The following is an 86,492-nucleotide window of genomic DNA, read 5'->3' as shown; positions in this document are numbered from 1 at the left end:
CCCGCCGGCCCCCCCCCGGCCCGCGCGGGGGGCGGGCGGGCCCCGCACCCGGCGCCCCGCCCCCCCCGCGGGGGGGGGGCCCCACGGCCCGCTCGACCAGAACAGACCTGGACCCGACCGTGACCGTCACCTGGTACGACCACGAGCCGGCGGCCGGGGATCCGCTGCCCGGTTCCCCGGCCGCCACCCCATCCCGGCAGGCCGCCGAGACCACCGCCGCCCCGGTGTTCGTGGACTCCTCCGGCCGCCGCCAGCGGCGGGTCCGCCGCCTCGGCCTGCTGCTCGCCGTGCCGGCCGCCGGCTATCTGGTGCTGGTGGCCAGCACGGTGCTGGGCGGCCCGAGCGTGAGCGCGCCGTTCCTGCCGCTGCCTCCCGCCCCCAGCGCCGCCCCGGACACGCCGGCGGCCGAGACCCCGTCCGAGGCGCCGACGATCCCCGGCACGCCGGGACCGGACAGCGTGCAGCCGGGCTCAGCCCAGTCGGCGGCGGCCGGCCACCGCGGCGCCCCGACGGCGTCCGGTCGGCCCTCCGCGCCGGCGCCGGCCACCTCGCCCTCCGCCGGGCCGTCCGTGTCGGCCACGCCCGGTGGCAACGGCAACGGCGGGGGCAACGGCAACGGCGGCGGGAACGCCACCGCGACCCCGGGCCACGGGCGGCCCACCGATGCCCCGGGCAACTCGGGCAACGCCGGAGGCAAGCCCGGCAAGCCGTCCCCCACCCCCTGACCCGGCCACCGCGGCGCCCGGCACGCCCCCGGCCCGTCATCCCCCGCGCTGTCCGGCCCGTCCCCACGCCCGGACCCACCCCGCCTCCTCGCACCCGGCCTGCCCCCGGCCCTCCTGAAAGCGCCCCGCCGTGAGCCCTTCCCGCCGCCGCAGAACCGGCCGCCCCGGCCTTGGCCCCGCCGCCGCTCCGTCCGCCCGGCGCGGCCGCCGGGGCGTCGTCCGTCAGGGCCCGTTGCGCACCCACTGGCTGCTGCTGACCGCCCTGCTGTTCACCCTGGCGGCCGCCCTGCTGCTGCAGGGCTACACCCAGCACCTCTACGACCACCGCCCCGACCCGGTCGCCCACCCGACGGGCTCGGCCACCGTCCCCGAACAGGTCCGGACCGGCGGGCCGGTGATCGACGCGGCCGGCCCCGAGCCGCGCACCGCCGCACCGCGCCCCGGCACCGTCGCGCTCACCTTCGACGACGGCCCCGACCCGCGCTGGACCGCCGAGGTCCTGGACACGCTGCGCCGCAACGACGTGCACGCCACCTTCTTCGTGGTCGGCACCCAGGCCGCGGCCCACCCGGACCTGGTCCGCCGGATCGTCGCCGAGGGCCACCAGCTCGGCGTACACACCTTCACCCACGCCGACCTCGGCGCCCAGCCGCCCTGGCGCCGCTCCCTGGAGCTGCGCGAGACCCAGCTCACCCTGGCCGGCGCGGCCGGGGTGACCAGCTCGCTGCTGCGCCCGCCGTACTCGTCCACCGCCGACGTGCTGGACGACCTCGGCTGGGCCGCCGTCCAGCAGGCCGGCCGTGAGGGCTACCTGACCGTGCTCACCACCCATGACAGCGAGGACTGGCGCCGCCCCGGCGTGGACGAGATCACCGACGCGGCCACCGCCGGGCGGGGCGACGAGGGCCGGATCGTCCTGCTGCACGACGGTGGCGGCAACCGCTGGCAGACCGTCGCCGCGCTGGACGCCCTGCTGCCGCGGCTGAAGGCGCGGGGCTTCCGCTTCACCACGGTCAGCGAGTCGGTGGGGCTGCCCGACCCGGTCCGGCGGGCGACCTGGGCCGAGCACTGGCAGGGTCTCGCCCTGATCCGGGTGCTGCAGGCCGGGGACTGGACCCTCACCCTGCTGGACTGGCTGCTGTACGCGGCGGGCGCGGTCAGCGTGCTGCGCGCGGTGACCGTGCTGGCCGCCGCACGGCGGCACAAGCGGATGCGCCGGCGGCGGAACGCCTGGGGGCCGCCGGTCACCGAGCCGGTCAGCGTGATCGTGCCCGCCTACAACGAGTCGGCCGGCATCGAGGCCGCCGTCCGCTCGCTGCTCGCGTCCGACCACCCGGTCGAGGTCGTCGTGGTCGACGACGGTTCCACGGACGGCACCGCCGACCTGGTGGAGTCGTTGGGACTGCCGTACGTCCGGGTGATCCGGCAGGCCAACGCGGGCAAGCCGGCCGCCCTCAACACCGGCATCGCCGCAGCCCGGGCCGAGCTGCTGGTGATGGTCGACGGCGACACCGTCTTCGAACCGGACGCCGTCCGGATGCTGGTGCAGCCGTTCGCCGATCCGGCCGTCGGTGCCGTCTCCGGCAACGCCAAGGTGGCCAACCGGGGCGGGCTGCTCGGCCGCTGGCAGCACATCGAGTACGTCGTCGGATTCAACCTGGACCGGCGGCTCTTCGACCTCGCCGAGTGCATGCCCACCGTCCCCGGCGCGGTCGGCGCCTTCCGCCGCTCGGCGGTGCTGGCCGCCGGCGGCGTCGGCGACGAGACGCTGGCCGAGGACACCGACCTCACCATGGCGCTCTGCCGGGACGGCTGGCGGGTCGTCTACGAGGAGCGGGCCAAGGCCTGGACGGAGGCCCCGGCGTCCCTGGGCGCACTGTGGCGACAGCGCTACCGCTGGTGCTACGGGACCCTGCAGGCGATGTGGAAGCACCGGGGCGCGCTGCGCCAGGGTGGGCAGGCCGGCAAGCTGGGCCGCCGCGGCCTGGGCTACCTGCTGGTGTTCCAGGTGCTGCTGCCGCTGCTCGCCCCGGTGGTGGACGTCTTCGCGCTCTACGGGCTCGCCTTCCTCGACCCGGTCCGGATCGTCGGCCTCTGGCTGGCGTTCCTGATGGTCCAGCTGCTGATGGCGGTCTATGCCTTCCGCCTCGACCGCGAGCGGCTCGGCCCGCTCTGGAGCCTGCCGCTGCAGCAGTTCGTGTACCGGCAGCTGATGTACCTGGTGGTGATCCAGTCGGTCTTCACCGCACTGGCCGGCTCCCGGCTGCGGTGGCAGCGGATGCAGCGCTACGGCAGCCTGCGGGTGCCCGCGGCCCCGGCCGCAGCCGACGTTCCCCCGGGGGCGGTCGGCGTCGGCGGCGGCCCGGAGGGGCCCGACGGCTATCGTGCACAGGTGCACGAGGCGGTCCGGGGCCCCGGACAGGGCACGTGAGGGAGGCGGTTGACGTGATCGGACGGGCGCTCAACGGGCGTTACGAACTCGTCGAGATACTCGGCGTCGGCGGCATGGCCACCGTCTACGGCGGGGTGGACCACGTGCTGGGCCGCCAGGTGGCCGTCAAGGTCCTGAACGGGGGCCTCGCCGACGACCCGCGCTTCGCCGAGCGGTTCGGCCGGGAGGCGCAGCACGCCGCGATGCTGGCCCATCCGAGGATCGTCATGGTCTTCGACTCGGGCGTGGACCAGGGCTCGCCCTACATCGTCATGGAGCTGGTGCAGGGCCGCTCCCTCGCCGCCGTGCTGGCCCAGCAGCCGGGCCTGCCGGTGGAGCGGGCAGTCGGGATCGCGGCGGCGGTCTGCGAGGCGCTGGCCGTCGCGCACGGCGCGGGCCTGGTGCACCGCGACATCAAGCCCGGCAACATCATGATCACGGACGACGGCGGGGTGAAGGTCGTCGACTTCGGCATCGCCCGGGCCGGCTCCTCCAACAACCTCACCCAGACCGCGTCCGTCCTCGGCACCGCGGCCTACCTCTCGCCCGAGCAGGCCACCGCCTCCGAGCTGGACGGCCGCACCGACCTGTACGCGGTCGGCTGCGTGCTCACCGAGATGCTCACCGGCGTCACCCCGTTCACCGCCGAGACCCCGGTGGCGATCGCGTTCAAGCACGTCAGCGAACAGCCGCTGCCGCCGTCTGCCCGCCGTCCCGGTCTGCCGCCCGCGCTGGACGCGGCCGTGCTGCGGCTGCTCGCCAAGAACCCGGCGGACCGGCCCGCCGACGCGGCCGCCGCCCGGGCCGAGCTGCTCGCCTGCGTGCCCGGGCTGGCCGTCGTGGACCCGACCTCCGAGCTGCTCGCCACCACGGCGCAGCCCACCCAGGCGCTGCCGCCGGTCCCGCCCGGGCTCGCCGCCGCCCAGCAGCACACCAGCCTGCTCCCGCCGCAGCCGGCGGCGGCCACCTCGGTGATGGCGCCGGTGCCGGCCGGGTACGCCGGGCCCGGGGGCGGTCCGGCCGGCTTCGACTCCGCCGGGTACGACTCCGTCGGCTTCGAGCCGCCGGCCCGGGAGAGCCGCCGCAAACCGCTGGTCCTCGGCGCGCTCGGCCTGGCCGGCATCGCGGGCGCCGCGATGCTCGCGCTCACCGCCTTCGACGACCCGGGCACCCCGACCACCCCGGCCGCCAAGCCGGCGCAGACCGTCGCGGCCCCGCCGAGCCCGACCGCCACGCCGTCGACCGCCGCACCCACCACCCCGGTCGCGACGCCCACCGCGGCCCCCTCGACGACCCCTCCGCGCAATCAGAACCCGGCCGTCCAGCTCAACGCCCTGCGGCAGGCCGTGGCGCAGACCCAGGTCGGCAAGGAGCGCGACCGCCAGATCGATCTGCTGCACACCCTGGACGACGCGGCCGCCCGCCTCAACCAGGGTCAGCCGGACGACGCCGCCCAGGAGCTGAAGGGCGCCCAGCGGATCGTGCGCGACCTGGCGAAGAAGCACGCCGTCGACGGCCAGACCTCCCAGAACTGGAACTCCCGCCTCAGCGCCCTGATCACCTCGCTCAACGCCGCCGCCGACCGCAACGACACCGAGTGACCCGTCGGGGCCGGCGTCCCCGGACGGGGCTCAGCCGTCCCCGGACAGGCCGCCCTGGCCGTCCCCGGGGTGCCGCCGCCGGGCGCGGCTCTCGACCCCGGTGCGGATCTGGCGGCTCAGCACGCCGGCCGCGGCCGCGAGGAAGACGAAGTTGTACGCGATCTGCAGCATCACCACCAGCCGCGGCGCCTGCCCCGCCGGGGTGATGTCGCCGTACCCGACCGTGGACATGGTCACGATGGTGAAGTAGAGCGCGTCGAGCCGGCTCTCCAGGCCGACGAACTGGTCCGGCGTCGCGCTGAGCACGTAGTAGCTGGCGGCGAAGATGGTCATCGCGAGGCAGATCAGGAAGACCAGCCAGACCCCCGGGTGGCGCCCGGTGCCGCGCACCACGTCGCTCATGCGCGCCATCAGCAGGGCGCTCAGCACGATCAGGGCGGCCGCGAAGACCAGCCAGCTGAGCAGCGGGCGGTCCGCGCCGAGGCGGCGCAGCGGGACGGTGAAGTACGTGACCATCAGCAGCGTGAACGAACCCAGGAGCAGGAGCCAGGCCCGCTTGTCGATCTGGGTCCGCGAGGGCGGCGGCTGGTTCGAGGACATCCCGCCCAGGTTCGGGCCGGGGAGCGGCGCCCGCCCGCCGGGCTGCTCCGTCCGGCGGAGCAGCCTCCCGTCCGGGCCCTCGGGTGGCCGGTGCCCCGGAGCACGACGGAGCCCCCCGCTGCCGGGCAGCGGGGGGCTCCGTCGAAGGATCAGGCCGTGGTGGTGGACCGGGGGGTCTCGGTGGCCTTGGTCACAGTGGTCGGCGTCACGGCCGGGCGCGCCTGGTCGGCGGCGGGCTGCTGGGGGGCGGCGGTGGCCTGCGCCGTGCCCTGGGCGGCGGCGTCGGCGGCGGGGGCCTCGTCCTCGCGCAGCGCCTTCGTCTCGGCCTTGAGGATGCGCATCGACTTGCCGAGGCCGCGGGCCATCTCCGGCAGCTTCTTCGATCCGAACAGCAGGACAACGACAGCCAGCACCACCAGGAGGTGCCAGGGCTCAAGACCGTTCCGCAGCATCCCTGGCCACCGGTCCCTTCTTGTCTAGAGTCACAGGAGGGCAAAGCGCCCGACCTGGCCAGTATGCCTGGCCCCGGCGGCGAACGTATACACCGGCCGGGAAACGCTGGTCAAAAACCAGATGTTGCAGGGGCGGATGGTCGGTAGTGGTCTAGACCATGCCTGATGTGCACCCGGCCCGACCCGCCGGGAGCCGCCGCCGGTCCGCCGCGGACGGGCGGCGGCGGAAACGGGGTGCGGAGCCGGGCGCCGCTCGGGGACACTGCGGCGGTGAGCATCGACACGTCCCGGGCCCCGCAGGAGCACGCCCTGCAACACGTCGCCGCGCTGTCCTCCGGTCCGCCGCTGGCCCCCGGCCTGCAGGTCACCCTCAACTTCCACCCCGACCGGGAGGCCGGCGGCCGGTCGATCCTGGAGTCGCTCGCCGCCGACGGTGTCTACCGCTCCCAGTTCGTCACAGGCACCAGCAACGGCGGCCTCACCGCCCACCCCGGCGGCGACCGCTGGCGCTGGGAGAGCCGCATCTTCGGCGGCGCGTACGACGAGGCGCCGGCGGACGAACGCCCGGTGTACGGCGCACTCGACCACCGCCGCCGGCCGCTCGGCGGCGCCCCGCGCTTCGGGTCCGCGTTCTTCCGGCTGGCCGCGCCCGTCCTCGACCGGACCACGTTCTGCTACCCGGACAGCTTCCTGGAACCCGCGGACTTCGGGGTCGCCGCGCGGATGGCGCTGATCGCGCTCGCCGAGGCCGACGTGGCGGCGGACGCCCTGGACGACTACATCGAGGCTCAGGTGCACGGCCCGGTCCGGCTGGACCGGGACGTCGAGGCGCTGGTTCTGGACCCGAGCCACCGCGGCACCCCGGTCGAGGAGCAGGCCCGCCGGCTGCCCTGCCCGGTCGAGTGGCACTCCGGCGTGCGGCTCTCCGTCGAGGAGCTGCGCCGTCACCCGGACTACCGCGGGCCCGAGTACGTCGCGCTGGGCGAGGCGGTCGCCGAGGGCGGGCGGCTGGATCCGCGCATCCTCGGCGACGCCGTCCGCAGCGGTCGTCACGACCCCCAGGACCTCAAGCGGGTCTGGCACTGCCTCGCCCGCTTCGGGTCGCCCGCGGAGGGCACTTCCTAGGGCCGGACAGGCCCTAGGTCCGCCGGGCCAGCAGGTAGCCGCGGTGGGTCTCCGCCTCGTGCGGGCGGGGTGCCCGCTGCAGGCGGGCCTCCACCGCGAATCCGGCTTCCGTCAGCTGCTCGGCGACGGCGTCCTGGTCCAGGAAGTGGAAGTCGACGTCCACCGCGTGGCCCCACCACTCCTCCAGCCGGCGGACCTCGGCGCCGAGGTGGAAGGAGACCAGCAGGACGCCTCCGGGCCGCAGCACCCGCCGCATCTCCGCGAACGCGGGCTTCAGCTCGTGCGGTTCGAGGTGGATCACCGAGTAGAGCGCCACCGCGGCGGCGAACTCGCCGTCCGCGGCCGGCAGGCGCAGCAGGTCACCCTCCCGGAACTCGACCGCGGGGTGCTCCCGTCGGGCGACCGCCACCATGCCCGGCGACAGGTCGATCCCGACCACCTCCGCCCCCTGCTCCGCCAGCCACGCCGCCACGTGCCCGGGCCCGCAGCCGAGGTCCGCCACCGGCCCGCCGGCCGCCTCCTCCAGCACCGCCCCGAGCAGCGCCCGGTCCACCGGCTTGTCCGCCAGCTCGCCCCCGATCCGCTCCTGGTAGTCCTCCGCGACGGTGTCGTAACTCGCCTTCGCCCGACCGTGGTTGATGTTGTCGTCCATGGTGGCAGGGTGTCATGCGCCGCCGCCCCGCCGCCTCCGTGTTTCAGTCCGTGGCCTGCTGGGCCGGCAGGAAGGGCGAGAGCCCCCACCCGGTGGCCGGGTGGGGGCTCTTGATGACGCGCAGGCGGACGGGCTCAGGGCCGGGGTCAGACGGTGGCCGGTTCGGTGGTGGCCGGCTCGTCGGTGGCGGCCGGCTCGTCGGTGCGGGCCGGGAGGTGGGACATCAGGCGGTAGGCGAGGCCGGCGGCGCCGAGGGCGAAGACCAGCCCGACCACCGCGGCGACGTGCAGGCCCTCGGTGAAGGCGGCGCGGGCGGTCTCCAGCAGCTCGGTGCCGAGCCGTCCGGGCAGCTGGGCGGCGACGGCGACCGCGCCGCCGAGGGTGTCCTGCGCGGTCCGGGCGAGCTCGCCGTCCACGCCCTGCGGGAGGCCGCCGTCCAGCTGCGAGCGGTAGACGGCCGCGCCGGCCGCCCCCAGCAGGGCGATGCCGAGCGAGCTGCCGAGCTCGACCGCGGTCTCGGAGGTGGCCGAGGCGGCGCCGGCCCGCTCGGCCGGGGCGGAGGAGACCACCAGCTCCGCGGTCAGCGTCATGGTGCCGACGGTCCCGGCGGCCAGCACACCCGCCGCGGTGAGCACGAGGGCGAGCGGGGAGTGGGCTCCGACCTGGGTCATCATCGCGAAGCCGATCGCGCCGACCAGGAAGCCGCCGGCCATCATCACCGCCGGGCGGACCTTCCCGGCGAGCGCCGAGCCGACGCCGACCGCCGCGAACACGCCGACGCTCGGCACGAGCGCCCAGAGCGAGGCGGTCAGCGGGCTCATGCCCTTGACCAGCTGCAGGTACTGCGAGGTGAAGAGGGTGAAGCCCATCATCGCGAACATCGCCACCGTGTTGACGCTGATCGCCCCGCTGAAGGCGCGGATCCGGAAGAGCGAGAGGTCCAGCAGCGGTGCGGCGGCGGTGCGCTGGCGCAGGACGAAGGCGCCGGCGAAGAGCAGGCCGGCCGGGAGGGCGAGCGCGGGGAGCAGGCTCCAGCCGTCCACCGAGAGCGTCTTGATGCCGTAGACCAGCGGCAGGATCGCGGCCAGCGAGAGGCCGGCGCCGAGCAGGTCGAAGCCGCCGCGCTGCGGGGAGCGGTACTCGGGGAGCAGCGCCGGGGCGGCGAGCAGGACCAGCGCCATCACCGGGACGGCGATCAGGAAGACCGAGCCCCACCAGAAGTGGTCCAGCATCAGGCCGCCGGCGACCGGGCCGAGGCTGGCGCCGGCGGTGAGGGCGCCGCCCCACGCGCCGAGGGCGGCCTGGCGCTGCTTGGCGTCCTGGAACATGTTGCGGATCAGCGCGAGCGTCGAGGGCATCACGGTGGCCCCGGCGGCGCCCAGCACCGCGCGGGCGGCGATCAGCTGCCCGGGACCGTCCGCGTAGGCGGCCAGCAGGGAGGCGCCGATGAAGCCGGCGGCGCCGGTCATCAGCAGCTTGCGGCGGCCGATCCGGTCGCCCAGCGCGCCCATCGTGATGAGCAGGCCGGCCAGCAGGAACGAGTACACGTCCATGATCCACAGCTGCTGGGTGCCGCTGGGCGCCAGCGTGGTGGAGATGAACGGGACGGCGAAGAAGAGCACGCCCATGTCCATGGAGAGGACGAGGGTCGGGAGCAGGAGGACGGCCAGGCCGGTCCATTCGCGACGGCCTGCGCGGCCGGTGGTTGCGGTCATGGGGAAGACGGTACGGGTGTGTCAGACACTTGTCTAGTACGTATGTCTAAATCAATCGTGTGAGACGTAAGTGCAAGACATCTGTTCAGTTCTTCCGTAGGATCACGGCATGGGAAATCGCGAAGACCTGATGTCCGGCGCCAAGCGCTGCCTCTACGAGAAGGGCTACGGGCGCACCACGGCTCGTGACATCGCCACCGCATCGGGCGTCAGCCTGGCGGCGATCGGCTACCACTTCGGCTCCAAGGAGGCGCTGCTCAACGCGGCGATGATCGAGGCCATCGGGGAGATGGGGGAGTCCCTCGCCCGGGTGGTCGCCGCCGCGAACCAGGCGTCGGGGAACCCGGAGGAGCGGTTCGTCGCCGTGTGGGAGGGCCTCAAGGGCGTGTTCGTCGAGCACCGGGGCCTCTGGGCGGCCCAGTTCGAGGCGATCACGCAGGTCGCGCACGCACCGGAGCTGGCCCAGGCCTTCGCGGAGGCGCAGAAGGAGGGGCGACTCGGCCTCGCCGCGCTGTTCCAGGGGCTGCCCGAGGTGCCGGACACCGAGGAGGAGGTCGCCCGCGGCATGTTCTACCAGGCGCTGATGGCCGGCTTCGCCGCGCAGTGGCTGGCGGCGCCCGAACTGGCGCCCAGCGGGCAGGAGTTCCTGCGGGGGCTGCGGCTGGTCAGCGACGGAGTGCTCAGGCCCGCTACGCGGTGACCGCGGTCAGCAGCACCACCGAGTCGACGTGGGCCAGCAGGCCGTGCCGCTCCTGGGGGACGGGGTACAGCTGACCCGCCGAGAGCTCCTGGAGGTGCCCCGCGACGGTCAGCGCCACCCGGCCGCGCAGCACCTGGAGGGAGGCGGCGGCCGGGGCGTTGTGCTCGTCCAGCGAGGTGCCCGCGGTCAGCGCGATCACGGTCTGCCGCAGGACGCCGTCGTGCAGCACCAGGTGGGCGCTGCGCCCGTGCGGGCTCTCGGCGGCCAGGGTCGCGTGCTCCACGGCGAGCTGTTCGAGATCGACCATCGGGTGCCCTCCTCGGCCTGCCGGGCCACCGCGGCGGCCCCTCCGGCCAGCGTCCCGGACGCACCCGGCTCGCGCACCCGGAGTCGTTCGGCGTGCGGTGTCCGCCGACTGCACCGATGGTGGATGCATGGCGACCAACCAGAATTTCTTCAGCGGGTTTCAGGTCAATCGATCGCTGCTGGCCGGTGGCGCGGTCCTCACGGGCATCGGCGCGATGCTCGGGATGGCCGGTGCGGCGATGGTGTGTGCGGCGCTGGCCACGGCCGGCCGCAGTTGGGTGCGGGGTATGGACATGCCTCCGACGAAGGCCATGGCCCAGCGGGCACTGCACGAGGCGAAGGTGGCCTCGGCCGCCGGCTGGGAGGCCTGGCGGACCGAGCACGCCTCGCCGAACTGACCGGGCCGCGACGGGCCGCCGTGGGGGTACGGCCCGCCGCGCCCGGAGTCCTGGAGATGCGCACCGGAGCCCCGGTGCGCATCCGGGCTGCTGCAGCCCCGTTCGGCCCTGCAGCCCAGCCCCGCCCTGCAGCCCAGCTCCGCCCTACAGCCCGAGCGACTTGGCGACGATGCTGCGCATCACCTCGCTGGTGCCGCCGTAGATCCGGAACACCCGGTTGTCGGTGTAGAGGCGGGCGATCGGGTACTCCAGGATGTAGCCGTAACCGCCGTGCAGCTGCAGGCACTTGTCGATCACACCGGACGCCGACTCGGTGCAGAACAGCTTCACCGCCGCGGCGTCCGCGACGGTCAGCCCGCCCTGCTGGTACAGCTCCAGCGCCCGGTCGACCATGGACTGCTGGGCGACCACCTGGGCCTCGCAGTCGGCCAGCGTGAACTTGGTGTTCTGGAACTCGGCCACCGCCTGGCCGAAGACCTTGCGCTCCTTGACGTACTGCACCGCGAACCGGACCGCCGCGGCCGAGGCCGCGTAGGCGCCGACCGCGATCGCGAGCCGCTCCTGCACCAGGTTGTGGGTCAGGTAGGTGAAGGCCCCGCCCTCCTCGCCGAGCAGGTTCTCCACCGGCACCTTGACGTCGCTGAACGCGAGTTCGGCGGTGTCCGAGGTGCGCAGGCCGATCTTCTGCAGCTTGCGGCCGACGCTGTAGCCCTCGGACGCGGTGTCCACGCAGAGGATGGAGAGGCCGGCCCGGCGGTTCTGCGGGTCGTACGGGGAGGTCCGGCAAACCACCAGGACCAGGTCGGCGAGCACGCCGCCGGTGATGAAGGTCTTGGCGCCGTTGAGGACGTAGTGGGTGCCGTCCTCGGAGAGCCGCGCGGTGGTGGAGATGCCCGCGAGGTCGGAGCCGGCGCCCGGCTCGGTCATCGCGATGGCGGTCATGATGTCGCCGGAGACGAACCCGGGCAGCCAGCGGCGCTTCTGCTCCTCGGTCGCGTACTCCAGCAGGTACGGCAGCACCAGGCCGGTGTGCACACCGGAGGAGCCGAAGGAGACGCCCGCGCGGGCGGTCTCCTCGGCGATGACCGCCTGGTACTTGAAGCCGCTCTCGCCGGCGCCGCCGTACTCCTCCGGCACCTCGATGCCGTAGACGCCGAGCTCGCCGAGCTTGCGGTAGAAGTCGCGCGGCGGGTGGCCGTCGGCCTCCCAGCTCTCGTAGACCGGGACGACCTCGTGGGCGATGAAGTCCCGGATGGTCTCCCGGAACGCCTCGTGGTCCTCGGTGAAGACGGTGCGGCGCACGGCGGCGCTCCCTTCGGTGGGGCCGGGCGGGCCGGGCCGGCCCGGGCTGAAGCGGGGTTCGGCCAGGTGATCGCCCCACAAGTTAATCCGGGGTAGCTTCCACTGTCCAGGGTCGGCGGGGGTGCTTCCCGGCCCCGCGCTCCGGCCTGGAGCCGCCGCCCCGGCCGGCCCGCGCCGGGCCACAAGTGAATCGTTGCTAGCCTACGGTCGGCAGATCGGACGGGGCGGGAGCGAGGAGCGGCGGCATGGTGGTACGGCGGCCGCCCGCACGGTCCCGGCAGGCGCAGATCCTTGCCGTGGCCGCCGACCGGTTCCACCGCAGCGGGTACCACCAGGTCTCGATGACGGACGTCGCCGCCGGGGTCGGCATCACCGCCCCCGCCCTCTACCGCCACTTCCGAGGGAAGCCGGAACTCCTCGACCGGGCCGTCCGGTTGGGCCTGGACGAGCTGGCCGCCGGGCTGCGCGCCGCCGACTCCACGGCCGCCGTGGGGGCGGCGCTGGCCGCCGTCGCGGTCGGGCACCGGCCGCTCGGCACGCTGGTGCAGCGCGATGCCCGGCTGCTGCCGCCGGCCCGACGGGCCGCGCTCCGCCGCGAGCTGCGCGCGGACGCGGCGCTGATGGCCGGCGTGCTCCGCGCCGAGCGGCCCGAACTGGCCGGTCCGGACGCCGGGTTGCTCTGCTGGTCGGCGCTCTCCGCCTGTGCCGGCCTGTCCTACCAGTCGGCCGCCCCGCAGCCGCGCCGGGCCGAGCGGCTGCTCGGCGAGCTGGTCGCGGCGGTGCTCGCGGTGTCGCTGGACGGCACCCGGACCGATCCCGAACCGGTCGCCGCGGCCGCCGTGGTGGCCCCGCAGCCGCGCCGGGAGGAGCTGCTGGCGGCGGCGGTGCGACTCTTCCACCGGCGCGGGTTCGACAACGTCAGCACCGACCAACTCGGCGCCGCCGTGGGCATCTCCGGCCCCAGCGTGTACCGGCACTTCGAGAGCAAGCAGCAGCTGCTGGCCGCCTCGCTGGTGCGCAGCCGGGAGCGGCTCTGGCACGAGGTGGAGGGGGCGATCGCCGCCGCGGCCGGGCCGGCGGCCGCACTGGAGGCCGGCCTGGCGGCCTACGTGGGTTTCGCCCGGCGCAACGGCGACTACCTGGGCGCGATGCTGAGCGAGACCGAGCGGCTGGCCGCGCCCGACCGCCGGGCCGCGGTGGACTTCCGGCGGGACTTCCTGCGGACCTGGGTCGAGCTGCTTCGCCTGGTCCGCCCGGAATACGACGCGGTGGAGGCCCGGATCCGGGTGCACGCGCTGTTCGCACTGGTCAACGACGGGGTGCGGAACCGGCCGTACAGCACCCGGCCGGACCTCGGCGACTGCCTGCGGCGGATCGGCCGGGCCGTCCTCGGGGTGGCCGGGTAGGCCCCGTCCGGCCTCGGCAGTGGGGTGGCGCCCGCCGGCGAACGGCGAGGGCCGGGTGCCCGCCCCGCGCTGGTGGGGCGGGCACCCGGCCCGGACGGCTCCCGGCGGAGGGTGCCGTCGGAACCGGCTAGCTCATGACCGGGTAGAAGACGTCGGCCGCGAGGTTGCCGTTGCCCTGCAGGGCGCCGATGTTGCCGGCGTTGCCGGTCACGGCCAGGCCGTTGTTCTGGTTGCTCGCACCGGAGCCGGTGGCGGTCTGCTGGGTGTTGACCACGTTTCCGACGACTCCGCCGATCACGTTGTTGGAGCCGGTGTTGCTCACCACGCTGCTGTTGGAGAGGTGGTCGGCGCCGGCACCGTTGTCGGCGTGGGCGGTCGCGGCGCCGACGCCGACGAGGAGGAGAGCTCCGAGGGCGGTGACGGCGGCGGCTGCGCGGATACGGGACACGCTGGTCTCCCTGAAGGTGGAGTGCGAATGGTGGCGCGGTTCCGGAGTGGCCGCTCCGGAGCGCCGTTGCCTGACGTCGCCCGATCAGCATTCACCAGCACCGTGGACGAACTCCACCGATTGGGTGGCAATTCCCCCGATGGAGTCATGAAAGCGGCATGTCCGACCTGCCGGGCGTGGCCGTCCGGGGCCCCGGTCCAGCGTCAAGTCCTCCTCCAGGGACAATGGTTGGTGAATTGCCCGGGGCCGGCCGGAGGACCGCTTCTGTCAATGCAGGGTTGACCGGACCTCCCTGGTCAGAAAGAAATGGTCGCCGGATAGTCGCACTGGCACACTGGGGACTCATGTCTGAAGGTCTCCCACCCGAGTCCGTGCCCGCCGAGGATCTGCGTACGACCGAGGTCGATCTCGGCGGACTGGTGAACGTCCTCGCCACCCACCTCTACTCCACCCCGCTGGTCGCCCTGCGGGAGCTGGTCCAGAACGCCCACGACTCGCACACCCGGCGCCTGTTGGAGGACCCGGACGGCGACCACCGCCCGCTGATCCGGGTCCGGGCCGACGGCGCCCGGCGCACCGTCGCCATCGAGGACACCGGCGCGGGCCTGACCGAGCCGGAGATCCACGCCTACCTGGCCACCGTCGGCACCGGCTACACCCGCATGCTGCGCGAACTCACCGGCAGCCAGGAGCTGATCGGCGCCTTCGGACTCGGCTTCCTCTCCGCCTTCTCGGTCGCCGACGAAGTCACCGTCACCACCACCTCGCACCGCGAGCAGGGCGCCGGCCACCGCTACCGCAGCCGCGGCGGCGAGCAGTACAGCGTCGAGCCGGCCGCCGCCCGGCCCGGCGGCGGCACCGTGGTCGAGCTGGCCCTGAAGACCGAGCACGCCCACCTCGCCGACGAGGACGCGCTGCGCGAGGTGCTCGGCCGGTACTGCGTGCTGCTGCCGATCCCGGTCTTCGTCGGCGACGACGAGCAGCCGGTCAACGCCGTCCCGGTGCCCTGGCGGCAGGCGGCCGGCGGCGACCCGTACGCCGCCCGGATGCGCTTCGCCGCCGCCTTCGGCCGCCGCTTCGAGCCGCTCACCGCCTTCCCGGTGGCGCCGGTCGAGGGCGGGGCGCAGGGCGGCGGCAGCGACGCGGTCGGCCTGCTCTGGGTCCAGGACGGCGCGACCTACGGCAGCAGCGACAACCGCGACCTGGCCGTCTACCTGCGCGGCATGCTGCTCGCCGAGGACGCCCGCGACCTGCTGCCCAGTTGGGCCGGGTTCATCGGCGGCGTGGTCGAGTCCAACCGGCTCACCCCCACCGCCAGCCGCGAGGACCTCCAGCGCGACGAGCACTACCGCGCCCTGCAGCGGCAGCTCACCGACGCCGTGGTCGAGGGGCTCTACGAGACCGCCCGGCTGCGGCCCGCCGTCTGGCGGCGCATCCTGGCCCGGCACGGCCAGGACCTGCTCGGCGCCGCGCTCTGCGACGACCGCCTGTTCACCCTGCTCGCCGACGACGTCCCGGTGCCCACCTCGCAGGGCGACCTGACCGCGGGCGCGCTGCGGGCGGCCGGCGGGGGCGCGGTGCACGTCGCGCTCGGCAGCGGCGGCGGCTTCGAGGAGATGCTCTACCGGGCGATGCAGGTGCCGATCGCCCGCGGCGACCGCTACGCCGTCCTGCCGTTCCTGCGCCGCTACGCGCAGCTGCGCGGCTGCCGGATCGTCGAGCTGGGCAGCGAGAGCGGCAACCGCGAGCTGTTCCGCGACCCGGAGCGCCCGCTGCCCGCGGAGGAGTCCGCCTGGCTGGCCGGTGCGCTGGCCGACCCGGGCGAGCAGCTCGTCCCGGCCCGGTTCGACCCGACCGGCCTGCCGCTGGTGCTGGTCCCCGACCGCGAGGCCGAGCTGAAGGCCCGGATCGAGGACGACCAGGCGGACGCCCGGATCCCGTCCGCCGCGCTGCGGCTGGCCCGGTCGTTCACCGCCCGCACCGACGGCCGGGTGAAGGCGCGGCTCTACCTGAACCTGTCCTGTCCGGCCGTCCAGGACCTGCTGACCGCCTACCGGGCGGGGCACACCGGCAGCGCCACCGCCGCCGGGCTGCTCCGCTCGATCAAGGTCGTCATGGCGGCGGCCTCGGCGGGCGCCTCCGGCGGCGACCTCACCGGCGCCCTGGCCGGCATCGGCACCGCGGTCTCCGCGCTCACCGCGGCCGTCCCGGCCGGACTGGGCGCGGTCCCGGACAGCCCGGACGGGCTCGACGGGCTCGACGGACTCAAGGGACCCGACGGACCTGACGGACCCGACGGACCCGACGGGTCCGACGGCCGCGGCGCGGGGGCCTGAGCGATGACCCCGCCCACGGCCACCGGAGCGAACGGACTGTCAGTGGCCCTTGCCACACTGACCACCAGCGCAGCGCACGACCCGCAGGGGGAGACGGAAGCGGTATGAGCACCGACATCTGGGCCTGGGTGCACGACGCCCACCAGCAGCTGGCCGAGGCCGGCCACCGGCGGCTGGCCGACGCCATCTACGAGCTCCCAGGCCACGCCAACGAGGGGCGCAACGACCAGCTCGACGCCGTCTACCCGGAGGCGGTCGCCGCCGCCCGGGCGCTCGGCCTGCCCTGGGTGGAGGTCTACCTGCGGCACTGGCGGATGCAGAACCTGCTGAACCGGCGCCACCAGGGCGAGCAGGCGCTGCCCGAGGCGGTCGACCTGCTGGAGTTCGCGCACCGCGAGGAGACCGCCGGCTGTCCGCAGTCGGTCTGCGTGGTGCAGGACTTCGCGATCTGCCACGCCCGGGTCGACGGCCCCGGCTACGTCCCGGAGCGGCTCGCCGTGCTGAGCGAGACGCTGGAGCGGATCGAGCCCGCCAGGGCCTGCTTCGACTGCCTCTCCCGGGAGTACTCGGACGCCCTGGAGGACGACGGGCGCCCGGCCGAGGCGCTCGCCCACCTCGACACCGCGGCCGCCCGGATCCGGGCGGCCGGCGAGCAGCTCTCGCTCCACTTCCACCACTCCCGGGCCGGCACGCTGCACCTGCTCGGCCGGCACGAGGAGGTGCTGGCCCTGCTGGACACCGCCGAGCAGGCCGAGCGGGTCCGGGGCCGGGAGATCGACGAGAGCGACCGGCGCTGGGGCGCCCTGCTGCGGGCCCGCGCGCTAGCCTCGCTGGGCCGCACCGAGGAGGCGCTCGCCCTGCTGCCGGACGTGTCCGAGGCCGAGCGGCACGCCGACCTGCGGGCGGTCTGGACCACGACGGTCGAGCTGCTGGTCGCGGCCGGCGCCCGGGAGAACGACGCCGAGCTGGGCGCGGCGCTGGCCGCCTGGGTCGGATACCTGGACGGCACCGGCTCGCACCGTCCCTGCGTCGACCTGCTGCTGGCCGCCGGGCGGCTGGCGCTGGCCCGCGGCGCCCGGACGATCGCGCTGACCCTGGCCGCCACCGGCGAGCGCAAGCTGGCCGACCTGCGCCGCACCGAGGGCGTCGCCGGGCAGGTGGCGGCGCTGCGCGCGGCTGCCGAGGCGATGCCCGCCCCGGAGCTGCCCGTCCCGCCGGCCGAGCTGCCGGCGTACCTCGCCGAGTCGGGCGTGCCCTTCGAGACCGGCGCCGACCTGCTCTCCGTCGCCCTGGACCGGTACCGGGGCGAGCAGGCCGGTGCCACCGTGCTGGCACTGAACCTGGCCGGGGTGCTGGGCGGGCTCGGCCACGCCCGGGCCGCCGCCGACCTGCTCTGGTCGCAGCTGGACGCCGACCCGGGCAGCGAGGAGCTGGTCGGCATGCTGGGCGGTGCGCTGATCGAGGCCGGGGACGCCGAGGGCGTCGGCCGGCTGGCCGACCGGCTCGCCGCGAGCAGCCCCTCCGACGCCCACTGGGTCCGGGCCCGCTGGGCGGCAGCCCAGGCCCGCTGGGCCGAGGTGGTCGAGCACTGCGAGGCGATCCTGGCCGAGCAGCCGGACCGGATCAACACCCGGCGGCTGGCCGCCGGCGCCGCCACCGAGCTGGGCGACCACGCCGCCGCGCAGCGGTTCCACCAGGAGATCCTGGTGCACGCGCTGCCGTCCGAGGAGGCCGCGGAGGTCGAGGCACACCGGACGGTCCGGGAGTCCGACCTCTGGCACCTGATCACCGCCGCCACCGCCAACCGGGACTGGGCCGTGGTGCGCTCCACCGGCGCCCGGCTCGGCATCGAGTTCGACGAGCCCGAGGGGCCGGTGGACGAGGAGTGGCAGCTGGTCACCGTCCGGGCCACCCGTACCAACGGTGCCACCGCGGACCTCCCGGCCGTCCGGACCGGCCCGGCCACCGCCCGCATCCTGCCGGTGCTCGGCGACGACCTGACGCTCAACCACGGCGACGTGGTGGTCTTCGCCCCGGCGCTGCTGGAGGAGCCCCCGGCCGAGGACGCGCCCGAGGAGGAGCGGCGGCGCTGGCGCCCGGTGTTCGGGCTGCTGACCCTGCTCGACCCGGCCGGCTACACCACCTACTGGATCGACGGCGCCTGGCCGGGCGACGACGCCTGGGCCGGGTTCCGCGAGCAGCTGGGCGGGGCCGGCTACGGGGTGTGGGCGTACAGCGGGGAGCAGTACAGCATCACCGACCCGGCCGAGGAGGACGGCTTCCTGCCCGGCGTCTACGCCGCGCTGGGGGTGCCGCCGACCGCCTCGGCGGCCGAGGCCGACGCGCTGCTGCACCGGCTGACCGGCTCCTGGACGCACCCGCTGGCCTGGTCCGACCTGGCCGAGGCGGCGGGCGCGGACACCGCGCGGCACAAGGAGATCGCCGAGCGGTACGGGCTGTAGCGGCGCTGTAGCTGGTCCGGCGGCGGCTCCGGAGCGGCCCGGCAACGGCCGCTCCGGGCCCGGCGCCGGCACGGGCGGGCCTCCTGGATCAAGGTTTCTTGGTGAATGCTTTACTGTTTCATTGCCAAGAGTCGACCTTTCAGGAGTGTCTGCCCGTGACCAGCCTCGCCCTCGGCCCGTCCTGGCTCGATCCGACGTACCTGATCTCCACCTTCGGGCTGCTCGGCATCCTGGCCATCGTCTTCGCCGAATCCGGCCTGCTGATCGGCTTCTTCCTCCCCGGGGACTCGCTGCTCTTCACCACCGGCCTGCTGGTGGCCGGCGGCACCTACCTGCACCAGCCGCTCTGGCTGGTCTGCACCCTCGTGGTGGTCGCCGCCGTGGCCGGCGACCAGGTCGGCTACCTCTTCGGCCGCAAGGTCGGCCCGGGGCTGTTCCGGCGCCCGGACTCCCGGCTGTTCAAGCAGGAGAACGTGGAGAAGGCGGCGGCCTTCTTCGAGCGGCACGGGCCCAAGGCGATCGTGCTCGCCCGCTTCGTGCCGATCGTGCGCACCTTCACCCCGATCGTCGCCGGGGTGAGCTCGATGAACTACCGCACCTTCGTCCTCTTCAACGTCGTCGGCGGCGTGCTCTGGGGCGGCGGCGTCACGGTGCTCGGCTACTTCCTCGGGCAGATCCCGTTCGTCCGGGACAACATCGAGGCGATCCTGGTCGGCATCGTGCTGGTCTCGGTGGTCCCGGTGGCGGTCGAGCTGATGCGTGCCCGCCGCTCCGGCGCCCCCGTCGCCGGCAGCCACCGCGCCGGGTAGGCGCCCGGCGGCGCCGCCGCCCGCCGCGGCGTACATGTGCGTCGGGCTGTTCGATCAGGCAAGGTGTAAGCGGAATCGAACGGTGGCCGGGAGCCCGGCGCCATCAGGGGCGGCAAGGAGCGGAAGTGCCGAAGCGGGGCCGACCGGGCGGAGGCAAGCGGGCCAGGGGCGGCCGGGGGGCCCGGCGGAACGGGCCGGCGCCGCAGGCGCAGCCGGTCCACCCCGCCGACGCGCCGCCCACCGAGGGCCTGCTCGGCCACCCCGCGCCGGCCGCCGGGCCCGCCACGGTGATCCCGTTCGCGCCGCCCGTCCCGGAGACCAGGGGGCTGCTGGCACCGGAGCACGAGGAGGGCGCCGCCCCGGAGCCGTCCGCGACCGCCGGGACCGACGGGACCGACGTGCGCGACGGGAGCGTCGGGACCGATGCCCGCGACGGGGGCGCCCGCCCCGACGGGACCGCACCCGTCGACGGCGTTCCCGCCGGGCCGGTGGCCGCCGGGGCCGCGGCGGCGACCGGGGGAGCCGCCCCCGAGCGGCGCCGGCGCTCGGTCGCCGAGGACACCCTGACCCCCGAGGAGTGGCAGGCCGCCGGCTACACCCCGCCGCTCGGCATCGCCGTCCCCACCCTCAAGGCCGGCGCCCCCGGCGAGGCGCCCTGGCCGGACCGGATGCGCACCCTGCTGCGCACCCCGATGTCCGAGCGCCCCGCCTTCGAGCGCACCGCCCGCGACCTCCACCCCTCCGCCGCCCGCAACGTCCCGCGCATCCTCGACCTGACGCTCCGTATCGGCGAGCTGCTGCTGGCCAGCGGCGAGGCCGCCGAGGACGTCGAGGCCGCCATGCTCGGCATCGCCCACGCCTACCGGCTGGACCGCTGCGAGCCGCAGGTCACCTTCACCCTGATCGGCATCTCGCACCAGCCCTCGCTGGTCGAGCCGCCGGTCACCGCGGACCGCGTGGTGCGCCGCCGGACCTCCGACTACACCCGGCTCAACGCGGTGTACGAGCTGGTCGCCGACATCACGGCGGAGAAGGTCACCGTCAACGACGCCTACCGCCGGCTCGCCGTGATCCGCCGCAACCGGCACCCGTACCCGGCCTGGCTGCTCGCGCTGAACACCGGCCTGCTGGCCGGCGCGGCGACCTTCCTGGTCGGCGGGCGGATCGACGACAAGGCCTGGCTGGTCTTCGCCAGCGCCTTCATCGCGGCCGTCCTCGGGGACCGGCTGGCCTCGCTGATCGCCCGGCGCGGCCTGCCGGAGTTCTACCAGTTCGTGGCGGCCGCGATGCCCGCGGCGGCCTCCGGCATCATCCTCTCCTTCAACGACTGGGGCCTGCGCGGCTCGGTGGTGATCACCGGTGGACTGTTCGCGCTGCTCCCCGGCCGCGCCCTGGTCGCCGCCGTCCAGGACGGCCTGACCGGCTTCTACATCACCGCCGCCGCCCGCCTGCTCGAAGTGATCTACCTGGTGGCGGGCATCGTCATCGGCGTGATGCTGATCCTCTACCTCGGGGTCGGCTACAACGCGAAGCTCAAACCGGACGAGAGCCTGGTCGGGGTGAACTACCCGCCGGTCCAGATGATCGCCGCGCTGGTGCTGACGCTGGCCTTCGCGATGCTGCTGCAGACCGACCGCCGCACGCTCGCGCTGGTCACCCTCAACAGCGGCATCGGCTGGTCCAGCTACGGCGTGCTGGTCTACAACGCCGGCATCTCGCCGATCGTCGCCACCGGCGTGGCGGCCGGACTGGTCGGCCTCTTCGGCCAGCTGATGGCCCGCTACCGCAACGGCTCCGCGCTGCCGTACGTCACCGCGGCGATCGGTCCGCTGATGCCCGGTTCGGCGCTGTACCTCGGCATGCTCGCGTTCGCCCAGGGCCACTCCGGCGGCGGGCTGGTCCAGATCACCCGGGCCGCTGCGATCGCCATGGCGCTGGCGATCGGCGTGAACCTCGGGGGAGAGATCGCCCGGCTGTTCATGAAGCTGCCGGCCAGTGCCGAACTGCCCTCGCCGGCCCCGGCCGTGCCGCGGCGCGCGGCCAAGCGGACCCGCGGCTTCTGAACCGCCGCCGGCCCGGCCGGGAGTCGTTGCACCGGTGTTGGCCTCCGGGCCATGTCGCGTCAGGCAGGACGCAGGACCAGGAACGAAGGTAAGACCCATGACCACACTGCTGGACGGCTATCGCGACCACATCGTCGCCACGCACAAGCAACCGCTGTTCCTGCTGTTGGTCGGGTTCATCACCTCCTTCGTCTTCATCCGGTTCAGCGTGCGGATGATCAGGGCCAAGGTGCGCTGGTGGCCGGGCAACGTCACCCCGGGCGGGCTGCACATCCACCACATGGTGTTCGGCCTGGGCTTCCTGCTGGCCGGCGGCATCGGCGTGTTCGCGACGTACGGCGGCCGGCCCTGGATCGACGTCTTCGGGCTGCTGTTCGGGATCGGCTGCGGCCTGGTCCTGGACGAGTTCGCGCTGATCCTGCACCTCGACGACGTCTACTGGGGCGAGCAGGGCCGCAAGTCGGTGGACGCGGTGATCTTCGGCATCCTCTTCACCGGCCTGCTGCTCGTCGGCTACGTGCCGCTCGGCGCGGAGCCCAGCGGGGAGACCAGGTGGGGCCTGGTCACGGTGATCTCGGTGAACGCGGTGGCCATGGTGGTCACCCTGCTCAAGGGCAAGATGTGGACCGGTCTGCTCGGCATCATGGTGCCCGGCATCTCCTGGATCGGCGCGATCCGGCTGGCCCGCCCGAGCAGCCCGTGGGCGCGCTGGCGGTATGCCACCCGCCCGCGCCGGCGGGCCCGGGCGCTCCGGCGCGAGCGCCGGCTGCACCGGCGTGCGGACGTCGCCCGCACCTGGCTCTTCGACCTGATCGCCGGCGCCCCGGACAAGGTCCCGGCGAACCACCCGGCCGCCCACCGGGTCGCCGAGCGGATGGCCGCCCGGGCCACCGCCCACCTCGACGCGCACGCGGCCCGCGCCCTGGCCCGGCGCTCCGCCCGGCTGGCCGACCGCCGCTCGGCGGCCGCCGCCGGGGCGGGCGCCGCGCCGGCGGCCGGCGGCCACGGGTACCCGTCGGGACCGACCGGGCCCGCCGCGGCCGGACGCGAGCCCGGCGCCAAGGGCCAGGCCCAGCAGCGCCGGCGGACCGTCCGGGCCGGCCGCAGCCGCAGCTACGCCGCCCGCCCGACCGGCCTGGAGCCCCGGCCCGACCGCCACCCCCACCTCCGGACGCACACCCGCAGGATCCGGCGGTAGTCCGTCGGCCCGGTGCGCCCGGCCGGAGTTGAGGCCCGGTCGGATCGTCCGCCGGAGTCGGTGGGCGGCCGGAAGCGAGTGCCGGTCGGATCCGGTCGGATCATCCGACAGCTCACCCGCCCGGCCCGCGCGGGCTTCGGATGCGAAAGCCGCCCGGCCTGAGAACATGGCGATGCGTAACCGAATTGTCACGTGACGGACCGGTTTGCCCGGATGTTCCTCGTGCCCGGGCGGACCGGTCCGCGACCGTAGAAGGTCCGAGAGCTGAGAAGGGGATGTCCCGTGACGCGCAGGCTCCTGCCGACCCTGCTGTTCTCCCTCACCGCACTGTTCGGGCTGCTCCCCGCCGCCGTGGCCGCCCCGGTCGAGCCGGACGCGGCCACGGGCGCCTCCCCGGCCGGTGCCCCCGCGGCGCAGCCGTTCCCCTCGGCCGAGGAGGTCGCCCGTGCCCGGGCCGAGGCCGACCGCCGGGCCGCCCCGGTCGCCGCCGTCGAGGCCGGGCTCACCGCCGCCAAGGCCGAACTCGACCGGGTCGGCCGGGCCGCCGAGCAGGCCGTCGAGGTCTACAACGGCGCCCGGCTCGCCCTGGCCCGGGCCCGCGCCGAGGAGGCCTCGGCGAGCGGCCGGGCCGCCGCCGCCGAGACCGAGCGGGTCGCGGCCGCCGAGCAGGCCGCCCAGCTCGCCGCCGAAACGTACCGTCAGGGCACCTCGGCGGAGCTCTCCGCGATCAACGCCCTGTTCGGCGCCCACGGCCCGCGGGAGGCCGGCGACCAGGCCACGGTGGTCGGCGTGGCCGGCGAGCGCACCCGGCAGATCCTGGACACGGCGACCTCGACGGCGGCCGCCGCGAGCCGCGCCGCGGCCGAGGCCCGGGAGGCCACCGAGGCCGCCGCCCGGGCCGAGACCGAGGTGGCCGCGGCCCGGGAGCGGGCCCAGGCGCGGCTCGCCGGCCAGCAGAGCCGGCTGGTGGCCGTCGGCCGGCGGCGGGAACAGCTGCTGGCCGACCTCGCCGCAGCCCGCCACACCACCGTCGCGCTGGAGCGGCAGCGGCGCGAGGCGCTGGAGGCGATCGCCGCCCGCGAGGCCGAGGCCGCCGCCCGGGCCACCGCGGAGAAGGCGGCGGCGGAGAAGGCCGCCGCGGAGCAGGCTGCGGCGGAGGCCGCGGCCGACGAGGCGGCCCGCGCCGCGGCCGACGGGTCCGTCGCCTCCGCCGGGGGCGTCCCCGGCCCGCCGCCGGTCCGCCCGTGGTCCGCGGAGGGCGCGGCCGCCGCGGTCGCCTTCGCCCGGGCCGCGATCGGCCTGCCCTATATCTGGGGCGGCGAGGGCCCGGGCGGCTACGACTGCTCGGGGCTGACCATGACGGCCTGGCGCCAGGGCGGCCGGCAGCTCAACCACTTCGCCGCCGACCAGTACGCGCAGAGCACCCCGATCGGCTACCGCGAGCTGCGCCCCGGCGACCTGGTCTTCTGGACGGACACCGGCCGGGCCACCGACATCCACCACGTCGGCCTCTACATCGGCGACGACCAGATGATCGAGGCCCCGCGCCCCGGCATGCCCATCAAGCAGGCCAGTCTCTGGATCATGGGCACCCCGGACTTCTACGCCCGCCCGTAGCCGAGGCGGGCCGCAGGCGCCGCGCGGCCGCCGGCACCCGGCCGGCGGGCCGGCGCACCCGGCCGTCGGGCCTGCGGCGCCGGGCTGCGCACCGGCGCCGGTCGGTGCCGGATAAATGGGATGCCCGTCCTCGGGGGCCCGCCGTACCGTGGGCGAATGGGCAACGATGCGAACGGCGGGCCCCGTGACCCGGGGAGCGCCCGACTGACCGAAGGCACCGGCGAGGTCGAGATCCGGGCGATCGCCGAGGACGAGATCGAGCCGTGGGACAGGGCGCTGTCCCTGGGGTTCCTGCGCCCGCACGTGGAGAGCGCCGCCGACTACCGGCGCCTGCAGTGGCAGCCCGGCCGGCTGCTCGCGGCCGTCGACGACGGGCGCTTCGTCGCCACCTTCCGGAGCTTCGACGTCGAGCTGACCGTCCCCGGCGGGGCCGTCGTCCCGGCGGACGCCATCACCTCCGTCACCGTGAGCGCCACCCACCGCCGGCGCGGCCTGCTCCGCCGGATGATGTCGGCCGACCTCGCCGGCGCCCGCGCCCGCGGCACGGCCGTGGCGATCCTGATCGCCGCCGAGTACAACATCTACGGCCGGTTCGGCTTCGGCCCGGCCACCCGCGGCCACGGCTGGAACATCGACCTGCAACGCACCCGCGGCCTGCGGGCCGGCCTGCCCACCGTGCCGGGCGGGCGGATCGACTTCGCCACCATGGCCGAGATGCGCAAGCTCGGCCCCGAGCTGCACGACCGCTGGCGGCTCACCCAGCCCGGCGCGCTCGCCCGCGACGAGCTCTGGTGGAAGCGTCAGACCGGCGAGATCAAGGTGCCGGGCTTCGACTGGAAGGAGCCGTTCGCCGCCCTCCACCGGGATGCCGACGGCACCGTGACCGGCGCGGTGGTCTACAAGGTCGACGACAACTGGGACGGCAGCTACCCGAACTGCACGCTCACCGTCCTCGACTTCCTCGCCCTCGACCTGGCCACCGCCTGCGCGCTGTGGCAGTTCGTGTGCTCGGTCGACTGGGTGCGCAAGGTCGTGGTCGAGAACCTCGGCCCGGACGACCCGCTGCCGCTGCTGCTGGACGACCCGCGTGCCGCCACCCCGTACGTCGAGAACGCCGACTTCACGTGGGTGCGGGTGCTGGACGTCGAGGCCGCCTTCAACGCGCGGACGTACGGCGCGCCCGGCCGGGTCGTCCTGGAGGTGGAGGACCGCGAGGGCTGGGCGGCCGGCCGCTGGGCCGTCGAGGTGGCGCCCGACGGTACCGGCCGCTGCACCCGGACCACCGACGAGGCCGACCTCGCGCTGACCGTGTCCCAGCTCGGCGCGCTGTACCTGGGCGGGGAGACCGTCCCGCGGCTCGCCGCCGCGGGTCTGGTCACCGAGCTGCGCCCGGGCGCCGTCGCCGCCGCCGACCGGCTGCTGCGCACGCCGCTGGCCGGCTGGAACCCGGACGGTTTCTGAGCCCGCCTCGTCCGGGCCGACACCGCGTCGTCGTCGCTGCCGGTGGCCCCGGCCGGTCCGCCCGGCCGGGGCCCCGCCGTGTCCGGGCCGCCCCGGGCGCTACTTGACGGCGGTCTTGCCGATGGTGGGCAGGATGAAGTCCTGGATGAGGCCCTTGGCGTCCCGGACGATCGGCCGGAACACCCGGTAGCGCGAGAGGTTGATGACCCGTGCGGCCATGGGCGTCGACCGCCGGACGAACTCCCGCGTCCGCTCGGTGTCCGGGGTCCGGTCGAAGACCCAGTAGAGCACCACGACCATGAGGTGCAGCCAGAGCACGTCGGGCAGCAGCTCCACCAGCTCGGTGTCCAGCTTGGGCGCCAGCTCGGAGCCCTCCAGCACGTCGCGGAAGAGCTGCACGGCGGTGGCCCGGGCCGGGTGGGAGTCGTTGGAGAAGGGGCTCAGTGAGCTGCTCGGGTCGGCGGCGGTGCGGAAGAACTGCGCGGCGAACTCGTGGTACGGGGCCGCGGTGTCGAGCCAGGAGACCAGGGCGATCTCCAGCCGCTCCGCGAAGTCCCGGGTGTGCGCCATGCGGTTCCTGGCGTCCGCCGCGTGCTCGTACGTCATGCGGTCGTAGAACCCCTGGATCAGGAATTCCTTCGCGGAGAAGTAGTAGTAGGCGTTGCCGACGGAGACGCCCGCCTCGGCGGCGATGGCCCGCATGGTGGTCTTCTCGTAGCCGCGCTCCTGGAACAGCCGCATGGCCGTCTCCAGGATCAGGGCCCGGGTCTGCTCGCTCTTGTCCGTCTTCGGCTGGGCCCGGCCACCGGGCAGCTCGGACGCCGCGGGGGCGCCGGCCGCGGGGCCGTCGTTGCCGCTCGCCGCGGGCACGTCGCCGGACTTCGCCGGGCTCCGGCGGGGTTTCCGCCCGCCGCCCGCCGCCGGACGGCCCTGTGCTGCCTCCGGCGTGCCGTCCGGGCCGGTGGCCCCGCTCGTACCGTTCGTTCCGTTCGTCGCTGCCAGCTCGTCCACGCCCCGAGCCTAGTCGGACTCCTCAGCTCCAACCGGTGTCGGTGCGCGCGGTACCGGATGCCCCCTCCGCATCCGGTACCGCAGCGTCGCCCCCGTGCCTTTCGAACGCGTTCAAAAGCATGCCACGACTCTAGGGGGAGGGTTGAACATGTTCAAGCCAGGCCCTGTGGGAGGCTCGTCACATGAACGCCACCATTCGGCGCGGCAGCGCGCACGACGCCCAGGCCGTCGCGGGCCTCCACGCGCTCAGCTGGCGCACCTCCTACGCCGGCATCGTCCCGGAGCAGGCGCTCGGTGACGGGCTCTCCGAGGAGCGCCACGCGCTCTGGGAGCTGCGGCTGGCCGCCGATTACGGCGAACCGGCCAACACCCCGGAACTGCTGATCGCCGAACAGGCCGGCCGCGCCGTCGGCTTCGCCTACCTGGTGCCGCAGGCGGACGGGCGGGTCCTGCTGGACAACCTGCATGTCGAGCCCGGCCTCACCGGCGGCGGGATCGGCCGCGCGCTGTTGGGCGCGGCCCGCTCGCACGTCGCGCGGCAGCACCCCGGCGCGGACCTCTACCTGGAGGTGCTGCGCGACAACACCCGGGCGGTCGCGTTCTACGAGCGCGAGGGCGGCCTGCGCACGGCCGAGCAGGAGGGCGTCTTCCCCGGCGGGTTCGTGCTCCCCGAGTACGAGTACACCTGGGCGGCGGCCGACCGGGATCAGCCGACGTCGTAGACCGTCACCGGCACTCCCCGGCCCACCAGGCGGCTCGTCACCAGCGGCTCGACCAGCTCCCACCGCCCGCCGGCCAGACCGCAGCCGATCCGGGGCATGTGGACCGAGGCCCCGAGCCGGAGCGCCTCCTCGGCCAGGGTGGCCAGCGCGGTGTCGATCGCCTCGTAGCGCACCGGTGCACCGGTCGAACGGCCGGTCCGGATGCCGCGTTGGCCGATCAGGTTGGCCACCCAGACGTAGCGCTCGACCTGCACCAGCTGCACCGCGCCGAGGCCGAAGTCGTTCCGCGCGCGCTCCCGGTGCCAACGCCGGTACGCCGCCTCCGGCTCCGGCCAGCGCCGCGACACCGCGAGCACGAACCCCTTGCCCCAACCGCCCAGGTCGTTGCAGACGTGCGCGATCACCTTCACGCCCTTGCCCAGCGGTGTGGTGGCGTCTCCGCGCAGGTACTGCAGGGTCGCGGTCTCCATGCCGGGCAGGCTAGTGCGTCGCACTGACAAGCGGCTCGCAGTCGCTGACGCACTCAGGCTCCACCGGCGCCGGGCGCGGGGCCGCGGCCGGGGGCCGGAGGTGGCGGCGGCCCGCGAGGGCGATCAGCAGGGCGAGGGCGGCGGCGCCGGCCGGCAGGAGGTATCCGGTGCCCGGTGTGGCGTGCTCGGCCACCGCACCGCCAAGCGCCGCCCCGCCCGAGATGCCCACCACGATGCCGGAGACCGTCACCGCCATGCCTTCGTTCAACTGGCCCTGTGGCAGGAGGTCCTGCACCAGCGTCATGCCGGTGACCATGGTCGGTGCGGTGCCCGTACCGGCGGCGAACAGGGCCACCCCGAGCAGCACGAGCCCCGGGTCGCCCAGCCCGGTGCCGCCCGTGGCGGCGGCGAGCGGCAGCAGCAGGACCACGGCCATGGTTGCCATGCCGAGCAGGAACCGCGTCCCCGGCGCGCGGCGCGGGCGGCGCAGCCCGAAGGCCAGCCCGGCCGCGCACGAGCCGGCCGCGACCAGCCCCAGCAGGAGGCCTGCCAGCGGCTTCCGGCCGAGCGCGTCGGTGTAGGCCACCGTGGTCACCTCCATCGCCCCGAAGACGAGGCCGGTGGCGAGGAAGGTCAGCAGCAGTACCCGCAGACCGGGTACGCGCAGCGGCGAGCCGGGCCGGGCGGCGGCGCGGGCGGGGGCCGCGACCGGCGGCTCGGTCCGGCGCCGGCTCGCGAACAGCAGGGCGCCGGCGGTGCCGAGCGTTGCTGCGGTGACCAGTCCGGCCTCCGGGGCCACCGTGGTGCAGAGCAGCATCGCGAGCACCGGCCCGGTCGTGAAGCAGAGCTCGTCCAGCGCCTGCTCGAAGGAGTTGGCCAGGTGGCGCAGCTCCGGGTCGGCCCGGTACAGGTGCGCCCAGCGGGCCCGCGCCATCCCGCCGAGGTTCGGCGCCGCCGCGGCGGCCGCCCAGCAGGCGTAGAGCGTCCAGTCGGGTGCGCCGGCCCGGAGGCAGAGCAGCAGGCCGGTGATCGGCAGGGCGTTGTACAGCGCGGCCGGGACCGTGACGCGCGCCTGCCCGTGGCGGTCGACCAGCCGGCCGATCAGCGGCAGGCCGATCGCCCCGGTGGCCAGCCCGACCGCCGAGACAGTGCCCGCGAGCGCGTAGGAGCCGCGCCGTTCGGCGAGCAGCACCACCAGCGAGACGCCGGTCATCGACATGGCGAGCCGGCCGAGCAGCCCGGCCAGGGTGAAGGCGGCGGTGCCGGGCAGGGCGAAGAGCCGACGGTACGAGGACAGCATGGAACTCCGAGGAAGGGACCGGTGGGGTGTGATCCCAGCTTCGGACCGTCGCCCGGTGGCGGTCCAACACCTGTTCCGTGGCATCGACAACACAGTGTTGTTAATCTGCCGCCATGCCCGCCGACCTGCACCCCCGCCTGCTCCGCGGTTTCGCCATGACGGCCGAGACCCTGCACTTCGGCCGGGCCGCCGAGCGCCTGCACGTCGCCCAGCAGGCGCTCAGCCGGGACGTCCGGACGCTGGAGCGGCTGCTCGGCGACGCGCTCTTCACCCGGACCACCCGCAACGTCGAACTCACCCCGGCCGGGCAGCGGTTGCTGCCGAAGGTCCGGCAACTGCTGGCGCTGCACGACGAGATCGTGGCCGGCGAGGCGGCGAGGCCCCTGCTGATGGACCTCAACAGCGACCTCAGCGGGCCGGACCTGACCGGTGACCGGGTGCTCGAACGGGCCCGGGCCGCCTGGCCGGAGGGGGAGCTGCTGGCCCGCTTCCACGGCGGGCTCGCGGCGGCCGCCGCCGCCCTGGTGGGCCACCGGCTGGACGTCTCGTTCGGCCGCTTCGCCGGTCTCGCGGCCGGCCTGCAGGCCCAACTGGTCCAGGTGCCGGTCCGGTTGGAGCGGGTGTCGGTGATGATGACGTCCGACCACCCGTTGGCCGACCGCCCGGTGCTGCGGCTCGCGGACCTGGTCGGCCACCCGGTCGACATCTGTGCCGGCAATCCGGCCACCACCGAGTGGGCGGACCTCGGTGTCCGGCTGCTGCGCGAGCACGGCCTGGTGCCGGCCGCACCGCACGTGCCGCCGGTCGGGGTGGACGAGACCGTCCGCTACATGGCCCGGCACCGCGATCCGATGCTGACCACCGTGGGCGGGCTGGTGATGCCCGGGGTGGTGAACCTGCCGCTGGTGGAGCCGGTGCCGCTGACCCTGCTCAGCCTGGTGCACCGGCCGGACCTGCGTCACCCCGGGCTGGCCGCGCTGGTGACGGCCGCCGCCGAACTCGGCGCGGAGGAGCGCTGGTTGCGGCGTCCGGCGGGCAGCTGGCTGCCCGCGGCCGACGCCGCGCTGCTGGCGCGTTAGCCGCTCGGCGGTCGGGCGGTCGGGCGGTCGGGCGGTCGGGGCCTCGGGCCGGCCTGGGGCCGGTCGGACGGCCTGCGGCGGCTCGGACCGGCGCACGGGAGGGCTGTTGGCGCCGTCGGCGCGGAATGGCCGGGCGCACTGGCGCTGTTGTGGCCGGAAGCGACCCCGCCCCTGCCGCTCGGGGGTCGGCAGGGGCGGGGCGTGTGCGGGGCGGTCGTGGTGCGGACCGCCGGGGCACCGGGTGGGCCGGTGCCCGGTGTGCCGGGGGCAGTCGTGGTCGGCCGGTTCAGGCCGCCCGGACGGCGGAGATGTCGAAGCTGAGCTTGACCTTCTCGCCGATCAGCACGCCGCCGGTCTCCAGGGCGGCGTTGTAGGTGAGGCCCCAGTCGGTGCGGTCCAGCACGGCCGTGCCCTCGAAGCCGACCCGCTCGGCGCCGTAGGCGTCGGTGGCGCTGCCGGTGTAGTCGAGGTCGAGGACGATCGGACGGGTGGTGTCCTTGATGGTCAGCTCACCGGTCATCCGGTAGGTGTCGCCGCGCAGTCGCTCCGCGGAAGTGCTGCGGAAGCGGATCTCCGGGTAGGTCTCGGCGGCGAAGAAGTCGCCGGTGCGCAGGTGCTCGTCGCGCTGGGCCTGGTTGGTGTCGACGCTCGCGACCTTGATCACCAGCTCGGCGCTGGAGTTGCCCGGCTCGGCGCCGTCCAGGCTCAGCTTGCCGTCGTACTCGGTGAAGCGGCCCTTGACGTTGGTGACCATCGCGTGGCGCACCGAGAAACCGACCTCGCTGTGGGTGGTGTCGATGGCCCAGTCGCCGGAGAGGTGGGCCAGGTCGGGCCCGGCGGGCGCCTCGGCGACGACGGTGGTGGCGGTCGCGGCGGTCTTGGTGCGGTTGAACAGGCCCATGGCTCCTCCTCGGGTTCGAAGCCGATTGTTTAGGCTTCAACTTGTTGGCTCCACTGTAGGACGGTTTCGTTCAAAGTTCAACCACAACTTCGGGGCAGTCCCGAAAGCCGCCCGGGCGGCGGACCGGGGCCCGGGTACCGTCGAGCCCGGTCCGGCCGCCCGGCTTGACCCTCGACCTGGTCGAGGCCCCAAGGTTCCGGCATGGAGAGCGGCCTGCGCAGCATCGGTGAACTGGCCCGCGACAGCGGCCTCGGCGTCAGCGCGCTGCGGTTCTACGACGGCGCCGGCGTCCTCGGCCCCGCCTGGGTCGATCCGCGCACCGGCTACCGCTGGTACGGGGCCGACCAGCTGGCCGACGCCCGGCTGCTCTGCCGGCTGCGGCGGGTGGGCCTGCCGCTGGCCGACATCCGGGCCGTGCTGGGCGCGGCGCCGGGCTCCGGGGCCGCCCACCGGGTGGTCGACGCGCACCTGCGCCGGCTGGAGGACGGCCTCGCCGATGCCCGCCGGGAGCTCTCCCTGATCCGCGACCTGATCGACCAGAGGGAGAACCCGATGACCGCCGCCTCCACCGCGTACGACCTCACCGTTCCGGCTCGCGAGCTGGCCGCCGCCCTGGACGCCGTCCGCTTCGCGGTCTCCGCCGACCCCGAACTGCCCATGCTCTCGGGGGTGCTGTTCGACCTCGACGGCGGTCTGCTGCGGCTGGTCGCCACCGACCGGTACCGGCTGGCGCTGGCCGAGGTGCCGGTGCCGGGCGAGCGGTCGACGGAGGCGTCGGTCGCCGCGATCGTGCCGACCGCGCTGGTCGACGCGCTCCGCGCGCTGCTCGGCTCGGGCGGCGACCAGGCCCGGCTGACGCTGGGCGACGGCCTGGTCCGGGCCGAGACCGGAGGCCACCGGATCGAGGGTGCGGCGCTCGGCCACGACTACCCGGACTACCGCTCGCTGGTCCGGCTCGACCCGGTCCACCGCGCCGGTGTGCCCGCCGCCGACCTGCGCGAGGCCGTCGAGTCCGGCGTCACCCGCACCCTGCCCTCGGGCCCGCACGGCACCGCCTGCGAGGCCACCGTGCTCGCCTTCGACCCGGACGGCCGGCTCACCGTCGCCGCCGAGGCCGCCGAGCCGGCCCCGGGCGGCCTCCGGGTGGCGGTCAACCGCGACTTCCTCCTGGACGCCGTCCGGGCCGGCGGCCCCGAGCAGCTCGTCCTGGAGGTGGGCGGTCCGATCGCCCCGCTGGCCGTGCGGACGGAGGGGCGGGCCGGCACCTTCTCGATCCTGATGCCGATCCGCGTCCCGGACGGTGTGTGATCACACAGCAGTCGCCGCCCCGGCGGGCGGAGTGTCCGCCCTGCTCGCCGGGTTCTGGCCCCGCATCACCGAAGCGCCGGACGGTCAGGCCCGGCCCGCACCCGTCGCTGCGTCGAACAGCGGCCGGCCGTCGGCCTCCGCGCTGCCGCGCTCCGGCACCTCCAGCCCCTGCGCCCGTGCCTCGTCGAGCAACTGCCGGACCGCGCCGGGAAGGTGCAGGTTGAGCACCCCGTCCCGGTCGTCGGCCACCTGCCCGGAGTGCAGGAAGCCGTCGGGGACGAACCGCCCGGGCCCGGGGCGGAACACGATCCGCAGCGCCCCCCCCGCCCTCCCGGTGCACCGTGAGCACCTCCCGGCAGTCGGGGTGCCGGTGGTGAACCGACCAGAGCCGGACGTCCCCGTCGATCACCATCCGCCGCAACCGCCGCTTGCTCCCCATCCCCCGGACGCTACCCGGCCGCCCCGTTCCCCGCGCTGCGCCGCCCCGTTCCCCGCGCCGGCCCGCCCCGGTCACGCCGCGGTCGACCGCCCGCCGCCGCGTGTTTGCTGCTGCTAGCGGCGTGCTTGCTTTTGCAAGCAGCGTGGTGCAGGGTGGTCGCATGGCCTCACTGAACGTCGGCTCGCTGGGCGAGTACATCCGCGAGCAGCGTCGCAACGCGCAGTACTCGTTGCGGCAGTTGGCGGAGGCCGCCGGCGTGTCCAACCCCTACCTCAGCCAGATCGAGCGGGGGCTGCGCAAGCCGAGCGCGGAGATCCTCCAGCAGATCGCCAAGGCGCTGCGGATCTCGGCGGAGACGCTGTACGTCCAGGCCGGGATCCTGGAGGAGCGGCGGGGCGAGGGCCTGGAACTGCGGGCCTCGATCCTGGCCGATCCGCTGATCAATGAGCAGCAGAAGCAGGCGCTGCTCGCGGTCTACGACGCCTTCCTCAAGGAGAACGCCGCCCGCAAGGACTCGGACGCGGCGCCCGACGACCACGCCGACGGCGGCCCGGAGGCCGCCGGCCCGGCAACCTAGACCACGGGAGACCGGCCATGCCGATGGCGGACGACATCAAGAAGACCCTGAGCGACCCGACCCCGCTCTACGCCCTCGCCGGTGCGGGCGACCTCGCCTACGAGAAGCTGCGCGAGGTGCCGGGCAAGGTCGAGGCGCTGGCCGCGGACCGCAAGGGCACGCAGGAGAAGGCCGCGGCCCGGCTCCAGGAGGCGCAGACCCTGCTGGTCGAGGCTCAGGCCAAGGTCGCCGACAGCGTGACCACCCTGCCCGCCGACCTCAAGGAGCTGCAGGAGAAGGCGCAGTCCTTCGCCCTCCAGCAGGTCGGCCGGGCGGTCGACCTGGCGGTGAAGGCCAAGGAGGCCTACGACGAGCTCGCCGAGCGCGGCCGGGGCGTCGTCGACCGGGGCCGTCCCGGTGGCGCGGTGGAGTCCGCCGAGACCGAGCGGGTCGACGTCGAGCTGGTCGCGGACGAGCCGGTCGAAGCCGAGCTGGTCGAGGACCCGGCCGGGGACGACGCGGCGGCCGACGAGCAGCCGGCCGCGAAGAAGTCCGCCAAGGGCCGGAAGTCCGCCGAGTAGTACCCGCCCACTGCGCCGCGGTCGGGGTTGGACCCGGGCCGACCGGGGCACATCTGGTGACCCCGGAACGTTGACACCGTGGCGGGCGGATCGCCGTGCCACGATGGGTGGCAGCCGGGACACCGAGCCGAGACGCAGAGGAGGCCGCGATGGGCGGAGTGGGCCAGGTGCTGGTCCTGGACTACTTGAACCCGTTCTGGTGGCTGGCCGTGGCCATCCTGGGGTTCAAGCTGTTCGCGCTGGTCGACGCGGCCACCCGCCGCGAGGACGCCTACCGGGCGGCGGACAAGAAGACCAAGGGGTTCTGGCTGGCGCTCCTCGGGATCGCGTTCGGCCTGGACCTGCTGTTCGGCCTGGGCTTCCTGACACTGGCGGGCCTGGTCGCGGCCATCGTCTACATGGTGGACGTGCGCCCGGCGATCCGGGCGCTGACCAACCGGGGCGGCCGCAACGACCGGAACATGGGCCCCTACGGCCCCTGGTAGACCGGCCGGGCCGATCGGCGCCGGACCATCGGCTGCCGACCGTCGGCGCTGGCGCCGGACCATCGGCGCCGAGCCGATTCGCGCCGGACATGATCGAAGGGGTGAGCCCCGGTACTCGCGGGACCGATCCGCGAGCACCGGGGCTCACCCCTTTCCGCTCTCCGCGTCAGCCCAGGATCAGCTGCACCGGGTTGCGTTCCAGCAGCAGCACGGCGACGTCGTCGGCCAGCGCGCCGCCGTTCAGCTCCTCGACCTCGGCGATCGCGCTGTCCACGAGCCGGCCCCTGGTCAGCCCGGCGGCCAGGTGGTCGCCGATGAGGTCCGCCAGCCCGTCCTGACCCAGCCGGCGCGACCCGGCGCCGACGCGGCCCTCGATCAGGCCGTCGGTGTAGAGCAGCAGCCGCCAGCCGGGGTGCAGTTCGAGCCGGTGCGCGGGCCAGACGGCGTCGCAGTCGTCGCAGGGGAGGAGGCCGAGCGCCGGTCCGGCCAGGTCGGCCGGCAGCATGACCGGCCTGTGGTCCGAGCCGAGCAGCAGGGGTGCGGGGTGGCCCGCCAGGTAGAGCCGGGCGGTCTCGACGGCGCCGAGCTCGTCGAGCCGGCCGGTTGCCCCGCGGGGCTCGATGACCAGCATGCAGAGCGTCGCGAAGATCTCGTCGCTGCGCCGCTCGTGCTCCAGGACGTGCTGGAGGGTGGTGAGCAGGGCCTCGCCGGTGAGCCCGGCGAAGACCAGGGTGCGCCACGCTATCCGGAGCGCCACCCCGAGCGCGGCCTCGTCCGGGCCGTGTCCGCAGACGTCGCCGATCACCACGTGAACGGTGCCGTCGTCGGTGCGCACGGCGTCGTAGAAGTCGCCGCCGAGCAGGGCGCGGCGGCGGCCGGGGCGGTAGCGCCGGGTGAAGGAGAGCCCGGCGCCGTCCAGCAGCGGGGTGGGCAGCAGATGGCGCTGCAGGCGGGCGTTCTCCTGCCCGCGGAGCTCGGCCTCGACCAGCCTGCGCTGGGACTCGTCGGCGCGCTTGCGCTCGACCGCGTAGCGCAGGGCGCGGGCCAGTAGCGGGCCGTCCGTCTCGTGCTTGATCAGGAAGTCCTGGGCTCCGGCGGCCACGGCGGCGGCGCCCAGCTCGGCGCCGGCGGCGTCGGTGAGGACCACGACGGCGGTGTGCGGCGCGCGGCGGAGCAGTTCGTGCAGGCCCTCCAGGCCGTCGGAGGCGTCGGAGGGGTGCGGCAGGTCGGCCGGGGCGGCGAGGTCGAGCAGGACGCAGCTGAAGTCGGTGCTGCGCGGCCGGCCGCGCCGGGCTGCGGCGGAGGCGGGCGCCAGCAGTTCGGAGGCCTGCTCCAGGCCACGGGCCCAGTGGATCTCGATGGGGGCGCCGCTGTCGGCCACCGCAGCCTTGAGGAGCTGGGCGTCGGAGGCGTCGTCCTCGATCACCAGCAGCTTGAGCGGTGCGGCGGAGGGGGCGGTGCGGGAGTCGCGGACGGCGGCCGAGGCGTCGGACCGGGGGTGGGGTATCGGGGTGGGCGCCGTGGCCGGAGCGGCGGACCGGTCGCCGGCGGACCGGGTGCGGGCACGGTCGGCGAGGGCGCCGTCGACGGCGCCCGGCAGGTCTGCGGCACCAGGTGCCCGCCCGTCTCCCGTTGCGGGCATCGGCTGATCCTCCCTTTCCCCGCATGCGTAACGGTCGGCGATCGTCCGCAGTGCCCGCCTGGCACCCTGCGTCGGGGAACTTCTCGCGACCATAACGTGATCTCCGGGGATTTCTCTGGCCGACCGGCGGCGTTGTGGCTATTGCCACGCCGGCGGGTGGTGTGGTGGACGGGACGGGAACGGCGGTCGGGGCCCGGCACGGGCGGGGTCCGGACCGACAGGAAGGGCGGAGATAGTGGCGACGCGGATCACCCTGGTCGAGGGTGACATCACGGAACAGCAGGTGGACGCGGTGGTGAACGCCGCCAACTCCTCTCTTCTGGGCGGTGGTGGCGTGGACGGTGCGATCCACCGCAAGGGCGGGCCGCAGATCCTGGAGGAGTGCCGCAGGCTCCGGGCCTCGCACTGGGGGCGTGGTCTGCCCACCGGGCAGGCGGTGGCGACCACGGCCGGGTGGCTTCCGGCCCGCTGGGTGGTGCACACCGTGGGGCCGGTCTACTGGGAGGACGCGTACGAGGACAGGGCGGAGCAGCTGGCCTCCTGCTACCGCGAGTCGCTCCGGGTGGCGGCGGAGCTGGGCGCGCGCACGGTGGCCTTCCCGGCCGTGTCGGCCGGGGTGTTCGGGTGGCCGCTGGAGGACGCGGCCCGGATCGCGCTCGGCACCGTCGCGGCGGCGGTCGCCGGGCCGGCCCGAGAGCTGACGGAGGTGCGGTTCGTGCTGTTCGGTGCGGTGGCGTACGGGACGTTCGAGCAGGTGTGGCGGGGGATGGGGGCCGAGGGGGAGGGGCAGCGGGAGCAGGACTGAGGGCGCGGATCGGGACGCCCCCATGGTGGCGTGACGAGGCGTCAACACGCCAGAGATATTCGATAACTCGTTCGAGTGAATCCCGGGGATCGTTCACCTGGTCTGCGAAGGCGGGGTGAGCGCAGGGACGATCTGCCGGGCCGGGTCGCGCGCCCCTAAGGGGCGAGCGCCGTCCAGGGAACGGTGACCTCGCCCTGCCGCCACCGGCCGCGCGCGTCCACCAGCGGCCAGGACCCCGCCAGCGCGGTGCAGGCCGCGACCCAGCGCTGCCGGGCTCCGAACGCCCCGTAGGGGGCGGCCGCGGCCCAGGCCCGGTCGAAGTCGGCGAGGAAGGCGTGCACCGGCCGGCCCGGCACGTTGTGGTGGATCAGCGCCTTGGGCAGTCGTTCGGCCAGGTCGGAGGGCTGCCCGAGGCCGCCGAGGCGGGCCGCGAAGGTGACCGTCCGGGGGCCTTCGGGGCCGAGCGCGACCCAGACGTGCCGGCGCCCGATCTCGTCGCAGGTCCCCTCGACCAGCAGCCCGTTCGGCGCCAGCCGGTCGCAGAGCCGCTCCCAGACCGCCGCCACCGCGGTCTCCTCGTACTGCCGCAGCACATTGGCGGCGCGGATCAGCTGGGCGGGGGCGCCGCCGTCCAGCGGCACCTCGAAACCGCCGCGCCGGAACGAGAGCAGCGGCGGATCGGCGTACGGCACGGCGGCGGCGACCCGCTCCGGCTCGATCTCGATCCCGACCACCCGGACGTCCGGCCGCACCGACCGCAGCCGCCCGGCCAGCTCGACCGCCGTCCACGGCGCGGCGCCGTAGCCGAGGTCGACGGCCACCGGCGGCCGGTCGGCCGAGCGCAGCACCGGGCCGAGCGTGTGGGCGATCCAGCGGTCCATCCGGCGCAGCCGGTTGGTGTTGGTGGTGCCGCGGGTCACGGTGCCGACCGGTCGGCCCACCCGCCCGCGGGCAGGCGCGGTCGAGGAGTCGAAGGTGGCGGCCATGCCCAGAAGCGTACGCGGCCGCGCGGACCGCCCGGGCGGCCGTTCCGTCCCGCCCGACCGGGCCCGCCCGCCCCGGCTCCGCGCCCGCCGGGCGCCCGCGCGACCGGGGCCGCGGGCCCGCCCACCGGCCCCGGGGTGCGGCCGACCACCGCCGTGGGCCATCTCATCGCCCGGGACGGGAATGCCGGTCGATGACCGCGTGGTTGGCACACTGGTGGTGATGTGCGCCCGGACGGGGCGTGCGGACACCGCGGTGCGGCGATGCGGCGTGAGCGGCAGCGGCACACCGGACAGCAGGCAGCGCAGCAGGACAGCAGGGCAGCGGGCAGCGCTGCAGAGACGGGCAGCACAGAGGAGGCTTCAGCCAGGTGATCCAGCACCCCGTCCGTTCGGTACGCCGTGCCCAGCCGGCCGCGCCCGTGCGCGGCCGGCTCCAGTCGCTGGTGGCGGGCCGCCAGCGCAGGCCGCGCCGGATAGCCATGCTCAGCGTCCACACCTCCCCGCTGCACCAGCCCGGCACCGGTGACGCCGGCGGCATGAACGTCTACATCGTCGAGCTGGCCAAGCGCCTCGCCGCGCTCGACATCGAGGTCGAGATCTTCACCCGGGCGATCTGCTCGGACGACGCGCCCGCCGTCGAGCTGGCCCCCGGCGTCCTGGTCCGCCACGTGACGGCCGGCCCCTACGAGGGGCTGGTCAAGGAGGACCTCCCGGCCCAGCTCTGCGCCTTCACCCACGGCGTGCTCCGCACCGAGGCCGGCCACCGCCCCGGCCACTACGACCTGGTGCACTCGCACTACTGGCTGTCCGGCCAGGTCGGCTGGCTCGCCGCCCAGCGCTGGGGCGTGCCGCTGGTGCACACGATGCACACCATGGCGAAGGTCAAGAACGCCGCGCTGGCCGAGGGCGACACCCCCGAGCCGGCCGCCCGGGTGATCGGCGAGACGCAGGTGGTCGAGGCCGCCGACCGGCTGATCGCCAACACCACCGAGGAGGCCGCCGAGCTGGCCCGCCACTACGCGGCCCGGCCGGACCAGCTGGCCGTCGTCCACCCGGGCGTCAACCTGGACGTCTTCCGCCCGGCCGCCCCCGCCGCGCGCGCCGCGGCCCGGTCGGCGCTCGGCCTGCCGGCGGACGCCGCGGTGCTGCTCTTCGCCGGCCGGATCCAGCCGCTGAAGGCGCCGGACGTGCTGCTGCGCGCCGTCGCGGTGCTGCTGGAGCGCCGGCCCGAGCTGCGCGAACGGCTGGTGGTGCCGGTGGTCGGCGGCCCGTCCGGCACCGGCCTGGCGAAGCCGGAGAGCCTGCACAAGCTCGCCGCCCAGCTGGGCATCTGCGACGTGGTCCGGTTCCACCCGCCGGTGGGCCAGGCCCGGCTGGCGGACTGGTACCGCGCGGCGACGGCGCTGGTGATGCCCTCGTACAGCGAGTCCTTCGGACTGGTCGCGCTGGAGGCGCAGGCCTGCGGCACGCCGGTGGTGGCGGCCGCGGTCGGCGGGCTGCCGGTCGCGGTCCGCGACGGCGTGACCGGCACGCTGGTCGACGGCCACGACCCGGTGGCCTGGTCCCTCGCGCTGGAGCCGTACGTCACCGATCCGGGCCTGGTCGTCGAGCGGGGTGCGGCGGCGGCCCGGCACGCGGCGGCCTTCGGCTGGGACACCGCCGCGGCGACCACCGCCGAGGTGTACGCGGGCAGCCTCGCCCGCCCGGCCGGCCTGCGCACCGGCTCCCTCCGCCGCCTGGTCTGACCCGCACCGGGGCCCGGCCGGTCGCGGACCGCGCCGGGGGCCGGACTGTTGGCTCGACGCCGGGCCCCGGCTTCCGGTGCCCGGCTTCGGGTGCCCGGCGGACGCGCCCGCGGCCGGGCCGGGTCCGCTGCTGCGCGCCACCGGTACCGCCGAGTAACGTCACCCCCATGGCAATCCGCACCAAGGACGAGGCCCTGGCCCTCCTGCGCACCGCCCTGGACGACGCCGGGGTGGCCTGGGAGCCGGCCACCGCCGACCCGTACACGCTGGTGGCGACCCTCCCGGGCACCCGCAAGCTGAGCACCACCTGCGCCCTGCGGGTCGGCGACCACACCCTGTCGGTGAACGCCTTCGTGATCCGCCGCCCCGACGAGAACCACGAGGCGGTCTACCGCTGGCTGCTGGAGCGCAACACCCGGCTGTACGGCGTCGCCTACGCGATCGACAGGCTCGGTGACGTCTACCTGGCCGGTCGCCTGCCGCTGGAGGCGCTCACCCCGGACGCCGTCGACCGGCTGCTCGGGACGGTGCTGGACAACGCCGACGAGCCGTTCAACACCCTGCTGGAGCTGGGCTTCGCGTCCGCCATCCGCCGTGAGTGGGAGTGGCGGACCAAGCGCGGCGAGTCCACCCGCAACCTGTCCGCCTTCTCCCACCTGGCCGCTGCGGGCGGCCCGGTGGTGGCTCAGGGCGCCGACTCCGCGGCTCCGGCCGCCGAGTAGCGGCCCGCCCGGCCGGGGCCGGGGCAGTACCCGGTCAGGACCTGGCCGGGGCCCGCTCCGGCCCGGCGTCCGCCGGCTCCGCGGCGCCGACCGGCGCCCCGGTCTTCGGCACCGCGTCCGCCCCCGCCGCCGGCTCCACCCCCGCGGCTTCCGCCGCTTCCGTGGCTGCGCCGGGCTGCCGGCCGAGCAGCGCGTACCCGGCCGCCGCCACGGTGCCGCAGACCGCGCACGCGCCCCACACCACTGCCCCGCCGGCCCGTTCCAGCAGGACCCCGCCGAAGGCCGGTCCGAGGAACGAGGCGAGCGACCACGAGAGCGAGTAGACGCCCTGGTAGCGGCCGCGGGCGTGGGTCGGCGACAGCTCGGCGACCAGGCCCATCATGGTCGGCGCGTTGAGGATCTCGCCGATCGTCCAGACCGCGACGGTGAAGGCGAAGAACCACGCCGAGGAACCGGCCAGCGCGGTCAGCCCGAAGCCCCACCCGATGAAGAGCGCGCTGGCGATCAGCAGCGCAGTCCGGCTGCGGCCCTCCATCCACTGGCTGAGCGGGATCTGCAGCACCACGATCAGCAGGCCGTTGAGGCCGATCACCAGGCCGTACTCGGTGGAGCTGATCCCCGCCCGGCCCATGTCCACGGCGAGCGTGGTGCTGCCCTGCTGGGCGACCAGGGCGAGCAGCAGGTTGAGGCCCACCACCGCCATGAAGCGGGCGTCGGCGAACACCGTGCCGAGGCCGATCGACGGCTCCCCGGCCCGGGCGGCCGGGGCGTCCGGCTTGGTCTCGGGGATCCGGACGAAGATCACCACGGCGCAGACGAGCGTGGAGAGCGCGTCCAGCAGGAAGAGCGTGAGGTAGCCCCGGGTGGCGATCAGGCCGGCGACGGCCGCCGAGAGCCCGAAGCCGATGTTGATCGCCCAGTAGTTCAGCGAGTAGGCGCGGACCCGGTCCGCCGCGGGCACGATGTCCGCGATGATCGCCGAGGTGGCCGGCCGGGTCGCGTTGTTGCAGAGGCCGACCAGGAAGGCCACCACGGCGATCGCCACCGGGCCGTCGGCGAAGCCGAGCACCGCGGTGAACAGGGCCGTGCCCAGCTGGGCCGTGACCAGCGTCGGCCGCCGCCCGATCCGGTCGGTCAGCACCCCGGCGCCGATCGAAGCGATCGCCGAGCCGAGGCCGAACAGTGAGGCGACCAGGCCCGCGTACGAGGCCGAGTACCCGCGGTCGGCGGTCAGGTAGAGCGCGAGGAAGGTGACGACGAACCCGCCCAGGCGGTTGATGAGCGTCGACGTCCAGAGCCACCAGAACTGGCGCGGCAGCCCGCTCACGGCCTCGACCACTGCTCTTCGGACACCGGCGGGGACGGGCAGCACGGGCATGTGGGGGCTCCCTGGGCAGCAGGTGTCCGCTGGACGGCAGGCCGCGTCCGCCCAGCGGTTGGGTAAGTGGTGCAATGGCGATGCGTACATTACACAGCCAGGTGGGGGCCCACCAGCGGTTTTCGGGGCTCCACTAAGCTGGGGGCCATGGCTGACACGACGTACCGACTCATCCTGCTCCGCCACGGCGAGAGCCAGTGGAACCAGAAGAACCTGTTCACCGGTTGGGTCGACGTCGACCTCAACGAGAAGGGCGAGAAGGAGGCCGCCCGCGGCGGCGAGCTCCTCGCCGCCGAGGGCCTGTTCCCCGACGTTGTGCACACCTCGCTGCTGCGCCGCGCGATCCGCACCTCGCAGATCGCCCTGGACAAGGCCGACCGCCACTGGATCCCGGTCAGCCGCAGCTGGCGTCTGAACGAGCGGCACTACGGCGCTCTGCAGGGCAAGGACAAGGCCCAGACCCTGGCCGAGTTCGGCGAGGAGCAGTTCCAGCTCTGGCGCCGCTCCTACGACACCCCGCCGCCGGCGCTGGCCGACGACGCCGAGTACTCGCAGGCCGGCGACGCCCGCTACGCGGACATCCCGAGCGAGCTGCGCCCGCGCACCGAGTGCCTGAAGGACGTCGTCGACCGGATGCTCCCGTACTGGTACGACGCCATCGTCCCGGACCTCGCCGCCGGCCGTACCGTCCTGGTCACCGCCCACGGCAACAGCCTGCGCGCGCTGGTCAAGCACCTCGACGGCATTTCCGACGAGGCCATCGCCGGCCTCAACATCCCGACCGGCATCCCGCTGCTCTACGAGCTGGACGCCGACTTCAAGCCGGTCGCCAAGGGTGGCCGCTACCTCGACCCGGAGGCCGCCGCGGCCGCCATCGAGGCGGTCAAGAACCAGGGCAAGAAGTAAGCCCGAAGGCGAGACGGCCCCACTCTCCGCATCGGCGGGGAATGGGGCCTTCGTCGTTCAACTCCGCTGTGCGGCAAGGATGTTCGCGCTCGCAGGAGTGGTTCAGACCATTGACGGCCGCCGGTGGCGGCTCCTACCGTGTGAGCACCGACCCGGCGCAGGCATGCCGGCGATCTCCCCTCGGATCGATCCGGCCGCCGCACCCCCACGCGCGCGCGTCTGTGCCCGGCGCACTCTCCATCCACCCCCACGGAGGAGCACCATGCGCACACGTCACATCGTCGGAGCAGTGGCGGCGGCGGTCGCCGTCCCGCTCACGCTCGCCCTGCCGGCGCAGTCCCACGGCTACATCTCGACCCCGCCCAGCCGGGCCGCTCTCTGCGCCGCCGGAACGGTCGCCGACTGCGGTGAGATCCGCTGGGAGCCGCAGAGCGTCGAGGGGCCGAAGGGCTTCCCGGGCAGAGGGCCGGCCGACGGCGCCATCTGCGCCGGCGGCAACAGCCGGTTCGCCGAACTGGACGACCCGCGCGGTGGCGGCTGGCCCACCACCAAGGTGTCGGCCGGCCAGCGGCTGACCTTCACCTGGAAGTTCACCGCCCGGCACGCCACCACGAACTTCAAGTACTACCTGACCAAGCCCGGCTACGACGCCGCCCAGAAGGTCACCCGGGCCAACCTGGAACTCACGCCGTTCCTGACCGTCCCCTACAACGGTGCCCAGGTGCCGAGCACGCTCAGCCACACGGCGACCGTCCCCGGCGGCCGGACCGGGCACCAGGTGGTCGTCGCGGTCTGGGAGATCGCGGACACCGGCAACGCCTTCTACTCCTGCACCGACGTCCGGTTCTGATCAGACCTCGCTCCGAAGGTGTCCGGTGCCGAGTGGTGCCGGGCCGGTCGGCCTACGGGCAGACCGGGGTGCACGACCGTCTCCCACGGCGGCCGTGCACCACGGAGCTCGTCGGGTGCCTGGCCTCAGTGCCCGCAGCAGCCGCCGTCGGCGCCGCCGCACTGGCAGGGTGCGCCGGACTGGCAGCCGCAGCCGCAGCCCGGACCGCAGCCGCAGCCGGCGGCGAGGACGGGCAGCAGCTTCGGGGCGATCGGCTCGACGGTGTCGGTGGCCGGTGCCGGTCGAGTCGGGTTTGCCTTCATCGCGCTGGACCCTCCCTTGTGACGGGCACACGTCGGTGCCCACGTCATCGAGTGAAGCCGCCGATCGGAGGGAGCGTCAACGGGCGCGCAGTGGTGGGGTGTCGGGGTTGGCGTGCGCCCCCACCACCCCGGTGTGAGGTTTACTCACCCCTCGGGGTGAGCACCTCCGCGCAGAAGCCCGGCGCGGGACCGAGCCCCGGCGCGAGCCCCGGAATCGAGACCGCTATCGAGCCCCGGCAGGGAGCCCCTGCGGCACCGGCCCCCGGGGCACAGCCGGGGGCCGGCCGCCGCGTACGGCGCCCGGCCCCGCGGCCGTACCGCGGTCAGTCGCGGACGGACTCGGCCGCCTCGGTGGCGGCCACGAACTCGGCGACGTGCTCGCCGGTCACCAGGTACACCACGCGCTTGGCCACCGAGACCGCGTGGTCGGCGAAACGCTCGTAGTAGCGGCCGACCAGCGTGACGTCCACGGCCGTCTCGATGCCGTGGTGCCACCGCTCGTCGATCAGGTGGGCGAAGAGCTCCCGGTGCAGCGCGTCGATCGCGTCGTCGTCCTGCTCCAGCTCCAGCGCCTTGTCGACGTCCTTGGTGGCGATCACCAGGCCGGCCTTGGCCACCAGGCGCTGGGCGAGCTGGCCCATCTCCAGCAGGGTCGCGTGCAGGTCGCGCGGCACCGCGGACTCGGGGTAGCGCAGCCGCGCGACCTTGGCCACGTGCCGGGCGAGGTCGCCGCAGCGCTCCAGGTCGGCGCTCATCCGCAGCGAGGTGACGACGATGCGCAGGTCGGTGGCGACCGGCTGCTGGCGGGCGAGCAGGTCGATCGCCCGGTTCTCCAGCTCGTGGTGCAGCTCGTTGATCTTTTCGTCGGAGGCGATCACGCTCTCCGCCAGCGCCAGGTCCGCGTCGAGGAGCGCGGTGGTGGCCCGGCCCAGCGCCGAGCCGGCCAGCCGGGCCATCTCGACCAGGCTGTCGCCGATCGAGTCGAGTTCCTCGTGGTACGCGTCGCGCATGCTCTCTCCTCAGAAGCTGTGTCGGTGGCGGTGCCGACCGGTCAGCCGGTACGACCGCGAATACGGTGTACGGGCGACCGCTGCTGGTGGCGCGAATGGTACGCGCGCACCTGGGCGGCGGACCTCTTTTCGGCCCGCTGCCCACTCCCACACGGGCTGCGTGGCCAACTCTCGGCCGTCCGGGCGACCACGCACGGCCGGTCCGGTGAATCGACAGCCACGTGGAGGTGAATTCTCGGCAACGCGAGGCCGATGCCTTGATCCGACCCTTGGGGAGCGCCCGCGCGGTGCGCTTAGGCTTTCGGTATGGACGTGAACGTGGCCGCCGCCGCTGCCTGCGCCATAGCCGGGCTCGGCGTCGGCCTCACGGCCTCCATCGCCTTCCGTTGGAGCGAGCGCGAACAGGCCAGGGGCAGGTACAGCAGCACCAGCGGCAGGAACCGGCAGCAGACTCTGGGCGGAACCGCCCAGGAACCCCCGCTTCCCCCGGGAGTCGACACCGTGCTCTCGGTGCTGCGCTCCTGCGCCGTCGTGCTCGGCGATGGCGACGAGGTGGTCAAGGCCAGCTCCGCCGCCTACGCGATGGGCCTGGTCCGCGGCGGCGCGGTCGCCGTCGACCAGCTGCTCGCGCTGGCCCGCTCCACCCGGCGGGACGGTGAGATCCGCCAGGTCGAGCTGGAGCTGCCCCGCCCGGGCGCGGCCCGCGCCGCCGAGCCGCTCGCGGTCTCGGTCCGGGTCGCCCCGCTGGGCTCGCGGCTGGTCCTGGTCCTGGTCGAGGACCAGACCGAGCGCCGCCGGGTCGAGGCGGTCCGCCGCGACTTCGTGGCCAACGTCAGCCACGAGCTCAAGACCCCGGTCGGCGCGCTCTCGCTGCTCTCCGAGGCGGTCGCGGACGCGGCCGACGACCCGGAGGCCGTCCAGCGCTTCGCCGGCCGGATGCAGATCGAGGCGACCAGGCTGGCCAGCCTGGTCCAGGAGATCATCGACCTCTCCCGGGTCCAGGACGACCGCCTGATGACCGACCCGGAGCCGGTCGCGGTGGACGAGCTGATCGCCGAGGCGATCGACCGCTGCCGTCAGCAGGCCGCGGCGAAGCAGATCCTGATCTCGGCCGGCGGCATCGCCGGCCTCTACCTGCACGGCAACCGCGGCCAGCTGGCCGCGGCCCTCGGCAACCTGGTCGAGAACGCCGTGAACTACAGCCCGCCGCGCACCCGGGTCGCGATCGCCACCCGCCGGATCTCCAGCGCCGCCGCCCTCGGTGAGGCGGACGGCGAGCTGATCGAGATCTCGGTGACCGACCAGGGCATAGGCATCTCCGAGAAGGACCGCGAGCGGGTCTTCGAACGCTTCTACCGCGTCGACCCGGCCCGCTCCCGGCAGACCGGCGGCACCGGCCTGGGCCTCTCCATCGTCAAGCACGTGGCCGCCTCGCACGGCGGCACCGTGTCGGTGTGGAGCGTCGAGGGCCAGGGCTCCACCTTCACCCTCCGCCTGCCCGCCGGGCAGGCCCCCGCGGATCTCACGCCCCCGGCCGGGGACGCCGCGGAACCCCTGTCAGACACAACCCCCCAGCTTGCCCCGGAGGCCTGATCGTGACCCGTGTACTGGTGGTCGAGGACGAGGAGTCGTTCAGCGACGCCCTCTCGTACATGCTCCGCAAGGAGGGCTTCGAGGTGGCCATCGCCGCCACCGGCCCCGACGCCCTGGAGCAGTTCGAACGGAACGGCGCCGACCTCGTCCTGCTCGACCTGATGCTGCCGGGACTGCCCGGCACCGAGGTCTGCCGCCAGCTCAGGGTGCGCTCCAACGTGCCGGTGATCATGGTCACCGCCAAGGACAGCGAGATCGACAAGGTGGTCGGTCTGGAGATAGGTGCCGACGACTACGTCACCAAGCCCTACTCCACCCGTGAGCTGGTCGCCCGGATCCGCGCGGTGCTGCGGCGCCGCGGCGAGGCGGAGGGCCCCGGCGACGGCGGCGGCCCGGGCGCCCTGGAGGCCGGCCCGGTCCGGATGGACGTCGACCGGCACGTGGTGACGGTGGACGGCGCCAAGGTCGACCTGCCGCTCAAGGAGTTCGACCTGCTGGAGATGCTGCTCCGCAACGCGGGCCGGGTGCTCACCCGGATGCAGCTGATCGACCGGGTCTGGGGCGCGGACTACGTCGGTGACACCAAGACCCTGGACGTCCACGTGAAGCGCCTGCGGGCGAAGATCGAGCCGGACCCGGGCGCGCCGCGCTACCTGGTGACGGTCCGCGGCCTCGGCTACAAGTTCGAGCCGTAAGCCGAGCCGCAAGCCGAGCTGTCGGCCGGGTCGGGAGCCGGGCCCCGTGGTGGGGCCCGGCCGCCGGCCCTGACGAAGGCCCCCTCCGGCAGCTGCCGGAGGGGGCCTTCGCCGTCGCTGTCGCCGCGGTCGCGGTATCGCCCGGGCCGCGCGGGACCCCGGCCCGCTCGGGACCGGGGTCGGTTCGGGACCGGGGTCAGTGGGTCCCGGCGGCCGGGGTGGCGGCGCCCGTCGCGGTGGCGGCACCCGCGGGGGTGGTCGCACCGGCGGCGGGGGTGGTCGCGGCGCCGGTGGCCGGCGCGGTCGCGGCACCGGTGGCGGGCGCGGGGGTGGTCGCGGTGCCGGCGGTGGCCGGCGAGGCGGCCTTGGTGGGCACGGCCGCCGGGCTGGCGGTCGGCCCGAAGCCCTTGTACAGGCCCTTGTTCGGGCTGACCGAAGCCTCGGCCTGCACCGACTGGCCGTTCTTGAACGTGAACGTGGTCGTCACGAAGCCGCCGACACTCACGGTGACGGAGGGCACGCGGGCGGACGGGTTGCCCGCGCCGCCGATCGCCACCGCGCCGTTGGCCGGGATCACGATGCCGGTCAGCGGGGCGCCCGCGGCGTCGGCGAGCGCGGCGTTGGCGTTGCCCACGGCGATGGACTGCAGCTCGGCGGGCAGCGCGCCGGTGTTGCTGATGTTCACCGTCACGTTGGCGGGGCCGGTGTGCTCGCCGGAGCTCTCGTCACCCGTGACGACGACGATGTTGTTCATGAGGAGATCGGTGCCGATCGTCGCCGAGGCGTTGTCGGGCTTGATCTCCAGGGTCTCCGCGGTGTTGCCGGCCGAGCAGGCCGACAGCGAGGCGATGGCGAGGGCGGCGATGGCGGCGATGCTGCCGACTCGAAGGCTGCGGCTCACGGCGGCGGCTTCTCCTAGGTCACGTGTCGGTTGGTCAGGTCTCAGATTATCGACCCTGCTTATGCGCTCCTCACGGGGTGGTCCCCGTGTCGCCCGCCGGGTCGCGGCCTGGCGCCCGTACGGCCGCACATCGCCGTGTCCAGATCAAGAGTGACCAAGATCGGATCACGATCGGGAAACGGCCCGATAAACGGTGAAATCCCAAGATCCAATCACGGTTTCGGGAGTGTTGCCGCAGGTTTCAATGGGTGCCGGAACCGCCTCCGACCTGCGGGAAGCTCGTCTCGAACACCGGTCGCAGCACGTCATGGGGGTGCTTGTCAAGCCCCGAGACCTGCCCTGACCTGCGAAAACGCCCTTCGGGTGCGCCGTGGGGCGTGTTATTCTGGAAAGCCACGGAAGGGGTCCTGTCACATGACGTTCAAGGTTGGCGACACGGTGGTCTACCCCCATCACGGGGCCGCGCTGATCGAGGCCATCGAAATTCGCCAGATCAAAGGTGTGGACAAGACCTACCTGGTGCTCAAGGTGCAGCAGGGAGACCTGACGCTCCGCGTGCCCGCCGAGAACGCGGAGTTCGTCGGCGTGCGCGATGTAGTCGGCCAGGAGGGTCTGGACCGGGTCTTCGAGGTGCTTCGCGCACCGTACACCGAAGAGCCGACCAACTGGTCCCGTCGCTACAAGGCGAACCTCGAAAAGCTCGCCTCGGGTGACGTTATCAAGGTCGCCGAGGTTGTGCGCGATCTCTGGCGTCGCGAGCGCGAGCGCGGCCTGTCGGCCGGCGAGAAGCGCATGCTCGCCAAGGCGCGCCAGATCCTGGTCAGCGAGCTCGCGCTGGCCGAGAACACCAACGAGGACAAGGCGGAGACGCTGCTCGACGAGGTGCTGGCCTCGTAGGGCAGGCGGGCTTCCGCCCACCGCACACAGCGCCCGATGCCGGCGCGCCGCTCACCGGACCGTACGTCCGAGAGTGGTGCAGTGGCACTTCGGGCGCTGAGGCGTGTCCGGACGACGCCCCCTCACCCGAGCCGGCCGGCCCTGGCCCGCATGACCGTTTCTGCGCGTTCCGTGCTGCGTGTCCTGTGGGCGGGAGACCGGTGGTGCTCACGGAAGAGGCCCGCGCCCGTCGTGCACGCCATGGCCATACCCACTTCGCCGAAGGAGTGAAACCTGAACGCCACAGCAGCAGTCGCAGCAGCAGTGGTGCCCGCCGCCGGACGCGGCGAGCGGTTGGGGCCCGGCGCCCCCAAGGCCCTGCGGGAACTGGGCGGTGTGCCGCTCCTGGTGCACGCCGTCCGCGCCCTCGCCCGCAGCCGGGCGGTCGGCCTGGTCGTGGTGGCCGCGCCGGCCGACGGCGTGGCCGAGGTCGTCGGGCTGCTCGACAGCCACGGCCTGGACGGCAAGGACATCCGCGTGGTGGCCGGCGGGGCCACCCGTCAGGAGTCGGTCCGGCTCGGCCTGGCCGCCATCCCGGCCGACGTGGAGATCGTCCTGGTGCACGACGCGGCCCGCCCGCTCGTCCCGGTCGAGGTGGTGGACGCGGTCGCGGCCGCCGTCCGGGCCGGGGCCGAGGCGGTGGTGCCGGCCGTGCCGCTGGCCGACACCGTCAAGCGGGTCGAGCCGAACCGGGGCGGCCCCGAGCCGGTGCTGGACACGCCCGACCGGTCCACCCTGCGGGCCGTCCAGACGCCGCAGGGCTTCCGCCGGGAGACCCTGGCCGCCGTGCACGAGAAGGCGCTGACCGAGGAGGCCGCCGGCGGCCTGCCGCCGGTCACCGACGACGCCGGCCTGGTGGAGCGCTTCGGCGGCCGGGTCGTGGTGGTGCCCGGCCACGAGGAGGCGTTCAAGGTGACCCGTCCGCTGGACCTCGTGCTCGCCGAGGCCGTGCTCGCCCGCAGGAGGGCCTCCGATGGCTACTGATCCGATCCTGCCCCGGGTGGGCGTCGGCACCGACGTGCACGCCTTCGAGGCCGGCCGCCCGCTCTGGGTGGCCGGGCTGGAGTGGCCGGGCGCCGAGTACGGCCTGGCCGGGCACTCGGACGCCGACGTGGCCGCGCACGCCTCCTGCGACGCGCTGTTCTCGGCCGCCGGGATCGGCGACCTCGGCGCGCACTTCGGCACCGACCGGCCCGAGTGGTCCGGCGCCTCCGGCGTCACCCTGCTCAAGGAGGCGGCCCGGCTGGTCCGCGAGGCCGGTTTCGAGATCGGCAACGTCTCGGTCCAGGTGATCGGCGTGCGGCCGAAGATCGGCAAGCGTCGGGACGAGGCCCAGGCCGCGCTCTCGGCGGCGGTCGGCGCGCCGGTGTCGGTCTCCGGCACCACCACCGACGGCCTCGGTCTCACCGGCCGGGCCGAGGGGCTGGCGGCGATCGCCACCGCGCTGGTCTACGAGCGGCGTTGACCCGGCGGCCGCTCGACGCCGGCCCGGCGTCGAGCGGCCACCCGGCCGGTCCGCAGGGCTCCGCAGGGACCGCAGTGGTCCGCAGGGGCCGACAGTGGTCCGGTCCGGGAATTCCCGGGTGTTGACGGGTGTTCAGAACGGTTTGTCGGGGCGGGAGTCGCTACCGTTCGGTGCGGGCCCGCTCGGCAGGTCCGCCCGTCTCCGCCGCTTGACGAGAAGAGGTCCCCGATGGCCGAACACCTCTCCGACCGGGCCAAGGCCCTGATCGACGGCAAGAGCTTCGCCGTGGTCTCGACGATCCAGCCCGACGGCAGCCCGCAGTCCTCCGTGGTCTGGGTGAAGCGGGACGGCGAGGACATCCTCTTCTCCACCGTGGAGGGCCGCCGCAAGCACCTCAACATGGTCCGGGACCCGCGGATCTCCCTGGTGGTCAACCCGCCGGACAGCCCGTACACCTACACGGAGGTGCGCGGTGCGGTCAGCTTCACCCGCGAGGGCGGCAAGGAGCTGATCGACGAGCTGGCGCACAAGTACCGCGGCGAGGAGGTCTACCGCTTCGACGGCCCCGAGGACGTGCGGGTGGTGGTGCGGCTCACCCCGCGCAAGGTGGTCGGCAACCTCTGAGCCGGGCCCCGCCCGGCCGCCCGGGGGCCCGCTCCGGCCGGGTCGCAGAACAGAAAACTGCGCAGCCGCGGTATTGACATTCCGGAATGTCGCGGGGCACCCCCTGCTGCCCACTACGCTTGACGCTGTGAGCATTCGCCTGTACGACACCAGCACCCGCCAGGTACGCGACTTCGTCCCGCTTGTACCGGGTTGTGTCTCGATCTACCTGTGCGGCGCTACCGTCCAGTCGGCGCCACACATCGGGCACATCCGGTCCGGGCTCAACTTCGACATCATGCAGCGGTGGTTCGCCTACCGCGGCTACCAGGTGACCTTCGCCCGGAACGTCACCGACATCGACGACAAGGTGATCGCCAAGGAGCGCGAGCTCGGCACGCCCTGGTGGCAGATCGCCTACGCCAACGAGCGGGCCTTCAACGACGGCTACACGGCGCTGGGCTGCCTGCCGCCGACCGTCGAGCCGCGGGCCACCGGGCACGTCCCCGAGATGATCGAGATGATGCAGACGCTCATCGCCAAGGGACACGCCTACGCGGCCGACGGCAACGTCTACTTCGACGTGAAGTCGTACCCCGAGTACCTCGAACTCTCCAACCAGAAGCTGGAGAACCTGCGTCAGCCCGAGGGCGAGGGCGAGACCGGCAAGCGCGACCCGCGCGACTTCGCCATGTGGAAGGCGGCCAAGCCGGGCGAGCCCAGCTGGGACACCCCCTGGGGCACCGGCCGTCCGGGCTGGCACCTGGAGTGCTCGGCGATGGCGCACAAGTACCTCGGCCGGGCCTTCGACATCCACGGCGGCGGGATCGACCTGATCTTCCCGCACCACGAGAACGAGATCGCCCAGTCCAAGGCGTACGGCGACGACTTCGCGAGCTTCTGGGTGCACAACGCCTGGGTCACCATGAGCGGCGAGAAGATGAGCAAGTCGCTCGGCAACTCGGTGCTGGTCTCCGAGATGGTCGAGCGCTGGCGTCCGCTGGTGCTCCGGTACTACCTGGCCGCCCCGCACTACCGCTCGACCATCGAGTACAGCGAGGAGTCGCTGCGTGAGGCCGAGGTCGGCTTCGGCCGGATCGAGGGCTTCGTCCAGCGCGTGGTCGAGCTCTGCGGCCCGGTCGAGGCCGCGGCCGAGGTGCCGCCGGCCTTCGCCGAGGCGATGGACGACGACCTGGGCGTGCCGCAGGCGCTGGCCATCGTGCACACCGCCGTCCGCCAGGGCAACAGCGCCCTCACCGCGGACGACAAGGAGAACGCGGTGGCGCGTCTGGCCGAGGTCCGTGCGATGCTCGGAGTACTGGGTCTGGACCCGCTCGACCCGCACTGGGCCGGGGCGGAGCGCGGCGAGGACCTGTACGGCGTGGTCGACTCGCTGGTCCGGATGGTCCTGGAGCAGCGGCAGGCCGCCCGGTCCCGCAAGGACTTCGCCACCGCGGACGCGATCCGCGACCAGCTCGGCGAGGCCGGGCTGGCCATCGAGGACACCCCGTCCGGCCCGCGCTGGACGATCAACAGCCAGTAACCCCCTCGGCGCTCAGCGCACGAAGGGGTGAGGGTGGGCCGTACCGGACCGGTGCGGCCCTCCCGCATGACGGAGCGCATGCCGTCGGCGGTACCGGGTCCCACCGGGCGGCCGGCCATGCCGGACAGACAGACAGGAAGTACAGCCATGGCCGGCAACAGCCAGCGCAGGAACCGCCGCAACCCCGGATCGAAGAAGGGCGCGTCTGTCGGTACCGGCGGGCACAGCCGGAAGGCGCTCCAGGGCAAGGGCCCGACCCCGCCCGGTGAGGCGCGCAAGGGCCACCCGAAGCAGCGGGCCGCCAACGCCGCGGTCAAGCGCGAGCGGGACGCCAAGGCCCGGGCCGGCATGCGCCGGGCCGGTGGCGGCGGCCGGGGCGGCCGCGGCGGCGCCGGCTCCGCCGAGCTGGTGTTCGGCCGCAACTCGGTGGTCGAGGCCCTGCAGGGCGACGTGCCGGCCAACGCGCTGTACGTCCAGCAGTTCATCGACACCGACGACCGGGTCCGCGACGCCTTCCAGGCCGCCAACGACCGCGGCATCCCGCTGATGGAGGCCCCCCGCGCGCAGCTGGACCAGATGACCGGCGGGATGAACCACCAGGGCCTGGTGCTGCAGGTCCCGCCGTACGAGTACGCGCACCCCGAGGACCTGCTGGACGAGGCGGCCGACTCGGGCCGGGACGCCCTGATCGTGGCGCTGGACGGCGTCACCGACTCGCGCAACCTGGGCGCCGTGGTCCGCTCCGCCGCCGCCTTCGGCGCGCACGGCGTGGTCATCCCCGAGCGCCGGGCGGCCGGCATGACCGCCGGTGCCTGGAAGACCTCCTCCGGTGCCGCGGCGCGGCTGCCCGTCGCCCGCGCCACCAACCTGACCCGGACGCTGGAGGCCTACCAGAAGGCCGGCCTGATGGTGGTCGGCCTGGCCGCCGACGGCGAGGCGGAGATCGGCGACCTGGAGGCGCTGACCGGTCCGGTGGTCATCGTCGCGGGCAGCGAGGGCAAGGGCCTGTCCCGGCTGGTCTCGGAGACCTGCGACCTGCGGGTGCGGATCCCGATGTCCGGTCTCACCGAGTCGCTGAACGCCGGTGTCGCCGCGGGCGTGGTGCTGTACGAGGCCGCGCGGCTGCGTTCCAAGGTGGGCTGACCCCACAGGCACATCCGCCGGTCGCGGCGCAGCCGGTCTTCCGATTTGGCCGCGCTCCGTCCGCAATTCGGGTGAAAGCGATCGGGCTCGACCGGGCCCGATCGCTTTACTCATGATCACTTCAAGCGGGTGCCGGACATCCACCCGGGAGAGTGTCCTAACCGGGTGTCACCCGGTTAGACGGGTGTGGACACCAGAACACCTCGGCGCCCCCTCCTGGGCGGCGGCAGCACCGGGATAGACGCGGGCCCCGGCCTCAACACCGTCAAGGTGCCGTCCGACCCTGCGCGCCTCAGCAGCACCCAGGCGAGCTTCCGGCTCCGGCTCGGCGCCCCGGTGGCGCCGCTGATCGAGGCCCCGGCCGGACTGCTGTCCACCGGCGCCGCGTTCGGCGACCCGTACGCCTCGCAGGGCCTGATCCGCCGTCCGCTGGTCACCCCGCAGGTCGTCGTGCCCGCCTCGGCCGTCCCGGCGTTCGCCGGGGCCGGCGGCGCGGGCGCACCGCGCCGCAAGGGCCGGGTCACCGCCGTCACCTGGACCGGCCAGGCGCCCCCCGGGGACCCGGCGGCCACCCGGCTGCTGGAGGCCGTCCGGCTCACCGGCGTGCCCGCCCCGGCGGGGGTCGGCGGGCGCGGCGGCTCCTCGGCCGACGCGGACACCCAGGTGATCCCCTCGTACGCGGGCTCCCGGACCGTCCCGAGGCAGCCGCGCGAGGGCGCCGGGACGGCCACCGAGGCCGGCGTCGGCCCGGTCGGCGCCCCGGCGGGCTGGACGCCCAGCGGCGAGCTGCCCGAGGTCTCCGCAGCCTCCGCCGAGGGGAAGCAGCCCTGGTACCCGGGCCGCCGGGTCGACCTCGGCCTGGTGCTGCTGCCGCTGCGCGCCGTGCTCGGCTCGCTCTCGGTCTACGCCGGGTTCAGCAAGCTGTGCGACCCGGTGTACTTCGACGGCGGCGAGCGCGGTTCGATGATGCGCTGGCTCTCCTCGCTGCACCCCTGGAAGGTCGCCGAGCCGCTGCTGGCCTTCGCCATGGCGCACCCGGTGGGCGCGGGCCTGGTGGTGTCGTTCACCGAGATCGTGGTCGGCGTGCTGACCGTCCTCGGTCTCTGGCAGCGGATCGCGGCCGGGGCGGCGATGCTGCTCTCCGCTGCGCTGCTGTTCACCGTCAGCTGGCGGGCGGTGCCGGTCTACGACACCCCCGACCTGATCTTCCTGGCGGCGTGGAGCCCACTGCTGATCGCCGGGGCGCCGTTCGCCTCCCTGGACGGGCGGCTCAACCTGGAGGCCTGGCGCCGGTACGGCTCCGGTGCCCCCGCGGCGCTGCGGCGGCGGGTGCTGCGCCGCGGCGCGGTGGTCACCGCGGTGGTGGTCGGCCTGACCCTGCTGCTCGGTTCGATGCTGGGCGCGGCGGTCCGGACCGGCAGCCGGCCGCACCCCGCGCCGGCCAAGCCGGCCACCGACTACGGCACGCCGGTCTGGCCGAGCGGCGGTCCGTCGGTCGCCCCCGGCGGGCAGGGCCCGTCCACCTCGCCCTCGCACGCACCCTCGCGGCCGGCCTCGTCCACACCGAGCGCGTCCGCCCCGGCCTCGCCGTCCGCGGCCGCGTCGTCGACGCCGCCGAAGGCCGCGACGGCCTCCCCGAGCGGCAAGGCGCGCCCGGCCAAGCCGGAGAGCGGCGCGGGCTCGGCCCCGGCGGCGGCGCCGTCGGGCGCCGCACCGGCTGCGGGCTCGTCGCCCGCGCAGCGCAGCACGCCGGCGGGCGGGGCGGGGACGGCGCCGAAGCCGAGCCAGAGCAGCGGCTCCGGGGGCGGTTCGGGCTCCGGGTCGGGTTCGGGCTCGGGGCTGCTGGGAGGGGTGCTGGGCAGCGGGCCGCTGTCCGACCTCTCCGGCGGCGGCGCGCGGCCGGGGGCGCCGACGTCCACCTGACGTACGGCGGTGGGCGGGGGCTCGGGAGGGCCCCGCCGGCGCGGGCTTGCCCGGGCCGGGGCCGGGCCGGTGTCGCACCGTCCGCCCCCCGCTCACCGGAGGAACGAGTCGGCCGGGTGCTCCGTGGGGGAGCACCCGGCCGACTGCCGTGTGCGGCGGCTCCGTCGGGCCGTGGGGGTGGTCCGGAGGACGGTGCCGGCTCCGGCGGCTACGCCGGCGGGCGGCCGGCCCCCGAGGCGAGCTCCTTGGCCGCCTCGGTGAGGTCCTTCGCGGTGTCGATGGCGCGCCAGTACACGCCCTGCGGCAGCTGGTACCCGGCCAGCTTCTTGCTCCGGGCCAGCTGCGGGAAGGTCGTCCGCTCGTGGTCGCCGACGTCCGGCAGCAGCTCGGTGAACTCCGGGCTGAACACGTAGAGGCCGGCGTTGATGAGGAACGGCGAGGGCGGGGCCTCGATGAAGTCGAGGACGTTGCCGAACTGGTCCGTCTCCACCGCGCCCCAGGGGATCCGCGGGCGGGCCAGCGCGAGCGTCGCGACGGCGTCCCGCTCGCGGTGGAAGGCGGCCATGTCGCGCAGGCTGAACCTGGTCCAGATGTCGCCGTTGGTGGCGTACCAGGGCTCGTCCGGCCGGGGCAGCGCCTTGGCCGCGTACTTGAGCCCGCCCCCGCGTCCGAGCGGCTCCGCCTCGACGACCGTGCGGACCCGCAGCGGCAGCTCGGCCGTGTCGAGCCACTCCTCCAGCACGTCGGCCAGGTGCCCGCAGGAGATCACCACGTCGGTGACGCCCTCGGCGGCGAGCCAGGCCAGCTGATGGCCGAGGATCGGGGTGCCCGTGCCCGGGATCTCGACCAGCGGCTTCGGCCGGTCGTCGGTGTAGGGCCGCAGCCGGGAGCCCTGGCCGCCGGCCAGGATGACGGCCTGGGTGACGACGGGCTGCTGCTGCGCCGCGGATGGCTGCGGGGCCGGCGGGGGCGTGGTGTCAGCGGTCATGCCTGCACAATAGGCGCGCACGCCGCCCGGCGGTCGTCAGCCGGCGGCACCCGAGGCGAAGGAGCCGTCACAGACCGGGCGTGCGAAGGACCGCGCACGCTTGGCGTCGCCCTGGTACTTGCGCACCGCCGCCTTGCCCAGCTCGGTGGCGAGCGTGCTGCAGTACGGCGTCAGCTCCGGCTGCTCGCGCATCGAGCGCTCCAACAGGTCCAGCGCGGTGCCCGGGTTGTGCGCGCGCAGTTCGTCCAGCAGCGCGACGCGGAGGGCGTCCTGCGGGGCGAGCCCGTCCGGCGCCTTGCCGGTGGGCGTCCGACCGATGCCGGCGCCGTCCTCGCTGGAGGCCGCCACGACCTGCTGGTCCAGCCCGGTGGGCGGAGCCCACGGCACCCTGGTCACGGCGAGGGTGCCGGTGGTGACGAGGACCACGGGCAGGGTGAGGGCGATGGTCTGGCCGATGCGGCGAACTAGCTGCTTCACGCTCAGGAGCGTAGCGGCGGGTGCGGGGAGGATCGCGCTCCGTTACACCATCGAGTGACAGGGTGTCCCGGTTCGTCCCTGCACCGTGTTGACGACGGCGGAGTCCCGCCGGACCGCGTGGTCCGGCGGGACTCCGTCCTGGTGCTGCCGCGGGCGGCCCACCGCCCCGGCGCGCTCCGTCGCTCGGGCGCGCTCAGTTGCTCAGGCGGGCACCGGTGGTGGTGGAGAACACGTGGGTCTCGCCGGCGATCGGCACGACGTGGATCGTCTCGCCGCGGGCCGGGATCTGGCGGCCGTGCACGCGGACGACCAGGTCGCGGTCCTCGCCGCCGATCTTGGTGGTGCCGTAGACGAAGCCGTCCGAGCCGAGCTCCTCGACCACGTTGACGGTCACGGCGACACCCTCGATGCCACCGCCCGCGACGATCTCGAAGTGCTCCGGGCGGATGCCGACCGTCACGGTCTTGTCGCTGCCGGCGCCGGCCAGGTCCTCGCGGGAGATGTTGACGACCGAGCCGCCGAACTTCACGCCGCCGTCCACCAGCGGCACCTCGATCAGGTTCATGGCCGGCGAACCGATGAAGCCGGCCACGAAGAGGTTGGCGGGCTTGTCGTACATGTTGCGCGGGGTGTCGACCTGCTGCAGCAGGCCGCCCTTGAGCACCGCGACCCGGTCGCCCATGGTGAGCGCCTCGGTCTGGTCGTGCGTGACGTAGACGGTGGTGATGCCCAGCCGGCGCTGCAGGCCCGCGATCTGCGTACGGGTCGAGACGCGGAGCTTGGCGTCGAGGTTCGACAGCGGCTCGTCCATCAGGAAGACCTGCGGCTCGCGGACGATCGCGCGGCCCATCGCGACGCGCTGGCGCTGACCGCCGGAGAGCGCCTTCGGCTTGCGGTCCAGGTACTCGGTGAGGTCGAGGATCTTCGCGGCCTCTTCGACCTTGGTGCGGATCTCGCTCTTGTTGACGCCCGCGATCTTGAGCGCGAAGCCCATGTTCTCCGCCACGGTCATGTGCGGGTAGAGCGCGTAGTTCTGGAACACCATCGCGATGTCCCGGTCCTTCGGCGGCAGGTGGGTGACGTCGCGGTCGCCGATGCGGATGGCGCCGCTGTTGACGTCCTCCAGACCGGCCAGCATCCGCAGGCTGGTCGACTTGCCGCAGCCCGAGGGGCCGACCAGGACGAGGAACTCGCCGTCCGCGATCTCCAGGTCCAGCGCGTCCACCGACGGCTTGTCGGCACCGGGGTAGACCCGGGTCGCCTTGTCGTACGTCACAGAAGCCATGACTGAGCTCTCCTTCACCGGCAGGAACGTGCCGGACGATCCGAGTAAAGGGTGGATGTCGTGCCGCCGGCCCGCCCAGTGGTCTGAACCACCGCACAAGCCGGCTCCCGGCGACGCTACCTGCGCCTACGCCGCTTGTCAGCCCCTGGCCCCTTCGATTTCGGCATCGGTTGCATCACGCCCGCCTCATCCCAGCCACCCCGCCCATCCCCCGGATATGCCACCACCGCCCCACCCCCGCCCGGTAGACTGCCCCCGGTGCCGCCGTGACCACGTCGCGGACGGTCACCATGCCTCCTTAGCTCAGCTGGCCAGAGCACCGCTCTTGTAAAGCGGGGGTCGTCGGTTCGAACCCGACAGGGGGCTCGTTGTGGAGGCTTTCAGAAGCGCCCCGAGCCGTGTCCGGCTCGGGGCGCTTTGTTGTGCCGGGGTGGGGGTTCGCCTCAGTGGGGGCGGAGTTGGCGGAGGGTCCAGCCGGTGGCGTCGGGGGTCAGCGGGCGGGTGTGGGTGCTGAGGAGCTCGGCGGCGCGGCGGTAGGAGAGACGGGCCCGGGCGGTGTGGGGGCAGCGGTCGCGCGCGGGGGTGGTGGCGGGGGCGCGGCGGTCGGTGAGGAAGAGGGGGCCGGCGGTGCGGCCGGCGATGAGGAGGGGGAGCAGGCGGGCGGTGCCGGTCCGCCAGCGCAGCGGGGCGGTCGAGGGGTGGGTGCGCCGGTGGGGGAGGTCGAGGTGGTCGACGTCGAGGGCGAGGGCGGCCTCGACGGTGGCGCCGCTCTCGTGCAGGAGGTGCCAGAGGGCCTGTTCGCGGAGCGGGGCGCGGAGGGTGAAGAGGGCGCGCAGCTGGTCGGGGGTGAGCGGGGCGGGGTCCGTGGGTCCGGGGGCCGGGAGGGCCTGCGGGATCAGGGCGGTCGTGGGGTCGGTGGAGATCCAGCCCCGGGTGAGCCACCAGGCGGCGGCCGCGCGCAGGGTGGAGATTTCGCGGTTGAGGGTGCGCGTGCCGGCGGTGGCGGTGCGGTGGGCGGCGGCGGCCCGGAGGCGGGCAGGGGTGTCGGGGCGGTCGAGCAGGGCGAGCGGGAGGACCGGCGGGCGGGCGCGGCGCCGTTCGGGGCCGGTGGGGGCCGGCCGGTCGGCGAGCGCCCAGGCCCACGTGTCGAGGGCGATCCGGTAGACGCGGCGGGAGCCGGTGCCGAGGCCGGAGGCGGCCAGGTAGTGCTCGACCGCGACCGCGTACTCGACGGGGGGCCTGATGGTCATCGGGGCTCGCTCTTTCCGCAGTAAACGATGAAGGGAAGGCGAATTCAGCATAGGCGAGTGGCGCAGTAAATGGCAGGTGGGAGAGGGTTGGTGGGGGGATTTACTGCGGCAGTCGGCTCGGGTGCAGAAATTGATGCGAGTGGGCTCAGGTTTTCCGGCCGAAAGCCTTGAAAGAGGCTTCGGCGCGCAGGCAGACTTGCCGCCCATGGCAGTGGATGCGGACTTGGTTCCCGCCCGCCGGACGCGGCTGCGCAGCCGCCTCTCCGTGCTGGGCGAACACGATTTCCGGTGGTTCTTCGTCGGCTACGCGACCTCTCTGTTCGGCTCCTCGATGGCGCCGGTCGCGGTGGCCTTCGCGGTGCTCGACGGCGGTGGGGGCGGCACCGACCTGGGGTGGGTGATGGCGGCCAGGATCCTGCCGATCGTGCTGGTGATGCCGGCCGGCGGGGTGGCCGCGGACCGGCTGGGCAGCCGGGGGGTGATGCTGGCCGCGGACGTGCTGCGCTGCGGGGTCCAGGGGGTGTTCGCGGCAGCGCTGGCCGCCGGACACGCGCCGGTGTGGGCGATGGTGGGGCTGGTCGCGCTCTGGGGACTCGGCGAGGGGGTGTTCCTGCCCGCACTGGGGGCGTTGGTGCCCGGGCTGGTCGCCCGGAAGGACTGCCTTGCGGACGCCAACGCCCTGCTGGGGCTGGCCCGTTCGGTCTCCACGGTGGCCGGTCCGGCGCTCGCGGGGGTGCTGGTGGCGTGGTCCGGCCCGGCGTCGGTCCTGCTGGTCGACGCGGTCACGTACGGGGTCGGTGCGTTGGCGCTGGCTCGGCTCGCGGTGGCCGGGCTCGCGGGCGCCGGGCCGGCGGAACCGGGTGCGTCCGCCTCGATGCTGCCGGATCTGCGCGAGGGGTGGTCGGAGTTCCGGTCGAGGCCGTGGCTCTGGGTCACCACGGTGCAGATGGCCTTCTTCAACCTGCTGGTCTGGGCGCCGTTCCTGGTGCTCGGGCCGCTGACCGCGCAGCGCCGGCTCGGCGGGGCGGGCGCCTGGGGCCTGGTGATGGGCGTGTACGGGGCCGGCGCGGTGCTGGGCGGTCTGCTGGTGCTGGGGCGCCGGCCGGCGCGGCCGCTCGCCGTTGCCACGGTGGCGGCCCTCGGCTGGGCACTCCCCTCGGCGGCGCTCGCGGCGGGTGCGCCGCTGCCCTGGACGGCCGCGGCGGCACTGGTGGCCGGGGTCGGATCGGCGGTCTGCGGGGCGCTGTACGAAACCACGATGCAACGCTGGGTGCCAGGCGACGTCCTGGCCCGGGTCACCGCCTTCGGCGGGTTGGGTGCCTTCGTCCTCGGCCCGCTCGGGCTGGCGGCGGCCGGTCCGCTGGCCGACCGGGTCGGGGCGGGCACCGTGCTGGCCTTCGGGGCCGTGTGGCAACTCGCCTCCGGCGTGGCGGTGTTGGCGGTGCGCGAGGTGCGCTGCGCAGGCTGGGGCTCACCCGGACGGACGAGCGGCGGCGGGGCGGACTGAGCCGGGGAGCGCCGGGGCCCGGGGCCGGGGACCGTCCGGCAGGTACGGCTCCGGCGCACCGGGAGAGCACCGGGGGCGGGCCGGTCGTACGGTGGAGGGAGTGCGGGGGTGAACGGAGGAGGTCGGCCATGCCTGGTTCTCTCACCATCAGCCATCACGAGGCGTCCGTCGCGATGGAGCACACCGACGCCAAGCGCCTCGCCACGATGCTCGAGGAGCTCGCCTATCTGCTGGAGATCCCCGGGCCGAACCGGATCAACGACGCACAGCTCGCGGTCCTCTGCGAGGGCCGGGCGCCCGACCGGGCCGAGCTGGTGCACTGGTCGCGCGAGCTCGCCACGGAGCTGAAGGGGCGGCTCTAGGACAGGACCGTCGGGCCGGTCACCGGGCGAGGACGGGCTCCGGACGAGCCGGTGCCGGACGAGCCGGTGCCGGACCGGCGTGAGACGTACGATGGCGCGCGGGGCGGGTGGTCCTCGCGCGCCTTCCGGGTGCCGGCGCGGCCGGCGGCCGGCCCGTTGGAGGAGGGCGGGGGCCCGCGGATGTCGCAGCGGATGTCGCAGTCGGGATCGATGGCGCAGACCGGATCGGCCGGAGCGGCCACGCCGTCCACATCGGCCACATCGGCCATGTCGGCCACATCGGCCACACGGTCCGCAGTGTCCGGAGCGCGGCCGGGCGGCGCGCCCCGACCGGGCGGGATGTCCTGGCTGACCGTGGAGACGCCGCTGCCGAGCGGGCCGATGCACATCGCGGTGACGCCGCTGGGCGTGGTGGCCGGGGGCTACCTGGGGGACGAGGCCCGTGAGCTGCCGCGCTGCACGGACGAGGCGAAGATCGCCGCGGTGAACGGGCGGATCGGCGACTACCTGGCCGGCCGGACCCGGGAGCCGGGACTTCCGATCGACTGGAGCCTGAGCACCGGCCCGCACCGGGCGGTGCTGCAGACCCTGCTCCGCGAGGTGCCGTACGGGCGGACCATCACCTACGGCGAACTGGCCGCCCGCAGCGGGGTGTTCGAGGACGTGACGGAGCCGGGGTCGGCCGCCCGGACGGTCGGGCAGATGATGGCCGCCAATCCCGTTCCGCTGCTGGTGCCGTGCCACCGGGTGGTGGCGGCGGACGGGATCGGCGGCTTCGGCGGCGGCCGGGTCGGCATCGACGTGAAGCGCTGGCTGCTCACCCTGGAGGGGGTGCTGGAACCGACGCTGGACTGGAACGGCCCGCTGTAGCGGGCGCGTCGGGCCCGCGGCGGTGGCCGGACCCGACCGGACCCGACCGGACCCCCGATCCCCTGCGGCCGCCGTCGCTCAGTGCACGAGTTCCACCGGGGCGAGGCCCATGCCGAACGGGACCTCGCGCGGGAGCACCGGCTGGATGCCGGCGACCAACGTGTACTCGATCGCGGCCAGTTCCTCGGGCCAGTCGGTGTCGGGCCGCTCGCCGAGCGCCAGCTGCACGGCGTTCCACGGCAGATTGAGCCCGCACAGGCGCAGTTGGTGCAGGCCGCCGGAGGGCCGGGTGTTCACGTCGATGACGATCGGCTCCCCGCGGAGGTGGCGGAACTGCACGTTGGAGAGGAAGGCCATCCCGGTGGACTCGACCACCCGGCGGGCCGGTTCCAGGTACCGCGGTGCGGTGGTGAAGCTGCGGCGGCGCCGGTGCTTGCTGCGGCCGACGGCGGCGAGCAGGGTGCCGTCGCGGTCGGCGAGGCAGTCCACCGAGACCTCGGGCCCGTCCAGGAAGGGCATCACCAGCAGGTCGGCGGGTTCGTCGGCGGCGTCCAGTGCGGCGGCCACCTGCTCGACCTGGACCCGGCTGTCCCAACCGGCCAGCCGGTGCAGGCCGAACGGCTCGCGGGTGAGCACCCGGAAGCCCTCGCCGCCGGCGCCGGAGACCGGCTTGAGGCAGGCGGTGAGGCCGGCGGCCTCGATCCGGTCGACGGCGGTGAGCAGGTCGGCGGCGCTGCGCACCTGCCACCAGGGCGGGGTGGGCAGACCGGCGGCGGCCAGCGCCGCGTAGCCGTCCGCCTTGCTGTCGAAGGCCGCGATCGCGGTGGCGGGCGGGCAGGCGAGGGCGGTGCCGATCGCCTCGAACTCCTGGTGGTGCAGGGATATCGCGAGTTGGTTGAGGCGGGGCAGGAAGACGTCGATGGAGTGGCGGGCGCAGTAGTCGAGCGCGTAGGCGACGTAGGCGTCCGGGGTCAGGTCGCCCGGTTCCAGGGCGGCGTGGTCGGCGGCGGCCAGGACGGGGGAGTCGGCGTCGACGTGGGTGGCGTGGACCAGGACGGGGCGCGGGGCGGCGCGCAGCTGTTCGATGAAGAAGACGTTCTCGGCGTAGGTGCGGTTGAGCCAGACACGTACGGGGGCGCTCATGAGGGCCTACCAGGGCAGGGGTGAACGAGGGGAGGGCCATCCGGTGCGACCACACGCGTCAACTGGCCCCGTGGCCCTTTGAGGTGGCACCTTAGCGGCCCCTGGCGCGGTCGCGCACCGGGGGTGCCCGAGGGGCTGAGGGGGCGCGGGGGCCGCTCGGCGGGGTCGTGGCGGGCCGGTCGTGCCGCGGTTCGTCCGGCCGGGTGTTCGACAACCGCACGGCGGGCGGGTTCCGGCTATTCGAATGCTTATCGAATCAATATCGATCAGGTGATCTAGTCGTCCTATTTGTTCGGTTATTCCGACCACTCGAAAGAGTGATTGCGGTGGGCCTCTGAATGGCCTCACCATGATTGTTGCAAGGCGACACTTCACCGGGTATGCGAAGGGCTCCCTATGTCGACCGAAACCACCGTCGGTATTCCTGCACCCGGCGGTCAGCCGCAGGTCCAGCAGCAGAGTCTCGGCACGGCGGGCGCGAGGAATCTTGCGACGACGACCAAGTCCGCGCCGCAGATGCAGGGCATCAGCCCGCGATGGCTGCTCCGGATGCTGCCGTGGGTCGAGGTGTCCGGCGGCACGTACCGGGTGAACCGTCGCCTGCGCTACTCGGTCGGCCGCGGCCGGGTGGGCTTCGTCCAGACCGGGGCCGAGGTGCGGATCGTCCCGCCGAGCCTGCGCGAGGTCCCGGTGCTGCGCGGCTTCGAGGACGACGCCGTACTGGAGGAGCTGGCCGGCCGCTTCGTCCAGCGCGAGTTCGCCGCCGGTGACGTGCTGGTCGCGGCCGGGGCGGCGATCGACGAGGTCTTCGTCATCGCGCACGGCAAGCTCGACCGACTGGGGTCCGGCAAGTACGGCGAGGAGGCGGTGGTCGGCACCCTGGCCGACGGCGACCACCTGGGCGACGAGGTGCTCCGGACCGAGGGCGTCTGGCCGTACACCGTGCGGGCAGCCACCGCGGGCACCGTGCTGGCGCTCCCCTGGTCCTCGTTCCAGGAGCTCGCGGACCGCTCCGAGGCGCTGCAGCTGCAGATCATGGAGTACCTGGCCGGCTTCGAGCAGGCGCAGAACAAGCACGGTGAGGCGGCGATCGGCCTCTCGGCCGGCCACCACGGCGAGTACGAGCTGCCCGGCGCCTTCGTGGACTACGAGCTGAGGCCGCGCGAGTACGAGCTGAGCGTCGCGCAGACCGTCCTCAAGGTGCACAGCCGGGTCGCCGACCTCTACAACCAGCCGATGAACCAGACCGAGCACCAGCTGCGGCTGACCATCGAGGCGCTGCGCGAGCGCCAGGAGCACGAGCTGATCAACAACCCGGAGTTCGGCCTGCTGCAGAACGCCGAGTACGACCAGCGGATCCAGACCCACTCCGGCCCGCCCACCCCGGACGACATGGACGAGCTGCTGAGCCGCCGGCGCAGCACCAAGATGTTCCTCGCCCACCCGCGGGCCATCGCCGCCTTCGGCCGGGAGTGCAACCGCCGCGGCCTCTACCCGGACACCGTCGAGGTGCAGGGCCGGCAGGTCTTCGGCTGGCGCGGCGTGCCGGTGTTCCCGTGCAACAAGATCCCGATCGTCGACGGTCACAGCAGCTCGATCATCGCGATGCGTACCGGCGAGGACAACCAGGGCGTCATCGGCCTGCACCAGACCGGAATCCCCGACGAATTCGAGCCGAGCCTCTCGGTCCGGTTCATGGGGATCGACGAGAAGGCCATCATTTCCTATCTGGTCAGCGCGTACTACTCCGCAGCCATTCTGGTGCCCGACGCCATCGGTGTCCTCGAAAACGTCAACGTCGCCCAGCGTCGCGACTGACCGGGGCCGGTCGGACACGGTGCTGCCCGGCCGGGCGGAATCGGCCCGGTCGGGCAGCACCGGCCACCTCATGAGGGGGAGGAATTCATGGGAATTTTCACATTGGAGCGCGATCACCGCGAGGGGAACGAGGCGGCGGACGTGCTCGCCCGCGCCCGCGGCCTGGTGGACCCGGTGTTGCGCGCCGCCGTCGACTCGCTGCCCGGCTCGATGCGCAAGGTCGCGGGCTACCACTTCGGCTGGTGGGAGGCGGACGGATCGCCCGTGGCCGCCCCCTCCGGAAAGGCCATCAGACCGGCGATGGTCCTGGCCGCCACCCAGGCCCTCGGTGGCAGCCCGGGCTCGGCCACCGCGGCGGCGGCCGCCGTAGAGCTGGTCCACAACTTCACGCTACTCCACGACGACGTCATCGACCGCGACGAGACCAGGCGCCACCGGCCCACCGCCTGGCGGGTGTTCGGCACCACCGAGGCCATCCTGGCCGGTGACGCCATGCACTCGCTGGCCCTGCGCCTGCTCGCGGAGGACACCCATCCGGCAGCCCAGGGCTCGATCCGCCGGCTGACCGACTGCGTGGTCGAGCTCTGCGAGGGCCAGCAGATCGACTGCGCCTTCGAGCAGCGCAGTGACGTTTCGCTCGCCGAGTGCCTGGCGATGGCGGAGGCCAAGACGGGCGCGCTGCTCGGCGCCGCCTGCGCGATCGGCGGACGGTACGCGGGCGCCTCCGAGGAGGCCGCCCAGGCGCTGGACGGGTTCGGCCGCGAGATCGGCCTGGCGTTCCAGCTCATCGACGACCTGATCGGGATCTGGGGCGACCCGGCCGTCACCGGCAAGCCGGTCGGAGCGGACTTGGTGGCACGCAAGAAGTCGCTGCCGGTGGTGGCGGCGCTCGGCTCCGGGACGGCCGAAGGGCGGGTCCTGGCCGAGCTGTACGCGCTCGAACGAGTGCTCAGCCCGGAGGAGTTGCGCCGCTGCGCGGCGGCCGTCGAGGGGGCAGGCGGGCGCGGCTGGGCGCAGGGGGAGTCCTGCGAGCGGATGGCGGCAGCGCTCGCCCAGCTGGCCACCGCGGTGCCCGAGCCCTCCGCGGCCGACGACCTGCTCGCCCTCGCGGAGCTGGTCACCCGGCGCAGCCACTGACGGGGAGCCCGGGCAGGGAACGGCAGGCCCCGGGGAAGCCAGGCCCCGGGAAGCCGTGCCCAGGGGCCGTCGGGCCGGGGAGCCCCGGCCCGGGCCGGGGCTCCCCGGCCGGCGGGCCGCCCGCCGCACCCCCGCGGCGCGTACGACCGCGCCGCGGGGCCCGTACACCTACGCCCGCCGCGCTACGCCAGGGCGTCGAGCAGGCGCTGCTCCTTGGCCGGGACGATTCCCTGCCGGACGTGGGCACCCTTGCGCCCCTTGAGGCCGTCGCCGTCGGTGTCCTCGGCCGGCCCGCGCTGCTGGAGCCAGGCCCAGGTGTCGCGTGCGGTCTCGGCGAACGGCCGGCACCGCAGGCCGGCCTCCCGGGCCCGGGAGGTGTCGGCGAGCCAGACGGCGGCGAAGTCCGGCCCCGCGGGCGCCCAGAGCGGGAGTTCGCTCCACGGCTGGACGCTGTCCGGCCCCTCGGCGAGCAGCGGGCCGTCCTCGACCCAGACCAGCTCGGCGGGTGCACCGCCGCCCACCGGCGCACCGACCACGTCCCGACAGGTCTGCAGGAACTCCTCGAAGGTGACGCTCCCCGGCGGGGCCGTGGTGATGTAGCGCCCGGTGTGCCCGGCGGTCAGCGCATCGAGGCCGAAGGCCGCGAAGTCGCGCACGTCGATGACCTGCATGGCCCGGCCCGGATCGCCCGGCGCCAGGACCCGACCGCCGCGGGCCATCCGCTCCAGCCACCAGGGCAGGCGGCCCCCGTTCTCGTGCGGGCCGATCAGCAGCCCGCTGTTGAGGATCAGCGTCCGCTCGGCGCCGAAGTACTCCAGCACCGCACGCTCGCAGCCGGCCTTCAGTGCGTTGTCGAGCGGCTGGCCGGGCGGGGTGTCGGCCGGGCACGGGCGCAGCGGGGAGTCCTCGTCGACCACCTGGGCCGGCCAGTCGGTGAAGGCGTGGACGGAGGAGACGAAGGTGTAGTGGTCGGCGTGTTCGCGCAGCAGACGGGCGGAGGTCGCGGCCTGGGCGGGCTGCTGGGCCGAGGTGTCCACGACGGCGTCCCAGTGCCGCCCGTCGACCAGCCGTGTCAGGTCGTCGTCGCGGTCGCGGTCGCCGTGGACCGGCTCGACACCGGGCAGGTCGTCATGGGAGTGGCCGCGGTTGAACGTGGTCACCTCGTGGCCGCGTGCGAGGGCTTCGGTCGCGAAGGCCCGCCCCAGGAAGGACGATCCACCGAGCAGCAGGATTCTCATACCGGCAAGGCTTCCTGATCCGGCTCGTCCGCACACGCCGATTCGCTGTCGGCAGAGGTACCGCGCGGCCCCGGCCTGCAGCTCCGGCCCTGCAGCTCCTGCCTATGGCCCCGCGGGCAGCCCCCGAGCACGGCCCCGCGTACAGCCCCGGCCTACGGCCGCCGGCGCCCGCGCCCGGCCCGCCCGCGCGGTGAACCCGCGGCCCGCGTCCGAGGTGCTGATCCAATCCGGTCCACATAGCATCCCGGTGTACCTGTATGTCCGAATTTCGACCGATGTCTGCGAGCGAGGCTCGGGCATCCCGCCCCTGGGGAGTGCGTCAGCATGGTCAACCCGGCACTCGTGGACCCGGCCACCATCCGTGCGACCGCCGCCGAGGCCTGGGTCCGCGGCTATCCCGTCCTGCAGAACTACCGCACCCTCTATGCACAGGCTGTGGACGACGCCGACCCGAAGTACGCCGGCGGCTTCGGCGTCTTCCGGCACGAGCAGCGGCAGCCGTTCACCCAGGCCGAGGGCGACCTCGTCGCCCCGGACGTCCTCGCCCCGGACGACGACACGTCCTGCTCCTGGGCCTGGCTCGACCTGCGGGCCGAACCCTGGGTGGTCTCCGTCCCCGCCGAGGACCGCTACTACGTCCTCCCGGTGCACGAACTCGACACCGTGTACGCGGGGTTCATCGGTGCCCGGGCCACCGGTCAGGAGGCCGGCGACCACCTGGTGGCCGGTCCCGGCTGGCAGGGGGAGGTGCCGGCGGGCATCACGGGCGTCATCCGCACCGCGAGCGAGCTGGTCGGCATCGTCGGCCGCACCCACCTGGCCGACAGCTCGCCGGCGGCCGTCTCGGATCTGAAGGCGATCCAGCAGCAGTACCGGCTGCGCCCGCTGCACGAGTACGCCGGCACCCCCGCGCCGGAGCCGGCCCCGCACCCGGTCTGGCCGGTCTGGCGCGAGGAGGTGCTGGAGACCATCGAGTTCTTCTCCTTCCTCGACTTCCTGCTCGGCTTCTTCCCGGTGCTCCCCGCCGATGCCGACCTGCGGGGCCGCCTCACCGACCTCGGTGTCGACGGCCGCGGCGAGTTCGAGCCGGCCGCCCTGCCGATCCAGGTCCGCGCCGAGATCGAGCGCGGCATCGCCGACGGCCGCACCGAACTGGCGCGGGCCGCCGAGCGGACCGCCGAGTCGTCCGGTCTCTTCGGCACCCGCGAACAGATCGGCACCGCGTACCTGAAGCAGGCGGTCGGCGCGATGAAGGGGCTGTACGGGCTGCCCGCGGAGGAGGCCTGGTACGGCGGCTGGACGGTCGACAGCGAGGGCAACGGCCCGCCGAGCGCCAGCGACCGCGACTACGTGCTGCGGTTCGCCCCGGACCGGTTGCCGCCCGCGCGGTACTTCTGGTCGGTCACCATGTACGCGCTGCCGGAGCGCCGGCCGGTCGACAACACCCTCGACCGGTACGCGATCGGCGACCGCACCCCCGGGCTGGTCCACGACCCGGACGGCGGCCTCACCCTCTACCTCCAGCACAAGCGGCCCGCCGACGCCCAGCACTCGGCCAACTGGCTGCCCGCGCCGGACGGGCCGTTCGCACCGGTCCTGCGGCTCTACGGCCCGGACGCGCAGGTGCTGGACGGCCGCTGGACGCCACCCCCGCTCACGCCCCGCTGAGCCGCCACCCGCCGTCCCGGCCGCCCCGCACCGAGCCGCCTCACCGCACCGGGCCGCCTCACTGCACCGCCCCGCACCGGGCCGCCTCACCGCTCCGCACCGGCTCGCCACCCGCCGTCCCACCCCCACCAGGCCCCGAGAAGGACCCCCGATGACCCAGCCCGAGCTGGAGGCCCTGGCCGCCGACGCCTACGTCTACGGCTACCCCCTGGTCTCCGACCTCACCATGGTCGAGCGCTTCACCGGGGGCGGCATGGGCACCCTGCCGGCGGCTCCGTTCAACCGGCTGAGCCACGCCACCCGGCTGGCCGAGCCGGGCGACCCCTTCGTCTCCGTCAACAACGACACCGTCTACTCGATCGCCCAGCTCGACCTCTCCGAGGGCCCGCAGGTGTTGCACGTTCCGGACACCGCCGGGGCGTACTACGTGCTGCAGTTCGTCGACGCGTGGACCGACAACTTCGCCTACGTCGGCAGCCGGGCCACCGGCACCGGCGAGCAGACCTGGCTGATCGTCCCGCCGAACTGGCACGGCACCCCACCGGATCCCGCCCGCGTCATCGTCGCGCCCACCACGATCGCCAGCATCGTCGGCCGCTTCGCCTGCACCGGCCCGGACGACCTGCCCCGGGTCCAGGCCCTCCAGGAGGCGCTGACGCTGAGCCCGCTGGAGCCCGGCGGGCTGATCGCGGGGCTGCCCGAGCCGGACCCGGACGTCCCCGAGCGGCTGGCCTTCTTCGAACGGCTCAGGGTCTGGATGGCGGCCTTCCCGCCCGCCGGCCCGGACGTCGAGTACCAGCGGCGGTTCGCCCCGCTGGGCCTGCTCGACCCCGACCCCTCGCCCTACCGGGCCGCCGCGCCCGAGTGGACCGCCGCCCTGCTCAAGGGCGTGGCGGCGGGCCGGGAGCGGGTCGAGGACGCCACCCGGCCGCCCGAGGACCACCCGGCCGGCGAGTGGCGCTCGGGGCTGCACCTCTTCGACTTCAACACCGACTACCTGGGCCCCGGCACGATCGACGATCCCGAGTGGCGCATCCCCGACCGCCGGGCCGCCTACCTCAGCCGGGCCGCCGCCGCCCGCGCCGGGCTCTGGGGCAACCACGCGTATGAGGCGGTGTTCGCCATGACCTACGACGACGCCGACGGCCGCCCGCTCAGCGGCGCCCACGCGTACACGCTGCGCTTCGACGAGCCGCCGCCGGCCGAGGCCTTCTGGTCCCTCAGCATGTACGGCCTGCCGGACTACTACCTGGTCGCCAACCCGATCGAGCGCTACGCGATCGGGGACCGCACCCCCGGCCTGGTGTACGGCGACGACGGCTCGCTGACCCTCCTGCTCCAGCACGAGCCGCCCGCCGACCCGGCCGCGGCGGCGAACTGGCTGCCCACCCCGGAGGGCGGCTTCCGCCCGATCATCCGGCTCTACCAGCCGACCCAGGCCGTGCTGGACGGCACCTACCGGGTGCCGCCGATCCGCCGGATCTGACCCCGGTCCTCGGGCCCTCCACCCGTACGCCGGGCCGACCGCGTCCCACCGGTACGCCCCGGCGCTCCCGCGCCTCGGCCCGGCCTCAGCGTGACATCGCCGGCGCACCGGAGGCGCCCGCCGGGGCCGACGCCCGCGCCGACCTCGACGGGGACGCCGACGGCCCCGGGGCGGCCGGCGCCCCGGACGACCCCGGCGGGGCCGAGGAGGCGCTCGGACTCGGCGCCGGTGACGACGGCGCGGCCGTGGGCGACGCCGCCCCGCCCGTCGGCGCGGGCGAGCCGGTCGTGCCGGGTGAACCGGGCGAACCGGTGGGGCCGGGCGTGGGCGAGCCGGACGGCCCCGCCGTCGGTCCACCCCCGCTGGACCCACCCCCGCCGGGCCCGCCGCCGGTCGGCGACCCGCCGGTCGGGGTGGCCGACGGCGTCGCGCCCGGTGACGGCCGGCCCGACTCCGTCGGGCCCTCGGTCGGCTCGACCGGGGTCGGACCGCCGCGACGGTGCGGGCCGCCCTCCAGGGTGACCACCGCCTGCGAGGGCGGCAGCGCGATCCGGGCGGTCCACGGCGTGGTCGGCGCGAGGTCGTCGTCGACGCTGACGATGACGGTGATCCGCTGGCCCGGTGCGAGCGTCCCGGCGTCCCGGCTGAGGCGGAGCCAGGCGGCGTCCACCACCGCGCGCCAGCGGATCTCCGTGGTGCCGGAGTTGGTGAGGGTGAGCACGGTCCGGTTGCCGTACTCGCCGGCCTCGACGGTCAGCAGTCCGGCCGCGGCCGAGGTGTCCGGGCCCCGCCCGGCGCCGGTGCCCGCGCCTACGCCCGGGCCGCTCGCGGGGGCCGGCGCCGCGACCAGGGTGGGGCTGCCGAGCGGGGTCGCGCCGTGCGCGGGTACCGGGACGGCCGGCCCCAACAGCCCAGGAAGCAACGTTTCTGCAGTCGCCGGCCCGGCCCAGGCCAGCTCCAGCCCGGCCACCGCGGGCGCAACGCCCCCCGCGCCCGGTCCGTTCGGACCCGCGGGCCCGCCCTGCCCGGGCCCGCCGTCCGGCCGGGGGCCAGCCGGGCGGTGCCCGGCGGACCGCCCGTCGTCATCGACCCGGACCGTGGAGACCGCCGCGGCCGTACCCGGCCCGCCGCCGCCCCGGTGCCCGGCCCAGAGCGCGACCACCGGCGCGGCCAGGACCGCCGCCAGCACGCCCGTGGTCACCACCCGCCGCCGCACCGCGAGCCCACGGCCCGCGTCGGGCGCCCGGTGGCGCGGGAACCCGCTCTGGTCGAACCGCAGGCACGGCTCGACCACCGGGACCGGCCCGGCCGCGCGCCGCCCCGGCGGTGGCCCGGCCGCGTGCGGCAGGAAGTGCACGCTGCCGGTGCCCCCGCCCCCGGCCGTCCCGCCACCGCCCCCGGCCGTCGGCGGTGCGGTCGCGGCCGGGGCGGTCGGCGCGCCGAGCACCGGGAGCCCGGAGAGACCGGCGGTGCCCGCCGACACCTCGTCGGCCACCCGCTCGGCGGTGCCCCGACAGGTCGGGCAGTCGACCACGTGCTGCACCAGCTCGCGGCGCAGGGCCGGGCCGAGCACCCAGTCCCGCCAGCTCTCCGCGCCCGCCCCGCCGAGCCGGTCCAGCTCGGGGCAGCTGCCGACGCCGAGCACCAGCAGCGCCGCCCTGGTCCGGCCGACCTCGGCCTCCGCCGAGGCGAGCAGCGCCCGGACTGCGTCGAACGGGAGGCCCAGCACGGCGGCCACCTCGATCGGGGTCAGCCGGTGGCGCACCGACAGCTCCAGCGCCTCGCGCTGCTCGGGGCCGGTGCCGGCCGCCTCGGGCCACGCGAGCGAGGCCAGTTCGCGCCGCCGCCGGGCCGCCTCCGCCTCGGACACGCCGCCCCGGGCCGCGACCGTCGCACCGCCGACCGCGGCCACGCCGACCGGGCCCGCCCCGGTGCCGGCCGCTCCCGGGCCCGCTCCGCTGCCGGCGCCGTCCTCCAACCGGCGGAGGCAGCAGTAGCGCGCCAGCGAGTAGAGCCAGGCCCGCACCAGTCCGGGCTCGGCGAGCCGCGCCCCGTGCCGCACCGCCAGCTCACGGACCTCGCACAGGGCGGCGGCGGCCGCGTCCTGCTCGCACAGCACCGAGAGGCAGTACGTGAACAGCCCGTCCACCTGCCGGTCGTACGCCGCGAGCACGGGGTCGCGCGGCGCTTCAGCACTCGTTGTCACGCGTCCGACGGTAGAGAGCGGGGGCGCGGGATCCGGGCTGTTCCCTGCTGTTGTACTTCTTTCGGGTAACAACATCGCCTGTTCGTGCACCGGCGGACCTCCGCCGGCGGACCTGGCCCCCGCCACCCGGCCCCCGCCACCCGGCCCACCGCCGGCCCCACCGCCGGCCCCACCCCCGGACCCACGGCCGACCGCCACCGGACCCCGGGCCACCGCCGGACCCGCGTTGTCGTACCCAGGCGCTACGGTGACCGCATGGCTGCCCGTTCCAAGACCACCGCCAAGCCGCGCCCGGCGTACCGCTGCACCGAGTGCGGCAACCAGCTGCCCAAATGGGTCGGCCGCTGCCCCGAGTGCAATGCGTGGGGCACCGTCGAGGAGTACGGCGCGGTGCCGATCCGGACGACGGCCGCCGGGCCGGTCAGCGCGCCGGCCCGCCCGATCGCCCAGGTCGACGGCCAGGTGGCGACGGCCCGCTCCACCGGCGTGCCCGAGCTGGACCGGGTGCTCGGCGGCGGTCTGGTCCCCGGCGCCGTGGTGCTGCTGGCCGGCGAGCCGGGCGTCGGCAAGTCCACCCTGCTGCTGGACGTCGCGGCCAAGGCGGCCAGTGCGCAGCACCGCACGCTGTACGTCACCGGCGAGGAGTCGGCCGGGCAGGTCCGGCTGCGTGCGGACCGGATCAACGCGCTCTCCGAGCACCTCTACCTCGCCGCGGAGTCCGACCTCGGGGCCGTCCTCGGCCACATCGAGGCGGTCAACCCCGGCCTGCTGATCCTGGACTCGGTGCAGACCATCGCCTCCGCCGAGCTGGACGGCGCCCCCGGCGGCCCGGCCCAGGTCCGCGAGGTGGCGAACGCGCTGATCCGGGCGTCCAAGGACCGCGGCATGGCCACCCTGCTGGTCGGCCACGTCACCAAGGACGGCCAGATCGCCGGCCCGCGGCTGCTGGAGCACCTGGTGGACGTGGTGCTGAGCTTCGAGGGGGACCGGCACGCCCGGCTGCGGCTCATCCGCGGGGTCAAGAACCGGTACGGCGCCACCGACGAGGTGGGCTGCTTCGAGCTGCACGACGAGGGCATCGCCGGCCTGGCGGACCCGTCCGGCCTCTTCCTGACCAGGCGTGACAAGCCCGTGCCGGGCACCTGCCTGACCGTCACCCTGGAGGGCAAGCGCCCGCTGGTCGCCGAGGTGCAGGCACTGATGGTGGACTCGCAGATCCCGTCCCCGCGCCGGACCACCTCCGGCCTGGAGTCGCCCCGGATCGCGATGATCCTGGCCGTGGTCGAGCGGCACGGCGGGGTCAAGCTCGGCAAGCAGGACATCTACACCGCGACGGTCGGCGGGGTGAAGCTGAGTGAGCCCTCGGCCGACCTCGCGGTCGCCCTGGCCGTGGCCAGCTCCTCCTCCGACACCCCGCTGCCGAGCAACCTGGTGGCGATCGGCGAGGTCGGCCTGGCGGGCGAGGTCCGGCGGGTGACGGGTGTGCAGCGCCGGCTGGCCGAGGCGCACCGGTTGGGCTTCACCCACGCCCTGGTCCCGCCGGACCCGGGCAAGGTGCCGGCCGGCATGAAGGTGGTCGAGGTGGCGGACATCGGCGAGGCGCTGCGGGCCATCCCGGGCCGCCGCCGTCCCGCGAAGCCGCGGAGTGAGGCCGCGTCGGCGCCGCCCACCCCGCGCCGGGCCGCCGCCCCGGCCCCCGTCGCCGCCTACCCGGAGGAGCTGATGGAGGGGTGGGAGCCGCTCGACTCCGACGAACTGCGCTGACCCAAGCCCTGTCGATGCCGGTCGCAGTTAGACTTTCCCCTGTCTCATTGGTGATAAGGCAGTACTAAGCGACAGAGCAACAGACCGTAGGCCGGCGCACCGCGCGAGGCGCGCGGTACGGGGTCGACCGGAGGAGTCACGTGGCAGCCAGCGACCGGGCGGACAAGTCCTCCCGCGAGGAGGCCCTGCTGCGGGCCTCCCTCACCGCCATCGCCCCCGGCACGGGGCTGCGTGACGGCCTGGAACGGGTGCTGCGGGCCAACACCGGCGGTCTGATCGTGCTCGGGTTCGACAAGACGGTCGAGTCGATCTGCACCGGCGGTTTCGTCCTGGACGTGGAGTTCACCGCGACCAGGCTGCGCGAGCTGTGCAAGCTCGACGGCGCCGTCGTGCTGGACAAGGACATCACCAAGATCGTCCGGGCCGGGGTCCACCTGATGCCGGACTCGACCATCCCCACCGACGAGACCGGCACCCGCCACCGCACCGCGGAGCGGGTCAACCGGCAGACCGGTTTCCCGGTGGTCGCGGTCTCGCACTCGATGCGGCTGATCGCGATGTACGTCAACGGCACCCGCCGGGTGCTGGAGGACTCCACCACCGTCCTCTCCCGGGCCAACCAGGCGCTGGCCACCCTGGAGCGGTACAAGCTCCGCCTGGACGAGGTGGCCGGCACGCTCTCCGCGCTGGAGATCGAGGACCTGGTGACGGTCCGGGACGTCACCGCGGTGGCGCAGCGGCTGGAGATGGTCCGGCTGATCGCCACCGAGATCGCCGGCTACGTGCTGGAGCTCGGCATCGACGGCCGGCTGCTCTCGCTGCAGCTGGACGAGCTGATCGCGGGCGTGGAGCCGGAGCGCGAGCTGGTCGCCCGGGACTACTTCCCGGAGCGGGCCGCGAAGAAGGGCCGGACGGTCAACGAGGTGCTGGCCGACCTGGAGGCGCTGACCCACGCCGAGCTGCTGGACCTGCAGACCGTCGCCAAGGCGCTCGGCTACTCGGGCACGCCGGAGTCGCTGGACTCGGCGGTCTCGCCGCGCGGCTACCGGCTGCTGGCCAAGATCCCGCGGCTGCCCAACACGGTGATAGAGCGGTTGGTCGAGCACTTCGGCGGGCTGCAGAAGCTGCTGGCGGCCAGCATCGACGATCTGCAGACGGTCGAGGGCGTCGGCGAGACCCGGGCCCGCTCGGTCCGCGAGGGCCTCTCCCGCCTCGCCGAATCGTCCATCCTGGAGCGCTACGTCTGACAGCGGCGCCGCGAGCGCCCGGCGCCGCCGAGCAGTTGCCGGGACGGCCCCGGGGATCCACGGATCCCCGGGGCCGTCCGCGTTCCCGGGGCCACCGCGTCACCACGACCGGGGCCCCCGCACGCCGTGCCGCCGGCCCCGCGGAGAAAGCCGCACCACCGCTCCCGCGGAGAACGCCGACGCCCCGGCGCGGGGACCGGCCGGGGCGAACGGGACGACGATGTGCGGTACGGCAGGAGTTGAGGAGTGGTCAGCTCTCCAGCCGGATCGAGGAGCGCGCCGAGGCCTGGCCTCCGGAGAGGCCGGTGAGCTCGGCGACCACCAGGTAGTTCCCGGTGGGCGCGGGGGCCGGGTCGGCCGTGGCGCACTGCGGCTTGCTGCGGACGCGGTCCCAGGTGAAGGTCTCGGTCAGGCTGCCGTTCGCCGGGATCTGCACCCAGCTGCTGCCCCGGTCCTGCGGGCAGTCGCCGGAGGACCAGACGCGGTCGCCGTTGCTCGCCGTCACGGTGATGGCGGAGGCCGTGCGGCCGAGGTCCACCCGGCAGTTGGCGCCGGAGGCGTTGTGCACGGTCAGCGCCAGCTTCGGCTTGTCCTTGGGCTGGTAGGCGTTCTGGGCGCCGGCCAGCTCCAGCGTCACCTGGGAGGAGACGCAGACCGGCAGCGCCATGACCTCGGAGGTGTTCACCGGGGGCGTTCCGCCGGTGCCGCCGGCACCGCCGCCCGTGCCACCGCTCGCCCCGCCGGCACCACCGGTACCGCCGGCCGCTGCGCCGCCCGCCGCCGCACCGCCCGCCGCTGCGCCCCCTCCGGTTGCGCCACCGCCGGTGGTGCCGCCGGTGCTGAGGCTGACGTCGCCGCCGCCGGAGCCGGAGACCGCCCCGCCGCCTGTGCTGCCGCCGCCGCTCCCGCTGCTGCCGGGACGCGAGTTGTTCGCGGGGCCGCTGGGCGAGGCGCCGGGCGTGATCGCCTGGGCGGGGGTCTGGGACGGCGCGGCCTGCGCGGCCTTGCCCGCCGATCCGTCACCGCCGCCCTGATCGGACATCAGCCAGTAGACCAGGGCGATGACCGCGGCGACGGCGACGGCGACGACGAGGCGTCGGCGCCAGTAGATCGAGGCCGGCAGCGGTCCGACGGGTTGACGGAGAGAGGGCACGCCCAAACTCTACGAGACAGTGTGTGCCCCTTGACGCACCAACACCGCACAGTCGCCCCTTCCTTCACATGATCCGCCATTTGCGCCGTTCGGGCGAGGCCGATCGGGGGTTTTCGGGTGCGGTGCAGACCTCGCCACTCCGCTTCGGTCGGCCGGGTCGGCATGGGAGGATCGAAGGGCCATGGCTGCCACCACCGTCACCCCCGCCGTCCCCCGCCCCGCCGCCCGCCCGGCCACCGCCGCCGGCCCGGCCGGGGCGGACGCCGCCGCCGTCAAGCTCGCGCTGCCGCTGCCGGTGCTGCACTCGACCGTCCTCGGCTGGTACGAGGCCAACGCCCGCGACCTGCCCTGGCGGACCCCCGAGGCCACGCCCTGGGCGGTGATGGTGAGCGAGTTCATGCTCCAGCAGACCCCGGTCAAGCGGGTGCTGCCCGCCTGGGCGGCATGGCTGGAGCGCTGGCCGACCCCGGCCCACCTGGCCGCCGAGGCGCCCGGCGAGGCGGTCCGGATGTGGGGGCGGCTGGGCTACCCGCGGCGCGCCCTGCGGCTGCACGCGGCGGCGGTGGCGATCACCGAGGAGCACGGCGGCGAGGTTCCGGACGACCACGCGACGCTGCTCTCGCTGCCCGGAGTGGGCGAGTACACGGCCGCCGCCGTGGCGTCCTTCGCCTTCCGCCAGCGGCACGTGGTGCTGGACACCAACGTCCGCCGGGTCTTCGCCCGGGCGGTGACCGGCGTGGAGTACCCGGCGCAGGCCACCACGGCGGCCGAGCGCCGGACGGCGACCGCGCTGCTGCCCGCGGACACCGGGACGGCCGCGACATGGGCGGTCGCGGTGATGGAGCTGGGCGCACTGGTCTGCACGGCCCGCGGCCCGGAGTGCGGCGACTGCCCGCTGTTCACCGCCTGCGCCTGGCAGCGGGCCGGCTGCCCGCCCTACGAGGGTCCGGCGCGGCGCGGCCAGTCGTACGAGGGCACCGACCGGCAGGTCCGCGGGAAGCTGCTCGCGGTGCTGCGGGCCGAGCACGGCACGGTGGAGCAGGCCCGGCTGGACGCCGTCTGGCCGGACCCGGTGCAGCGGGCCCGGGCGCTGGACGGCCTGGTCGCCGACGGCCTGGTCGAACCGGTGGAGCAGGGCGTCTACCGGCTCCCGCAGTAGCCCCGCAGCCGGCGCCGGCCGGGCCGGCCACCCCCGCCCCGCCCGGTCCCCGAACCGCAGAGCACCACCCGCACCGCCCCGCACGGCCGTGCTCCGGCCCGGTGACCGAGGACCCCGGAAAACGCGGATCCCCCCTCCCGAGGCGGAAGGGGGGATCTCCGGGCCGGCGTCAGATCGCGACGGCCTCGGCGTTGGGCTCGGCGGCCTTGCCGCCGTCGCCGTCCTTCGGCGGGGCGCCGGAGCCCCGCAGCGGGACCTCGCGCATGAAGACCGAGGCGGCGACCGCGATCACGGCGACCGCGGCACCCCAGAGGAAGACGGTGTGAATGCCGTTGGACACCGCGTGGTGGTAGGCGTCCTGGACCGGGGCGGGCATCGCCTTGAGCGTTTCCAGGCTCACCTGGTTCGGGTCGGCCTTGCCGCCGCCCGCGGCCGCATCGCCGAGCCGCTCCTTCATGGTCTCGGTGACCCGGCTGTTGAACAGCGCACCGAACAGCGCGACCCCGAACGAGCCGCCGATGGTGCGGAACAGGGTGGCGGTGGAGCTGGCCACGCCCATGTCCTTCAGCTCGACGCTGTTCTGCGCGACCAGCATGGTGATCTGCATCAGGAAGCCCATGCCCGCACCGAGCACGACCATCCAGCAGGCGGAGGTGAAGCTGCTGGTCTCGGTGCCCATGGTGGAGAGCAGGACCATGCCGCCGGTCATCACGATCGTGCCGATGATCGGGTAGATCCGGTACTTGCCGGTCTTGGTCACCGCCTGGCCGACCACCAGCGAGATGACCAGCATGCCGAACATCATCGGCATCAGCAGCAGGCCGGAGCTGGTGGCCGAGGCGCCCTGGACGGTCTGCTGGTAGAGCGGCAGGAAGACGGTCGCACCGAACATCACGAAGCCGACGATGAAGCCGATCAGTGAGACCAGGGTGAAGTTCAGGTTCTTGAACAGGTCGAGCGGGAGCATCGGCTCCTGCACCCGCTGCTCGACGTAGCAGAAGGCGATCAAGGTGGCAGCTGCCAGCGCGGCCAGGCCCAGGATCTGCTTGGAGCCCCAGGCGTAGTCCTGCCCGCCCCAGGTGGTGATCAGGGTGAGCGCGGTGATGCCGGTGGTGAGCAGGAGCGCGCCGACGTAGTCGATCCGGGCCTTGTTGTGGACCTTCGGCAGCTTCAGGGTGACGACGACGACGGCGAGCGCGACCACCCCGAGCGGCAGGTTGATGTAGAAGGTCCAGCGCCAGCTCAGGTGGTCGGTGAGGAAGCCGCCGATCAGCGGGCCTCCGACGGTGGCGAGCGCCATCACCGCGGCGAACATGCCCTGGTACTTGCCGCGGTCGCGCGGCGGGACCAGCGCACCCATGATCGACATCACGCCGACCATCAGGCCGCCGGCGCCCAGGCCCTGCAGCGCACGGAAGCCGATCAGCTCGTTCATGTTCTGCGAGAGGCCGGAGAGGGCCGAGCCCGCCAGGAAGATCACGATCGACGTGAGGAAGGTGCCCTTGCGGCCGTAGAGGTCGCCGAGCTTGCCCCAGATCGGGGTGGAGGCGGCGGTGGCCAGGATGTAGGCGGTGACCACCCAGGACAGGTGCTCGGCGCCGCCGAGGTCGCGGACGATGGTCGGCATCGCGGTGCCGACGATCAGGTTGTCGAGCATGGCCAGCAGCATGGTGACGACCAGGCCGATCATGACCAGGCGGATCTCACGGGGGGAGCGTGCGGGCTCCTCCTCCTCGGCGGCCTTCTTCTCCGGTGCCGGGTCGGCGGCCTTCGTTTGTGACATGGGGTGGTGTCTCCCGGACTGGATCGGACGGTCGGGCTGGCCGCTTGCTCGGCCTACTTACTTGTCGCCCGGCTAGTTTTGTGGACCGTCGGCACGGTAGGTTGTCCACTAGCCGGTCGTCAAGCCAGTTTTCCCGACGGCCCCCCGGGCAGGGAGAATGTGGCCGGGGGGCGGGCATCGGGAGCCGGGCCCGGCTAATGCAGCACTCCGACCGACGCATGAGGCAGGCCATGGGTACGACGCACAACCCGCGCAGCGACACCCGGGCCCGCATCATCGCGGTCGCACTGGAGCTGTTCTCCGAGCAGGGCTACGAGCAGACCTCGCTGCGCGAGATCGCCGACCGGCTCGGTGTCACCAAGGCGGCGCTGTACTACCACTTCAAGACCAAGGACGACATCGTCCACGGCATCGTCGAGGGCATGGCCGCACCGATCGACGAGACCATCGCCTGGGGCCGGACGCAGCCCTGGTCGCCCGCACTGCGGGACGAGCTGATCCGGCGGTTCGCGGCCGGCATGTCCGAGCGGGCGCCGCTGCTGCGCTTCTTCCACGAGAACCAGCCCGCGCTGCGCGACTCGCCCGCCGGGCTGGAGTTCCGCGACCGCATGATCGCGATGGTCCGGCTGGTGCACGGCCCGGACGCCACCTTCGAGGATCGGCTGCGCGCCGCGATGTCGCTGTTCACCATCAACTCGGCGCTCTTCCTGCTCAAGCAGGACACCACCGAGTGCGAGGCCGAGGGGCACGCCGAGGGCGCCCCGGTGAAGGTGGCCACGCTGGAGGAGGCGATGGCGGCCGCCCAGCGGGTGGCGCTGGAGATCGGCGGTCTGATCGACCGCCCCGCCGCGGCCGTCTGAGGCGGCCGTCCGACACCGGCTCACCCGCCCGCCACCCGGCGGGCCCCGGCGCTGCCACCCGGCTCACCGGGCCGCCGCCGCGCACACCGAAGGGCGGCCGGATCGGTGACCCGGCCGCCCCGAGAGCATCGGACGGTTCCTCAGAACCCGGTGACGCCGTGCCCGGAGAGGTAGGCGATCGGGTTGATCACCGCGCCGTAGTGGTTGCTGGAGCGGATCTCGAAGTGCAGGTGGGGCCCGGTCGAGTTGCCGGTGCTCCCGGACCGGCCGATCTGCTCGGCCGCCGACACCTTCTCGCCCTTCGACACCGAGATCGACGACATGTGCGCGTACTGCGCGTACCGCCCGTCGGCGAGCCGGAGCACGACCTCCTTGCCGTAGGCGCCGTCCCAGCCGGCCGAGACCACGGTGGCGTTGCCGACGGCCAGCAGCGGGGTGCCGGGGGCGACCGCGAAGTCCACCCCGGTGTGGTAGCCGGCCGCGTACTCGGGGTTGGCCACGCCGTACGGGTTGCTGGTCGGCGCGCCCGGCACGGGCGCGGACCACTCGGGGGCGGGCGCCGGCGCGGGGGCGGGTGCCGGGGCCGGCGCGGGCTCCGGGGCGGGGGCGGGCGCCGGTTCGGCCGGCGGGGCCTGGTCCTGGGACGCCGCCGGGGCGGCGGGCGGCTCGGGGGCCTGCAGGTTGGCGGCGATCGCCACGTACTCCTGGGCCGACTCCTGGTCGTGCGCCAGCTTGTACGAGCTCGGGCCGGCCACCTGGACCACGCCCGCGGCGGGCGCCGCGCCCTGCGGGGCGGTGAACGCCGAGCTGCCGGGAGTCGTGGGTATGACCGTCTGCGCCGAGGCGCTGCCGGGGGCGGCGACCAGCAGGGCGCCGGACAGTATCACCGCGCTGGCGCCGACCGCGGTGGCGGTGCGGTGCCGGGTGGCCCGCAGCGGGCCCTCGGCCAGCGTGTTCCGCGGGGTGGTCAGCGCGCGCAGCGGGGCGGCGTGGGTGCGGACGGCCTGGCCGAGCCGGGGCTGCCAGGCCGCCGCCTGGGTCGCCGCGCGGGCGGCGAGGCGGCGGAGGGCCGGCCCCATGGGCGGGACGGAAGACATCGGAAGCTCAACCTCACGGACGTACGGGGACAGCACAACGAGCCCGTTCGGGCGTGCTGAGCGGGGGACCACTCAGGTGTAACCGTCACCGAGCGGAGTCCCAAAAGGTGTGACCTACTACGGCGTGTAGTCAGCGTCGCGCCGGAGATTCAAGCTGATGGAGTAACGATCATTCGATCGGATAGTCCGTTCGGGGCCGGGGGCGCCCAGGAGGCCCCTCGGCCGCTCCTACTACGGCCGCTCGTACCGCCCGGGGCCCCTGTGACCAGTGCCACCCGCCGCGGGGGTTTGCGGCCCGTCCAGGCCCCGCGGAGCCGCCCTCACGAGGCCCCGGGGCACGCCGCCGGCGCCGGCGGTGTCCGCACCGCTGACCGGAAGCCCCCGCTGCGGGACCATCGACGCATGTATCCCAACAGGAGCGAATCCACCGAGGACGGCCGGGGCCCGAGCCTCCAGGAGCGCCGCTACGCCGCGCTGCGCGGCTGCGAGCGGCTGCTCTCCGGCGCCCGGCCGCGGAGCATGCGCGAGCGGCTCGCCGACCTGGCCGAGGACGCCGGCGGCGTGTACGACCTGGACCGGCGGCCGGACATGTACGGCGACGGCGTGGTCCGCGCCCTGGAGCGGAGGGTCGCGGAACTGCTCGGCACCGAGGACGCGGCCTTCTTCCCGACCGGCACCATGGCCCAGCAGGTCGCGCTGCGGATCCACGCCGAGGCGGCCGGCCTGTGGACGGTCGCGACGCACCCGCTCGGCCACACCGAACAGCACGAGCGGCAGGCGCTCTCCGCACTGAGCGGTCTGCGCAGCGTCTGGCCCACGGTCGCGCCCCGCCTGCCGACCGTGGCCGAGCTGCGCGCCTTCGACGAGCCGTACGCGGCGATGATCGTGGAGCTGCCGCTGCGCGAGGCCGGGTTCGTGCTGCCGTCCTGGGACGACCTGCTGGCGGTGGCCGCGGTGGTCCGGGAGGAGCAGGGCGCCGCGCTGCACCTGGACGGGGCCCGGATCTGGGAGTCGGCGGTGCACTTCGGCCGCCCGCTGCCGGAGGTCGCCGCGCAGGCCGACTCGGTCTACGTCTCCTTCTACAAGACCCTGGGCGGGATCAGCGGCGCCGCGCTGGCCGGCGGCGAGGGCTTCGTCCGGACCGCCAAGGCCTGGCGGCACCGCTACGGCGGACAGCTCTTCCAGCAGTGGCCCGCGGCGCTCTCCGCACTGGCCGGCCTGGACCGAGAACTACCGCGCCTGGACGGGTATGTGACGCACGCCAAGGCGGTCGCGGCGGCGCTCGCCGAGGGGTTCGCGGCGGTCCCGGGCGCCCGGGTGCACCCGGCCCCGCCGCACACCCACCAGTTCCAGCTCTGGCTCCCGCACACCCCGGAGGAGCTGGACACGGCGGGGCTGCGGCTGGTGGAGGAGACCGGGGCGGCGCTCTTCGGCGGCTGGCGGGAACAGGGGCTGCCGGGGCTGTCGATGACCGAGGTGACGGTGGCGGCCGACGCGCTGGAGTGGACGGAGAAGGACGTCGCGGAGGCGGTCGCGGCCTTCGTCGCGCTTCTGCCGGACCGCAGGTAGGACCGGGCCCGGGCGGCCGGGCCCCGAGCGGCCCGGCCGCCCGGAAAGGCGTCCGGCCCGCCCCCGCAGGTGCGGGGACGGGCCGGACGGTGCATCAGAGGCGCCTGGTCAGAGGCTGATCGTCACTGCTCGGTTCGATCAGTTGTCGACCGGACGGACCCGGATCCAGGTCTCCAGGTAGTTCGAGGACTCGTTCTCGACCTCGATGCTGGTGCCCGTCTTCGGGACGATGACGCTGCTGTACGGGTTGTCCTTCGACCAGTACGACTTCAGGTCGGAGAACTCGTCGACGCCCTTGGCCTTCGGAACGACGGTCTCGACGCCGCCCTTGTGCAGCGACAGGCTGTCGACCCGGCGCGAGCCGAAGGTCGAGTCGTAGCCCTGGATGCGCGGGCGCATCAGGCTGCCGTCGGCCCACTTGATCGGGGTCGGGTGCGAGTCGATCGGGAGGATCAGACCCGAGCCCGGGTGGTTGGTGACGTTGTTGTCGCTCTGCGACTCGTCCCACAGCCAGATCAGCAGACCGGCCTGGTAGGGGTAGTGCTCCACCCAGTTCGGCTTGGTGGTGCCGAAGCCGAAGTTGTACGGGCCGACCTGGAGGGTCCGGTCGTACGAGACGTACTGGCGGTTCTCGGCGATGTAGTACTGGTTGTAGTCGTTCGAGAACTTGCCGGTGATCCGGGAGAAGCCGTTGGCGGCCCAGCCGTTGTCACCGTTCTCGGCGCCGTCGGTGAAGACGGTGGCGCCGTCGGCGGCGATGGCGATCTCGTCCAGGGCCAGGCCCTTGAGGTGCAGACCGCCGTCGGTGGTGTAGTGGAAGCGGACCTTGACGGCCTTGCCGGCGTAGGCGTCCAGCGGGAACGACAGGTCGCCCCACTTGCCACCCGAGTTGCCGGTCAGGGCGGCCTTGTCGGAGGCGTTCTTCGGGATGGCGACGCCGTTGAAGGTGCCGTCCAGGGCGGTCCAGTTGGCGCCGCCGTCGGTCGAGACCTCGGCGTAGCCGTAGTCGAAGTCCTGCTCGATGTCGTACCAGGCCTTGGCGGTGAGCGAGGCCTTGGTCTTGCCGGTCAGGTCGACGTCACGGGCCAGCGAGACGTTCAGGTCGTCGGCGCTGCCGCTCCACCACTCGTTGCCACCCGCGAACGGGGTGTTGATCTCGGTGGTGACGGTCTTCTTCGGCAGGTCGACGACCAGCGCCTGCGGCAGCTTGGTGTTGAACTCGACCGGGCCGATGTGGTGGGTCGACTCGGTGCCGGCCTTGGCCTTGTCGTACTTCAGCCAGCCGAGCTTGAGCTTGCTCCAGGCGTCGAGGTCGTTCGGCATGTCGCCGATCGAGTTCTTGCCCTCGCCGAGCCAGGAGCCGGAGGACATCAGCGACCAGAAGCCGACCGAGTTGTCGATCCCGCTGCCCGAGGTGTCGTAGAGGTCCGGCAGACCGAGGTCGTGGCCGTACTCGTGGGCGAAGACACCGAGGCCGCCGTTCTCCGGCTGCATGGTGTAGTCGCCGATCCAGATGCCGGTGCTGCCGACCGGGGTGCCACCGAGCAGGTTGCCGGCGGGGCCGGTCGAACCCTGCGAGGAGCCGTAGGCGTACGAGCGGTGGGCCCAGAGCGCGTCGGTGCCCTGCTTGCCACCGCCGGCCGACTGGTCCTCACCGGCGTGCACGATCTGGAAGTGGTCGATGTAACCGTCGGGCTCGTTGAAGTTGCCGTCGTGGTCGAAGTCGTACCGGTCCCACTGGTCGTACTGCGCGATGGTGGCCTTGATCTGAGCGTCCGTCTGGCCCTTGGCCTTCTGGTCGGCGACCCAGGCGGTGATGCCGTCGCGGATGAGGTCCTGCGCGTTGGAGCAGACGTGCTGGCCGCAGTAGTCCGAGCCGTAGCGGGCCTCGTTCCACGGCACCTTGACCCAGTCGGTGACCTGGCCGTCGACGGAGTAGCGGCCCGAGGACTGCTTCTCGTAGTACGTCTTCAGCGAGTCCTGGGTCTTGCTGAAGTACATGTCCTGGTAGTGCTGCTGGTTGTAGTCAGCCTGCCAGAGCGTCGAGTTGTTGGTGGCCGCGTCGGGCTTCTCGATCTGGTTGTGCGACGGACCGGGGGTGCCGCCGTACTTGACCTTGCCGTCCGGAGTCTTCGTGGTGGTGTCCACCTGGTCGCTGAAGTCGACCAGGATGGTGAAGATCTTGTCCGTGCGCTCGCGGGCCAGCTCGACGTACTTGTCCTTGCCCAGCTTGATGCTGGTGCTGCCGCCGTGCTCCTCGATCTTCGCGGTGCCCGCGAGCAGCTGCTCGGTGGCGGCCTTCTGCTCGGCCTCGACCTTGGCGGTCAGCGGGCCCGGAATGTTGTGTTCAGTGCTGACCTGAACAGCGTCGGCCGGGTCCTGCGGGGCCGGGGCGGAACCGGCCGCGACGGCCGTGCCCGGGAGCAGGCCCGCGCCGAGCGCGGCTATGACCGCCGTGGCCGAGACGGCCGCAGCGGCTTTCCTGGTCATCTTCAACGTTGTGACGTCCTCCCCAAACCGGCCGGCTCTTGGCCTCCCGGTAAACCAATGAAAGACAGGTGGAGGACATTTGATCCAAGCGTGGACGGAAAAGATAGACCTTGACCGTGACATGGCCA

75 protein-coding genes and 1 tRNA gene are annotated in these 86,492 nt (G+C 74.3%); 47 read left to right on the top strand and 29 right to left on the bottom strand.

All coding sequences use genetic code 11. The features are described 5' to 3' along the window. The first annotated feature begins 119 nt into the window (after positions 1-119). From ACIPSC_RS18250 to ACIPSC_RS18240, 3 genes are all read left to right on the top strand, one after another. Positions 120-725 (top strand): hypothetical protein, encoded by a 606-nt coding sequence (locus ACIPSC_RS18250; protein WP_400826744.1) that lies wholly within the window; start codon positions 120-122, stop codon positions 723-725. 130 nt (positions 726-855) lie between these two features. Continuing rightward, complete coding sequence (locus ACIPSC_RS18245) at positions 856-3,156, top strand: bifunctional polysaccharide deacetylase/glycosyltransferase family 2 protein (RefSeq protein WP_400826742.1); 2,301 nt, start codon at positions 856-858, stop codon at positions 3,154-3,156. 14 nt (positions 3,157-3,170) lie between these two features. After that, positions 3,171-4,757: a protein kinase gene (locus ACIPSC_RS18240; protein ID WP_400826740.1), complete on the top strand. Its 1,587-nt coding sequence runs from the start codon at positions 3,171-3,173 to the stop codon at positions 4,755-4,757. Between the two features lie 30 nt (positions 4,758-4,787). On the opposite strand, the gene ACIPSC_RS18235 is transcribed toward ACIPSC_RS18240, so the two are convergent. Further along, the gene (locus ACIPSC_RS18235) at positions 4,788-5,357 is read right to left on the bottom strand and encodes a potassium channel family protein (RefSeq protein ID WP_400826738.1); all 570 of its coding nucleotides are present in this window, start codon (positions 5,355-5,357) and stop codon (positions 4,788-4,790) included. Between the two features lie 149 nt (positions 5,358-5,506). After that, on the bottom strand, positions 5,507-5,809 hold the full coding sequence (gene tatA / locus ACIPSC_RS18230) for a Sec-independent protein translocase subunit TatA (RefSeq protein WP_400826737.1): 303 nt from the start codon (positions 5,807-5,809) through the stop codon (positions 5,507-5,509). Between the two features lie 270 nt (positions 5,810-6,079). Between tatA and ACIPSC_RS18225 the strand changes: the two genes are divergently transcribed. Then, a complete protein-coding gene (locus ACIPSC_RS18225) occupies positions 6,080-6,934 on the top strand; it encodes a DUF3626 domain-containing protein (RefSeq protein WP_400826735.1) in 855 nt (284 codons plus the stop codon). A 13-nt stretch (positions 6,935-6,947) separates the two neighbouring features. On the opposite strand, the gene ACIPSC_RS18220 is transcribed toward ACIPSC_RS18225, so the two are convergent. Together ACIPSC_RS18220 and ACIPSC_RS18215 are read right to left on the bottom strand one after the other, a co-directional pair. Next, positions 6,948-7,586: a class I SAM-dependent methyltransferase gene (locus tag ACIPSC_RS18220; protein WP_400826733.1), complete on the bottom strand. Its 639-nt coding sequence runs from the start codon at positions 7,584-7,586 to the stop codon at positions 6,948-6,950. 146 nt (positions 7,587-7,732) lie between these two features. Then, on the bottom strand, positions 7,733-9,301 hold the full coding sequence (locus ACIPSC_RS18215; protein WP_400826731.1) for an MFS transporter: 1,569 nt from the start codon (positions 9,299-9,301) through the stop codon (positions 7,733-7,735). A gap of 109 nt (positions 9,302-9,410) precedes the next feature. Here ACIPSC_RS18215 and ACIPSC_RS18210 point away from each other — a divergent pair, with 109 nt between their 5' ends. After that, positions 9,411-10,001, top strand: a complete 591-nt coding sequence (locus ACIPSC_RS18210) for a TetR/AcrR family transcriptional regulator (RefSeq protein ID WP_400826730.1) — start codon at positions 9,411-9,413, stop codon at positions 9,999-10,001. On the opposite strand, the gene ACIPSC_RS18205 is transcribed toward ACIPSC_RS18210, so the two are convergent. After that, a complete protein-coding gene (locus ACIPSC_RS18205; RefSeq protein WP_400826728.1) occupies positions 9,991-10,308 on the bottom strand; it encodes a cupin in 318 nt (105 codons plus the stop codon). The genes ACIPSC_RS18210 and ACIPSC_RS18205 overlap by 11 nt on opposite strands. Positions 10,309-10,435: 127 nt before the next feature. Here ACIPSC_RS18205 and ACIPSC_RS18200 point away from each other — a divergent pair, with 127 nt between their 5' ends. After that, positions 10,436-10,705, top strand: a complete 270-nt coding sequence (locus ACIPSC_RS18200; protein WP_400826727.1) for a hypothetical protein — start codon at positions 10,436-10,438, stop codon at positions 10,703-10,705. 144 nt (positions 10,706-10,849) lie between these two features. Here ACIPSC_RS18200 and ACIPSC_RS18195 read toward each other — a convergent pair whose 3' ends face one another. After that, the gene (locus ACIPSC_RS18195) at positions 10,850-12,007 is read right to left on the bottom strand and encodes an acyl-CoA dehydrogenase family protein (protein WP_400826725.1); all 1,158 of its coding nucleotides are present in this window, start codon (positions 12,005-12,007) and stop codon (positions 10,850-10,852) included. Between the two features lie 245 nt (positions 12,008-12,252). Here ACIPSC_RS18195 and ACIPSC_RS18190 point away from each other — a divergent pair, with 245 nt between their 5' ends. Further along, a complete protein-coding gene (locus tag ACIPSC_RS18190) occupies positions 12,253-13,413 on the top strand; it encodes a TetR/AcrR family transcriptional regulator (RefSeq protein WP_400826724.1) in 1,161 nt (386 codons plus the stop codon). Between the two features lie 127 nt (positions 13,414-13,540). Here ACIPSC_RS18190 and ACIPSC_RS18185 read toward each other — a convergent pair whose 3' ends face one another. Next, the gene (locus ACIPSC_RS18185; protein ID WP_400826723.1) at positions 13,541-13,861 is read right to left on the bottom strand and encodes a hypothetical protein; all 321 of its coding nucleotides are present in this window, start codon (positions 13,859-13,861) and stop codon (positions 13,541-13,543) included. A 344-nt stretch (positions 13,862-14,205) separates the two neighbouring features. Between ACIPSC_RS18185 and ACIPSC_RS18180 the strand changes: the two genes are divergently transcribed. From ACIPSC_RS18180 to ACIPSC_RS18150, 7 genes are all read left to right on the top strand, one after another. Continuing rightward, the gene (locus ACIPSC_RS18180; protein WP_400826721.1) at positions 14,206-16,197 is read left to right on the top strand and encodes an ATP-binding protein; all 1,992 of its coding nucleotides are present in this window, start codon (positions 14,206-14,208) and stop codon (positions 16,195-16,197) included. Between the two features lie 104 nt (positions 16,198-16,301). Further along, positions 16,302-18,659, top strand: a complete 2,358-nt coding sequence (locus ACIPSC_RS18175; RefSeq protein WP_400826720.1) for a hypothetical protein — start codon at positions 16,302-16,304, stop codon at positions 18,657-18,659. Positions 18,660-18,814: 155 nt separating this feature from the next. After that, entirely contained in the window at positions 18,815-19,468 is a 654-nt protein-coding gene (locus ACIPSC_RS18170) for a DedA family protein (protein WP_400826719.1), read from the top strand. A gap of 125 nt (positions 19,469-19,593) precedes the next feature. Next, positions 19,594-21,531 carry a threonine/serine exporter family protein gene (locus tag ACIPSC_RS18165; RefSeq protein ID WP_400826718.1) on the top strand — a complete coding sequence of 646 codons (1,938 nt, stop codon included), beginning with the start codon at positions 19,594-19,596 and terminating at the stop codon, positions 21,529-21,531. Between the two features lie 97 nt (positions 21,532-21,628). Then, a complete protein-coding gene (locus ACIPSC_RS18160) occupies positions 21,629-22,729 on the top strand; it encodes a hypothetical protein (protein ID WP_400826717.1) in 1,101 nt (366 codons plus the stop codon). 282 nt (positions 22,730-23,011) lie between these two features. Then, complete coding sequence (locus ACIPSC_RS18155) at positions 23,012-24,346, top strand: C40 family peptidase (protein ID WP_400826716.1); 1,335 nt, start codon at positions 23,012-23,014, stop codon at positions 24,344-24,346. Positions 24,347-24,502: 156 nt separating this feature from the next. Beyond that, positions 24,503-25,807 carry a GNAT family N-acetyltransferase gene (locus tag ACIPSC_RS18150; RefSeq protein WP_400826715.1) on the top strand — a complete coding sequence of 435 codons (1,305 nt, stop codon included), beginning with the start codon at positions 24,503-24,505 and terminating at the stop codon, positions 25,805-25,807. Between the two features lie 99 nt (positions 25,808-25,906). Here ACIPSC_RS18150 and ACIPSC_RS18145 read toward each other — a convergent pair whose 3' ends face one another. Next, on the bottom strand, positions 25,907-26,818 hold the full coding sequence (locus tag ACIPSC_RS18145; RefSeq protein ID WP_400826714.1) for a TetR family transcriptional regulator: 912 nt from the start codon (positions 26,816-26,818) through the stop codon (positions 25,907-25,909). 182 nt (positions 26,819-27,000) lie between these two features. Between ACIPSC_RS18145 and ACIPSC_RS18140 the strand changes: the two genes are divergently transcribed. Beyond that, positions 27,001-27,540, top strand: coding sequence for a GNAT family N-acetyltransferase (locus ACIPSC_RS18140; RefSeq protein WP_400826712.1), 540 nt, complete (start codon positions 27,001-27,003; stop codon positions 27,538-27,540). Here the strand turns inward: ACIPSC_RS18140 and ACIPSC_RS18135 are convergent. Both ACIPSC_RS18135 and ACIPSC_RS18130 read right to left on the bottom strand, forming a co-directional pair. Continuing rightward, positions 27,525-28,010: a macro domain-containing protein gene (locus tag ACIPSC_RS18135; RefSeq protein WP_400826711.1), complete on the bottom strand. Its 486-nt coding sequence runs from the start codon at positions 28,008-28,010 to the stop codon at positions 27,525-27,527. The genes ACIPSC_RS18140 and ACIPSC_RS18135 overlap by 16 nt on opposite strands. A gap of 10 nt (positions 28,011-28,020) precedes the next feature. Then, positions 28,021-29,310 (bottom strand): MFS transporter, encoded by a 1,290-nt coding sequence (locus ACIPSC_RS18130; RefSeq protein ID WP_400826710.1) that lies wholly within the window; start codon positions 29,308-29,310, stop codon positions 28,021-28,023. Between the two features lie 113 nt (positions 29,311-29,423). On the opposite strand from ACIPSC_RS18130, the gene ACIPSC_RS18125 reads away from it, so the two are divergent. After that, the gene (locus ACIPSC_RS18125) at positions 29,424-30,389 is read left to right on the top strand and encodes a LysR family transcriptional regulator (RefSeq protein ID WP_400826709.1); all 966 of its coding nucleotides are present in this window, start codon (positions 29,424-29,426) and stop codon (positions 30,387-30,389) included. Between the two features lie 286 nt (positions 30,390-30,675). Here ACIPSC_RS18125 and ACIPSC_RS18120 read toward each other — a convergent pair whose 3' ends face one another. After that, positions 30,676-31,290 (bottom strand): YceI family protein, encoded by a 615-nt coding sequence (locus ACIPSC_RS18120; RefSeq protein ID WP_400826707.1) that lies wholly within the window; start codon positions 31,288-31,290, stop codon positions 30,676-30,678. A gap of 201 nt (positions 31,291-31,491) precedes the next feature. Between ACIPSC_RS18120 and ACIPSC_RS18115 the strand changes: the two genes are divergently transcribed. Then, positions 31,492-32,598: a MerR family transcriptional regulator gene (locus ACIPSC_RS18115; protein ID WP_400826705.1), complete on the top strand. Its 1,107-nt coding sequence runs from the start codon at positions 31,492-31,494 to the stop codon at positions 32,596-32,598. Between the two features lie 84 nt (positions 32,599-32,682). Here the strand turns inward: ACIPSC_RS18115 and ACIPSC_RS18110 are convergent, their stop codons facing one another. Continuing rightward, positions 32,683-32,904 carry a hypothetical protein gene (locus ACIPSC_RS18110; protein ID WP_400826704.1) on the bottom strand — a complete coding sequence of 74 codons (222 nt, stop codon included), beginning with the start codon at positions 32,902-32,904 and terminating at the stop codon, positions 32,683-32,685. Between the two features lie 293 nt (positions 32,905-33,197). Between ACIPSC_RS18110 and ACIPSC_RS18105 the strand changes: the two genes are divergently transcribed. The 3 genes from ACIPSC_RS18105 to ACIPSC_RS18095 all read left to right on the top strand — a co-directional run bounded on the left by ACIPSC_RS18105 (position 33,198) and on the right by ACIPSC_RS18095 (position 34,659). After that, positions 33,198-33,614, top strand: a complete 417-nt coding sequence (locus ACIPSC_RS18105; protein WP_313764401.1) for a helix-turn-helix transcriptional regulator — start codon at positions 33,198-33,200, stop codon at positions 33,612-33,614. A 17-nt stretch (positions 33,615-33,631) separates the two neighbouring features. Continuing rightward, positions 33,632-34,174 (top strand): hypothetical protein, encoded by a 543-nt coding sequence (locus tag ACIPSC_RS18100; RefSeq protein WP_400826703.1) that lies wholly within the window; start codon positions 33,632-33,634, stop codon positions 34,172-34,174. A 149-nt stretch (positions 34,175-34,323) separates the two neighbouring features. Continuing rightward, positions 34,324-34,659 carry a DUF2516 family protein gene (locus ACIPSC_RS18095; RefSeq protein WP_313764399.1) on the top strand — a complete coding sequence of 112 codons (336 nt, stop codon included), beginning with the start codon at positions 34,324-34,326 and terminating at the stop codon, positions 34,657-34,659. A 166-nt stretch (positions 34,660-34,825) separates the two neighbouring features. On the opposite strand, the gene ACIPSC_RS18090 is transcribed toward ACIPSC_RS18095, so the two are convergent. Next, positions 34,826-36,301, bottom strand: a complete 1,476-nt coding sequence (locus ACIPSC_RS18090) for a PP2C family protein-serine/threonine phosphatase (RefSeq protein ID WP_400826702.1) — start codon at positions 36,299-36,301, stop codon at positions 34,826-34,828. A gap of 235 nt (positions 36,302-36,536) precedes the next feature. Between ACIPSC_RS18090 and ACIPSC_RS18085 the strand changes: the two genes are divergently transcribed. Next, positions 36,537-37,106 carry an O-acetyl-ADP-ribose deacetylase gene (locus ACIPSC_RS18085; RefSeq protein WP_400826701.1) on the top strand — a complete coding sequence of 190 codons (570 nt, stop codon included), beginning with the start codon at positions 36,537-36,539 and terminating at the stop codon, positions 37,104-37,106. A 155-nt stretch (positions 37,107-37,261) separates the two neighbouring features. Here ACIPSC_RS18085 and ACIPSC_RS18080 read toward each other — a convergent pair whose 3' ends face one another. Next, positions 37,262-38,092: a class I SAM-dependent methyltransferase gene (locus ACIPSC_RS18080; RefSeq protein WP_400826700.1), complete on the bottom strand. Its 831-nt coding sequence runs from the start codon at positions 38,090-38,092 to the stop codon at positions 37,262-37,264. A 419-nt stretch (positions 38,093-38,511) separates the two neighbouring features. Between ACIPSC_RS18080 and mshA the strand changes: the two genes are divergently transcribed. Both mshA and ACIPSC_RS18070 read left to right on the top strand, forming a co-directional pair. Next, on the top strand, positions 38,512-39,837 hold the full coding sequence (gene mshA / locus ACIPSC_RS18075; RefSeq protein ID WP_400826840.1) for a D-inositol-3-phosphate glycosyltransferase: 1,326 nt from the start codon (positions 38,512-38,514) through the stop codon (positions 39,835-39,837). A gap of 167 nt (positions 39,838-40,004) precedes the next feature. Continuing rightward, positions 40,005-40,559, top strand: a complete 555-nt coding sequence (locus ACIPSC_RS18070; RefSeq protein ID WP_400826699.1) for a YbjN domain-containing protein — start codon at positions 40,005-40,007, stop codon at positions 40,557-40,559. A 34-nt stretch (positions 40,560-40,593) separates the two neighbouring features. On the opposite strand, the gene ACIPSC_RS18065 is transcribed toward ACIPSC_RS18070, so the two are convergent. Next, positions 40,594-41,937, bottom strand: coding sequence for an MDR family MFS transporter (locus ACIPSC_RS18065; protein ID WP_400826697.1), 1,344 nt, complete (start codon positions 41,935-41,937; stop codon positions 40,594-40,596). Positions 41,938-42,084: 147 nt separating this feature from the next. Here ACIPSC_RS18065 and ACIPSC_RS18060 point away from each other — a divergent pair, with 147 nt between their 5' ends. Further along, complete coding sequence (locus ACIPSC_RS18060; RefSeq protein WP_400826696.1) at positions 42,085-42,843, top strand: phosphoglyceromutase; 759 nt, start codon at positions 42,085-42,087, stop codon at positions 42,841-42,843. 262 nt (positions 42,844-43,105) lie between these two features. Beyond that, positions 43,106-43,693 carry a lytic polysaccharide monooxygenase gene (locus ACIPSC_RS18055; RefSeq protein ID WP_400826695.1) on the top strand — a complete coding sequence of 196 codons (588 nt, stop codon included), beginning with the start codon at positions 43,106-43,108 and terminating at the stop codon, positions 43,691-43,693. 125 nt (positions 43,694-43,818) lie between these two features. On the opposite strand, the gene ACIPSC_RS18050 is transcribed toward ACIPSC_RS18055, so the two are convergent. After that, entirely contained in the window at positions 43,819-43,995 is a 177-nt protein-coding gene (locus tag ACIPSC_RS18050; RefSeq protein WP_400826693.1) for a hypothetical protein, read from the bottom strand. 323 nt (positions 43,996-44,318) lie between these two features. Beyond that, positions 44,319-45,005: a phosphate signaling complex protein PhoU gene (phoU, locus tag ACIPSC_RS18045; RefSeq protein WP_400826692.1), complete on the bottom strand. Its 687-nt coding sequence runs from the start codon at positions 45,003-45,005 to the stop codon at positions 44,319-44,321. Positions 45,006-45,311: 306 nt separating this feature from the next. Between phoU and ACIPSC_RS18040 the strand changes: the two genes are divergently transcribed. After that, positions 45,312-46,598, top strand: a complete 1,287-nt coding sequence (locus ACIPSC_RS18040) for a sensor histidine kinase (RefSeq protein ID WP_400826691.1) — start codon at positions 45,312-45,314, stop codon at positions 46,596-46,598. 2 nt (positions 46,599-46,600) lie between these two features. Next, positions 46,601-47,293, top strand: a complete 693-nt coding sequence (locus ACIPSC_RS18035; protein WP_238863613.1) for a response regulator transcription factor — start codon at positions 46,601-46,603, stop codon at positions 47,291-47,293. A gap of 196 nt (positions 47,294-47,489) precedes the next feature. Here the strand turns inward: ACIPSC_RS18035 and ACIPSC_RS18030 are convergent, their stop codons facing one another. Next, positions 47,490-48,194, bottom strand: coding sequence for a DUF461 domain-containing protein (locus ACIPSC_RS18030; RefSeq protein ID WP_400826690.1), 705 nt, complete (start codon positions 48,192-48,194; stop codon positions 47,490-47,492). Positions 48,195-48,608: 414 nt separating this feature from the next. Between ACIPSC_RS18030 and ACIPSC_RS18025 the strand changes: the two genes are divergently transcribed. From ACIPSC_RS18025 to ACIPSC_RS17995, 7 genes are all read left to right on the top strand, one after another. Further along, positions 48,609-49,091: a CarD family transcriptional regulator gene (locus ACIPSC_RS18025; RefSeq protein WP_030244332.1), complete on the top strand. Its 483-nt coding sequence runs from the start codon at positions 48,609-48,611 to the stop codon at positions 49,089-49,091. Positions 49,092-49,364: 273 nt separating this feature from the next. Then, positions 49,365-50,114 (top strand): 2-C-methyl-D-erythritol 4-phosphate cytidylyltransferase, encoded by a 750-nt coding sequence (gene ispD, locus ACIPSC_RS18020; protein WP_400826838.1) that lies wholly within the window; start codon positions 49,365-49,367, stop codon positions 50,112-50,114. Then, complete coding sequence (gene ispF / locus ACIPSC_RS18015; RefSeq protein WP_400826689.1) at positions 50,104-50,595, top strand: 2-C-methyl-D-erythritol 2,4-cyclodiphosphate synthase; 492 nt, start codon at positions 50,104-50,106, stop codon at positions 50,593-50,595. Before ispD ends, ispF begins: the two co-directional genes overlap by 11 nt. A 228-nt stretch (positions 50,596-50,823) precedes the next feature. Next, positions 50,824-51,219 (top strand): PPOX class F420-dependent oxidoreductase, encoded by a 396-nt coding sequence (locus ACIPSC_RS18010; RefSeq protein ID WP_400826688.1) that lies wholly within the window; start codon positions 50,824-50,826, stop codon positions 51,217-51,219. Between the two features lie 127 nt (positions 51,220-51,346). Next, positions 51,347-52,741, top strand: a complete 1,395-nt coding sequence (gene cysS, locus ACIPSC_RS18005) for a cysteine--tRNA ligase (RefSeq protein WP_400826687.1) — start codon at positions 51,347-51,349, stop codon at positions 52,739-52,741. 147 nt (positions 52,742-52,888) lie between these two features. After that, a complete protein-coding gene (gene rlmB / locus ACIPSC_RS18000) occupies positions 52,889-53,884 on the top strand; it encodes a 23S rRNA (guanosine(2251)-2'-O)-methyltransferase RlmB (protein ID WP_400826686.1) in 996 nt (331 codons plus the stop codon). A 186-nt stretch (positions 53,885-54,070) separates the two neighbouring features. Next, a complete protein-coding gene (locus ACIPSC_RS17995) occupies positions 54,071-55,807 on the top strand; it encodes a DoxX family membrane protein (protein ID WP_400826685.1) in 1,737 nt (578 codons plus the stop codon). Positions 55,808-56,015: 208 nt separating this feature from the next. Here ACIPSC_RS17995 and ACIPSC_RS17990 read toward each other — a convergent pair whose 3' ends face one another. The 3 genes from ACIPSC_RS17990 to ACIPSC_RS17980 all read right to left on the bottom strand — a co-directional run bounded on the left by ACIPSC_RS17990 (position 56,016) and on the right by ACIPSC_RS17980 (position 58,557). Beyond that, positions 56,016-56,795: an NDP-sugar synthase gene (locus tag ACIPSC_RS17990; protein ID WP_400826684.1), complete on the bottom strand. Its 780-nt coding sequence runs from the start codon at positions 56,793-56,795 to the stop codon at positions 56,016-56,018. A 36-nt stretch (positions 56,796-56,831) separates the two neighbouring features. Then, positions 56,832-57,272, bottom strand: a complete 441-nt coding sequence (locus ACIPSC_RS17985; protein ID WP_400826683.1) for a hypothetical protein — start codon at positions 57,270-57,272, stop codon at positions 56,832-56,834. 193 nt (positions 57,273-57,465) lie between these two features. Continuing rightward, entirely contained in the window at positions 57,466-58,557 is a 1,092-nt protein-coding gene (locus ACIPSC_RS17980) for an ABC transporter ATP-binding protein (protein WP_400826682.1), read from the bottom strand. Positions 58,558-58,849: 292 nt separating this feature from the next. Here ACIPSC_RS17980 and ACIPSC_RS17975 point away from each other — a divergent pair. Continuing rightward, positions 58,850-58,923 (top strand) — tRNA-Thr (locus ACIPSC_RS17975). A gap of 77 nt (positions 58,924-59,000) precedes the next feature. On the opposite strand, the gene ACIPSC_RS17970 is transcribed toward ACIPSC_RS17975, so the two are convergent. Continuing rightward, a complete protein-coding gene (locus tag ACIPSC_RS17970; protein WP_400826681.1) occupies positions 59,001-59,807 on the bottom strand; it encodes a hypothetical protein in 807 nt (268 codons plus the stop codon). A 205-nt stretch (positions 59,808-60,012) separates the two neighbouring features. Here ACIPSC_RS17970 and ACIPSC_RS17965 point away from each other — a divergent pair, with 205 nt between their 5' ends. From ACIPSC_RS17965 to ACIPSC_RS17955, 3 genes are all read left to right on the top strand, one after another. Further along, positions 60,013-61,314 carry an MFS transporter gene (locus tag ACIPSC_RS17965; RefSeq protein ID WP_400826680.1) on the top strand — a complete coding sequence of 434 codons (1,302 nt, stop codon included), beginning with the start codon at positions 60,013-60,015 and terminating at the stop codon, positions 61,312-61,314. Positions 61,315-61,442: 128 nt separating this feature from the next. Continuing rightward, positions 61,443-61,676: a hypothetical protein gene (locus ACIPSC_RS17960; RefSeq protein WP_400826679.1), complete on the top strand. Its 234-nt coding sequence runs from the start codon at positions 61,443-61,445 to the stop codon at positions 61,674-61,676. A gap of 339 nt (positions 61,677-62,015) precedes the next feature. Further along, the gene (locus ACIPSC_RS17955) at positions 62,016-62,546 is read left to right on the top strand and encodes a methylated-DNA--[protein]-cysteine S-methyltransferase (RefSeq protein WP_400826678.1); all 531 of its coding nucleotides are present in this window, start codon (positions 62,016-62,018) and stop codon (positions 62,544-62,546) included. A gap of 78 nt (positions 62,547-62,624) precedes the next feature. Here ACIPSC_RS17955 and ACIPSC_RS17950 read toward each other — a convergent pair whose 3' ends face one another. Next, complete coding sequence (locus ACIPSC_RS17950) at positions 62,625-63,689, bottom strand: ATP-grasp domain-containing protein (RefSeq protein WP_400826677.1); 1,065 nt, start codon at positions 63,687-63,689, stop codon at positions 62,625-62,627. 396 nt (positions 63,690-64,085) lie between these two features. On the opposite strand from ACIPSC_RS17950, the gene ACIPSC_RS17945 reads away from it, so the two are divergent. Beyond that, positions 64,086-65,507, top strand: a complete 1,422-nt coding sequence (locus ACIPSC_RS17945) for a family 2B encapsulin nanocompartment shell protein (RefSeq protein WP_400826675.1) — start codon at positions 64,086-64,088, stop codon at positions 65,505-65,507. Positions 65,508-65,594: 87 nt separating this feature from the next. Then, a complete protein-coding gene (locus tag ACIPSC_RS17940) occupies positions 65,595-66,644 on the top strand; it encodes a family 2 encapsulin nanocompartment cargo protein polyprenyl transferase (RefSeq protein WP_400826673.1) in 1,050 nt (349 codons plus the stop codon). A 182-nt stretch (positions 66,645-66,826) separates the two neighbouring features. Here the strand turns inward: ACIPSC_RS17940 and ACIPSC_RS17935 are convergent, their stop codons facing one another. Next, positions 66,827-67,882 carry an NAD-dependent epimerase/dehydratase family protein gene (locus ACIPSC_RS17935; protein ID WP_400826671.1) on the bottom strand — a complete coding sequence of 352 codons (1,056 nt, stop codon included), beginning with the start codon at positions 67,880-67,882 and terminating at the stop codon, positions 66,827-66,829. A gap of 324 nt (positions 67,883-68,206) precedes the next feature. Between ACIPSC_RS17935 and ACIPSC_RS17930 the strand changes: the two genes are divergently transcribed. Together ACIPSC_RS17930 and ACIPSC_RS17925 are read left to right on the top strand one after the other, a co-directional pair. Continuing rightward, positions 68,207-69,550 carry a DUF1254 domain-containing protein gene (locus ACIPSC_RS17930; RefSeq protein ID WP_400826670.1) on the top strand — a complete coding sequence of 448 codons (1,344 nt, stop codon included), beginning with the start codon at positions 68,207-68,209 and terminating at the stop codon, positions 69,548-69,550. Between the two features lie 151 nt (positions 69,551-69,701). Then, on the top strand, positions 69,702-71,036 hold the full coding sequence (locus ACIPSC_RS17925; RefSeq protein WP_400826668.1) for a DUF1254 domain-containing protein: 1,335 nt from the start codon (positions 69,702-69,704) through the stop codon (positions 71,034-71,036). Positions 71,037-71,121: 85 nt separating this feature from the next. On the opposite strand, the gene ACIPSC_RS17920 is transcribed toward ACIPSC_RS17925, so the two are convergent. Next, on the bottom strand, positions 71,122-73,242 hold the full coding sequence (locus ACIPSC_RS17920) for a sigma-70 family RNA polymerase sigma factor (protein WP_400826666.1): 2,121 nt from the start codon (positions 73,240-73,242) through the stop codon (positions 71,122-71,124). Between the two features lie 255 nt (positions 73,243-73,497). On the opposite strand from ACIPSC_RS17920, the gene radA reads away from it, so the two are divergent. Continuing rightward, a complete protein-coding gene (gene radA / locus ACIPSC_RS17915) occupies positions 73,498-75,006 on the top strand; it encodes a DNA repair protein RadA (RefSeq protein WP_400826664.1) in 1,509 nt (502 codons plus the stop codon). A 188-nt stretch (positions 75,007-75,194) separates the two neighbouring features. Continuing rightward, positions 75,195-76,253, top strand: a complete 1,059-nt coding sequence (gene disA / locus ACIPSC_RS17910; RefSeq protein ID WP_313767872.1) for a DNA integrity scanning diadenylate cyclase DisA — start codon at positions 75,195-75,197, stop codon at positions 76,251-76,253. 250 nt (positions 76,254-76,503) lie between these two features. Here the strand turns inward: disA and ACIPSC_RS17905 are convergent, their stop codons facing one another. After that, positions 76,504-77,406 carry a hypothetical protein gene (locus ACIPSC_RS17905; protein ID WP_400826662.1) on the bottom strand — a complete coding sequence of 301 codons (903 nt, stop codon included), beginning with the start codon at positions 77,404-77,406 and terminating at the stop codon, positions 76,504-76,506. A gap of 181 nt (positions 77,407-77,587) precedes the next feature. On the opposite strand from ACIPSC_RS17905, the gene ACIPSC_RS17900 reads away from it, so the two are divergent. Further along, complete coding sequence (locus ACIPSC_RS17900) at positions 77,588-78,565, top strand: A/G-specific adenine glycosylase (RefSeq protein ID WP_400826661.1); 978 nt, start codon at positions 77,588-77,590, stop codon at positions 78,563-78,565. Between the two features lie 169 nt (positions 78,566-78,734). Here the strand turns inward: ACIPSC_RS17900 and ACIPSC_RS17895 are convergent, their stop codons facing one another. Continuing rightward, positions 78,735-80,348 (bottom strand): MDR family MFS transporter, encoded by a 1,614-nt coding sequence (locus ACIPSC_RS17895; RefSeq protein ID WP_400826660.1) that lies wholly within the window; start codon positions 80,346-80,348, stop codon positions 78,735-78,737. 230 nt (positions 80,349-80,578) lie between these two features. Here ACIPSC_RS17895 and ACIPSC_RS17890 point away from each other — a divergent pair, with 230 nt between their 5' ends. After that, positions 80,579-81,208, top strand: coding sequence for a TetR/AcrR family transcriptional regulator (locus ACIPSC_RS17890; protein ID WP_400826658.1), 630 nt, complete (start codon positions 80,579-80,581; stop codon positions 81,206-81,208). Positions 81,209-81,348: 140 nt separating this feature from the next. Here ACIPSC_RS17890 and ACIPSC_RS17885 read toward each other — a convergent pair whose 3' ends face one another. Beyond that, positions 81,349-82,287 carry a M23 family metallopeptidase gene (locus ACIPSC_RS17885; protein ID WP_400826656.1) on the bottom strand — a complete coding sequence of 313 codons (939 nt, stop codon included), beginning with the start codon at positions 82,285-82,287 and terminating at the stop codon, positions 81,349-81,351. A gap of 420 nt (positions 82,288-82,707) precedes the next feature. On the opposite strand from ACIPSC_RS17885, the gene ACIPSC_RS17880 reads away from it, so the two are divergent. Next, positions 82,708-83,874, top strand: a complete 1,167-nt coding sequence (locus tag ACIPSC_RS17880; protein WP_400826655.1) for a threonine aldolase family protein — start codon at positions 82,708-82,710, stop codon at positions 83,872-83,874. A gap of 138 nt (positions 83,875-84,012) precedes the next feature. On the opposite strand, the gene ACIPSC_RS17875 is transcribed toward ACIPSC_RS17880, so the two are convergent. Then, on the bottom strand, positions 84,013-86,364 hold the full coding sequence (locus tag ACIPSC_RS17875; RefSeq protein WP_400826653.1) for an immune inhibitor A domain-containing protein: 2,352 nt from the start codon (positions 86,362-86,364) through the stop codon (positions 84,013-84,015). Between the last annotated feature and the right edge of the window lie 128 nt (positions 86,365-86,492).

The sequence above is a fragment of the Kitasatospora sp. NPDC090091 genome, from assembly GCF_044747365.1.
GTDB lineage: Bacteria > Actinomycetota > Actinomycetes > Streptomycetales > Streptomycetaceae > Kitasatospora.
The sequence above is the reverse complement of the archived record's forward strand: the minus strand, read 5'-3'. Positions and strand labels throughout refer to the sequence as shown.

Bases quoted from the DNA above. Each gene is read 5' to 3' on its own strand.
- ACIPSC_RS18235 (WP_400826738.1), bottom strand. From the start codon at position 5,357: ATGTCCTCGAACCAGCCGCCGCCCTCGCGGACCCAGATCGACAAGCGG.
- tatA (WP_400826737.1), bottom strand. From the start codon at position 5,809: ATGCTGCGGAACGGTCTTGAGCCCTGGCACCTCCTGGTGGTGCTGGCT.
- ACIPSC_RS18220 (WP_400826733.1), bottom strand. From the start codon at position 7,586: ATGGACGACAACATCAACCACGGTCGGGCGAAGGCGAGTTACGACACC.
- ACIPSC_RS18215 (WP_400826731.1), bottom strand. From the start codon at position 9,301: ATGACCGCAACCACCGGCCGCGCAGGCCGTCGCGAATGGACCGGCCTG.
- ACIPSC_RS18210 (WP_400826730.1), top strand. From the start codon at position 9,411: ATGGGAAATCGCGAAGACCTGATGTCCGGCGCCAAGCGCTGCCTCTAC.
- ACIPSC_RS18205 (WP_400826728.1), bottom strand. From the start codon at position 10,308: ATGGTCGATCTCGAACAGCTCGCCGTGGAGCACGCGACCCTGGCCGCC.
- ACIPSC_RS18200 (WP_400826727.1), top strand. From the start codon at position 10,436: ATGGCGACCAACCAGAATTTCTTCAGCGGGTTTCAGGTCAATCGATCG.
- ACIPSC_RS18190 (WP_400826724.1), top strand. From the start codon at position 12,253: ATGGTGGTACGGCGGCCGCCCGCACGGTCCCGGCAGGCGCAGATCCTT.
- ACIPSC_RS18180 (WP_400826721.1), top strand. From the start codon at position 14,206: ATGTCTGAAGGTCTCCCACCCGAGTCCGTGCCCGCCGAGGATCTGCGT.
- ACIPSC_RS18175 (WP_400826720.1), top strand. From the start codon at position 16,302: ATGAGCACCGACATCTGGGCCTGGGTGCACGACGCCCACCAGCAGCTG.
- ACIPSC_RS18160 (WP_400826717.1), top strand. From the start codon at position 21,629: ATGACCACACTGCTGGACGGCTATCGCGACCACATCGTCGCCACGCAC.
- ACIPSC_RS18150 (WP_400826715.1), top strand. From the start codon at position 24,503: ATGGGCAACGATGCGAACGGCGGGCCCCGTGACCCGGGGAGCGCCCGA.
- ACIPSC_RS18140 (WP_400826712.1), top strand. From the start codon at position 27,001: ATGAACGCCACCATTCGGCGCGGCAGCGCGCACGACGCCCAGGCCGTC.
- ACIPSC_RS18135 (WP_400826711.1), bottom strand. From the start codon at position 28,010: ATGGAGACCGCGACCCTGCAGTACCTGCGCGGAGACGCCACCACACCG.
- ACIPSC_RS18130 (WP_400826710.1), bottom strand. From the start codon at position 29,310: ATGCTGTCCTCGTACCGTCGGCTCTTCGCCCTGCCCGGCACCGCCGCC.
- ACIPSC_RS18125 (WP_400826709.1), top strand. From the start codon at position 29,424: ATGCCCGCCGACCTGCACCCCCGCCTGCTCCGCGGTTTCGCCATGACG.
- ACIPSC_RS18120 (WP_400826707.1), bottom strand. From the start codon at position 31,290: ATGGGCCTGTTCAACCGCACCAAGACCGCCGCGACCGCCACCACCGTC.
- ACIPSC_RS18115 (WP_400826705.1), top strand. From the start codon at position 31,492: ATGGAGAGCGGCCTGCGCAGCATCGGTGAACTGGCCCGCGACAGCGGC.
- ACIPSC_RS18105 (WP_313764401.1), top strand. From the start codon at position 33,198: ATGGCCTCACTGAACGTCGGCTCGCTGGGCGAGTACATCCGCGAGCAG.
- ACIPSC_RS18100 (WP_400826703.1), top strand. From the start codon at position 33,632: ATGCCGATGGCGGACGACATCAAGAAGACCCTGAGCGACCCGACCCCG.
- ACIPSC_RS18095 (WP_313764399.1), top strand. From the start codon at position 34,324: ATGGGCGGAGTGGGCCAGGTGCTGGTCCTGGACTACTTGAACCCGTTC.
- ACIPSC_RS18090 (WP_400826702.1), bottom strand. From the start codon at position 36,301: ATGCCCGCAACGGGAGACGGGCGGGCACCTGGTGCCGCAGACCTGCCG.
- ACIPSC_RS18080 (WP_400826700.1), bottom strand. From the start codon at position 38,092: ATGGCCGCCACCTTCGACTCCTCGACCGCGCCTGCCCGCGGGCGGGTG.
- ACIPSC_RS18070 (WP_400826699.1), top strand. From the start codon at position 40,005: ATGGCAATCCGCACCAAGGACGAGGCCCTGGCCCTCCTGCGCACCGCC.
- ACIPSC_RS18065 (WP_400826697.1), bottom strand. From the start codon at position 41,937: ATGCCCGTGCTGCCCGTCCCCGCCGGTGTCCGAAGAGCAGTGGTCGAG.
- ACIPSC_RS18060 (WP_400826696.1), top strand. From the start codon at position 42,085: ATGGCTGACACGACGTACCGACTCATCCTGCTCCGCCACGGCGAGAGC.
- ACIPSC_RS18055 (WP_400826695.1), top strand. From the start codon at position 43,106: ATGCGCACACGTCACATCGTCGGAGCAGTGGCGGCGGCGGTCGCCGTC.
- ACIPSC_RS18050 (WP_400826693.1), bottom strand. From the start codon at position 43,995: ATGAAGGCAAACCCGACTCGACCGGCACCGGCCACCGACACCGTCGAG.
- phoU (WP_400826692.1), bottom strand. From the start codon at position 45,005: ATGCGCGACGCGTACCACGAGGAACTCGACTCGATCGGCGACAGCCTG.
- ACIPSC_RS18040 (WP_400826691.1), top strand. From the start codon at position 45,312: ATGGACGTGAACGTGGCCGCCGCCGCTGCCTGCGCCATAGCCGGGCTC.
- ACIPSC_RS18025 (WP_030244332.1), top strand. From the start codon at position 48,609: ATGACGTTCAAGGTTGGCGACACGGTGGTCTACCCCCATCACGGGGCC.
- ispF (WP_400826689.1), top strand. From the start codon at position 50,104: ATGGCTACTGATCCGATCCTGCCCCGGGTGGGCGTCGGCACCGACGTG.
- ACIPSC_RS18010 (WP_400826688.1), top strand. From the start codon at position 50,824: ATGGCCGAACACCTCTCCGACCGGGCCAAGGCCCTGATCGACGGCAAG.
- rlmB (WP_400826686.1), top strand. From the start codon at position 52,889: ATGGCCGGCAACAGCCAGCGCAGGAACCGCCGCAACCCCGGATCGAAG.
- ACIPSC_RS17990 (WP_400826684.1), bottom strand. From the start codon at position 56,795: ATGACCGCTGACACCACGCCCCCGCCGGCCCCGCAGCCATCCGCGGCG.
- ACIPSC_RS17980 (WP_400826682.1), bottom strand. From the start codon at position 58,557: ATGGCTTCTGTGACGTACGACAAGGCGACCCGGGTCTACCCCGGTGCC.
- ACIPSC_RS17970 (WP_400826681.1), bottom strand. From the start codon at position 59,807: ATGACCATCAGGCCCCCCGTCGAGTACGCGGTCGCGGTCGAGCACTAC.
- ACIPSC_RS17965 (WP_400826680.1), top strand. From the start codon at position 60,013: ATGGCAGTGGATGCGGACTTGGTTCCCGCCCGCCGGACGCGGCTGCGC.
- ACIPSC_RS17960 (WP_400826679.1), top strand. From the start codon at position 61,443: ATGCCTGGTTCTCTCACCATCAGCCATCACGAGGCGTCCGTCGCGATG.
- ACIPSC_RS17955 (WP_400826678.1), top strand. From the start codon at position 62,016: ATGTCCTGGCTGACCGTGGAGACGCCGCTGCCGAGCGGGCCGATGCAC.
- ACIPSC_RS17950 (WP_400826677.1), bottom strand. From the start codon at position 63,689: ATGAGCGCCCCCGTACGTGTCTGGCTCAACCGCACCTACGCCGAGAAC.
- ACIPSC_RS17945 (WP_400826675.1), top strand. From the start codon at position 64,086: ATGTCGACCGAAACCACCGTCGGTATTCCTGCACCCGGCGGTCAGCCG.
- ACIPSC_RS17940 (WP_400826673.1), top strand. From the start codon at position 65,595: ATGGGAATTTTCACATTGGAGCGCGATCACCGCGAGGGGAACGAGGCG.
- ACIPSC_RS17935 (WP_400826671.1), bottom strand. From the start codon at position 67,882: ATGAGAATCCTGCTGCTCGGTGGATCGTCCTTCCTGGGGCGGGCCTTC.
- ACIPSC_RS17930 (WP_400826670.1), top strand. From the start codon at position 68,207: ATGGTCAACCCGGCACTCGTGGACCCGGCCACCATCCGTGCGACCGCC.
- ACIPSC_RS17925 (WP_400826668.1), top strand. From the start codon at position 69,702: ATGACCCAGCCCGAGCTGGAGGCCCTGGCCGCCGACGCCTACGTCTAC.
- radA (WP_400826664.1), top strand. From the start codon at position 73,498: ATGGCTGCCCGTTCCAAGACCACCGCCAAGCCGCGCCCGGCGTACCGC.
- ACIPSC_RS17900 (WP_400826661.1), top strand. From the start codon at position 77,588: ATGGCTGCCACCACCGTCACCCCCGCCGTCCCCCGCCCCGCCGCCCGC.
- ACIPSC_RS17895 (WP_400826660.1), bottom strand. From the start codon at position 80,348: ATGTCACAAACGAAGGCCGCCGACCCGGCACCGGAGAAGAAGGCCGCC.
- ACIPSC_RS17890 (WP_400826658.1), top strand. From the start codon at position 80,579: ATGGGTACGACGCACAACCCGCGCAGCGACACCCGGGCCCGCATCATC.
- ACIPSC_RS17885 (WP_400826656.1), bottom strand. From the start codon at position 82,287: ATGGGGCCGGCCCTCCGCCGCCTCGCCGCCCGCGCGGCGACCCAGGCG.
- ACIPSC_RS17880 (WP_400826655.1), top strand. From the start codon at position 82,708: ATGTATCCCAACAGGAGCGAATCCACCGAGGACGGCCGGGGCCCGAGC.
- ACIPSC_RS17875 (WP_400826653.1), bottom strand. From the start codon at position 86,364: ATGACCAGGAAAGCCGCTGCGGCCGTCTCGGCCACGGCGGTCATAGCC.